Source organism: Alphaproteobacteria bacterium, from assembly GCA_041396705.1.
Taxonomy (GTDB): Bacteria; Pseudomonadota; Alphaproteobacteria; order CALKHQ01; family CALKHQ01; genus CALKHQ01.
In genome coordinates this window covers 171,927-281,409 of sequence record JAWKYB010000005.1, presented here as the reverse complement: position 1 = coordinate 281,409, position 109,483 = coordinate 171,927, and the positions used below count along the sequence as shown (strand labels likewise).

Sequence of the window (109,483 nt, the reverse complement as noted above, 5' to 3'; positions counted from 1 at the left end):
AGGCGCATCGCATCGACCAGCAGATGCACGTCCATATCGTGCAGGCGCTGGCCAACGAGCTGATCGAGAGCATCTACACGGTCAATCTGGACCGGATCCGGCTGTTGCGCCACGACGACGGCCTGATGACGCCGAGCGCCTTGCGCCAGTCCTTCGACGAGCACATCACGCTGCTGCTCGCCTGCCGCGACCGCGACATCGACGCGGCGGTCGAGGCCATCGGCTTCCATATCGGCGCCACCCTGCGGATGGCGCTGGGGCTCTGAGGGGCGCCGGCCGCCTGGCCGACCGGCGCCGGGCGGCCTACTCGGCGGCGTCCTCGATGGCGTCGCCGGTGTCCTCGATGTCCTGGCCGACACCGCGGATGGTGTGGTCGCAGGCCGCGGTGGCGCCGGCCGCGGCGATGGCCAGCAGCAGGCCGAGAGCTTTCAGATTCGGCATGGTCCTTGTCCCTTGCAATGTTCCGACCGCGCCCGCCCGCCGGACGTCGCCGGGCCGGCGGGCGGGCGCTGCAAGGGAACGCTTTGCCGGCGAACCGGTTCCGTCCCGGCGTCAGTTCACCGCGTCGTCGATCGCCTCGCCGGTGTCTTCGAGGTCCTGGCCGACGCCGCGGATGGTATGGTCGCAGGCGGCGGCGGCGAAGGCGGCAGCGCTCAACAGCAGCCAGAGGGCGAAGGTGGCGAGACGGGTCATCGGTGGCTCCTATCCGGCTCGGCGCCGCCGGCACGGCCGCGCCGCGAGTGGGTGAGGCAGGATGCCACCAACCCGACGGGAACGAAATGGACCGATGTGAATTGTCGCAGCGTCGGCACGGTCGCGGCATCGCGACGGCCAAGACAACCGGGCGAACCATGCAGTCACCGATCCTGTGCCTGATCAACCGCCACGCCCGTTCGGGCGAGGAAGCGGCCGAAGCGGTCGCGGAGGCCTTTGCCGCGGCGGGGCTGCCGGTCTCGCTGCACGGCGTCGCCAGCCCGGACGAGGCGCGCGCGCTGTTGCGCGAACACGGGCCGGGCGCGCGTGCGGTCGTCGTCGGCGGCGGCGACGGCAGCATCAGCGGGCTGGCCGGCGACCTGCTCGCGCTCGGCCTGCCGGTCGGGATCGTCCCGCTCGGCACCGCCAACGACCTGGCCACCAGCCTCGGCATTCCCGACGACCCGGCGCAGGCGGTGGCGGTGATCGCCGGCGGCGTCACCCGCGCCATCGATCTCGGCTGCTGCAACGGACGCTGGTTCGTCAACGTCGCCAGCATCGGCTTCTCCACCGAGGTCGCCAAGGCGCACAAGGGCCCGCGCAAGAAATGGCTCGGCGTGCTGGCCTATCCGCTGGCGTGGATCGACGCCTACCGGGTCACCCGGCCGTTCAGCGTCGCGCTGACGGTCGACGACAGGCCGGTGCGCGCGCGCTGCGTGCAGTTCGCCATCGGCAGCGGCCGGCGCTACGGCGGCGGCCTGATCATCAGCGAGGATGCCAGCCACGACGACGGCCTGCTCTGGCTCTACTGGGTGCGCCCGGTGCGCATGCTTGGCTGGCTCGGCGAGCTGCCGGCGCTGCTGACCGGGCGCTTCTCCCGCGCCGGCCGCACGGTCAACATGTCGGCGCACCGCGTGCGGGTGGAGACCGCGCGGCCGAAACAGATCAACGTCGACGGCGAGCTCGACGCCAGCACCCCGGCGGATTTCACGGTCAGGCAACGGGCGCTTACGGTGTTCGTGCCGGCGGACGACGGCACCGCGTCGGAGCCGCCGGGCTGAACGCCGCGGTACACCGGGCGGCGCGGCGAAAGGGTTTGGCCGGGCCGGACGGTGCGGGCAAGATGGGCCGGGCCGCAATCGGGCAGCAGCGGGGTCGGCGACGGCGTGACGGCGGGAGGAAACATGGCGTGGCGTCGCCCGGCGGCTCGGGCGGCGACGGAGCGCGGCCGCGCGCTCCGCCGGGCGCTTCGCGCGCTGGTGCCGACCGTCGCCCTGGCCTGCACGGCGGCCCTGCGTCGGCCCAGGACGCGCGGTCCGCGGTCGAACGTGGTGTCGACGGCGCGACTACCAGCGGCGCGTTGCCCGACCAGCCCGGCCTCGGCGCCGGTGCAGCCCGCAGAGGACACCGGGCCGCCGCCGCGCTGATGCGGCGCGACGCATCGATCGCGTACGAGCGCCGTCGCCCGCACCGGCCCCGGCATCCGGCTCCGTCGCGATCGCCGAGACGCGCTGCTGTGGCTGCTGGCTGGTGGCGGCGGCGGTGCTGGTCGCCATCTAGGTCGCCTCGCTTGCCATGCGGCTGCGCGACCCCGGTGCGGCCGAGGCCGGCGCAGCCGCGCGCGCGTGACGGCGACGGCCGCGCCGGCCGGCCCGCCGGCCTCGCTGGCTGATGCCGACGACACGGCCGGCGACGGCAACTGGGCGAGGCGATCCACCGCTGCTGCCAACGGCCTGGAAGAGCTGCGGCGCCGCGGCGGTCACGCGATGCCGCCTGCCCTGACCACACCGCGAACTCCTGCGCCGGACGCTGCCGGCGCCGGGGGCCAGCGCGCTCGGCACGATCGCTGCCGCGGTCGAACGGTGCCATTTCGGCGGTCACGCGGGCCAGCGCCGCCGACTACCAGGCCTGCCATGCGCGCTATGGCCGCTCGATCGCGCGTGGTGGCGCGGCCGCGCGCCGTGTTCGACCGACGGACCGTGATCGGCCTGGTCGCCGCCGGCCTGATCGGCTTCGCTGCGCCGCGAGCTATCTGCTGGTGTTCGACGAATCGCTCGATCCGCGCCGCACGGCGGGGCGCCGAGCGCCTTCGACCTCGGCCATCGGCCATGGCGCCTTCGTCGCGCTGTTGCGCGAGACCGGCGTTCCGGTGCTGGTCAGCCGCTTCGATTCGTCGGGCGCGTGCCGCGGGTACGCTGCTGGTCGCCGCCGAGCCGGAGAGCGGCGAGGGCCTCGCCGCTCTGCTGAGCTATCCTGGGCGCCGGCGCTGCAGGCCATGCTGGTCGTGCTGCCGAAATGGCGCGGCGAGCCGGCGGACGACAATCCGCGCTGGATCGGGTCGGCCGAGCCGGTGCCGGTATCGGCGGTCGAGGCCATCGTGAACCTCATCGACCCCGGCGCGCGGATCGTGCGCGGTGCCGCCGTCGAGACGGTCGGCTTCGGCGCGCAGATCGCCCTGACGGCGCCGCAGCTGATCGCTTCGACCAGGCTGGACCCGCTGGTCGGCGATTCGCGCGGCATGCTGGTCGGCTCCACCGTGGTGGACGGCCTGCGCGTCGCCGTGCTGTCCGACCCGGACGTGATTGCCAACCACGGAATCGGCGTGGGCGGCAATGCCGCATTCGCGCTTTCGCTGATCGACCTGCTGCGGCCTGTTGGCGGCACGGTCGTGGTCGACGAGACCGTGCACGGCCTGACCCAGCGGCCGGACCTGTGGCGCGTGATGTTCGAGATGCCGTTCCTGCTGGCGACGCTGCAGGGCCTGGTCGCGCTCTGCCTGCTGGTGTGGGCCGGCATCGGGCGGTTCGGCCCGCCGCAGCCGCCGGATCGCGCCTTCGCCCCGGGCGCCGCCACCCTGCTCGACACCGGCGCCGGCCTGCTGGACCCGCGCCGGCACGGCGGCCATTTCCTGCGCGGCTCTGCCGACATGTGCGTCCGGCAGGTGGCGGACCGGCTGCACGCGCCGCGCGGCCTGGACCGGCGCGCGCTGGTAGCATGGCTCGACCGGGTCGGGCAGGCCCGCCGGGTGCCGACCGCCTTCGAACGGCTGGACCGCGACGTCGCGACGGCGGCGGCCGGCGACAACACGGCGCGGATCCTCGACGCCGCGCAACGCCTCAACAGCTGGAAGCGAGAGATGCTCGATGGATCTTGAACGCCTGCAATCGACCAGCGCGACGCTGAGGACCGAGATCGGCAAGGTCATCGTCGGCCAGGAGCAGGCGGTCGACCTGCTGCTGGTGGCGCTGCTGGTCGACGGTCACGTGCTGCTGGAGGGCGTGCCGGGCACGGCCAAGACGCTGCTCGCCCGCACCTTCGCCGCCTGCCTGACGCTGGACTTCGGCCGCATCCAGTTCACGCCCGACCTGATGCCCGGCGACGTCATCGGCACCAACCTGTTCAACTTCCAGACCAACGACTTCGCGCTGACCAAGGGGCCGATCTTCACCCAGCTGCTGCTGGCCGACGAGATCAACCGCACCCCGCCGAAGACGCAGGCGGCGCTGCTGGAGGCGATGCAGGAGCGCGCCGTGACCATCGACGGCGAGACCTATCCGCTGGGCGAGAGCTTCATGGTGGTGGCGACCCAGAACCCGATCGAGCAGCAGGGCACCTATCCGCTGCCGGAGGCGCAGCTCGACCGCTTCCTGTTCAAGCACGTGCTCGACTATCCGAGCCGCGAGGAAGAGGCGACGATCGTCGCCCGCCACGGCGCCGGCACCACCCTGCGCCACCCACAGGAATTCGGCGTGGCGAGCGCGGCCGATGCCGCCACGCTGTCGGCGATGCGCCGCCTTGTGGCCGGCCTGCGCATCGCCGACGACATCGTGCTCTACATCGTCGACCTGGTCCGCGCCACGCGCGAGCACCCGGCCTTCCAGTTCGGCGCCTCGCCGCGGGCGGCCAACATGCTGGCGGCGGCCGCGCGCGCCTATGCCGCGCTGAGCGGCCGCGATTTCGTGCTGCCCGACGACGTCAAGGCGCTGGCGGTGCCGGCGCTGCGCCACCGCGTGGTGATGTCGCCGGGGGCCGAGATCGAGGGCCAGCGGCCGGAGCACGCGCTCGGCGAGCTGCTGGGCCAGATCCCGGCGCCGCGCTGATGCGGCCGACCCGCCGCGCCGTGCTGCTGGTGTTCGCCGGCGCCCCGGTCAGCCTGGTGCTGGCGCTGGCCGGCGAGGCGCTGTGGCCGTTCGGGCTGGCGCTGCCGGCGGTGGCGCTGTTCGTGCTGGGGCTCGACGCGCTGCTGGCGCCGACCCGGCGCGGCCTGGCGGTCGCCACCCGGCTGCCGCCGCTGCTGTACATCGGCGACGACGATCCGCTGGAGGTGGCGCTGGCCAATCGCGCGCGCGGCCCGGCGACCGACGGTGCGCTGGTGTGCGAGGTCAGCGGGCCGCTGCTGCCCCCGGCGGCCGTGCCGTTCGCGCTTGCGCCCGGCGCCGAGGCGGTGCTGACCGTGCCGCTGGTGCCGTCGCGGCGCGGCGAGGTCCGGTTCACTGCCGTCTGGCTGCGCTGGTGCGGGCCGCTCGGCCTGGTCGCGCGCCACTGGCGGCTGGCGGTTGACGAGATGCTGCCGGTGGTGCCGAACGTGCGCGCGGTGCGCACGCTGGCGCTGCGCTACGCCGCCCGCGACGCGCTGTTCGGCATCAAGCCGCAGCGCCAGCAGGGCGACGGCAGCACCTTCGAATCGCTGCGCGACTACGTGCCCGGCCTCGACCACCGTTCGATCGACTGGAAGCACTCCGCCCGCCACCGGGCGCTGGTCTGCAAGGAGTTCGAGACCGAGCGCAACCACCAGATCATCTTCGCCTTCGATACCGGCCGGCTGATGAGCGAGCCGATGCACGGCGTGCCCAAGCTGGACCACGCGATCAACGCGGCGCTGCTGATGATCTACATGTCGCTGCGCGCCGGCGACCGGGTCGGCGTGTTCGGGTTCGACAGCGCGGTCAGGCTCTACGCCGAACCGGTTGGCGGCATCGGCGCCTTTACCCGCATCCAGCGCGAGATCGCGCGCCTCGACTACACGCTCGACGAGACCAACTACACCCTCTGCCTGATGCGGCTGCTCGGCAGCCTCAACCGCCGCACGCTGATCGTGGTGATGACCGACTTCGTCGACACGGTCACCGCGGAGCTGATGCTCGACAATGTCGGCCGGCTGGCGAAGCGGCATCTGGTGCTGTTCGTCAGCCTGCGCGATCCGGTGCTGTTCGACGCGGTCGACGCGGCGCCGGCCGGCTTCCGCGACGTCGCCCGCGCGGTCATCGCCGACAGCTTCATCCACGACCGCAAGGTGGTGTTCGAGCGCCTGCGCCGCCTGGGCGTGATGTGCCTGGAGGCGCCGCGCGAGCAGGTCGCGGTCGACCTGATCAACCGCTATCTCGCCATCAAGCGCGAGGAGCGTATCTGAGCCGCCGGACGGGAAGGGGGAAGGGCAAGGATGGCCGAGGTCGAACTGCGCAGCACCCAGTTCCGCCGCGAGCGGGAGCGGAGCTGGGCGGAGCTGGAGCGCCTGCTCGAACGCAGCGACGTCGCCGGGCCGTCGCGCCTGTCGCCGGACGACCTGGCGCGGCTGCCGATGCTCTACCGGGCGACGCTGTCCTCGCTGTCGGTGGCCCGCAGCATCTCGCTGGACCGCAGCCTGCTGCTCTACCTGGAGAGCCTGGCCACCCGCGCCTATCTCTCGGTCTATGCCGCGCACAGCGGGCTGCCGCAGATGGTGGGCCGCTTCTTCGCCGAGCGCTGGCCGGCCTGCGTGCGCGCGGCCGGCTGGCACATCCTGGTCTCCGCGCTGTGCCTGGCCGTCGGCATCGGCGTCGGCCTGGCTCTCACGCTGGAAAGCACCGACTGGTTCTATGCCTTCGTCGATGCCGACATGGCGGCCGGCCGGACCCCGGCGGCCTCCACCGAGGACCTGCGCGCCGCGCTCTACACCGCGCCGGACGCGGCCCACGAGCTATCGGCCTTCGCCGCCTTCCTGTTCTCGCACAACAGCCAGATCGGCATGCTGTGCTTCGCGCTCGGCTTCGCCTTCGGCGTGCCGACGGTGCTGCTGCTGTTCGTGAACGGGCTCGGCGTCGGCGCCTTCGTCGCGCTCTATGCCGACCGCGGGCTGGGCGGCGAGATGATCGCCTGGCTCACCATCCATGGCACCACCGAGCTGTTCGCCATCGTGCTGTGCGGCGCCGCCGGCCTGGTCGTGGCCGAGAGCCTGGTGTTCCCGGGCCGGCACGCGCGGCTGCACAACCTCGCCCGGCGCGGCCGCGATGCGGCGGTGCTGGTGATCGGCGCCGTTGTCATGCTGTTCGCCGCGGCGCTGCTGGAGGGGCTGGGCCGGCAGCTGATCAACGACCCGGTCGTGCGCATCCTGGTCGGCACGGCGGCGCTGGCCGCGTGGCTCGGCTATTTCGCGCTGGCCGGACGCGGCAGCGGACCCGGCGGCGGACGGGGCGGGCCGGATGGTTGACGTGCGTCCGATCGTGTTCGACGACGGCCGGGGCCGCGACGTGCGCACGGTGGCGGCGCCGGAGGGCGTCGCGCTGCAGATGCGGCTGGCGGGGGTGACCGAGCGCTTCGCAGCCCTGCTGCTCGACCTGCTGTTCGTCGGCGGCGCCTTCCTGGTGCTCGGCCTGATCCTGCTGACGATGCCGCGGACGCTGATCGAGAGCGAGGCGGTCTGGGTGCTGGTCACCCTGCTGTCGTTCTTCGTGCGCTCGTTCTACTTCGCCTGGTTCGAGCTGAAGTGGCGGGGCGCCTCGCCGGGCAAGCGCGCGCTGGGGCTGCGCGTCGTCGACCGCGACGGCGGACCGCTGCGCGGCGACGCGGTGTTGGCGCGCAACCTGATGCGCGAGGTGGAGCTGTTCCTGCCGCTGAGCCTGCTGCTGGTGCTGGGGGTGCAGGCCGAGGAGCGCTGGGTGATCTGGGCCGCCCTGCTGTGGACCGGCGTGCTCGCCCTGCTGCCGGTGTTCAACCGCGACCGGCTGCGCGCCGGCGACATGGTCGCAGGCACCTGGGTGATCGCGGCGCCGAAGCAGGCGCTGCTGCCCGACGTCGCCGCCGCCCCCGCCCGTCCGCTGCTGTCGATCGCCACGCCGGGGGAGGCGGCGGCCGACTACCGCTTCACCGAGCGCCAGCTCGCGATCTACGGCGCCTACGAGCTGCAGGTGCTGGAGGACGTGCTGCGCCGTTCCGGCGCCGACTCGGCCAGGGTGTTCGAGCAGGTGGCCGACCGCATTCGGCGCAAGACCGGCTGGCAGCCGGCGGACGACCAGCCGGTCGACGCGCGGCGGTTCCTGCAGGCGTTCTACCGCGCGCAGCGGGCGCGGCTGGAGCGGGACCTCAGCTTCGGCAAGCGCCGCGCCAGCAAGCGCGACCGGCCGGCGGGCGGCTGATCGCGGCGGCGGGCCTCAGTCGAACACCGAGGCGACCTGGTCGATGTCGAGGCCTTCCTTGTCGACCCGCAGCGCGAAATAGGCGACGCCGCCCAGCGCCGAGGACAGCGCCGACAGGATCGCGGTCGCCACCCAGTCGACGATGAGGAAGGTGGTGGTGTCGGCCGGCTGGGCGTAGCCCGGCCCGACCGTCTTCAGCACCACGAAGTTGACAAGCCACGAGATCACGCCGAACACCAGGATGATGCCGAACACGGTCCAGCGCGACCCCTTGGTCAGCTCGCTGCTGCGGCCGATGGCGGCGAAGACGCCTTCGCGCTCGATCACCACCGCCGGCACCGCGACCCACCAGCGCGTCACCACGATCAGCGCCACCACCACCGGAATCACCAGCAGCCAGGGCGAGCCGGTGACGAAGGCGGGCACGCCGGCGGCCAGGGCGGCCAGCGCCACGCCGATGCCGAACACAAGCGACACACCGATCGCCGGGAACAGCACGGCGAAGCCGTTCGAGATGGTCGCGCCGACGTTGCGCGGGCGGCCGCGCAGCGTCTGCGCGGTGCTGTAGACCAGCATCGCTGCGGTCAGTGCCGAGCAGACCAGCTGGATCACGAAGACCAGCACGCCTTGCGCCAGCGCGGCGTTCTGGGTGGTCGGCGGCGACGCGTAGTGCACATAGAGCAGCAGCGGCGCGTTCACGATCGCCGCGATCAGCACGAACATCAGGAAGTTGCGGAAGAACACGCCGAAGGCGCCGCCCACGACGTCGCCGAACGAGAATCCGCGAATCAGCGTGCTGTCGGCCATGACGAATATGCCTCGCTGGAATGACTTCGGACGCCGGCCGTTGTCGGCAGGCCGGCGATCCTTTCCTGCCCCACAATTCGGGCAACTATGCGGTCAATCCGCGGCGGGGTCCAGGGCGGGCTTGTGGCCGCAAATCGCCGATGGGCCGCCGGGCCGCGCTGCTGATAGGAATGCTGGGTCGAATCAACGGAGTCGCAATCATGGCCCTGCCCGACGCTGCCATACCCGAGATCGCCGCGGCGCAGGTCGCGCGCCTCAGCCTGCCGGAGGCGGAACGGCGGGCCGCCATGGCGGCGGCGCCGGACGATTCCCACCCGGGCCTGTATCGCGACACCGCCTGCCTGCACGAGGTGGAATACCGGCCGGCGGCGGACGGCCGGCGCCGCGCGCGGTCCGCGCGGTCGCGTGGAATGCGGAGCGCTGCAAGCATGTCGACGCGTCGGTCGCCCGACTGCGCGCGGCGGGCGCCGACGTGGCGCTGATGACGGAGATGGACGACGGCATGGCCCGGTCCGGCCAGCGCCGCACGCTGCACGACCTCGCCGACGGTCTGGGCGCGGGCTATGCCTTCGCGGTCGAGTTCGTCGAGCTCGGTCTCGGCGACAAGCGCGAGCAGACGTGGCACGCCGGCGAGAGCAACCGCAACGGGCTGCACGGCAACGGCGTGCTCAGCCGGGTGCCGCTGAGCCGGCCGGCGGTGCTGCGCCTGGAGGCGACCGGGCGCTGGTACGTCGCCGACGCCTACCAGAAGCGGGTCGGCGGCCGGATCGCGGCGCTGGGCGAGATCCGCCTGGCCGGCGGGCCGGTGGCGGTCGCCGCGGTCCATTTCGAAAGCCACACCGACCGGGCCGACCGCGCCCGGCAGATGGCCGCGCTGGTCGCCGGCCTGCGGCGCTATGCGCCCGACCTGCCCTGGCTGATCGGCGGCGATTTCAACACCAGCAGCTTCGACGTCGGCTTCCGCGCGGTCGGTCCCGACGGCATCGCGCGGGCGCTGGCCGACGATCCGCAGCGGCTGACCGACCCGTCGCGGCACGAGCCGATGTTCGACGTCGCGGCGCAGGCCGGGCTCGACTGGACCGCCTGCAACCTGGCCCACGCCACCACCATGCGCACGCTGCCGGACGGCGCGCCGGAGGAGCCGTTCGCCAAGATCGACTGGTTCTTCAGCCGCGGGCTGGCCTGCTCGGCGCCGGAGGTGCTCGCGGCGGTCGACGATGCCGGCAACGCCATTTCCGATCACGAGCTGATCGCGGTGACCGCGACCCACGCCTGACCGCAGGCGGGCTCAGAACGGCCAGATCAGCGGGATCAGGCCGATGCAGATCGCGCCGGTGACCACGGTCAGCGCCGCGCCGAGGCGGGCGAAATCGGTGAAGCGATAGCCGCCGGCGCTGTAGACCAGCGTGTTGGTCTGATAGCCGATCGGCGTGATGAAGCTGGCGCTGGCGGCAAACATCACCGCGACCACGAACGGGCGCGGGTCGACGCCCAGCCCGCCGGCCAGGCCGATCGCGATCGGCGTCATGATCACCGCGACGGCGTTGTTGGTGACGACCTCGGTCAGCAGCACGCTCAGCACATAGATCGCCGCCAGCGCCACCACGGGCGAGCCGCCGGCCAGGTGCGGCGCGATCGCCTCGACGATCATGCGGACCAGGCCGGTGCGGTCCATCGCCGCGCCGATCGCCAGCATGGCGAAAATCAGCCCGAGGATCCGCCACTCGACCGCCTGCACCGCTTCCTCGACCTCGACGCAGCGGGTGACCAGCACCAGCGTGGCGCCGATCGCGGCCAGGCCGGCCAGCGGCATGAACTCGGCCGCGGCGCCGGCCACGACCAGGCCGAGGGCGGCGAGCGCCAGCGGCGCCTTGGCGCGGCGGAACCCGCGCACGGCCGGCTCGGACACGTTGACCAGATCGGCCTCCTCGACCAGCCGGCGCAGATCTTCCGGCGCGCCCTCGACCAGCAGGGTGTCGCCGACGGCCAGCCGCGCGCTCTCGAACCGCTCGTCCAGATTCTCGCCGCCGCGGTGCAGGGCGATCGGGTAGACGCCGTAGTGCCGGCGCAGGCGCAGCTGGGCCAGGGTCTGGCCGAGGATGCGCGCGCCGGGCCCCAACAGGATCTCGACCACCGTCGAACTGCGCGCACCCATCTGCTGCAGGTGGCCGGCCTCCGACAGCGTGATCTCGCTTTCCTCCTTCATCGACAGGATCTCGGCGATCGAGCTGCGGATCACCACCACGTCGCCGGGCTGCAGGATCACCTTGTCCAGGCCGCGGCGCAGCGAGACCTCGCCGCGGACCACGTCGATCAGCTGGCGGTCGGCGCGCCGGAACGCCTCGATGTCGCGCGGCGCGCGCCCGATGTGCGGCGAGCCGTCCTCGATCACCGCCTGCACGATGTAGCGCTTGACCGCGTCGCGCCCGGTGACCGCGGTGGCGGTGATGCGCTCCGGCAGCAGCGGCTGGCCGAGCACCAGCAGGACGACCCCGACCAGCGTGGTGACCACGCCCAGCGGCGCGATCTCCAGGATGTGGAACGGCGCCAGCCCGGCGTCGCGCGCCACGCTGTCGACCAGGATGTTGGTGGATGTGCCCAACAGCGTGCAGGTGCCGCCCAGGATGGCGGCATAGCTCAGCGGGATCAGCAGCTTGGAGGCGACGCGGCCGGTCTCGCGCGCCAGCACCACCGCGACCGGGATCATCAGCATGACCAGCGGCGTGTTGTTCATCACCGCGGAGATCGCGGCGACGAGCAGCAGGAACAGCGCGACGGCCAGCCGGGGCCGGCGCCCGGCGCCGGCGGTGGCCAGCCGACTGAAGGCGTCCAGCGCGCCGGTCCGCACCAGGGCGGCGGAAATGACGAACATCGCCGCGATCGTCACCGGCGCGCTGGTCGACAGCACCGCCAGCACGTCATCGACCTCGAGGATGCCCAGCAGCATCAGGACGCACACCGCCAGCGCGGCCGAAATCTCCGGCGGGCGCCATTCGGCGACGAAGGCGGCCAGCAGCGCCAGCACGACGGCGCCGACCACCAGCGGTGCAAAGGCGTCCAGTCCGAATATCACCCGTGCTCCCCGTCCCGGGCCCGGCCCGGCTGGCGCGGATTGCGTGGCCAACACCGGGCGAATGTCAACGGCGGCGTGTGGCGAAGGGTGCTGCGCCGCCGGCGCGGCGGCCGGAATGTAATGAATTGTATCAAATTGTATTCAAATTGCACAAAGATAAGTTCGTTGTGATTATTTCAAATTTGAACCATCTCTTGCTCTGCTATTCTTGGCGTTAACGCACCGTTCATACTTGATGCTCATGATCGGCCTGTCTGACGAACACACCTGTGCCAAGGAGGCCACCATGACCCGCCTGTTCAAGAAGTTTTTCGCCCAGGAAGACGGCGCGACCGGGTAATCGAGTACGGCCTGATCGCCGCGCTGGTTTCGGTTGCCGCGATCACCGCGCTGGGCGCGATGGGCGACTCGCTCGACTCGCTGTTCACCACCGTGTCCGGTGAGCTCGACACCGCGGTCAGCGGCGTCGGCGGCGAGGGCGGCGGCGAGTAAGTCTCGCTCCGGCCGGGCCCGGCCGCAACGCCGGGCCCCGCCCCAAACCGACAGGCGCGGCCGTCGTTTCGCAGCCCTCCAAGCGAGGCGCAGGCGGAACGGCGGTCGCGTCTTTTTTGCCGGTCACCCTGGCAACGCCAGCTGCCGGCCGCCTGATGGCTGCCTTGCGCCAGGGCGCAGCCGAGATCGAAGCGGCAGGCGCCGGCGAGCCGGTACGCCACTTTCCCCCACGTTGTCCTGCCAATGGCACCGGCGCGCGCCGGTGAGACAGAAATGCGCGCACGCGCAAGTTGACCCTGTGCAGGCCCGTCCATACACTCCGCGCGCTTTTCGGGGACCGGTCGGGCGGAGGGCCTTTGCCGGCCCTGGGCTGCGCCGAATTCGGCGCCGAGCATTTCGATTGCCGCGTTCCTGGAGACCGTTGCGATGCAACCCACCGTCCGGCCGTCCGTGCTGTTCTTCTCGACTGGCCCCTGCGCGAAGCGGCCGGGCTGGTCGGCTGGCCGCGCTGGCCGACGTGCGCGAGACCGGGCGCTCGCACTGCGCGGGGCCGGCCAAGGCCAAGCTGGCGGAGGTGATCGAGCGCTCGCGCTCCTGCTCGGCATCCCGGCCGACTGGCGGATCGCGGTGGTGCCGGGCTCGACACCGGCGCCATCGAGATGGCGATGTGGAACCTGCTCGGCCCGCGCGGGGTCGACGTGCTGGCGTGGGAAAGCTTCGGCCTGGGCTGGGCCGGCGACGTGGTCAAGCAGCTGAAGATCGCCGGCAGCCGCAGCCTGGAGGCGCCCTACGGCCGGCTGCCGGACCCTCGGCGCGGTCGACTGGAGCCACGACGTGGTCTTCACCTGAACGGCACCACCTCGGGCGTGCGGGTGCCGGACGGCGCTCTGATCCCGGCCGACCGGGCCGGCCTGACCCTGTGCGACGCGACCCTCGGCCGTGTTCGCCATGCCGGTCGCCTGGGACAAGCTGGATGCGGGTGACCTGGTCCTGGCAGAAGGTGCTGGGCGGGGAGGGCGGCCACGGCATGCTGGCGCTGAGCCCGCGGGCGGCCGAGCGGCTGGCCGGCCACAAGCCGGCCTGGCCGCTGCCGAAGATCTTCCGCGCTGACCGGCGGCGGCAAGACTGGGGCGAGGGCATCTTCAAGTGGCGAGACGATCAACACGCCCTCGATGCTGTGCGTCGAGGATGCGATCGACGGGCTGAGATGGGCTGCGGGCATCGGGCCTGCCGGGCCTGATCGCCCGCAGCGAGGCCAATCTGGCGGTGGTGTCCTCGACTGGGTGGCGCGGACGGCGTGGATCGATTTCCTGGCCGAGGACCCGCGACCTGGTCGTCGACCTCGATCTGCCTGGAAGATCGTCGACCTGTGGTTCGCGGCCGCTGGTGGCCGACCAGCTGGCGCTGATCAAGGCGCTGGTGCAGCGATTGGACGAGCTCGGCGTCGCCTACGACATCAACACCCACCGCGACGCCCTGCCGCCGCTGCGGCTGTGGGGCGGCGCCACGGTCGACCTGGCCGACATGGCCGCCCTGCTGCCGTGGATCGAATGGGCCTATGGCGCGGTCCGCGCGGCGGATGCGGAGGCGGCCTGACCATGGCGCGGGTGCTGATTTCGGACAAGATGAGCCCGCGGGCGGCGGAGATCTTCCGCGCCCGCGGCATCGAGGTCGACGAGAAGACCGGGCTCGACCCGGCCGCGCTGGCCGAGGCGATCGGCGGCTATGACGGGCTCGCCATCCGGTCGTCGACCAAGGCGAGCAAGGAGCTGCTCGCGCGCGCCGACGGCCTGCGCGTGATCGGCCGGGCCGGTATCGGCGTCGACAATGTCGACGTGCCGGCCGCCACCGCGCGCGGCATCGTGGTGATGAACACGCCGTTCGGCAATTCGATCACCACCGCCGAGCACGCGATCGCGATGATGATGGCGCTGGCCCGCCAGATTCCCGCCGCCGACCGCTCGACCCAGGCCGGCAAGTGGGAGAAGTCGCGCTTCATGGGCACCGAGCTGTGCGGCAAGACGCTGGGCGTGATCGGCTGCGGCAACATCGGCGCCATCGTCGCCAACCGCGCGCTCGGCCTGTCGATGAAGGTGATCGCCTTCGACCCGTTCCTGTCGCACGAGCGCGCCGACGCCCTGGGCATCGAGAAGGTCGACCTGGACACGCTGCTGGGCCGGTCCGACGTGATCACGCTGCACACCCCGATGACCGATCAGACCCGCGGCATCATCGACGCAGCCGCGCTGGCCAAGTGCCGCCGCGGCGTGCGCATCGTCAACTGCGCCCGCGGCGGCCTGGTGGTGGAGGCGGATCTCGCCGCCGCGCTGGACAGCGGACACGTCGCAGGCGCGGCGTTCGACGTCTTCGTCGAGGAGCCGGCCAAGGCCAACGTTCTGTTCGGCCGCGACAACGTGGTCGCGACGCCGCATCTCGGCGCCTCCACCGAGGAGGCGCAGGAGAACGTCGCCATCCAGGTCGCCGAGCAGATGGCCGACTACCTGCTGACCGGCGCGGTGACCAACGCGGTCAACATGCCGGCGGTCAGCGCCGAGGACGCGCCGCGGCTGATGCCGTACATGCGGCTGGCCGAGCAGCTCGGCAGCTTCGCCGGCCAGTTGACCGAGACCGGTCTGCGCAAGATCCACATCGAGTATCAGGGCGCCGCGGCGGGCCTGAACACCCGGCCGGTGACCGCGGCGCTGCTGGCCGGTTTCTTCAGGCCGCTGATGGAATCGGTGAACATGGTCAACGCGCCCGAGGTCGCCCGCCAGCGCAACGTGCAGGTGACCGAGAGCAAGTCCGACACCGCCGAGGACTACAACACCCTGGTCCGGCTGACGGTGACGACGGAGCGGCGCGAGCGCGCGGTCGCAGGCACGCTGATCGGCGGCGACAAGCCGCGGGTGGTCAACATCAAGGGCATCGCGGTCGAGGCCGAGCTCGCCGGCCACATGATCTATGTCGCCAACGAGGACAAGCCGGGCCTGGTCGGCCGCCTCGGCACCATGATCGGCGACTGCGGCATCAACATCGGCACCTTCCACCTGGGCCGGGCCTCGGTCGGCGGCGACGCGATCGCGCTGGTCGCCGTCGACCAGCCGTTGCCGGAGGGCTGCCTGGCGGCGATCGGACGGCTGGAGCACGTCACCCAGGCGCGCCAGCTGTTCTTCTAGGACGGGACGGTGAGCGGCAACCCCGACGCGCTGCTGCCGGCCGGCCTGATGGACGGCCTGCCGCCGGACGCGGCGCACGAGGCGGCGACGATCAACCGCCTGGTCGACGATTTCGCGGCGCATGGCTACGAGCGGGTCAAGCCGCCGCTGATCGAGTTCGAGACCGGGCTGCTGCACGGTGCCGGCGGCAGCCTGCTGCGCCAGACCTTCCGGCTGATGGACCCGGTCAGCCGGCAGATGCTGGGCATCAGGGCCGACATCACCGGCCAGATCGCGCGCATCGCCCAGAGCCGGCTCGCCCATCGCGCGCGGCCGCTGCGGCTGGCCTATGCCGGCGACGTGCTGCGGGTGAGCGGCAGCCAGATCCGGCCGGAGCGCCAGTTCGTCCAGGCCGGCGTCGAGCTGATCGGCGCCGACAACGCCGCCGCCGACATCGAGGTGATCGCGCTGGCCGCCGAGGCGCTGGCCCATGCCGGCGTCGCGCGGCTGAGCGTCGACCTGTCGGTGCCGACGGTGGCGACGGCGATCCTCGACGCCGCCGGGCTGGCGCCGGAGGCGGCGGCGGAGACCCGGCACGCGCTCAACCAGAAGGACCGCGCCGCGGTGCGGGCCAGCGCCGGGCCGGCGGCGGATGCGCTGATCGCGCTGATCGATGCCGGCGGTCCGGCCGAGACCGCACTGCCGGCGCTGCGCCGGCTGGACCTGCCCGGCGACGACATCGACCGGCTTGCCGCGGTGGTGGCCGGGCTGCCCGGCCTGCAGCTGACCGTGGACGCGGTGGAGAACCGCGGATTCGAGTATCATCGCGGCGTCGCCTTCACCCTGTTTGCGCCGCGGGTGCGCGGCGAGCTGGGCAACGGCGGCCGCTACCTGGCCGGCGCCGGGGCGGAGCCGGCGACAGGCTTCTCGCTGTTCCTGGATTCGGTGATGCGGGCGGTCGCCCCGCCGCCGCCGGCGCGCCGGCTGTGGCTGCCCGAGGGCACCGCGCCGACGCGCGCCGCCGCGCTGCGCGCCGAGGGCTGGTCCACCGTCGCGGCGCTGGCGCCGGCCACCGATCCGGCCGCCGCCGCGCGCGCCCTGCACTGCACCCACCTGCTGGTCGGCGACGCGCCGCACCCGGTGCCGGAAGGAGACCGCTGATGGCCAACGTCGCCGTGGTCGGCGCCCAGTGGGGCGACGAGGGCAAGGGCAAGATCGTCGACTGGCTGTCGGAGAAGGCCGACGTCGTGGTCCGCTTCCAGGGCGGCCACAACGCCGGCCACACCCTGGTCATCGACGGAGTCACCTACAAGCTCAGCCTGCTGCCGTCGGGCATCGTCCGGCCCGGCAAGCTGTCGGTGATCGGCAACGGCGTGGTGATCGACCCGTGGGCACTCATGGCCGAGATCGGGCGGATCGCCGAGCTCGGCGTCTCGGTGACGCCGGACCGCTTCGCCATCGCCGACAACGCCTGCCTGATCCTGCCGCTGCATGCCGAGCTGGACCGGCTGCTGGAAGAGGCGCGCGGCGCCCACAAGATCGGCACCACCGGCCGCGGCATCGGCCCGGCCTATGAGGACAAGACTGGCCGGCGCGCGATCCGGTCTGCGACTCGCCGACGCCGATGCGCTGGCTCGCGCATCGACCGCGTCGCCGAATATCACGACATCCTGCGCAAGGCCTGGGTGCGGAGCCGGTGGACCGCGCCGGGCAAGGAGGCCCTGCTCGAGATCGCGCCGCGGATCCTGCCCTTCGCCCGGCCGGTGTGGCGCGACCTGGAACCTGCTGCGGCGCAGAGGCAAGCGCATCCTGTTCGAGGGCGCCCAGGGCGCGCTGCTCGACGTCGACCACGGCACCTATCCCTATGTCACCTCGTCGAACACGGTCACCGGGTCGGCGGCCAGCGGCTCCGGCCTCGGCCCCGGCGCCATCGGCTACGTGCTCGGCATCGTCAAGGCCTATACCACCCGGGTCGGCTCCGGCCCGTTTCCGACCGAGCTGGAGGATGCCGTCGGCCAGCGGCTGGGCGAGCGCGGCCGCGAGTTCGGCACCGTTACCGGCCGCAAGCGCCGCTGCGGCTGGTTCGATGCCGTGCTGGTGCGGCAGACCGTGCAGGTCGCCGGCATCGACGGCATCGCGCTGACCAAGCTCGACGTGCTCGACGGTTTCGCCGAGCTGAAGGTGTGCACCGGCTATCGCCTGCGCGGGGCGGCGCTCGACATCCTGCCGGCCTCGCCGGCCGACCAGGCCGCGGTCGAGCCGGTCTACGAGGTGATGGAGGGCTGGCAGGAGAGCACCCAGGGCGCCCGCCGCTGGGCCGACCTGCCGGCGACCGCGATCAAGTACGTCCGGCGAATCGAGGAACTGATCGGCGCGCCCGTGGCCCTGCTGTCGACAAGCCCGGAGCGGCTGGATAGCATCATGGTCCGCGACCCCTTCGCCGACTGAACGATGCAGGATTCGGAGCCGTCATTGCGAAGAGCGAAGCGACGCGTCCAGCCGGGGTCGTTGTCCGCCGGCCGCCGCCGACGGCTGGCGGTGACGGCTGTTTGCGCGATCACGGTCTTCGCCCTGTCGCCGGCCATGGCCGACAGCTTCGGCCGGATGACGCCGGTCGACGAGGGACCGAGCGACCCGGGCTTCGCCGCCTTCCGCACCACATTGCTCGACGCGGTCCGGCGCATGGACGCAGAGGCGGTGCTGAACGCGACGCCGCAGGACCTCGACACCGGCTCGCTGATCGACGAATACGGCGCCGACCTGGGCCGCGACGCGCTGAAGCTGGCCTGGATGCCGGACGCGATCCCGGCGGCGCAGTGGGACCTGTGGCCGGCGCTGGCCGATATCCTGCAGAATGGCGGCCGCTTCGTCGAGCCGGGCAAGTTCTGCGCGCCCTATTTCCACACCGAGCTGCCGGCGGCGCTGGCCACCGACCCGAACTACCGCTACGGCGTGGTGACGGTGCCGAGCCTGACCGTCTACATGCACCCGACCTCCGCGACCTATGAGCTGGGCACCGTTGCGGCCGGCGATATCGTCCAGCTGCTGAACCCCGGCGGGCTGGACGTGGCCGACCGCGACGGCGCCAGCGCGATCCGGTTCGAGGCGATCTGGTTCGCCGACCAGCCGGCCTATGCCGACACCGCAGCGATCCGCCGGCTCGGCGGGCTCTATGCCTGCTTCGGCTACAACCGCATCCTCGCGCAGTGGCAGATGATCAGCTTCGGCGCCCCGCGCGGCCGGGAGTAGGCCGCCGGCGACGTTCCGGCCGGGCCCGGGCTACTCGATCGGCTGCAGGATAATGGTGCCACCCAGGAGGCCTCGCTCGTTCGTGGCCCCCAGCAATGTCGAGCGGTCGCCACGGACGCCGGTCATGCTCCTGCAGTTGGGGTCGGGGGTCTCCGGTGTCGGCAGCAGCGCGTCGTAATCGATACAAAGCTGACCATTCTCCGCGTACCAGCGGCCGGTTCCCTGTCGAACCTCGCCGCGGAAGCTCCACGCGAACGTCATGCGGCCATCCGCCTGGTAGACGGAAGTCACCCGGATGCCGGGCTGGTCGAAGTCTTCGTAATACTCCTGCACGCCGGAATAGAGCGTGCGGATCTCCGCCGTGGTGAGCGGCATGGGGTTCCCATTCATTTCCGCGGCTTCGGCATAGCCGTCCTGCGGAGACGTCGCCGCCGGCGCCGGCCGGTTGGCGCTGCCCTGACAGGCCGTCAGCGACAGAGCGATGAGGCAGGGGACGACGACGGGGCGGGGGGCTGGCAACATGCGCTTCACCGTCAAATGACTGCGAATCAAACGGTCGCGGCCGGTAAGAAATCGCTGCGGCAACGATCGGCAGACGAAGACTGGCGCACGGCGCCGCCGGCGCCAAATGAACGGTTGTTCACGCGAACGAAGGTTCGCGCGGCGGCGCGGTCGGAGCGGCGTGCGCCGCCGCGACGGAGGCGGTCCTACCGCGTGCCGGACTGGCAGCAGCCGTCGGCCACCTGCACGCCGACGCCGTCCTTCAGCAGGCACAGCGCGGCCGAGCCGGGGCCGGACGTGCCGGCGGCGCGGAAGGTCCAGGCGGCACAGCCGTCGGTCCGCTCGCACAGGGTCCAGCAGGCCTGCCAGTCGTCGACCGCCTGGGCGCCGATGTCGTGGCCCGGCAACCGGGTATTGGGCAGCGGCGGGTTCGCCGGCGGCTGCGGCCCGGACATCTCCCAGCCGCCGCCCTCGCGGATCGGACAGTTGAGCTGGTGGCTGGTCGCGATCACCGCCCATGCCACCGGGTCGACGCCGACGTCCTCGTCGCGTTCCAGGCAGCCGCGCTCGCCGCGGATGAACAGCGTGACGTTCACCGGCAGGCGCACCGCGTCGCGGTTGGCGTCGCAGAGGTCCTGGCGGATCTGCTCGTACATGTTCTGGAACGGGTATTGCGCCATGTCGATCCGGCCGGAGTCCTGGCAGGCGAACGGGCGCGTGGCGTTGCGGTCGTTCCAGTGGGTCTCGACGCAGCCTGTCACGTGCTGGCGGATCGCCCGCCGGCCGTCGTTGACCTGCGTAAGATACTGGACGGTGTTGAACACCGTGAACGGATAGATCGCGTTCTGCTGGCTCGCGTCGGTCGGGTTGACCTCCAGCGTGAAATAGCAGCTGCGCTCGTGGTCGGCCACGGCGGGGCCGGCGACGGAAAGCATTGCCGCGGCGGCGCCGAGGCCGAGCAGGCGGCGCAGCCAGCGGGCATTTCCTGCATGTCCGGACATCGCACTCTCCCATTCCGGTTTGGCTGGGATCGTGCCGGTGCCGGCCCCGGCAGGTGTTGATCTCGGTCAACGGCCGCGCCGACGCGCCGTCAGGCCCAGTTGCGGTCGTGGTCCGCATGGGTGCGCAGATAGGCGCCGGGCGCGAAGTGGGCGTCGTAGAACGCGGTGTCGAGCCGGTGCGCCTGCAGGTACATCATCGTGAAGATCGGCGGCACGGTCGCCGGGAAGCGGCCGAAGCTGTCGAACACATACTGCGCCATCAGGGCGACGCAGGCGCGGAAGTCGGCATCGTGCGGCAGACCGCGGCCGCGCACGGCGGCGGTCTCGCGATAGGGGCCGGGCGTGGCCGGGTCGAACGGCCCGCCGGCGCCGAACTTGCGGGCAACGACGGAGTCGACGGCGGCCCGCATGTCGGGGAAGTGCGGCGGACAGTGGCCCTCGAACACGCCGGGCAGCCCGGTGACGTTGGGCAGCGGCCAGCGCGGATCGGTGTCGTAGCGGAAGCCGAGCCTGGGTACCGCCGGTCGCCACTGGCGCCGAGGATGGAGAACGGGTTGATGCCCTCGTACATCCAGCCGCCAAGCCCCAGCGCCTGCAGCATCAGCGCGCCGGCATAGCACGCCGTCGACGACTCCACCGTCACCTCGGTCACGCCGATCTGGTCGAAGTAGCTGAGCGGATAGGCGTTCTCGGGGTCGACCAGATGCGCGAACCGTTCGATGCCCGGCACCGCGCGGCCGTTGATGTCGTCGAAGATGCAGGCGCCGTTCTGGACCAGGTAGCAGAGGTTGAGGATCTGGTGCTGGGCCAGGTCGGAGACCGGAACGATCAGGGTGCTGCCGGGCACGTTGGCGCACCAGGCGTTGTGCATCTCCATGTGCCGGGCTTCCCGCGGCGTGTTCAGCCGGCCGTCGGCAAGCTTGACGATGCGCGCCCGGTGGGCGGCGAGCCATGCTGCCAGATCGGTGCCGCCGTCGCCGGGCGGCCCGTCCGGCGTCATGTCGCGGGTCGGGAACAGATAGACGCCGTCGTCGTCGGTGTAGAACACCTCGGTGGTGTGGAAGCCGGCGGCCGACGGAAAGCTGCGCCCGCCGGCGGCGGCGGCATAGTTGGGGATGTGCGGCAGGTAGGCGCGGTTGAACGGGATCAGGTTCGCCCAGCCGGTGTTGCCCGCGACCGTGGCCAGCAACAGCAGTTGCTCGGTCTCGGTCAGCCGGGCCGCCGGCTGGCGCGAAGTGAAGGCCAGCGGTCCGTCCGGGATCGAAGCGCCGCGGGCGAAGCGGCGCGAGCGCCGGCCGTGGATCGCCTCGATCAGCGGAAAGTTGACCGCTTCGACCAAGCCGCGGGGGATGTCCGGCATCCGGTCGAGCAGGATGCGTCCCTTGCGGGCCAGGGCGCCGGCCGCGGCCTGGCGACCGAAGGCGCCGGCAAGCCCGCTGGCGCCGACCAGGGCGCCGCCGATCAGTTTGCGTCGTGTCGCCGAAAGCATGGCTGGTCTCCTCAACAGGCGGCTGTGCGGCCGCGACGGGCCGTACATTGGCGCCGTCGCCCGCCACCGTGTTAGTCGCGGAATTGACAGAAACAGGTCATATGTGACATTCGCGGCGAATGACCTTGCCCGCCTGCAGCGTGGTGGCGAACATCGCCCTGGTCGCGGCTCCGCGGACCTCGGCGGCGGTGACCCATGGTCTGCACGGGGTGTTCCGGCCCGTCGGCACAGTGTGCGAGCTATGGATCGGTACGCCGTCCGCCGTGCGCCGGATGGCGCCGCGTGTCGTCGCCTGCGACCGCCTGCCGTTCCGCGCGTCCTGAGCCTCGGTTCCGGCGCGGCGGATTCACCGTGACAACAATCTGTCAGGGTGGATCGCGCGCGGCCGCTCTCGACGCCGCATCGCCGCGCGGATATGATCGCTGCGCTTCGCTCCGTCAGGAGTACGCGCATGCCACAGCCGAACCTGGTCGTCGCCACGGCGCCTTCCGGCATAGCCCGTCGCGCCGTTGTCTGCGGTGTCACGGTTCCGAAGCCGGGTACGGCTGCCGGAACGAGCAAGATCGTCTGCGACGCCGGTCGCGCGACCCCGCTCCCACCGATTTGGCCGCACGACGACCCGCAGGCCGGCCTCCCGTTCCACTAGAGTCGGTCTTTGCCGTTGCGGGATTCCCGGGGCGCGCTCCGCCAGCAGTACGGGATTTCGGATACCTGTCCGCCGGTGTGCGCGGTCCGGCGGGTGCGGGAAGTCGGTCGCGCATTCCGGAGTGACAGTCATGACGAAGCCGATGTCCGCGGCCGCTGCGATCCTGGCCGCCATTCTCGCGTTGCTAACCGCCGCACCCGAGGCGGAGGCCCTGATCCGCCGCCCGGCTGACAACACCTCGGTGGGGCAGTGCGAACGGGATACCTTCGGCGGCAATGCCAGCAACGGTTGCGGCGGTCTGCTTTGCTGGTGCTGCTATTCCGATGGCTGCTGGATCTGCAACAACCTCACGGTTGCGCCCGCCGGAACCCAGGAGGATTGCGTTTGGGATCCCGCCTATTCGGCAAGCCACCTGCCGAGCAGCCGCGCCAATTTGCCCGGCGCCAACGCGCCGCAGCTCGAGACTGTGCCGGGCACGACCCTGCCGACGCTGACCGCACCCGGCGGCGGAACGACCAGCCAGTGACCATGGTCCGGGGCCGTACGGCTCCGGCGTCGGGACGAGCCTGGCAGATGGGCTGAGGACCGGCCGCGCGGCCGCGACCGGTCGCACAACGGTACCGTCACGCGCCCCTGCATAAGACGCGGAATTGACTGCAACGCGTCATATATGACATTCGCGGCGGATGACCTTGCCCGGCAGCACTGCCCCGGTCGCCATCGCCCTGGTCGCGGTTCCGGAGGCCTCGGCGGCGGTGATCTATGGGCTGCACGAGGTGTTCCTGGCCGTCGGCACGGTGTGGGAGCAACTGACCGGCGCGCCGTCCGTCGTGCGCCGGATGGCGCCGCAGGTCGTCGCCGGCGACCGCGCGCCGTTCCGCACTGCGGTCGGTGCGCCGGTGGTCGCCGACCTCGCCTTTGCCGAGGCGGCGCGGCCCGACATCGTGATCGTCGCGGACCTGACGCTGGACGCGGGCGCCGAGCCCGCCGGCCGCTGGCCGGAGGCGACGGCCTGGCTGCGGCGGCAGCATGCACGCGGCGCCATCGTCTGCTCGGTGTGCACCGGGGCGCTGATGCTGGCCGAGGCCGGCCTGCTCGACGGGCGCGAGGCGACGACCCATTGGAGCGCCGGACCGCTGTTCCGCCGCTGCTATCCGCGCGTGCTGCTGCAGCCCGAACGGGTGCTGGTGCCGGCGGGTGCCGGGCACGGCATCGTCACCTCGGGCGGCTCGGCCTCGTGGGCGGATCTCGCGCTGTACCTGATCGCCCGCTTCTGCGGCGAGGACGAGGCGCGGCGCATCGCCAAGGTGTTCCTGTTCGGCGACCGCAGCCACGGCCAGCTGCCCTTTGCCGCCATGGTCCGGCCGGCCCGCCACGACGATGCGGTGATCGCCGACTGCCAGGCCTGGATCGCGCAGCACTATGCGACAGCCAACCCGGTGGCGCGGATGGCCGGCCGCTCGGGACTGAACGGCCGCACCTTCAAGCGCCGCTTCCGCCGCGCCACCGGCTATGCGCCGCTCGACTACGTGCAGACGCTGCGGATCGAGGAAGCCAAGCAGATGCTGGAAACGGGCGACGCGCCGATCGACGCGATCGCCGGCGATGTCGGCTATGACGATCCCGGCTCGTTCCGCCGCCTGTTCAAGCGCACGACCGGGATCAGCCCGAGCCGCTATCGCCAACGCTTCCGCAGCGTGGTGCCGGCATAGCGGCGTGCGGCCGCCTTCAACCGGCGAAGCCGGTCCCGCCGTCCGTCGCCGCCCCGCTTGACGGGCGTCAAGGAGCCATACCCGGCTCCGGTGCCACCCTTTTCCCTTGTTCGGCAGCGACGGTAGCGACGGCAGCGGAGGGACGGATGGCGGATGAACCCTTGGACCTGGCACGGGCGATTCTGGCGCAGGGGCGCGATCTGGCCATCGCCACGCTGCGGCCCGACGGCTTTCCGCAGGCGACGACGGTCAGCTACGTCGCCGACGGCCTGACCATCTATTTCGGTTGCGGCGAGCATTCGCAGAAGGCGCGCAACATCGCGCGCGACGCGCGGGTGTCGCTGACCCTGACCCTGGACTACGACGACTGGACCGGGATCCGCGGGCTGTCGCTGGCCGGACTGGCCGAGCGGGTGACCGACCCGGCGGAAGTCGGCCATATCGGCAAGCTGATGATGGCCCGGTTTCCGCAGGTGGCCGACCTGGACCCGCCGTGGGAAGGCGACATCGCCTTCATCCGGGTGATGCCGAAGGTGATCTCGGTGCTCGACTACCGCAAGGGCTTCGGCCACACCGATCTGGTCGCGCTTCCGGGCTGACCGCGCCGTTCGGCCTGCGGCACCGCGGATGGGCGGTCGCGTGCCGCGGGACCGGTGCCGTCGATGAAGGCGAGCAGGCGGCAGACCAGCGGCGTTGGCGGGCGCGCCGGATCGACGTGCAGGCTGACCGTCTGCGCCAGGGCCGGCTGGCCGAGGGGCCGCGCGACCACCTCCGGCGGCAGGGCGCACCCCTCCGGGGCGACGGCGATGCCGACCCCTTCCGCCACCATCGCCGGCAGCCAGCAGGCATCGCGCACGCGACAGACGATCCGGGGCCCGGCCGCCGCGGCGGTCAGGGCGCGTTCGATGCCGCAGCCGGCCTCGGCGTCGCCGGACAGCAACAGCCGCTCGCCGGCCAGAGCCGCGAGCGGGACCGCGTTGACGGCGGCCAATGCATGTCCGCGCGGCATCAGCACCGCGACCGGCTCGTCGAACAGCGCGCGGCCACCCGTCGCCGTGTCGGTCGCCGCCAGCCGCGCGACGATCGCCACGTCGACGGCCCCGTCGGCAACACCGCTCAGCACGCTGTCCTCCGCGCCGCGCTCGAAGAACAGCCTGGCGCCCGGGGCGGTGGCCAGAAATCGGGCGAAGAACCGGCCGGTACGGGTCGGTCCCACGGTACCGGCAATCGCGATCCGCAGCAGGCCGGCGGTGCCCGCGGTCCAGCCCGCAGCCGCCATGCGCGCCGCCGCGACATGGCGTTGCAGCCGGCTCAATTCGCGCCGCACCGCCTCGCCGACCGGGGTCACCGCGATGCTGCCGTGGCGGCGATGGAACAGCTGGCAGCCGAGCTCGTGCTCCAGATTCTGGATCGCGCGGGTCAGCGACGGCTGCGTGACGTGGCATTGCTCCGCCGCCCGGGTGAAGTTGAGCGTCTCGCACACCGCCAGGAAATAGCGGATGTGGTGCAGGTTCATCGCGGGTCCCCGACCGGGGGTCATGCCACCCGGCGCCGCCAAGACTAGACCGCGGCGCCGGCCGCGATCCTCACGCGCCGGTCCCGGATCCTCAATTTTCCATCACGCCCGCGGTTCAGGCCATGGGCGCCGCCGGCAGCTCGAAGTACACCGTTGCGCCGCCGGTACGATCGAGCGCGCCGATGCGCCCGCGGTGCAGCGCGACGATCCGCTTGGCGATCGCCAGGCCGAGGCCCGCGCCCTCGCCGAGCGCGCCCCGGCCCGGATCGCCCTGGTAGTGGCGGTCGAAGATGTGCGGCAGGTCCGCGGCGGCGATGCCCGGCCCGCTGTCCTCGACCTGGGCGTACACGCTGTCGCCGGCATGGGCGACCGTCACCGTCACCCGGCCGCCGGCCGGCGTGAAGCGGAAGGCGTTCTCGATCAGCTTTTCGAAGACTCGCTCGATCAGGCCGATGTCGCCGACCACGAAGGGCGTATCGCGGGCGATGTCGGCAGTGAACCTGATGCCGCGCCGGCCGGCGGTATCGGCGAGCTTTCCGGCCATGTCCTGGGCCAGCTCGGCAATGGAGAAGGGCTGCATGGCGAGCCGCGGCGACGGCGCTTCAAGGCTGGACAGCTCGAACAGTTCGCCGATCCGGTCGGTCAGACGGACGGCATAGTCCGAGGCCAGTGCCAGGTAGCGCTGCCGGGTGGCCGGGTCGAGGGCGGTACCCTTGATCATCAGCGTCTCCAGAAAGCCGCGCAGGGTGGCGAGCGGGGTGCGCAGGTCGTGCGAGATGTTGGCCACCATGGTCCGGCGCGCCTCGTCGGCGCGCTCCAGCATGGCGATCTGGGCGCTGATCATGTCGGCCATCTCGCGGAACGTCTCCGCCAGCGCGTCGATCTCGTCGCGGCGGGCGGCGGCCGGTGCGCGGGCGGAAGCGGGCGCCCGGCGGAAGCGATCGTCGCCGAAGCGGCGCATTTCGGCGGAGAGCCGGCGGAACCGCCTGGTGATCAGCAGGAAGGCGACCGCGCCCATCAGCAGCGTCAGCGCCGCCGCTGCCGCGGTCATCGCCACGGTCAGCTGCAGCACGTAGTCGTCCTCCAGCATGCGCGCGATCGACTGGTAGGCCTCGCCGCCGAGCACGACGTAGAGATAGCCGTCCGGTCCGGCAGGCCCGGCAATGGCGGCGGCGGAGAACACCTTGCGCCCGTCCGCGCTGCGCGGGTCGTCGCCGAGGATCGGATAGGCTTGGCTGCCGTCGAGAAAGGCCGCGATCGGGGCCAGGTCGACCCGGTCGCGCACCACGCGGCCGGCCGGCGCCGAAAACGCGAGGATGCGGCCCGCGGCGTCCAGCCGGTAGATCTCGATCGCGGCATTGACGCTCATCAGTCGGTCGAAGGCCATCTCGACCGGCGCGTTGCCGTCGCCGGCGGGCGGCAGCCAACCCTCGGCCAGGATGCGGGCGGCAAGCCCGCCCTCCACGCTCTGCTCCACCGTCTGCAGGTGATGGCGGGCGAACAGCAGCGCGAGCACGGCGAACGCCGCGCCGTTGAGCGCGAGCAGAACCGCCATGGTGAGCATCAGCTTGCCGACCAGGCTGCGCAACGGCCGGATCATGGCTCCGCTTCGGCCGCAAACTTGTAGCCCACACCCCAGACGGTAAGGATGTAGGTCGGCTGGCGCGGGTCGCGCTCGATCTTCGCCCGCAGCCGGTTGATATGCGAGTTCACGGTGTGCTCGTAACCGAGATGGCCGGTGTGCCACACCCGGTCCAACAGCTCCGCGCGGGTGAAGACGACGCCGGGGTTGGTGGCGAATTCGGCCAGCAGGTCGAATTCCTTGGCGGTCAGCTCGACCTGGCTGCCGGCGACCGAGACCGCACGGCCGTCGAGGTCGATCGCGATATCGCGAATGCACAGCCGCGGCCGCGGCGCCGCATCCCGGGGTGCCGCCATGGCATCGACCCGTCGGAAGATCGCCTTCACCCGCGCGATCAGCTCGCGGATGCTGAACGGCTTGGTGATGTAGTCGTCGGCGCCGAGTTCCAGGCCGAGCACCCGGTCGAGCTCGGTCGAGCGCGCGGTGAGCATCAGCACCGGCGTGTAGCCGGGCCCTGCGCGAATCCGCCGGCATACCTCCAGTCCGTCGAGCCGCGGCAGCATGATGTCGAGGATGATCAGGTCGTAGCGGCGGCGGGCCGCCAGTTCGAGGCCGGCCGGTCCGTCCGCCGCCCAGTCGGCGCTGCAACCCATGTCGCCCAGGTGCAGCGAAAGCAGCTCGGCGATATCGCGGCTGTCCTCGATCACCAGAACCTGACGCATCGGTCCGTCCCCGCCCGCCGGCGCCGGCCGCCGGCGCGCGATTATGCGGCCGGCTGCCGGATTGGCAAAGATCGCCGCGGCGCTCAGGCCTCGCGCCAGCGGATCACCGCGGCGGTGACGATGCCGAACAGCACGTGGCCGATCAGCGAGGCGTAGGCCAGGTTGACGAAGCCGAGGAACGGCGGCAGGCCGGCGAAGATGTGCGCCATCACGTAGAGCGCGAACACCCACAGCCCGACGCCGAAGCCGGCGCCGACCACCCACCAGGGCAGGAACGGCGCGACCAGCCGGGCGAGCGGCCGGGCGGCGTAGAGATAGCCCAGCGGGTAGAACACGACGCCGACCACGATATGGATCAGCTCGGCCAGGAAGCCGTTGCTGAAGCCGAACACCGACTGCACCAGCGCGGCCGGCTGCAGCGGCCCGCCGATCCACAGCGGCGTGAGCAGCCGGGCCCAGATCTCCCAGGTGGCATCGGCGGCGACGCCGGCCAGAAGCGAGGCCAGCGCCGTCGCCCGGATGGCCGGCGGGAACAGGGCGGGCCGGTCCGCCATCGTCAGGGTGGCTTGCTGTTGCATCGGGTATCACTCCTCTGCTGGCCGCCGGCCGGTCATCGCGCCTTCGGGGCGCCCGCCGGCGGCGGCAGGATGCGGGGGTCGAATGCCGTGAAGGCGTCGGCGCAGCGCCGCGCGGCGCGGTCGATCTCCTCCAGGCAGGCTTCGGACTGGCGATGGATCAGCGCCAGGGCCTCGCGGTTGGTGTCGACGACGATCGCCGACAGGTCGCGCAGGTGGCTCAGCGACGCGGTCACCGCCTCCGCCGGCGCCGTGGCGCCGGAGGCCGTCGCGCCGGCCTGGCCGGCCAGCGCCGTCCAGGTCCGCGTCTGCAGCTGGCCGCAGCGGGTCGCGCAGTCGATGGCGAGCCGGCTGACGGCGGTCAGCGCGTCGATGTTGCGCCGCGCCATGTCGAGCAGCGTGTCGAGCGTCTGCGCATTGTCGACGTGGCCGTGCGTGCCGGCGCCGACCGGCGCATGGGTGTGGCCGTCCCTCATCTGCGTTCCTCCCTCGCCCGGGTCGCGCCCGGCTCACATGTGGTCGTCGTTCATCATCTCGAACGGCACGACGTCCGACGACAGCACGACCACGGCTTCGTCTGTCGGATTCTCCCACCAGTGCCGATGGCCGGGGCCGAACTCGGGGCTCCACTCGCCGGCCTCGTGCGTGATCGGGACGGCGCAGAGCGCGTTGTGCTCGATCAGCCGGCCGTTGAGCACGTAGACGATCGACGGGCGGTCGTCGTGCCGGTGCGTCGGCACGATCCCGTGCGGCGCAATGGTCAGCCGGCGGGTGCGCAGCATGAAGTTGCCCATGTCGCGCCAGCCGGTCAGGTCGACCGTCGACAGGATCTCGCGCTGGATGCCCTCCTCGGGCCTGACCTCGATGTCGCGCGGCTCCGACAGCACCTGGTCGGCCGGGCAGGAGCCGGCCTGCGCCGGCGTTGCCATCGCCAACGCGGCCGCGGCGGCAAGCAGGGCGGCCACGACCGTGCGGCCCTGGAGGGTCGAGCGTGTGTTCGGCATCGTGCATCTCCGGCTCTGGATGTTGCCCGGCGCAGCCAAAGCGTCGCCGGTAGCGCAAAGATGCGGATCGCCGGGGCGCCGCTGAAATGCCGAGTGACTGTCGCTTCGATAGCACCCGTCTATGGCGGTCCGGCGGATGCGACGACCGGCTGGCGGCGGATGCGGAACTGTGGCACGCCGTTGCGCGGCGGCAGCGGAACGGTTCGCCGGTCCCGGCGGTTTCCGCAACGGCCCCGCTTCGAACCACATGAAGGGACAGTCCTATGAACCTGAAGGACAGGGTTTGCCTGGTCACCGGCGCGGCCGGCGGTATCGGCGAGGGGATTGCCCGGCGCTATGTCGCGTCCGGCGCCAAGGTGGCGATCGCCGACCTGAAGCTGGAGGCGGCCGAGACCGTGGCCGCCGCGCTGACCGCCACGGGCCCGGGCGAGGCGATGGCGGTGGCGATGGACGTGACCAGCGAGGAACAGGTCGCCGCCGGCGTGGCGGCGGTTGCGGCGCGCTGGGGCGGGGTCGACGTGCTGGTCTCCAACGCCGGCATCCAGATCGTGCACCGGGTCGAAGACTTCCCCTTCGCCGACTGGAAGAAGATGCTGGCGATCCACCTGGATGGCGCCTTCCTCACCACCAAGGCCTGCATCCCGCACATGCAGCGGCGCGGCGGTGGCGCCATCGTCTACATGGGCTCGGTCCATTCGAAGGAGGCGTCGCCGCTGAAGTCGGCCTATGTCACCGCCAAGCACGGCCTGCTCGGGCTGGCGCGCGTGGTGGCCAAGGAAGGCGGGGCGCACGGCATCCGCGCCAACGTGATCTGCCCCGGCTTCGTCAAGACGCCGCTGGTGGAAAAGCAGATCCCGGAGCAGGCCAAGGCGCTCGGCATCTCCGAGGCGGAGGTGGTGAAGAAGGTGATGCTCGGCCAGACGGTCGACACCGAATTCACCACCATCGAGGACGTCGCCGAGCTGGCCCACATGCTGGCCGCCTTCCCGACCAATGCGCTGACCGGCCAGTCGATCGTGGTCAGCCACGGCTGGTACATGAACTGATCCCGGCCGGCCTGCGGCTGTGCTAGGCTCGCCGCGGCACGTCGATGCCATGGCAGGTAACTTGGGGGCGAGGATGCGGCGGCTTTGTGCGGTCTGGGTTTCGGCGTTGCTGGCGGCGACGTCGGCGGCGGCGCAGGACGACGACGATCTCTATGAGGAGTTGGACGCGTTCGCGGCCGCGCATCTGAGCGGCATCCAGCCGATGTCGTTCGACGCCGACGTGGAGTTCTGCGGCTACTACGGCCTCGATGCCGACCAGCAGATCGCGGCGACCCCGCCGACCCGCGGCGAGCGCGACGGCTGCCTGCCGGCCGACCCGCCGGCCGACTGGAGCGAGCTGCTGGCGTCGTGGCACACCCATGGCGCCTACACCCTCGACGCCGACATCGAGGTGCCGTCGGTCGACGACCTGCTCGGCGACATCGCCGAGGGCGTCGACGGCTACATCGCCACCCCCGGCGGCCGGCTGTGGCTCAACGTCTATGACGAGGGCGTCTCGGTGTTGCTGTGCGGTCCGGGCTGCATCGTCGCCGACCCGGATTTCCACGAATGCGCCGCGTTCATGCCCGACGACGAATATGACGTGCAGAGCCTGCAGCAGCGGGCGGCGGACGACCCGGGCAGCTGCTGACCCGGCGCCCGCCGCCGCGGCGGCCTTTCCGGTTCGGCCGATCCCCGATCCTGCGGGGCTGCCCGGCCGGGGCCGGTGCTAGTGTACGAAGCGCATCAGCGCGTCGGCCCGGGCGCGCGCCATCTCGATGCGGCAGCCCTGGATCGCGATCCCGGTGCCGCTGCCGCCGCCGAAGGTGGCGCCGACATAGTCGCAATGCTGGTCGCGGAAGGCCAGCCAGGCCTGCTGGGCCGCTTCCAGCGCCGGCACGGCCACGGCGCGGCCGGTCGCCGCGTCGGTCTCGCGCGCGTCGGCGGTGGCGAATTCCAGCGCCTGGGCCATGACCAGGTCGGCGGCTTCCGCCACCGGCACCAGGCAATTGCCGATCTCGACCTGGCTGCCGGATTGCACGCTGCATTCCTCGACCGGGCCGGCAATCGCGGCGGCGCCGACGAGGAACAGCGGGACAAGGGCGGCGAAGAACGTCTGGGGACGCATGGTGTACTCCATCTGGGGGGGGCGCGTCAGAAGCCACAGAATCGCGTCGAATCTAGGGCGGACCGTCTCCGGCGCCGGCACTGCCGCGCGAGGGCGCCCGGATGTCGGCGTCTTCGACCGGCAGGGTCAGGCCGCCGCGGTCGCCGGCCTGCGGCCGCGAGCGTTGGGCATGGCGGGTGCGCGGGCACCCGACCAGGGCCGTGGCGGCACCGTCAGTACAGCCGGCCGCCGTTGGGCACCGGATGGTCGACCCCGATCAGCACCACCTCGCCGTCGGCGTCGGGCATGCCCAGCACCAGCACCTCGGACATGAACTTGCCGATCTGTTTCGGCGGGAAATTGACCACCGCCGCCACCTGGCGGCCGACCAGCGCCTCCGGCGTGTAGTGCCGGGTGATCTGGGCCGAGGTCTTGCGCTCGCCGATCGCCGGCCCGAAGTCGATGCGCAGCTTGTAGGCCGGCCGCCGCGCTTCCGGGAACGGGCACGCCTCCAGGATGGTGCCGACGCGGATGTCGACCTTGAGGAAGTCGTCGAAGCTGATCGTCATCGTGCGGGGTCCGCTGCGGCGGGTGGCAAGGCCGCCCTGATACGCAATCGCGGCGCGCGGCGCCAGCGCGAAGCGTCGCAGTTGGGTTTCGGGCGGCCAGACACCATCTCGGATGGAGATGCAACCGGTCGGGACGAGGCGATGGCGACGGACGGCAAGATGCATGTGGTCTGCCCGCACTGCGATGCGGTGAACCGGCTGCCGCGGGCGCGGCTGGGTGAGGCGGCGAAGTGCGGCGAGTGCGGCGGACGCCTGTTCGAGGGCGCGCCGGCCGAGGTCGACGCGGCGCGCTTCATGCGCCATGTGAAGAAGAACGACATCCCGGTGCTGGTCGATTTCTGGGCGCCCTGGTGCGGGCCGTGCCGGGCGATGGCGCCGGAGTTCGAGAAGGCGGCCGCGACGCTGGAGCCGCGGGTGCGGCTGCTGAAGCTGAACACCGAGACCGCGCCGGAGGTGGCACAGGGGCTCGGCATCCGCGGCATCCCGACGATGATGCTGTTCGCCGGCGGCGGCGAGGCCGCCCGCGTCTCCGGCGCGATGGATGCGCGCCGTCTGGTCGCCTGGGTCGAGGGCGAGCTGGGCCAGGTGTGGGCAGCGGCCGGCTGAGGCCGCGCGCCGCTCACGGCTGCGCGGCGGCGGCGATCCCGGCCAGCGCGTCGGTAAGCCGGCCCTGGGCGGCGAAGTCCCAGTCGCCGCCATAGACGATGTCGGCCAGCCTCCAGCCCTCGCCGGATTCCACCACCACCGCGGTGTCGGTCCACGCGGTGGTGCCGGCCGAATCGTCGCGGACAAGCGCCACCGGGCAGGTGGCGCCGATGCCGGCCGCGACGCAATCGCCGACCGTGTAGCCGGTCGGACCCTCGTACAGCGACGAGAACAGGTCGCCCTCCGCCAGCGGCGGCTCCGCCCCGGCGGTGGCCGCGCTGTGCGCCGCCTCGGCCGCGGCCGCCGCGTCCAGCGCCTCACCCAGCGCGGGCGAGACCAGCGGCGCCAGCGTCGCGCGGCCGGCTTCGTCGGGCACGCCGCCGACCGGCAGCGCGGCCACGGCGTCATAGAACGCCTGTGCCGCGGCATGCGGCGTCGCGGCGGTTGCGGCGACGGTCTCTTCCGCCGGCGGCGCCGAGTTCACGCAGCCGGCCGCAAGGGCGCAGGCGGTCAAGGCGATCGCGGTCTTCATTCCGGTGTCCCCCATTGCAGGCCCGCCGACGGGCCCCGGTCGAGCGCGGAGATTACACCAGCGCCATGCGCCGTAAAGCCCGCCGCGCGGCGCCCCCCGCAAAAGGCAGCGGCCTACGTCAAGAAATAAACCGAGATTAACGAAGAAACTGTCATGTGAAGGCGTGTCCATTATCGCAAGATGGAAATATTGACTGAAAATTCAGTGTCGGCCTGGCGAGTTCGTCCATAAGTTCCCGGGTCGCGGCAAGTAACCGACCCGAGCCGGCGTCGCCGACCCGGGTCGGATGCCGGCCGCTTCGAGGCCAATCCGCGAACAGGGCCGGCGGCATCGCGACCGCCGGCGGGGGGAAACCAGATGTCCGATGCAAGCGCGCTGGAACAATACATGCTGGAGCTGATCAACGCCGAGCGCGCGGCGGTCGGCGCCCAGCCCCTGGCCTTCAACGGCAACCTGAACGATGCGGCCGAGGACCATACGGTCTGGATGCTGGCGACCGACACCTTCTCGCACACCGGGCAGGGCGGATCGAGCGCGGGCCAGCGCATGCAGGCGGCTGGCTATGTCTTCTCCGGCTCGTGGGCGTGGGGCGAGAACATCGCCTGGCAGAGCACGCGCGGCGCCGCCGGCTATGCCGACGACGTCGCCAACCTGCACGATTCGCTGATGAACAGCGCGGGCCATCGCGCCAACATCCTCAACACGACCTATCGCGAGATCGGCGTCGGGGTGGAGGTCGGCGAGTTCTCCGGCTGGAACGCCGCGATGGTCACCGAGAATTTCGCCAAGTCCGGCACCGCGGTGTTCCTGACCGGCGTCGCCTTCGACGACAAGGACGGCGACATCCTCTACGACGCCGGCGAGGGGCTGGGCGGCGTGACCGTCGACATCGTCGGCAGCGGCGGCCAGCACCTGCAGACCACCACCCAGGCCGCCGGCGGCTATCAGATCGCGCTGGCCAACGGCAGCTACACCGTCACCTTCTCCGCGCCGGGGCTGGAAAGCGAGACCCGGCAGGTCAGCATCAACGGCAGCAACGTCAAGCTGGACTACGCCGATCCCGATCCGGCCGGCGGCGGCGGCGGCACGGTGTTCGGCAGCGAGGCCAAGGACATCTGGTACGGCGCGCTGGACGACGACATCTATTTCGCCCTCGGCGGCAACGACACCGCCAAGGGCCGCGACGGCAACGACACCATCGATGGCGGCGCCGGCCGCGACTACCTGGTCGGCCACGACGGCAACGACCTGCTGATGGGCGGCGCCGACAACGACCGGCTCTATGGCGGCGCCGGCAACGACATCCTGCGCGGCGGCGGCGGCAACGACTACCTGCGCGGCGACGAAGGCCACGACATCCTGCAGGGCGAAGCCGGCAACGACCAGCTGCGCGGCTATGCCGGCAACGACACGCTGATCGGCGGCGACGGCCGCGACGTGATGCTCGGCGGCACCGGCGCCGACCTGTTCGGCAACGGCGGCAGCGACGGGCTCTACGACCGGGTCAGCGACTACAGCGCCGCGCAGGGCGATGCGATCATCGACGGCGCGTCCTACGTGTTCAGCGGCACCAACACCTATGTCTACAATGCCGCCGGCGACCTGATCATGCGGCTGGACCGCTACGACGCCGACAGCGACGGCATCAACTACGCCTGACGCCAGGGCGCGGGCTCAGCCCGCGGCGCCGCGGTGCAGGTCGCAGCCCAAGTTGGCCAGCATCGAGGTCAGCTGCGGGTCGGGATCGGCGCCGTCGCTGCGGGCGGCGACCACGCGCAGCCGGCGCTCGTGCGCCCAGGCGATGGTCGCGGCAAGCCGCACGCGGGCCTGCACCCGCTGCCGCGCCTCGGCGACCAGCCGGGCGTGCAGGGTCAGCCGGGTCAGCGGCATGTGCGAGATCAGCGCGTCGGAGCTGTCGCCCAACCCGAACCGGTGCACGCCGACCCGGATCTCGCGATGGACCGCGGCGTCGACCAGCTGGATCGCGGCCTCCGGGTCGCGCGCCACCGCGCCTTCGTCCAGCTCGACGATCAGCCGGCCGGACGGCTGCCAGCTCGTCTGCGTCTGTTTCAGCGTCAGCAGCGCGTCGAGACGCGGCAGCTGGTCGAGCGAGACGATCAGGTCGGGCACCCAGCCGCCGGGCCAGCGGCCCGCGGTCGGGTGCGTCGCCAGCGCCTCCAACAGCGCCTGCGGCTTCGGCAGCTCGGCGCATTGCACCGCAAGGCCGCAGGCCTGGCGGTTGCGCAGGTCGTGCTCCACCGCGAAGGCGAAGCTCGCGCCGTAAGGGCCGTCGCCGACGATCGAGGCGGCGGTGCGCTGGATCGAGGGACTGGCCGCATGCGCGCCGGTCGGCTCGGCCAGCTGCTGGCGGCCGAGGGCGACCAGGTCGGACGGGTGGCTGGCGCCATCGCCGATCGCGATCGCGAAGCGCGCCACTGCGGCGGCGCCTGTGTCGCTGTCCTCCAGGGCCCTGCGCAGGTTCTCGGTGACCGATTCCACCGCGACCCGCACCGCGGCATCGTCGCCGCGCAGCGGCTCGACGATCACCGCCAGGGTGTGCGGGTCGAGATGGGCGACGGTGTCGGCGGGCCGCACCGCCTCGACCAGCTCGTGGCCGATCGTGCGCAGCTGGCCGTCGTCGAACGCCGCCGCCTCGCCGGTCGCGGTCAGGTCGATCAGGATCAGCGCGAAGCGGTGGGTGACGGTGCGCCGGCTGCGTTCCACCGCCTGCTGCAGGCGGTCGATCAGCAGCGGCTGCTGCGGCAGCCGCGTCGCCGCATGGTAAAGGCCGGCCGTCGGCGCCCGCTCCATCCGCGCATCGGTGCCCAGCCTGGCGCGCAGCACCCAGGTCTCCCCGCCCAGCGGGCGCGCCTCCAGCGCCACCGCCTGGCCGTCCTGGCGCCGCGCCGTCCAGCGCCAGCCGGTGTTGCCCTGGTCCGGCGGCCAGCTCAGCACCTCGTCCGAGCGCAGCGCCCAGACCACGTCGCGCAGCCGCGCGCCCGGCCTGCGATGCGGCGCCGGCGAATCCAGCATGGCGAAGAAGGCGCCGGCGATGTCCTCGAGGCGGCCGCCGGCATCGGCCAGCGCCCAGCCCTCGCCCAGGCTCTCGACCGCGCGCGCCAGCCATGCTCCGGCCCGCGCGGCGGCCAGCGGCGCCGTAGCAGGCCCGTCGTCGGGATCGGCGAGGCGGTCGGTTCGGGTCGCTGCGTCCTGCATCGGTTCTGCCCGGCGGGCTGGTTCGGGGCCAGGGCCCGACCATCCTGGCCGCACCCATCGATCGGACAAGAATAGGAAAAACCGCGGTCGATCTCAAGTTAAACCGACGCAATACCGGTCCTATTATTTCATAATCGACGCAGTTTTCCTCGGATTATTCAAAAGGTATTTCGAATTTTATCGAATTTACGCTGAGCCGATTGCGGCGCGGATCGCGTCGGCCACCGTCGCGGTGTCGGCCCTGCCGCCCATGTCGGGGGTGCGCGGCCCGCCCTGGCCGAGCACCTGCTCGATCGCGCCGACGATCAGCCGCTCGGCCTCGGGATGGCCGAGATGAGCCAGCATCATCGCGCCGGACCAGATCATGCCGATCGGGTTGGCGATGCCCTTGCCGGCGATGTCGGGCGCCGACCCGTGCACCGGCTCGAACATCGACGGCTGCGCCCGCTCGGGGTTCAGGTTGGCCGACGGCGCGATGGCGATGGTGCCGGTGACGCCGGGCCCCAGGTCCGACAGGATGTCGCCGAACAGGTTGGACGCGACCACCACGTCGAACCAGTCCGGGTGCATGACGAAATGCGCGGTCAGGATGTCGATGTGGTACTGGCTGGTGGCGATGCCGGGGTGGCGCGCCTTGGCCGCGGCGAAGCGCTCGTCCCAATAGGGCATGGTGTGGATGATGCCGTTCGACTTGGTCGCCGAGGTGACGTGCCGGCGCGGGCGCGATGCGGCCAGCCCGAAGGCGTAGTCGAGGATGCGGTCGACGCCGCGGCGGGTGAACACGGTCTCCTGCACCGCCATCTCGGCCTCGGTGCCGCCGTACAGCCGGCCGCCGATCTCCGAATACTCGCCCTCGACATTCTCGCGCACGATCATCATGTCGATGTCGCCGGGCGCGCGGTCGCGCACCGGCGGGGTGACGCCGGGCAGCAGCCGCACCGGGCGCAGGTTGACATACTGGTCGAAGCGGCGGCGGATCGGGATCAGCAGGCCCCACAGCGAGACGTGATCGGGCACGCCGGGAAAGCCGACCGCGCCGAGGTAGATCGCGTCGAAGTCGGCCAGCCGGTCGAGGCCGTCGGCCGGCATCATCCGCCCGGTGTGGCGGTAGGTCTCGCAGCTCCAGTCGAACGCGGTCCAGGCCACCGAGGCGCCGACCGCGGCGGCGGCGGCTTCCACGGCCCGCTGGCCGTGCGGCATCACTTCCGGCCCGATGCCGTCCCCGGCGATGACGGCGATGCGGTGCGTAGGCATGGGCGGCTCCGGCTGGTGGCGACGGGCGGGCACCATAGCCGGCATGCACGGCGGCCGCCAAGCGGCATCGCTTCGGCCTACTCGATGACGAGCTCGAGCAGCGCGAAGCCGGCCGGTCCCTCGGCGGGCACGAGCACGGCATAGGTCGCGCCGACGTTCACGGCGACGGCGAGCACGAAGCAGACGCCGACCGGCGGCGGCTCGGTCCACAGCGGCGCCGCCTCGTGGCAGACGGCGTTGTCCCAGCGCAGCGCGAACCCGCCGGGATGGGTCTCGACGCCGAGGATCGCGGTGAGACGGGCGCGAAGGTCCGCCGCGATCCCGGCCTCGACGGCGGCGACGTCGCCGGCCGGCAGCCGGGCCAGCAGCGGCGGCGCGCTGGTGGCTGGCGTCGCCGCCGGCTCGGCACAGGCCGGGGTGCCGGCGGCCAGACACAGGGCCAGGGCGACGCCGCCCGGCTTCGCGATCGTGCGCATGGTCTCAGATCCTTCCCGATCGGCGCGCGCCGGCGGCCCGCCGCGACATTGCTCGGTCGCCGCGACCGGCGGCTTGGTTCAAGGCGTCGGTCTCGTGATACGAAGGCAGGCCCGTGAGCGCGGCGGAGTGGCGATGCAGTTCACCTTGAAGCAGGTCACCTATTTCCTGGCGGTCGCCGAGGCCGGCTCCCTGACCGGCGGCGCGGCGCAGCTGGGCGTCTCGCAGTCGGCGGTGACCGAATCGCTGCAGCAGCTCGAGGCGCGGACCGGGGCGGCGCTGTTCAGCCGCCACGCCCGCGGCGTCGACCTCACCTACCAGGGCCACCAGTTCCTGCGCCACGCTCACGCCATCCTGGCCTCGGTGGCCGATGCCGAGCGCGCGATCTCGGCGCGGCCGGAGACGGTGACCGGCCTGCTCAACCTCGGCGTCACCAGCATCGTCTCGGGCTACTTCCTGGCCCATGTGCTGGCGCGCTATCGCCGGCTGTTCCCCAATGTCGACGTCCGCGTCACCGAGGACGAGCGGCCCTATGTCGAGCACCTGCTGGTCAACGGCGAGCTCGATGCCGGCCTGGTCATCGTCTCCAACCTGAAGGAGGCCTATGCGCTGGAGCACGAGACGCTGATGCGCTCGCGCTTCCGGCTGTGGCTGCCGACCGAGCATCCGCTGTGCGCGCGGCCGGCCGTGTCGCTGGCCGACCTGGCCGGGGAGCCGATGGTGGCGCTGGCCGCGGACGAGATCGCGGAGCAGGTGCGCGCCCATTGGGCGACCGCCGGCCGCAGCCCGCGCATCGTGCTGCGCACCTCGTCGGTCGAGGCGGTGCGCAGCCTGGTCGCCACCGGCGCCGGTCTCGCCATCCTGCCCGACATCACCTACCGGCCGTGGTCGCTGGAGGGCGACCGCATCGAGGCGCGCCGGCTGGACGAGGCGATGCCGCCGCTGGACATCGGCATCGCCTGGCGGCGCGGCTCGGCGATGCCGGCGCCGGCCGCCCGCTTCATCGAGATGGCGCGCGAGGACGCAGCGCTGCGCACCCGATAGCTCGCCGTCCGCCATCGGTATTTCCGATGTGCAGCCCTCGGAATTCCGACTTCCGCGGTTCCGGGCATGGCCGTAATGTCGGCAGCAGGGGTCACGCCGCTTCCGTCATTGCGAGCCGCCGACAGGCGGCGTGGCAATCCATACGATCCCGCCCGCGCGCCGAGAGCGTATGGATTGCCGCGTCGCCGCATTGCGCGCAATGACGGTTGCGGGGTGGCGAATAACAGGGGAAGGGACGGGGAGCATGAGTGCGATACTGCGATGGACGGGTGCGGCCGCGGCGCTGGCGCTGGGCGGGCTGGCGACGCCGGCAACGGCACAGCTGACCGAGGCGATGAGCGCGGTCGGCGACGGCGAGGGCGAGGTCCGCATCGTGGCCTGGCCGGGCTATATCGAGCGCGGCGAGACCGACCCGGCCTATGACTGGGTCACCGGCTTCGAGGCCGACACCGGCTGCATGGTCAAGGTGCAGACCGCGGCGACCTCCGACGAGATGGTCGCGCTGATGAACGAGGGCGGCTTCGACCTGGTCACCGCCTCCGGCGACGCCTCGCTGCGGCTGATCTACGGCGAGCAGGTGCAGCCGATCAACATCGCGCTGGTGCCGAGCTGGGGCACGGTCGACCCGCGGCTGCAGGACGCGCCCTGGCACACGGTCGGCGGCGTGCACTACGGCGTGCCCTACCAGTGGGGCTCCAATGTGCTGGCCTACAACACCGAGGTGTTCCCGGAGCCGCCGCAGAGCTGGAGCGTGGTCTTCGCCGAGACGACGCTGCCCGACGGCCAGAGCAACGTCGGCCGGGTCGAGGCCTTCGACGGCCCGATCCACATCGCCGACGCGGCGCTCTATCTGATGCACAACCAGCCCGACCTGGGCATCACCAACCCCTATGAGCTGAACGAGACGCAGTATGCGGCCGCGCTCGACCTGCTGCGCCAGCAGCGCGAGCTGGTGCTGCGCTACTGGCACGACGCCTTCGTGCAGATCGACGACTTCACCAACGAGGGCGTGGTCGCCTCCGGCAGCTGGCCGTTCCAGGTCAACATCCTGCAGGCCGGCGGCGCGCCGATCGCCTCGACCATCCCGGCCGAGGGCGCGACCGGCTGGGCCGACACGCTGATGCTGCACGCCGAGGCGCCGAACCCGAACTGCGCCTACAAGTTCCTCGAGCACAGCCTGTCGTCGAACCTGCAGGGCGACCTCGCCGCCTGGTTCGGTTCGGTGCCGGCGGTGCCGGCCGCCTGCGGCACCTCAGAACTGCTCGGGCCGGAGGGCTGCAAGGTCAACGGCATGGACGACTTCGACAAGATCTGGTTCTGGCGCACGCCGCTGGCCGAATGCGACAGCCAGGAGGCCTGCGTGCCCTACTACCGCTGGGTCACCGACTACATCGCGGTGCTCGGCGGGCGCTGAGACCCGACGACGGGCGCGCGCCGGATCGTGCGGTGTTGCGTCCTTCGACAAGGTTTGGATGATGAAGAGCTGTGGGCTTTGCCGGCTGGGATCCCGTGGGCCGCGCAAGATGACGCCGCATCATCCTGAGCCTGTCGAAGGGCGCTTGCCGCCCCTGCGGCGCACCTGACCGTGGCGCAGGAAAGCGAAGTGCCGGCGGCGGACGCGCCGCCCTCGATCGCGATCCGCTTCGAGGGAGTGGAGCGGCGCTTCGGCGCGGTCGCCGCGGTCGACGGCGTCGACTTCGAGATCGCCGACGGCGAGTTCTTCTCCATGCTCGGCCCCAGCGGCTCGGGCAAGACCACCTGCCTCAGGCTGATCGCCGGCTTCGACCAGCCGACGGCCGGCCGGATCACCCTGCACGGCCGCGACATGGCGCGGGTGCCGCCGTTCGACCGCGACGTCAATACGGTGTTCCAGGACTATGCGCTGTTCCCGCACATGTCGGTGCTGCAGAACGTCGCCTACGGCCCGATGATCCGCGGCGTGCCGTGGCACGTCCGCCGGGCCGAGGCGCTGCGCATGCTGGAGATGGTCTCGCTCGCGGCGATGGCGCAGCGCCGGCCGGCGCAGCTGTCCGGCGGCCAGCGCCAGCGGGTGGCGCTGGCCCGCGCGCTGATCAACAAGCCCTCCGTGCTGCTGCTCGACGAGCCGCTGGGCGCCCTCGACCTCAAGCTGCGCGAACAGATGCAGGAGGAGCTGAAGGCGCTGCAGCAGCAGGTCGGCATCACCTTCATCTACGTCACACACGACCAGGGCGAGGCGCTGGCGATGTCCGACCGCATCGCCGTGTTCAACGAGGGCCGGATCGAGCAGATCGGCAGCCCGCGCGAAATCTACGATGCGCCGCGCACGGCCTTCGTCGCCGGCTTCGTCGGCGCCGCCAACGTGTTCGGCGCGGAGGCCGGCGCGCGGCTGCTCGGCGAGCCGGTGGCCTTCGCGGTGCGGCCGGAGCGGCTGCGCCTGCTGCCGGCCGGCGCCGCGGCGGACGGCCTGCTGGCGATGGCCGGCCAGGTCGAATCCCACACCTACCATGGCGCCAGCCTGCGCACGGTGGTGCGGCTGGACGGCGGCGAGGCGGTGCGCGTTACCGGCGATGTCGATGCGGTGCTGGCCGTCGGCGTACCCTGCACGGTGGCGGCGCGGCCGGAGCATGTCGCCCGGCTGGAGGGCGATGCCGGCGACGCGCCGCCGGGCGCGGCATGAGCGCGGCCGCCGACGTCGCCGCGCCGCGGCTGCCGGCCGACGGGCCGTCGCGGCAGATCTCGCGGCTGCTGTTCGCCCACCCGGTGCTGCTGCTGGTGCTGCTGGCGACTCCGCCGCTGCTGTGGCTGGGCGTCATCTATCTCGGCTCGCTGTTCACCCTGCTGGCGCACAGCTTCTTTTCCATCGACGGCTTCACCGGCCAGACGGTCTACGAGCCGACCCTCGCCACCTATGGCGAGCTGTTCACCGCCGCCAACATGGACGTGGTGCTGCGCACCGCCGCGATGGCCGCGGCGGTCACGGTCGCCTGCGCCGCCATCGCCTTTCCGGTCGCCTACTACGCCGCGCGCTACGCCTCGCCGAGGGCCAAGGCGGTGTTCTACCTGGCGGTGATGCTGCCGCTGTGGTCCAGCTACCTGGTCCGGGTCTACGCCTGGAAGCTGATCCTGGCGCGCGAGGGCATCGTGCCCTGGCTCGCCGACCAGCTGTCGCTGACCTGGGCGCTGGACGGCGTGCTGTCGATCCCGGTGATCGGCGGCGCCACCCTGTCGACCAGCTACATCGGCACCTGGCTGGTGTTCACCTACATCTGGCTGCCGTTCATGATCCTGCCGGTGCAGGCGGCGCTGGAGCGGGTGCCGCGGCACCTGGTCGAGGCCTCGGCCGATCTGGGCGCCCGGCCGCGCCAGACCTTCCGCACGGTGATCCTGCCGCTGGCGCTGCCCGGCGTGGTCGCCGGCTCGATCTTCACCTTCTCGCTGACGCTGGGCGACTATATCATCCCCGGCATCATCGGCAGCTCGCGGCCGTTCATCGGCCAGGTGGTGCTGTCGCTGCAGGGCACCGCCGGCAACATCCCGCTGGCCGCCGCCTTCGCGGTGGTGCCGATCGCGATCATGGCCGTCTATCTCACCGTCGCCCGCAAGCTGGGGGCGTTCGATGCGCTGTGACGCCGCCGCCGTTCCCGCCCGTCCGCCGGCCCGTCATCCCCAGCCTTGCCCCGGAGATCTCCCGGAAACGGCGCACGTGTCCATGGCGGTCCCCGGCACATGGTCGGGGACGATGCGCGGTTGGGCAGGGACGCGCCCGTGAGCGCGGGGGCGCAGCGCATCGGCCGGCCGTCGCCGTGGCTGAAGCTGGCCGCGGTGGGCGGGCTGCTGTTCCTGCACCTGCCGCTGGCTTCGATCTTTCTCTACGCCTTCTCCACCGAGGACCGCAGCTACCAGTTCCCGCCGCCGGGGCTGACGCTGGACTGGTTCGCGGTGGCCTGGTCGCGCGACGACATCTGGGCCGCCATCGGCCTCAGCCTGCGCATCGCCGCGCTGTCGACCGCGATCGCGCTGGTGCTCGGCACCCTGTTCTCGGCGGCGCTGATGCGCTGGCGCGGCTTCGGCCAGAACGCGCTGTCGCTGCTGGTGATCCTGCCGATCGCGCTGCCCGGCGTCATCACCGGCATCGCGCTGCGCTCCACCTACGGCATGGTCGGCATCGACTTCTCGGTGCTGACCATCGTCGCCGGCCACGCCACCTTCTGCATCGTCGTGGTCTACAACAACGTCGTCGCCCGGCTCAGGCGCAGCTCGCCCTCGCTGTTCGAGGCCTCGATGGACCTCGGCGCCGACATGCTGCAGACCTTCCGCTACGTGGTGCTGCCGAACATCGCGACCGCGCTGCTGGCCGGCGGCATGCTGGCGTTCGCGCTGTCGTTCGACGAGGTCATCGTCACCACCTTCACCAGCGGCCAGCAGCAGACGCTGCCGATCTGGATGCTGAGCGAGCTGATCCGGCCGCGGCAGCGGCCGGTGACCAACGTGGTCGCCTGCTTCGTCATCCTGGTCACCTTCTTCCCCATCCTGATCGCGTATTACCTGACCCGCGGCACCCACGACGTGTCCGGCTCCGGCAAGTAGGAGGCTGAAATGCGGACCAAGCTGCTGATCGGCGGCGCGCTCGTCGCCGGCGACGGTCCGGTGGAGGAGATCGTCAACCCGGCGACCGGCGCGCGGATCGTCGGCGTGCCGGAGGCGAGCGCCGAGCAGGTCGACGCCGCGGTGCGCGCGGCCGGCGCGGCATTCGACGCCTGGTCGCAGACCACGCCGGCTGCCCGCGGCGCCCGGCTGCTGGCGCTGGCCGACGCCATCGAGAAGGACGCCGACGCCTTCGCCGCGCTGGAATCGCTGAACTGCGGCAAGCCGCGGGCCCGGATGGCCGAGGATGAGATGCCGGCGATCGTCGACACGTTCCGCTTCTTCGCCGGCGCCGCCCGCTGCCTGCCCGGCAGCGCCGCCGGCGAATACATGGCCGGCCACACCAGCATGCTGCGCCGCGACCCGGTCGGCGTGGTCGGCTCGATCGCGCCGTGGAACTACCCGCTGATGATGCTGGCGTGGAAGATCGCCCCGGCGCTGGCGGCCGGCAACGCGGTGGTGCTGAAGCCGTCGGAACAGACGCCGCTGACCGCGCTGAAGCTGGCCGAGGTGCTGAACGACATCTTCCCCGCCGGGGTGATCAACGTCGTCGCCGGACGCGGCGAGACCGTCGGCGCCGCGCTGACCAGCCATCCCGGCGTGCGCATGGTGTCGCTGACCGGCGACATCGCCACCGGCCAGAAGGTGCTGCAGGCGGCCGCCCGCACGCTGAAGCGCACCCACCTGGAGCTGGGCGGCAAGGCGCCGGTGATCGTGTTCGACGACGCCGACATCGACGCGGTGGTCGAGGGCGTGTCGGCCGGCGCCTTCTACAACGCCGGCCAGGACTGCACCGCGGCCTGCCGGGTCTACGCCGGCGCCAAGGTCCACGACCGGCTGGTCGCCGACCTGACCGGCGCGCTCGGCGCGCTGAAATACGGCGACCCGGCCGGCGCCGACACCTTCTTCGGGCCGCTGATCAGCCTGCGCCAGCGCGAGCGGGTGGCGAGCTTCGTCGAGCGCGCGCGCGGCCTCGGCCATACCGAGATCACCATCGGCGGCGAGAGCGGCGGCGGCGCCGGCTTCTTCTACAAGCCGACGCTGGTGGCGGGCGCGCGCCAGGAGGACGAGATCGTGCGCCGCGAGGTGTTCGGCCCGGTGGTCTCGGTCACCCGGTTCGACGATCCCGCCCAGGCGGTGGCCTGGGCCAACGACAGCGACTACGGGCTGGCCTCCTCGGTGTGGACCCGCGACGTGACCAAGGCGATGCACGCGGCCGCGCGGCTGCAATATGGCTGCACCTGGATCAACTGCCACTTCACCCTGGTCAACGAGATGCCGCACGGCGGCATGAAGATGTCGGGCTACGGCAAGGACATGTCGATGTACGGGCTGGAGGACTACACCGTCGCCCGCCACGTGATGGCGCGCTGGGGCTAGACGCGCGCGCGTGTCGCGGCGGCTCGTTTCGTCATCGGAGCGGGCCCCGGCGACGGCGCGTCCGCCCGGCCGGCGCAACGGCCTCTCCGGCGTTTACAGTCCCATGACGGGATGATAGGTTCCGCCCGCTTTTTCGGGGCGGCCGGCCCTTCGGCGCCTCTCGGTCCGATCACCCTCTCGCAACCTCGCGTCGGCGGACAGTGCGGCGATGAAGATTATTGCTGGCAACTCGAACCGGCCGCTGGCCGAGGCGGTCTCGGCCGCGCTGAACATCCCCATCACCCGCGCCAGCATCCGGCGGTTCTCCGACATGGAGATCTTCGTCGAGGTGCACGACAACATGCGCGGCGAGGACGTGTTCGTCGTCCAGTCGACCTCGTTCCCGGCCAACGACAACCTGATGGAACTGCTGGTGGTGCTGGACGCGCTGAAGCGCAGCTCGGCCCGCCGGGTGACCGCGGTGATGCCCTATTACGGCTATGCCCGCCAGGACCGGAAGACCGGACCGCGCACGCCGATCTCCGCCAAGCTGGTCGCCGACCTGATCACCACCGCCGGCGCCGACCGGGTGCTGACGCTGGAGCTGCACGCCGGCCAGATTCAGGGTTTCTTCAACGGGCCGGTCGACAACCTGTTCTCCGGCCCGCTTTTCGCCAAGGACATCAAGGAGCGTTTCGGCACCGACAACCTGATGATCGTGTCGCCCGACGTCGGCGGCGTGGTCCGGGCGCGCGGAATCGCGCGGCGGCTTGACGTGGACCTTGCGATCATCGATAAGCGCCGCGAACGGGCCGGCGTCTCGGAGGTGATGAACATCATCGGCGAGGTCGAGGGCCGGATCTGCATTCTGGTCGACGATATCGTCGATACGGCCGGGACCCTGTGCAACGCCGCCGTCGCGCTGATGGAGGCGGGGGCCGAACGGGTCGCCGCCTATGTGTCGCACGGCGTGCTGTCCGGTGGCGCGGTTGCCCGCGTCACCGCGTCGCCGTTGGAGCAGCTGGTGCTGACCGACAGCATCCAGGCGACCGAGGCGGTGCGGGTGGCGGAGAATATCCGCCAGCTGTCGGTGGCGCCGCTGATTGCCGAGGCGACCCGGCGGATCAGCGAGGAGCGCTCGGTATCGAGCCTGTTCGACTGAGCGCCCGGCGCCGCGCCGGGCGGGACATGAGCGGATCGTTTTGGCGCCGGGGCGGGGCAGCCCGCGGCGCCCGTGGGTTTGGAGGATGGTAGCATGGCTGAGATGAGCACGCTGGCGGTGGAGCCGCGCGAGGGCCGCGGCAAGGGCGGGGCCCGGGCGGTGCGGCGCGAGGGCCTGGTTCCGGGCATCGTCTACGGCGCCGGCAGCGAGCCGACGCTGGTGGCGATGGAGGGCCGCGCGCTGATGCGCGAGCTGCGCAAGCCGGGCTTCTTCGCCCAGCTCTATCAGCTCAAGGTCGGCGACGCCGAGGAGCGGGTGCTGCCGCGCGCGGTGCAGTTCGACCCGGTCAGCGATGCGCCGATCCACTTCGACCTGATGCGCGTGTCGTCCGACATGACCATCGTGGTCGCGATCCCGGTGCGGTTCCTGCAGGAAGGCGCCTCGCCCGGCCTGAAGGCCGGCGGCGTGCTCAACGTCGTCCGCCACGAGGTCGAGCTGCATTGCCCGGTCGACGCGATCCCCGACCATATCGAGATCGACCTGACCGACACCCAGATCGGCGAATCGATCCATTTCAGTCGGGTGACCGGCGCGGCCGACATGAAGCCGGTGATCACCGACCGCGATTTCACCATCGCCACCATCGCCCCGCCGACGGTCGCCACCGCCGCCGCGGCCGGCGAGGGCGAGGAGGAAGAGGGCGAGGAGGACTGACCGGCCCGGCGCGACCCGCGCCGGCCGTCCGGGTGAGCCGCCATGCTGCTGTTCGTCGGGCTGGGCAATCCGGGCGCGGACTATGCCCGCAACCGGCACAATATCGGCTTCATGGCGGTCGACGCGATCGCGCAGCGGCACGGCTTCGGTCCGTGGCGCCGCCGCTTCCAGTCCGAGGTGGCCGAGGGCGCGCTTGACGGCGAGAAGGTGATCGCGGTCAAGCCGCAGACCTACATGAACCATTCCGGCCGCGCCGTCGGCGAGGCGCTGCGCTTCTTCAAGCTGGCCCCGAACGCGGCGTTCGTCTTCTACGACGAGCTCGACCTCGCGCCCGGCAAGATCCGGGTCAAGCTGGGCGGCGGGCGCGGCAGCCACAACGGCATCCGCGACATCACCGACCACATCGGCGCCGACTTCTGGCGCGTGCGCATCGGCATCGGCCATCCCGGCCACAAGGACGCGGTGATCGGCCACGTGCTGAAGGACTTCGCCAAGTCGGACCGCGGCTGGCTGGAGACCCTGCTCGACTCGGTCGCCGCGGCGGCGCCGCTGCTGGTGACCGGCGACCCGAACGGCTTCATGAACAAGGTCGCCGTGGCGCTGCAGCCGCCGCGCGAGCCGAAGCAACCGCCCGGCCCGAAGGCCCAGCCGGCCGGCGCGCCCGGCCCGAGTTCGAGCCCGCCGCCGCTGGCCGGCGACACCGCCGCGGCGCCGGAGGCGCCGAAGGGCGCGCTCGGCGCGGCGCTGGCGCGGGTGTTCGGCCGCGGCGGGGCGGACTGAGGCCACCCCTTGACCGGCGGCGCTGCCTGCGCCGCCCAACACGGAACAGCTCATGGGTTTCAAATGCGGCATCGTCGGCCTGCCCAACGTCGGCAAGTCGACCCTGTTCAACGCGCTGACCGCCACCGCGGCGGCCGAGGCGGCGAACTATCCGTTCTGCACGATCGAGCCCAATGTCGGCCGGGTCGCGGTGCCCGACCCGCGGCTCGACACCATTGCCGGGCTGGCCAGGTCGGCCAAGACCGTGCACACCCAGATCGAGTTCGTCGACATCGCCGGCCTGGTCCGCGGCGCCAGCAAGGGCGAGGGCCTGGGCAACCAGTTCCTCGCCAACATCCGCGAGGTCGACGCCATCGCCCATGTGCTGCGCTGCTTCGCCGACGACAACGTCACCCATGTCGAGGGCCGGGTCGATCCGGTCGACGACGCCGAGACGGTCGAGACCGAGCTGATGCTGGCCGACCTCGACAGCCTGGAGAAGCGGGCGGTTGCCGCGGAGAAGCGGGCCAAGGGCGGCGACCGCGACGCCAAGGCCGAGCTGCCGGTGATGCAGGCCGCGCTGGCGGCCCTGCGCGAGGGCCTGCCGGCGCTGAGCGTGCTGGCGGGGCTGTCGGCGGAGGACAGGGTCACCTTCCGGCGGCTGCAGCTGCTGACCGGCAAGCCCGTGCTCTATGTCTGCAACGTCGACGAGGCCTCGGCGGCAGGCGGCAACGCGTTCAGCGCCGCGGTCGAGGCGATGGCCGCCCGGAAGGGCGCCGAGGCGGTGGTGATCTCGGCCAAGATCGAGTCCGAGCTGGCCATGCTCGACGCCGACGACAAGGCCCTGTTCCTCGCCGAGCTCGGGCTGGCCGAGCCGGGCCTCAACCGCTTCATCCGCGCCGGCTATGGCCTGCTCGGCCTGATCACCTTCTTCACCGCCGGCCCGAAGGAGGCGCGCGCCTGGACCGTGCCGGTCGGCGCCAAGGCGCCGGCCGCCGCCGGCACCATCCACGGCGACTTCGAGCGCGGCTTCATCTGCGCCGAGACCATCGCCTTCGAGGACTACATCGCCACCGGCGGCGAGGCGGCGGCGAAGGAAGCCGGCAAGATGCGCCAGGAGGGCAAGGAATATGTCGTCCACGACGGCGACGTGATGCTGTTCCGCTTCAACGTGTAGCCGGCGCCGGCTCGTAGCCGAACGGCAGCGCCCCGCGCTGGTTGAGGTCGACCGCCAGGCGGTGGCCGGCGGGCGGATGGGCGCGGTCGGCGCAGTCGAGGCGGTCGCAGGCGCGGCAGTGCGGGCCGATCGGGGTCGCCGCCGCATCGACGGCCAGCGCCAGGCCGTCGGCATAGACGGTCTGCGCGGCGTGGGCGGCATCGCAGCCCAGCATCAGCGCATGCAGCCGCGGCGGCTCGCCGTGGCCCAGGCCCGGCCCTTCGACCGTGCGGGCGACGGCAAGGAAGCGCGCGCCGTCGGGCATCTCCGCCAGCTGCACCCGGGTGCGGCCGGGGGTGCGGAAGGCGTCGTGCAGCACCCAGCGCGGGCAGGCGCCGCCGAAGCTGGGCAACTGCATGCCGCCGGCCGACAGCCGCTTCGCCACGTTGCCGGCGCGGTCGACCTTGACCAGGAAGAACGGCACGCCGCGCGCGCCCGGCCGGCCCAGCGTGGTCAGCCGGTGGCAGGCCTGCTCGAAACCGACGTCGAAGCGCGCGGCGACCACGTCGATATCGTAGCGCGCGGCGGTGGCCGCCCGGTAGACCGCGTCGTAGGGCATCATCGCCGCGCCGGCGAAATAGTGCGCCAGCGCCAGCCCGCCGAGATCGGCCGCCTCGCCGTCCAGCCGGGCATCTGCCAGCAGGCGCACGATCAGCGCGCGGTGATGCACCAGGGCGAACTGGGCCAGCAGCTGGAACAGCCGCGCCGGCGGCGGCAGCATCTCGTTGAGCAGGATGCGGCGTCCGTGGGTGTCGTAGCGGCGCAGCACGCCCGCCATCACCTCGGCCGGCATGATCCGCACCCGGGTGCCGTAGTGCTGGTCGAGATGGGCTGCGAGCGCGGGCAGCGCGACGCGACTGCCCAGCCCGGCATCGGCCGACAGCGCCTCCGCCGCCTCCTCCAGCGCCGGGAAGTGGTTGCCGGCGGCCTGCAGCGCGTCGCGCACGCGCTCGAGCGCCAGCGCGGCGCCCGCCGGTGCGAGGGTGCCGGCCGGGTCCTCGACCGGCCGCGCGGTCGCGGCGTCGCGATAGGCGCGGTACAGGTTGACCACCGCCTGCGCGGCGGCCGGCGAGGCCTCGGCGAAGTCGATCAGGTCCTGGCGGCGGATGTCCTCGCCCTCGAACAGCGGGTCGCCGAACACCTCGCCCAGCGCCGCCGACAGACGCGCCGCATCGTCTTCGGCGAAGCTCTGCAGGTCGAGGTCGAACAGCCGCCCGATCTTCAGCAGCAGGTCGATGGTCACCGGCCGCTGGTTGCGCTCGATCAGGTTCAGGTAGCTGGCGGAGATGCCCAGCCGCTCGGCCAGCGCCGCTTGGGTCAGGCCCCGGTCGCGCCGCAGCCGGCGCAGCTTGTGGCCCAGCATCGCTTTCTTCGCCATGCCGCAGTATGTCAAGAAACGACAATATTACAATATCGATTTAAGTGTGTACGACCGATCGACAGTGTGGCCGTAATTCGCGGAAAACCGCGGAAATCTGGATTGCAGGGCCGCTTCCCCGCTGTGCATGGTGCGCGGCATCGGATCCGTTGTCGATTGACAGGATCTACAGCCACGCGAAAGGAGATCGTCATGGCACCGCTCGACACCATGCCCGACAGCGAGACCGGCGCGGCGGATGCCGACCGCTTCGCCGGCATCCGCCGCGACTACGCGCCCGAGGAGGTCGAGCGGCTGCGCGGCTCGCTCCGCATCCGCCACACCCTGGCCGAGCGCGGCGCCGCCCGGCTGTGGCGCACCCTGCGCACCCGGCCCTATGTCAACGCGTTGGGCGCCACCACCGGTTGCCAGGCGGTGCAGATGGCCCGCGCCGGGCTGGAGTCGATCTACCTGTCCGGCTGGCAGGTGGCGGCGGACGCCAACGAATCCGGCAACATGTACCCCGACCAGAGCCTGTATCCGGCCAACTCGGTGCCGCAGGTGATCCGGCGGATCAACCGCGCGCTGCAGCGCGCCGACCAGATCGAGCACAGCGAGGGCGGGGCACGGCGCGACTGGTTCGTGCCGATCGTCGCCGACGCCGAGGCCGGTTTCGGCGGGCCGCTGAACGCGTTCGAGCTGATGAAGGCGATGATCGAGGCCGGCGCCGCCGGCGTGCATTTCGAGGACCAGCTCGCCTCGGAGAAGAAGTGCGGCCACCTCGGCGGCAAGGTTCTGGTGCCGATCAAGAGCTTCGTCCGCACGTTGAACGCGGCCCGGCTGGCGGCGGACGTGATGCAGGTGCCGACGGTGCTGATCGCGCGGATCGACGCGGAAAGCGCCAAGCTGATCACCAGCGACGTCGACGCGCGCGACCATCCCTTCATCGACCGCGCCACCCGCACCGACGAGGGCTTCCACCCGATCAACCCGGACGGACGGATGGACTATTGCGTGGCGCGCGCCTTCGCCTTCGCGCCCTATGCCGACCTGATCTGGATGGAGACGTCGAAGCCGAACCTGGAGCAGGCGCGGATCTTCGCCGAGCGGGTGCACGAGCGCTTCCCCGGCAAGATGCTGGCCTACAACTGCTCGCCCAGCTTCAACTGGAAGAAGCACCTGGGCGCGGACGACATCGCCCGCTTCCAGCGCGCGATCGGCGCGATGGGCTACAAGTACCAGTTCATCACGCTGGCCGGCTTCCACTCGCTGAACTACGCCACATTCCAGCTCGCCCGCGGCTATGCCGAGCGGCAGATGGCGGCCTATGCCGAGCTGCAGGCGGCAGAGTTCGCGGCCGAGGCCGACGGCTACACCGCCACCCGCCACCAGCGCGAGGTCGGCACCGGCTATTTCGACCTGGTGTCCCAGGCCGTCGCCGGCGGCCGCAGCGCCACCACGGCGATGGCCGAGAGCACCGAGGCCGCCCAGTTCTGAGCGCAACTGCGTTGGCCGGACCCGGCGCGCCAAGGCGGCGTCGCCGGCCCGGCCGGACGTGAAAGGGACCGAGACCATGAGCACCGCAGCCGACGCGAACGCCGATCCGGCTTCGCCCGACCGCATCACCGTCTTCGCCCGCGAGTTCGGGCCGGCGGCGATGGAATATCATCGCCGCGAGATGGGGCGGCGCGGCTATCGCCTCGCCGGGCCGATCGTGCGCCAGAACGTCTTCCTGGTCGACGGACCCGGCAAGCCGAGCCCGCTGCTGGACGGCGAGCCGCACTATGCGGCGACGTTCGTGCGGGTCGCCGGCCACAGCGCAGCCTGACCCGCCGCCCGCGGGCGGCGGCGCGCGTCCCCCCGTGGCGCCGCCGTCCGCGGCCGCCTTCGCCGGCGTGTGCGCGAACTGTCGCGCGGCCGTCAATTTTCCCCTGACAGTCGCCCCCCGGCATGGTTTGGTGCAGCCAAACCGCGACCGCGGACCGCGGCGGGGCCTGCATGCGATGGCACGGCCCTTGCTGACCCAACCGCGAACGCATCAGCAGGGAGGACGACAGCCATGAATCTCGGGCTCTGGCATCTTGGCGCGGCGGTGGCCGTGGTGACCGCGGCAGGCACCGGCTCGGCGCGGGCCCAGGTCGACATCAACTTCACGCTCGACTGGCGCTACCAGGGGCCGACGGCGGCCTATCTCGTCGCCGCCGACAAGGGCTATTTCGAGGAAGAGGGCCTCGACGTCACCATCGACGCCGGCAACGGCTCGGCAGGCGCGGTGACCCGCGTGGCCAGCGGTGCCTATCAAATGGGCATGGCCGACATCAACGCGGTGGTCAATTTCGTGGTCGAGAACCCCGACCAGGACATCAAGGCCGTCTACATGCTGTACGACGCGCCGCCGTTCAGCGTGTTCACCCTGAAGACCAGCGGCATCGAGACGCCGGCGGACATGGAGGGCCGCTCGCTGGGCGCGCCGGTGTTCGACGCCTCCTACCAGCTGTTCCCTGCCTTCGCGGCCGAGACCGGCATCGACGAGAGCAAGGTCGAGCGGATCAACATGGACGTGCCGCTGCGCGAGACCATGCTGGCGACCGGCGAGGTCGACATGATCTCCGGCCACTTCTTCTCCTCGATGCTCGACCTGCGCGCCAAGGGCGTGGCCGAGGAGGACGTGCGCTATTTCCTCTATGCCGACTACGGCATGGACTTCTACGGCAATGCGGTGATCGCCTCGGGCGATTTCATCGCCGAGCATCCGGACGCGATCGCCGCCTTCCTGCGCGCGCTGGCCCGCGGCTGGCAGGACGTGATCGCGGACCCGGCCGCCGCGATGGACTCGGTGGTGGCGCGCGACCCGCTGGTCGACCCGGCGCTAGAACTGGAGCGGCTGCACCTGGCGCTCGACAAGAACGTGATGACGCCGTTCGTGATGGAGCACGGCATGGGCACCATCGTGCCCGAGCGCATGGCCAGCGCCATCGACCAGCTCGCCATCGCCTATGGCTTCACCGACAAGCCGACCGTCGACCAGATCTGGACCGACGCCTTCCTGCCGGAAGCGGAGCTGCGGATGATCGGCCAGTAGGACCGGGGCCGCGCGCCGGTCCGGGGCGGCCGCTTCCGCACCGGCGCGCGGTATCCGCCGATGGCCTTTCTCGAAGTCGACAGTGTCGCGCTGTCCTACGGCGGCGACGGCGGCGATGGCGGCACCCTTGCACTGCAGGATTGCAGCCTGGCGGTCGAGCGCGGCGATTTCGTCGCGCTGGTCGGGCCGTCGGGCTGCGGCAAGTCCTCGCTGCTGAAGGTGGTCAGCGGCCTGTACCCGGTCAGCGCCGGCAGCGCCCGGCTCGACGGCAAGCCGATCACCGGCCCGCAGCACGGCGTCGGCATGGCGTTCCAGAACGCCACGCTGCTGCCCTGGCGCAACACGCTGGACAACGTGCTGCTGCCGCTGGAAGTGAGCGACGCGCACCGGCGCACCTTCCGCGCCCGCAAGGCGCAGCACGTGGCCGCCGCCCGCGAGCTGCTGTCGATCGTCGGCCTGTCGGAGTTCGAGCGGCACGCGCCATACCAGCTGTCCGGCGGCATGCAGCAGCGCGCCTCGCTGTGCCGCTCGCTGATCCACGACCCGGATCTGCTGCTGCTCGACGAGCCGTTCGCCGCGCTGGACGCCTTCACCCGCGAGGAGCTGTGGGCGGTGCTGCAGGACCTGCACGCGCGCAAGCGGTTCACCGTGGTGCTGGTCACCCACGACCTGCGCGAGGCGGTCTATCTCGCCGACACGGTCTATGTCGTCAGCAAGCGGCCCGGCCGCATCGTCAGCCGGCGCGACATCGCGCTGGCGCGGCCGCGCACGCTGGACGACACCTTCGCGCCCGACTTCGTCGACATCGTCCACCACCTGCGCGACCAGATCAGCGAGGTGCGGGCGGCATGAACCCGAAGCTGGCCCAGAGGATCGCGCCGTGGGCGGCAACCGCGCTGCTGCTGGTGGTGTGGGAGGTGGCCTGCCGGGCGTTCGCGGTGAAGGAGTTCGTGCTGCCGACGCCGAGCGCCAGCCTGGCCGAGCTGTGGAACTCGCGCGCCGTGATCGTGCACTTCGCCTGGCCGACGCTGTGGGTCACGCTGGCCGGTTTCGCGGTGGCGGTGGTGTTCGGCATCTTCCTCGGCGTGGTCACCGGCGCCTCGGCGCTGACCTATGCCGCGCTCTATCCGATGCTGATCGGCTTCAACTCGATCCCCAAGGTGGCGATCGTGCCGGTGCTGGTGGTCTGGTTCGGCTTCGGCATCGTGCCGGGCGTGCTGACCGCCTTCCTGATCTCGTTCTTCCCGATCGTCGTCAACGTCGCGACCGGGCTGGCGACGCTGGAGCCGGAGCTGCGCGACGTGCTGCGCTCGCTGGGCGCGCGCCCGATCGACATCCTGCTCAAGGTCGGGCTGCCGCGGGCGATGCCCTATTTCTTCGCCTCGCTGAAGGTGGCGGTGACGCTGGCCTTCGTCGGCACCATCATCGCCGAGACCATGGCCGGCAACCAGGGCATCGGCAACATGATGCAGACCGCCTCGTCCAACTTCAACGTGCCGCTGGTGTTCGCCGGCCTGATCGTGGTCGCGGTGATGGGCGTCGGCATGTACGCTGCCTTCGCCTGGGTCGAGAAGCGGATGACCGGCTGGGCCTACCGCGGCGGCGGCGGCGTGGGCTGAGCGGCCGAGCAACCCGTCGGCCGGCGCGGGCGCGTGCCAGGAACCTACGAAAAGCGTGTCCTGCGGACGCCGTACATCATTGCCTATGCGCTGAGCGACGGCGCGATCACGGTCCTTCGGGTGATCCATGCCGGACGTAACTGGCCGGACGGCGGCTGGCCTCGGTGACCTCGCATGGCCGCTGCCGGAACTCGGCCCTACTCGGCGGCCTTCCCCTCACCCGAGGCGGCCACCAACGCCTCGGCCGGCGCCTCGTCGGGCTTGGCGACCGGCAGCATGCGGTCGAACAGCGCCTCCCAGTCCTTGGTCGCCGCCTCCCAGGTGCGGCGGCCGGCGGTCAGCCGGGCCTGGGCGCTCATCCGCCGGAACTCGCTGTCGTTGTTCAGCAGCTTCAGCACCGCGGTGGCGAAGGCGCCCTCGTCGTCGGTGACGAAGCCGGACTGGTTGTCGCGCACCCGCTCCACCGCCGCGCCGCTGGGCTTGACCACGGCCGGCAGGCCGACCGCCTGGCTCTCGGCCAGCGTGCCTGCCATCATGTCGAGCGGGCTGCCGGCATGCAGGTGCACGCGGGCGGCGCGCATCGCCGCCGCCATCTCGAGGTCGGGCAGCGGCGCCTTGACCTTGACGTTGCGGTGCTTGGCCGAGGCGACGATGTGGTGGATCGACTTGAAGTCGTCGGCCAGCGGCGCGCCGTTGGCGAAGGCATGCAGCGCGGCGGAGTAGATGTGCAGCTCGGCCTTCGGCGCGATCGGATGGATGCCCTCGAGCCAGGCCTGCATCAGCCAGCCGAGGCCGTGGCGCGGGTCGCCGGTGACGATCGCCGTCGGCGCCTCCGCGCTTTCCATCGGCTTGCGTTCCAGGAACGCCGGCGCGACCCCGGGCGAGATCACGGTGAACGGCATCTGCAACAGCTCGTCCCAGGTCTGCTCGTGATAGGCGCCCTGCAGCACCGTGTGCGCGTCGAAGGCCAGGATGCGCGGCCGGTGGACGTCGTTCTGCAGGGTGAAGCCGGGCGCGTTGGCCCACAGGATGCGCCGCGGCACATCGGCGACGAAGTTCAGCGACGACGGCCGCCGGCACGCGATCAGCACGTCGGCGCGCGGCGGCCGCTCGCCGTCGAGCGCGCGCCAGGCGACGGCGTCGACCGGCTCGGGATCGCTGCAGCGGGTGAACACCTGGACCGTATGGTCGCGCTCGGTCAGGGCGAGCGCGAGATGGGCGACCGCCTTCTCCATCGCACCGGCCGGCCCGGCGACGGCCTGGGTGCCGGTATAGGTGTGGGCGTCGTCGACGATGATGATGTGCATGGCGTCTGGCTTATACGGGGCGCCCTCGGCCTTGCCAAGCGGCGGCACGGAGTCAATTTGTACGCACGGCCCGGCGGCCGGCGGAAAGGATGGCATGGACCGACCCTCATACGCGATGCTGGACTGGCGCGGCGCCGTCGCGGTGACCGGCGCCGACGCGGTGCCGTTCCTGCAGGGCCTGGTCTCCAACGACGTCGCGCGGGTCGCGCCGGACCGGGCGATCTGGACCGCCTTCCTGACCGCGCAGGGCAAGTTCCTGCACGAGTTCATGGTGGTCGCCGCCGGCGACGCGCTGCTGCTGGACTGCGAGCGGGCGCGGCGTGCCGACCTGGTGCGGCGGCTGAAGGTCTACCGGCTGCGCTCGCAGGCGACCGTGGCGGAGGCGGAGGCGCAGGTGGCCGTGCTGTTCGGGCCGGACCTGGCCGAAGCGACGGGGCTGGACCTCGCGCCCGGCGCGGCGCGGGCGGTGCCGGGCGGCGTCGTCTACGGCGATCCGCGGCTGCCGGCGCTGGGCCTGCGCGCGCTGCTCGACCCCGACGGCGCGGCGTGGCTGCGCGGCCTCGGCCTCGCCGAGGCGCCGACCGCGGCCTGGGACCGGCTGCGTATCGGCCTCGGCGTGCCCGACGGCAGCCGCGACCTGCCGCCGGAGAAGGCGATCCTGCTGGAGAACGGCTTCGACGAGCTGCACGGGCTCGACTGGGACAAGGGCTGCTATCTCGGCCAGGAGCTGACCGCGCGCACGCGCTATCGCGGGCTGGTGCGCAAGCGGCTGCTGCCGGTCGCCGTCGACGGGCCGATGCCGGCGCCGGAGACGCCGGTCACACAGGCCGGCCGCGAGGTGGGCACGGTGCATTCCGGCGCCGCCGGCATGGCGCTGGCCCGGCTGCGGCTGGAGGCGCTGGAGGACGGCGGCGCGCTGACCGCCGGCGCGGCGACGCTGGCGCCGGCGATCCCGGACTGGGTCAGCCTGCCGGCGCGTCCATCAGCCGGCTGAGCGCCTGGATCTGGCGGCCCGCGGCGTCGAAATTGGCGTCGTCGAGCCAGGCGCGGATGCGCGCCGCAATGTCGGGCCACTCCTCGGCCAGGATCGAGAAAAAGGCGGTGTCGCGCACCCGGCCCTTCACCAGCATGTGGGCATGGAGCGTGCCTTCGTAGCGGAAGCCAAGCCGCAGGGCGGCGCGGCGCGACGGCGCGTTCAGCGCGTTGCACTTCCACTGCAGCCGCAGATAGCCGAGATCCTCCATCGCGTGGGCCATCATCAGGAACAGCGCCTCGGTGGCGGCGCGGGTGCGCTGCAGCGCCGGCGACAGCCAGATGTGGCCGATCTCGATGCCGCCCTGCGCCGGCCTGATGTCCATGAAGGCCGCCATGCCGGCCGCCTGCCCGGTCGCGCGGTCGACGACGGCCAGCATCAGCGGATCGTCGAGCGGCGGATAGGTGGCCAGGAAGGCGTCGAACGGGCCGCGCGCGGCAAACGGCCCCGCGCCCATGTAGTCCCAGGTGGCGTCCGCGCCCGGCGCCTGGCCGGCCGCGAACAGCGCGTCGCCATGCGCGGCGGGGTCGAGCGGTTCCAGCCGCACGTGCCGGCCGGCAAGCGGTGCCCGGGCGGGCGGCCGCGCCGACCAGCCGTCCGGCACCGGCGCGAAGGCGACCGCACGGCGCGCAGGTCGCGGCGCGTTCATTCGGCGTCGTTGGGCTGGGCGACGTTGAGGACCAGGAAGGCGATCTGCGGCAGCAGCTGGATGCTGATCACCGCGCGCGGCGGGAAGCCTTCGGTGGCGAAGCGCAGCATCTGCGGCGTCTCGCCGTCGCCGTCGGGGCCCAGCAGGCCCAGGGGGCCGATCTCGCTGACGGGGCCGCCCGCCTCCGCCACCGGGGCGCCGAGGATGGCCGCGGCCTCTTCGCGCGCGATGTCCGCGATCGCGCCGAGCCGGCGTGTCGACCGGACGATCTGCAGCACGCACTGGACCACGCGGCCCTCGCGGAAGCCGTTGACCGAGGCGAGCAGGATCGCGTGCTCGCCGCCGTCCATCAGCGCCTGGATCGAGCCGCTGGCCGAGCCGATCAGGCCGTCCTCGGACCGGCCGGCGCCGCCCTCGTCGTACAGGCCGGCGGTATAGACGATCGGCTCGACCGCGTCGACGACCGCTCGGCAATCGTGGGCGAAGCGGTCCCACACGGCCCGCGCGTAGGCGTCGTCGTCGCCGCTGCCGTCCTGGGCCGCGGCGGCGCCCGCGAGTGCCGCGCCGGCCAGCAGCCCGCACAGGTTGATGGCAATGCGTCCGGTCATCGGCTGGTCCCCTTGTCGTGTCGGTGCGCCATTCGCCAGGGCCTCATTCCACGTCGTTGCGGCGCAGGCAAGACCCGCGTCGCATCGGCATGGCCATGGCCTGCGGCGACAGGGCGAAGCTGCGCGCGCGCGCCTTCTCGCCGGCGACGGTCGGCGCATAGGCGTCCTTGCGCGCCTCCATCAGCAGCACGCCGCAGAACTGCGGGAACCAGCGCAGGCCGACCTTCTCCCACGCCGGCGCGGCACGCAGCAGCATGCGCGAGCGGGTCGGCGGCAGGAACAGCGCGCGTTCCGTGCGGGTCGGGCTGAACAGGGTCTCGGCCAGCACGCGGTTGAGCTGGCCGACGGTATAGGGCCGGCCATGGCCGAACGGCGTGCGCTCCAGCCGCGCCCAGATGCCACGCCGGTTCGGCGTGACGATCAGCAGCCGGCCGGCGTCGTCGAGCACGCGCCACAGCTCGCGCATCATCGGCCGCAGCTGCTCGGTGCACTCCAGGGCGTGGACCAGCAGCAGCCGGTCGACGCTGCGGTCGGGCAGTGGCAGCTGGGCCTCGTCGGCCAGCGTCACCCGGTTGGGCTCGCCGCGCGGCCAGGGATGCATGCCCTGGCGCGCCGGCATCACCGCCAGCACCCGTTCGGCCTCGTCGAGGAACGGGCGCAGCAGCGGGGTGGCGTAGCCGAGCCCGAGCACGCGCTGGCTGCCGACGTCGGGCCACATCGCGCGGACCCGGCGTCGGATCATGCGCCGCGCCACCTGGCCCGGCGGGCTGGCGTAGAAGGCGGCGAGATCGACGACGTCGTTCCACATGGCGGGGCGGCCGGCTTATCCTCGAACGGGCGGTGCGGGCGCGGCGGCCCGGCGTGCTGCCTAGGATGGGGCCTCGGCCGGCGATGTCGAGCCCTTCCATACGATCGCGGCGGCATCGCGCAGGATCGCCTGGGCTTCGTCGGTGTAGGTGCCGTCGGGTCGGTGCAGCACCAGGCCGGACAGCAGGCGGGCACCGGCGCGGATGCCATGGCGTGCGCGCAGGATGACGCGGCCCGCGTCCGCGCCGGGCTTCGGCCACAGCGGCAGCACGGCGATCTCGCCGAAACCGGCGCCGGCCAGGGCGGCGACGGCGTCGTCCAGCCGGTCGGCGCGGTGGATCAAGGTCAGCGCGCCGCGGCGGCGCAGGGTGCGGGCGCAGGCCGCGGTCCATGCGGCGAGGTCGAGGCCCTCGACATGGGCGGCGCGGCGGCCGGCGACCGCGGGCGGGTCGGCCCAGCCGGCGGGCAGATAGGGCGGGTTGGTCAGCACGCCCGCGACCGCTTCGCCGGCCGCCGCCATCGCGCGGGTGGCGGCGTCGAGCTCGGCGCAGCGCACCTGCAGCCGGTCGGCGACGCCGTTGGCGCGCGCATTGTCCTCGGCCAGCGCACACGCCGCCGGGTCGGCCTCGATGCCGATCACCCGCAGGTCGGGCCGGCGGGCGAGCAGGCACAGCGCGGCTGCGCCGGTGCCCAGGCCGGCGTCGAGCAGGGTGGCGCCGCGCCGGGCGTCGACCGCCGCGGCCAGCAGCACCGGGTCGATCGCCGCGCGATAGCCCCGCCGGGGCTGACGCAGGCTGACGCGTCCGCCGAGCAGGCGATCGTCCGTGGTGGCGGGGCTGGTGGCGGCACTGTCGGTTGCAGGCATCGGCGGCACACGGGCGGCTGCGGGTGGGGTTGGATGGTATGGCGGTCTGCCGGTGTTCGCGTCAACGGAAGGCCATGCGGTGCGCCGCGCGGCCGACCGGCAACCAGAATACCGGAGAGGAACGAACCGATGCGCAATGCAATGCTGGCTACCGCCGCGGCGGCCCTGGCACTTTCCATGGGCACCGCCCTGGCGCAGGACCAGAACATGGTCCATGCCCATATCGGCCACGTGATGACCGCCTGGAACGACACACCCGACGGCATGGGGCTGCTGCCGGCGGCCCAGGCCGAGGCGGCGATCGCCCTGCAGCACGCCGACCTGGCGCTAGAGGATCCGACCGACCTGGACGCGGTGCGCCTGCACCTCGGCCATGTGGTCAACGCGCTCGACCCGTCGATGGAGGCCAACGGCCCCGGCCGCGGCTACGGCGTCGTCGCCGCGGCGTCGGGTGCCGGCAAGCACGCCGGCTTCGCCGCCGAGGTCGAGGGTGCCTCCGATGCCGTGCAGACCCACGCCGTGCATGTGCAGACCAGCACGGCCAACGTGGTCGGCTGGGCCGAGGCGGCGGCGGCGATGGCGCAGGCCGCGCGCGGCAGCGATTCCGCCGGCCAGGTGGTCGCAGCCGCGATCCAGGTCCGCGCCATGGTCGACGCGATGGTAAACGGGACCGACGCCAACGGCGACGGCACCGTCGGCTGGGAGCAGGGCGAGGGCGGCCTGGCCCAGGCCGAGGCGCATATGGGTTTCATGATGGAAGCGGAAGGACTACGCTGAACTGAGGACCATGCCACCAGACCCCGCGCCTGCCCGGTGCAGGCGCGGGCCTTCGGAGCGCGATGCGCGACGCGAGCCTGCTCGAGCACATTCCCAGCCTGCGCCGCTATGCGCGCGCGCTGACCGGCGACGCGGCCGATGCCGACGACTTGGTCCAGGCCTGCCTGGAGCGGGCGCTGCGCAAGCGCACGCTGTTCCGGCGGGGAAGCCTGCGGGCCTGGCTGTTCACGATCATGCATAACGTGCACGCCAACGACCGGCGGGCCGGGGCGCGCCGCTCGGCGTCGCTGGCCGCCCTTGCTGTGGTGGAGCAGACCCGCGCCGACGGCGCCGAGCCGCCGCCGTTCAGCGCGCCGGAGCTGCGCACGGCGCTGGCGGGCCTGCCGGTCGAGCAGCGCAGCGCGGTGCTGCTGGTCGGGCTGGAGGGCTTCACCTGCGGCGAGGCGGCCGCGATCCTGGGCGTCCCCGAGGGCACCGTGGTGTCGCGCCTGTCGCGCGGGCGCGCGGCGCTGCGCGACAGGCTGGAAGCGGTGCCGCGCCGGGCCGGCGGGGTGGCGCGATGAGCCCGCGACCGCTGGACGGAGCCGAGGCGATGGGCGAGGCCGAGCTGGCACGCGCCCGCGCGATCGAGGCCGCGATCGCCGACCCCGCGGCCGCGCCGCCGGCCGGCGACGCCGCCGCCGACGAAATCGCCTTCGGCCGGCGGCTGAACGCCAGCCTGCAGGCGGCGTTCGGACCGGTGGCCGATGCGCCGGTGCCGCCGGCCCTGGTCGGCCTGGCGGTGCGCCGGCCATCGACGTGGCCGCAGCGCGTGGCCGCCGGCATCGTGCTGCTGGCGGTCGGGCTGGGCGGCGGCTGGCTGCTGCGCGGCAGCGCCGGCAGCGACCCGGCCGACCCGACCGCGCGCTTCACCGCCGATGCGCACCGCGCCCACGTGATCTACGTCGCCGAACAGCGCCACCCGGTCGAGGTGGCGGCGAGCGAGGACCACCTGTTCCGCTGGCTGTCGAACCGGCTGGGCGGCGACATCGTCGCGCCGCCGCTGGCCCAGTTCGGCTTCTCGCTGCTGGGCGGCCGGCTGCTGCCGCAGGACGACCGGGTCGCGGCCCAGTTCATGTACCAGGACGACGAGGGCCACCGGCTGACCCTCTATGTCGCCGCCTTCGCCGATTCGCAGGCGACCGAGGTGCAGGTGCGCGCCTTCGACGATTCCAGCGCGCTCTACTGGACCGACGGCGACTTCGGCTTCGCCATGGTCGGCGATCTGCCGCGCGAGCGGCTGATCGCGATCGCCCATGCCGCCTACGAGGCGCTGGAGCCGCGCGGCCCGTCCTGAGCGCGGAGCGGCCGCGCGGCCGATCGGAACAATGCGACCGGTCTGACGTTGTACGGAGGCGCGCCGTCGCGTGCGCCCCGATTGCGGCGTTCGGCGGCGGCTCGCCTCCCGCAACCGCAACGGAGGCCTCGACGCCATGACGACCCCATCGAACCGGACCCTGCGCGGCAAGTGGCGGCGGCGCCTGTTCGTCGCCTGGGTGGCGGCCAGCGCCGCCATCGCCGCCTATGTCGCATTCGCCGCGCCGCTGGCCGCGTATTTCGGCGAGGGCCTCGCCGCCGTCGGCATCGTCGTGCCGGCCCTGATGGTGTTCATGCTGGCGACGGGCCTGGGCTGGCTCGTCCTGCTGGTGACCAGCGATCCCGATCCGGCACGGCGGCGGCTGCCCGACTAGCTCCGGTCGTCTCGCGGCGGCAACCGCCGAGCGGCGACGGGGCGGCGGGCTGCGAGAGAGGGCTGCGGCGCCGTTGCGCCCGCGGCGACGCTTCGCCCGAGCTTTCAGCATTTGTTACGAATTCGCCGGCAAAATGCCTAAAAGGTCTCTCAAAATACAAACGAAACAAACTCGAGACTAGATCAAAGGACTTGCGCAAGATTTGGGTAAGCTTAATAGTTCGTTGACAAGAACACAGCGAACGGGGGCGGCCATGCGGAATTTTCAACACAGCTCATTCGGACCAGCGCGGTTCCTGCGCAGCGAATCCGGCGCCACTGCGATCGAATACGGCCTGATCGCGATGCTGGTCTCGGTCGCGCTGATCGCGGCGCTGTGGGCCTACAGCGAGGCCGTGGGCGATGTCTACGCCCTCGATGCCAAGGCGATCGACACGGTGGTGGCGGAGCACTGAACGGATTGGTTTGTCGATGAATTCACACCTGACTGTGTGAACACCTGGGCCCGCGGGACCAACCCTGCGGGCCCTTTTTTTGCCTGCCGCGCCACGGCGGCCCTCGTCCCCTGCTGGTCCGGGTCGGCGATGCGGAGGCAGGGGACGATGGCCGGTGCCGTGTCAGGCATTGGCGGGCACCGCGACCGCCCCCCGCGGCCGCTGCGGCGCTCATCGCTGATCGCCAGCCGGTGCCTCGCGCCAATACGCAATCAGGTATCAGCGCCGCCGCGGTCGCGACTGTGCCCCCGGTCACAGCCGATGGTGACAATCCGTTAACGAATGGCCGAAACCGATCAACGCTGCGTGAGCGGGCCGGCCGGCGGCCTGCCGGGCGCCGGTCAGCGGGCCGGCCCCGCCTTCTCGCCGGCGCTGCGTTCCGCCGCGCCCAGGGCGTCGGCCAGGCGCGTGCGCGCGCTGCCCGGGCGCAGCGGCTGGGGCTGGGCGGCGGACGGCGCCCAGCCGTGCAGGAACACCACCTCGAAGGTGGCGACGATCCGGCCGTCGCCGGTGCCGTGGCGTTCGGCATAGAGCGCGGCGGCGCGCGCCAGCACCGCCGCCGGCGTGAAGCCGCGGCGGCGTGCCGCCAGCGCATTGCCCAACGCCATGCCGCGCAGGTCGCGCATCAGCGTCAGCGCATCCGGATAGGTCGCCGGAATCGTGTCGCTGTCGACCACCGGCAGGGCGAAGCCGGCCCGCTGCAGCAGACCGCCGGCCTGGCGGATGTCGGCGAAGGGGGCCACCCGCGGGCCGGCGCCGCCGCACAGCTCCGCTTCCGCCGCGATCAGGCAGCCGCGCAGCTCGGCCAGGGTTGCCCCGCCCAGCATGGCGGCGAGCAGCAGCCCGTCGGGCCTGAGCGCGCGCCGCAGCTGAACCAGCGCCCCCGGCAGGTCGTTGACCGCCTGCAGGCTGAGCCCGCTGACGACGAGGTCGAGCGCACCGGCCGCCACCGGCAGCGCCTCGTCGTCGGCGGCGAAGGCGGGCGCGCCCGACCGGGCCGCCCGTGCCGCCATCCCCGGCGAGAGGTCGCACTGCAGCAGCGTGCCGATCCGCCGTTCCGCTGCGGGCTGCGCGGCAAGGCGGCGCGCCAGCACACCGGTGTGGCAGCCGAGATCGAGCGCCAGCGCGAAATGCCGGGCGGTGTCGGCCAGCCGGTCGAGCAACCGGTCGGCGACCTCGGCGGCGAGGAAATCGTGCCGGTCGAAACCCGCGGCCGCGCGCTCGCGCTGGCGGCGCAGCTGGCGACGGTCGAAAGGCTGCACCGCCGGGTCCGGCGGCGACGCTGGCGGCGTCGGTGTCATTCGGGCAGCATGGACGCGGACGGCGGGCACGGTCGCATCCGTGCAACATCGGTCCGGACGGGGCGCACGGCAAGGGCGGCGGCGATGGGCGACGGCGCGATCGGCGGGCAGGGCGGGGTCCGGGCGGCGCTCGGCCGCGTGGTCGACATGGTGCTGCCCAATCGCTGCATCGGCTGCCGCACGGTGATCGGCAGCGACGGCGTGCTGTGCGCCGCCTGCTTCGCGCGGCTGGACTTCATTGGCCCGCCGCAGTGCCATCGCTGCGGTCTGCCGCTGCCGACATGGTCGGCCGACGCCGCCGGCGCCCTGGTTTGCGCCGGCTGTGCGGCCGCGCCGCCGCGCTTCGGCCAGGCGCGCGCCGCCGTGGTCTATGGCGGCCTCGCCCGTGACATCGTGCTGATGCTGAAGCATGCCGACCGCACCGACCTCGCCGGCGCGCTGGCGGGGTGGCTGGCGCGCGCCGGCGCGCCGCTGCTGGATCGCGCCGGGCTGATCGTGCCGGTGCCGCTGCACCGCCGCCGCCTGTTCGCCCGGCGCTACAACCAGGCCGCGCTGCTGGCGCTGGCGCTGGCGCGGCGCACCGGCGTGCCGGCCGCGCCGGACCTGCTGCGGCGCACCCGCGCGACGCCGTCGCAGGGCCACCTGTCCGCCGCCCACCGCCGCCGCAACGTCGCCGGCGCCTTCGCGGTGCCCACCGCCCGGGCGGCCGGGCTCGCCGGCGCCCGCGTGCTGCTGGTCGACGACGTGATGACCACCGGCGCCACCCTGGATGCCTGCGCGCTGGCGCTGACCCGCGCCGGCGCGAGCGCGGTCGACGCGCTGGTCGTGGCGCGCGTCCTGCGGGCGGACGCGGACTTGGATTCCGCGGAAAACGGGAGCATATGACGGGATCGCCCAACCACGGAGGCCGATTTGGCGAAGGTCGAGATCTACACCACCATGCTGTGCCCGTTCTGCTATCGGGCGAAGAAGCTGCTGGACCAGAAGGGCGTCACCTACACCGAATACGACGTGACCAGCGACGCCGAGCAGCGCGGCCGGATGCAGAGCCGCGCCGGCGGCCGGCGCACGGTGCCGCAGATCTTCATCGACGGCACCCATGTCGGCGGCTGCGACGAGCTGCACGACCTCGACCGGCGCGGCGAGCTCGACCCGCTGCTGGCGGCCTGACGCCGATGGCGACCTTCACCGCCGCGCTGGTCCAGACGTCGTCGGGCATCGACATGGCCGCGAACCTCGTGGCGGTCGAGCGCATGGTGCGCGAGGCGGTGGACCGCGGCGCCGACGTGGTGCTGACGCCCGAGAACGTGGCGATGATGCAGGCCAACCGCGCCGCCACGCTGGCCAACGCGCGGGACGAGGCCGAGCACGAGGGGCTGGCCCGGCTGGCCGCGCTGGCGCGCGAGGCCGGCATCTGGCTGCTGATCGGCTCGCTGCACGTCAAGCTGGCGGACGGCCGGCTCGCCAACCGGTCCTACCTGGTCGGCCCGGACGGCGCCGTCGCCGCCCGCTACGACAAGATCCACATGTTCGACGTGACGCTGGCCGGCGGCGAGAGCTATCGCGAATCGGCGACCTTCGCGCCGGGCGACCGGGCGGTCGCCGCCGCGACGCCGTTCGGCGCGTTCGGGCTGACGATCTGCTACGACATGCGCTTCCCGGCGCTGTACCGCGCGCTGGCCGAGGCCGGCGCGGTGTTCCTGACCGCGCCGTCCGCCTTCACCCGGCCGACCGGGCAGGCGCACTGGCACGTGCTGCTGCGCGCCCGCGCGATCGAGACCGGCTGCTTCATGTTCGCGCCCGCCCAGTGCGGCGAGCCGGTGCCGGGCCGCAAGACCTATGGCCATTCGCTGATCGTGTCGCCCTGGGGCGAGGTGCTGGCCGAGGCGGGCGAGGAGCCGGGGATCGTGCTGGCAGAGATCGACCCGGCCGCCGTCGAGGAGGCCCGGTCGGCGATTCCGGCCCTGGCCCATGGCCGCGGTTTCGCGGCGCCGCAGCCGGTCGAGTGGGTCGAAGCGCGGCCGGACCGGGCGGCGGAGTAGGCGCCGGCGTCAGGCCTCGCGCCTGGCGACGATGCGCTGGACCACGGCAGGCCGGTCGAGCAGGCCCTCGCCGTGCTCGTAGCGCAGCACGGTCAGCCGGCCGCGCACGGCCTCCAGCAATTCGCCGGGCTGCAGCAGGAAAGCGGGGTTCGACGGCTTGCCGTGGCGCGCGTTGCCGGCGGCGAAGGTCTGGTAGATCAGCACGCCGCCGGGCGCGACTGCCGCGACGATGGCCGGCAGCAGCGGCCGGTGCAGATAGTTGACCACCACCACGCCGCCGAATCCGCCGGGCGGCAGCACCACCGCGGGGTCGAACGCCGGCGACTCGAGGTCGGCCTGCCGCACGCTGGCGCCGGGCCGGCCGGCCAGGTCCTGCAGCGCGCCGATGTCGCGGTCGACGAACGTGACCGCATGGTCGTTGGCCAGGAACCAGCGGCCATGCCGGCCGCTGCCGCAGGCCAGGTCGACCACGGCAACGCCGTCCGGCACCAGGTGGGTGGCGTGCAGCACCCAGGGTTCGGGCATGCGGCCGGTGCAGTGGCCATGGCCCGGGGCTGCGCCCGCAGTCGGCGCTTCCGGTTGCGAACTTGTCATGCGGCCCCTTCGACGCCAGATTGGTGACATGCGTATGACGACGGTGCGCCCATGATCCTATTCACGCTGCAATGCGGCCGCGACCATGTTTTCGAAGGCTGGTTCCGCGACGGCGCCACCTATGAGGCGCAGGCGGCGGCCGGCGAGGTCGGCTGCCCGGTCTGCGGCGACAGCGCGGTCACCAAGGCGCCGATGGCGCCGCGCATCGGCAAGGGCGAGGCGGCGGCCGAGGCCCGCGAGGCGCCGGAGCCGCCGGCCAAGGCGCCCGACGCGGCCGTCCCGGTTGCCGCCGGGCAGGCCAAGGCAATGATGGACCCGCGCCTGCGCGAGATGGCGCGCATGCGCGCCGCCTTGCTGGCGCTGAAGAAGATGGTGCAGGACAACTGCGACTATGTCGGCGCCGATTTCGCCGCGGAGGCGCGGCGCATCCACGAGGGCGAGGCCGACGAGCGCGCGATCTACGGCGAGGCCACCGACGCGGAGGCCGAGGCGCTGGCCGAGGACGGCATCGAAGTGGGCCGCATTCCCTGGCCCGGCGACAGCGACGCCTGAGCGCCCGGCCCGGCGTCGACCGGGGCGGCTCTTGTTTCGGGCTGCCGCCCATGCTTTAAGGGCGCCGGGCCGGGGGGACCGGCCGCGACGCGATCACACAAGGATCAGCCCATGCGGTTTTCAGTGTCGGTCGGCGCACTTGCGCTGGCCCTGTGCGGCGGCCTGACGGCGACCGGCCTTGCCCAGGACGGAGCGGCGCCCAACCCGGAGACGGTGGTGGCGACGGTCGGCGGCGACGAGATCACGCTGGCCGACGTGGTGCAGCTGTACCAGGAACTGCCCGAGCAGTACCGGCAGATCCCGTTCGAGATGATCTATGCCAACCTGCTGGAGAATGCGATCGACAGCCACCTGCTGATCGCCGCCGCGCGCTCGGCCGGCATGGAGAACGACCCGCAGGTGGTCGATGCGGTCGCGCGCTTCACCGAACGGGTGATGCAGCAGGCCTATCTCGACAACGAGATCCAGTCCCAGCTCACCGACGAGGTGCTGCAGGCGCGCTACGACGAGCAGATCGGCGCCGCGCCCGAGGAGTTCGAGGTCCGCGCCAGCCACATCCTGGTCGAGACCAAGGAAGAAGCAGAGGAGATCATCGGCCTGCTCGACGGCGGCGCAGATTTCGCTACGCTGGCGGCGGAGCGGTCGACCGGGCCGTCGGGGCCGAGCGGCGGCGATCTCGGCTATTTCGGGGCCGGCCCGACCCGGATGGTGCCGGAGTTCGAACAGGCGGCCTTCGCGCTGGAGATCGGGCACTATTCCGAAGAGCCGGTGCAGACCCAGTTCGGCTGGCACGTGATCCTGGTCACCGACAAGCGCGCTGTGGAGAAGGCCAGCTTCGAGGAAGTGCGCGACCAGCTGCGCGGCGAGATGGCCAACCAGGTGGTCACCGACGTGCTCGCCGACCTGCGCGAGGATGTCGAGATCGCGAAGTTCAATCCTGACGGCTCGCCCCTCGCCGAACCGCCGGCCGAGGAGGAGCAGCCGGCCCCGGCCGAATAGCCGGACCGCCATGGCGAAGAAATCGCTGCCGCCGTCGCCGCTGGCGCCGGAGAGCATGGCTGAACTGCCGCCGCTTGCCGGCGTGCGGCTGGCCGCGGGCAGTGCCGGCCTGCGCTACAGCGGCCGGCCGGACCTGACGCTGGCGGTGTTCGACCCCGGCACCACCGTCGGCGGCGTATTCACCAGGTCGCTGACCTGCGGCGTGCCGATCGACTGGAACCGCGCCCGCATCGGCGGCGGGCAGGCCGGGGCGCTGGTGGTCAACGCCGGCAACGCCAACGTGATGAACGGCGAGATCGGCAAGACCACCGCCCGCGCCACGGCGGAGGCGGCCGCGCAGGTGGCCGGCTGCGCCGTCGACCAGGTGTTCCTGGCCTCCACCGGCGTGATCGGCGAGCCGTTCTATCCCGACAAGATCGTGGCCGGCGTGCACAAGCTCGGCGCCGAGCTCAGCGCCGACGCGTTCCAGACCGCCGCCCAGGCGATCATGACCACCGACACCTTCGCCAAGCGGGCGACGCGCCGGGTCGAGATCGACGGCAAGCCGGTGACGATCAACGGCATCGCCAAGGGCTCGGGGATGATCGCCCCGAACATGGCGACGATGCTGGCCTACATCTTCACCGACGCGGCGGTGGCGCCGGCGGCGCTGCAGCAGATGACCACCTTCTGCGCCGAGCGCAGCTTCAACTGCGTGACCGTCGACGGCGACACCTCGACCAGCGACATGTGCCTGGTGTTCGCCACCGGCAAGGCGGGCAACAGGCCGGTGCAGGCCTCGCGCGAGCGCCGCGCCCGCGCCTTCTTCCTGGCGCTGCGCGACGTCATGGTCGAGCTGGCGCAGCTGGTGGCGCGCGACGGCGAGGGCGCGCAGAAGTTCATCACCGTGACCGTGACCGGCGCGGCCTCGCGCCAGGCGGCGCGGCGGATCGCGCTGAGCATCGGCAACTCGCCGCTGGTCAAGACCGCCATCGCCGGCAGCGACGCCAACTGGGGCCGGATCGCGATGGCAGTGGGCAAGAGCGGCGAGAAGGCGAGCCGCGAGGGGCTGGACATCCGCATCGGCGGGGTGCCGATCGCCGAGGACGGCGGCATCGTCGCCGGCTATGACGAGGCGCCGGTGGCGGCCCACCTGGCCGGCCGCGAGATCGACATCGAGGTCGATGTCGGCGTCGGCCGCGGCATGGCCACCATCTGGACCTGCGACCTGACCCACGGCTACATCGACATCAACGCCGACTACCGCTCCTGACCCGGCGATGGCCGACGCCGCGGGTATCCCGCCGTACCTGCCCTTCCGCACCGAGCGGCTGCTGCTGCGCCCGGTGGCGGACGCGGATGCGGCGGCGGTCCGTCTCTATGCGTCGGACCCCGACGTGGCGTTGAAGACGGCCTCGATTCCGCACCCCTATCCCGACGGCGCGGCGGACGAGTTCGTTGCCGCCGCGCAGAACTGGCTGGCCAGCGGCCGCGCGCTCAGCTGCGCGGTCGAGCGGGCCGACGCGCCGGGCCTGATCGGCACGGCCGGCCTGGTGATCGACGGCCTGCGCGGCGAGGCGGAACTCGGCTTCTGGATCGGCAAGCCGTTCTGGGGCCGCGGCTATGCCACCGAGGCGGCGCGCGGGATGCTGCGGCTGGCCTTCGCCCATGTCGGCCTGCAGCGGGTGCGCGCCCGGGCGCTGGCCTCGAACGCCGCCAGCATCCGGGTGCAGGCGCATGCCGGCATGCGGCTGGTCCGCGCCTACGACGCGATCTGCCGGCCGTCCTGCCCGGCGGTCGCACAGGAGGAGCGGGCGATCACCCGGGCGGAATGGCAGGCGGCCGAGGGGGCGAAGCCGGTGCTGCTGGTCAGCGCGGTGGCGCTGGTCGACATCGACGGCCGGCTGCTGATCGCCCGCCGGCCCGAGGGCAAGGCGATGGCCGGCCTGTGGGAGTTTCCCGGCGGCAAGGTGCACGACGGCGAAACGCCGGAGGCCGCGCTAATCCGCGAGCTGCACGAGGAACTCGGCATCGACACCCATGCCAGCTGCCTGGCGCCGCTGACCTTCGCCAGCCACGCCTACGACGCCTTCCACCTGCTGATGCCGGTGTTCGCCTGCCGCAAGTGGCAGGGCACGCCGCGCCCGCGCGAGGGCCAGGCGCTGAAGTGGGTGCCACCGCGCGAGCTGACGGCCTATCCGATGCCGCCGGCCGACGTGCCGCTGATCGCGCTGCTCAGGGACATGCTGTAGCCGGCCGCGCGGGGCCCGCTATGGAACGGCGCCACGCAGCTCCGCCCGCCGCTCGTCGTAGAGCAGGAAGAACGACGCGCCGACGATCAGCAGCGAGCCCAGCCACATGCTGCCCGGCGGCACGAAGCCGAATACCGCCAGGCCGAGCAGCACGTTGAGCGGCAGCTTGACGTGGTCGAACGGCTGCAGATAGGCGGCGTCGGCCACGCTGTAGGCCTTGACCAGCAGGTACTGCGCGGCGGCGGTCAGCGCGCCGGCGGCGGCGATGACCAGCGCGACCGCATCCAGCGGCACCGCGAAGCCGTCGGCCGCGGCCACCGCGGCGTTCACCGGCGTCAGCAGCAGCAGCAGGTAGACGGTCAGCGTCTCCGGCGTTTCGGTCCGCGTCATGTGCTTGGCGGTCAGCGAGGAGAAGGCCCACAACGCGGCCGCGCCGATCGGATAGAACACGGCCGGGGTGAAGGCGTCGGACCATGGCGCCAGGATGACCGCGCCGCCGGCGAAGCCGGCGATCACCGCCAGCCAGCGCTGCGGCGTCACTGTCTCGCGCAGCGCCAGGCCGGCGCCGACGGTGACGAAAAACGGCGACAGCATCACCAGCGCGATCGCCTGCCAGATCGGCACCGTGGCCAAGCCCATCACCCAGAGCTGGACGCCGGCGGCGGCGAACACCACGCGCAGTCCGTGCAGCCATAGCTGCGATGTGCGGAACGATTCGGCCAGTTTCGACCGCAGCCAGGGCAGGTAGAACACCAGCGCGACCAGATACTGCCAGAACGCGACGCGGGGCGCGCCGATCCCATAGGTCATGGTGGCGAGCTGGACCAGGATGTTGACGGCGGCGAACACGATGCCGGCGCCGACCATCAGCATGGCGCCGGACAGCGCCGGCGCGGCCGGCAGTTGCAACAGGCGAGTCATGGCGTTGTCCCTTCTGCGACGCACAAGACCCAAGGCAGACAGGACAACGGCGCAGGCGGTCCCCGCCTGCGCGCTTCCCGTTCTCTTCCATCCGGACTGTGACCGTCGGCCCCGGAGTCGCACCGGGTCTGCTGACCCCGCCGAAACCGGCGGGCGCTCGCGGGCTTTCACTTGCGTGATCACCGCCGGTGGGGAATTCCGCCCCGCCCTGAGAACGCTGCGGCCATCCGATGGGCCGCAGCGCGGTTCTAGCCGGCCGGGCCGGGCGGCGCAATGGCCTGCGCCGGACGGCGCGGATGCGTGGCCTGCGCCGGATGGCGCGGATGCGTGGCCTGCGCCGGGCGGCGCAGGTGCGCGGGCGGAGTCAGGCGGGCTTGACCGCCAGCGCCATGTAGTTGACCGCCACGTCGCGCGGGTCGAGCCGCCAGCCGCCCTGCAGCGGGTCCAGCACCAGCCCCGTCAGGTCGGTCAGCGCCAGGCCCGAGGCGCGCAGCTGGCGCGCCAGCTCCGACGGCTTGACGAAGCGGCGCCAGTCGTGGGTGCCGCGCGGCAGCCAGCGCAGCACGTATTCGGCGCCGACGATGGCCATGGCGAAGGCGCGCGCGGTGCGGTTCATGGTCGACAGCACGACGACCCCGCCCGGCCCGACCAGCGCGGCGCAGGCGGCAAGGAAGGCGGCGACGTCGGCGACGTGCTCGACGATTTCCAGCGCCACCACCGCGTCGAAGCGGGCACCCGCTTCGGCCAATGCCTCGGCCGTGGTGCAGCGATAGTCGATTGCCAGCCCCTGGCCGTCGGCATGGTGCCGGGCCGCGGCGATGTTGGCCTCGGTGGCGTCGACGCCGACCACCGCGGCGCCGAGCCGGGCCAGCGGCTCCGCCACCAGGCCGCCGCCGCAGCCGACGTCGGCGACGGCGAGGCCGGCCAGCGAGGACAGCGACAGCGGGTCCCGGCCGAAGTGGCGGCACAGGCCGTCGCGGATGAAGCCCAGCCGCGCGGCGTTCTGCCGGTGCAGCGGGCGGTAGGCCCCGTCCGGGTCCCACCAGTCGCCGGCCATGGCGGCGAACTTGGCGATCTCGGCCGGGTCGATCGTGCCGCTGCCATGCTCGGTATCGACCCGTCCGCTCGCCCTCGCCATGGCGCCCACCTCCGCAACGTTTCGGCCCCGGCCACGGGCTTGCGCGCCGGTCGCATTGTGATTATGGGTTCGCCGACGCAGGCTTCAAACCCAGCACCATGACGCAGGTGCATTTCCCCGTCCACCGGCATCCCGGCCGGCGCGGCGGGTTTCCCTGAGGCGACAGGACGGACAAACGGAGCGCGCGGCGGCGCGAAGCGGACTATGGCGCGCATCGTCATGAAATTCGGCGGCACTTCCGTCGCCGACATCCCGCGGATCGAAGCGGTGGCCCAGCGGGTCAAGGCGGCGAAGGCCAACGGCGACCAGCTCGCCGTGGTGGTCTCGGCCATGGCCGGCGTGACCGACCACCTGATCGGGCTGGTGGCGCAGATCGGGCTGCGCGAGGACGGCCGCGAGTACGACGTGGTCGTCTCGACCGGCGAGCAGGTGACCAGCGGCCTGCTGGCGCTGGCGCTGAAGCGGATCGGCGTGCCGGCCCGCTCGTGGCTGGGCTGGCAGCTGCCGGTCAACACCGACGACACCTATTCGAAGGCGCGGATCGCCTCGATCGGCACCGCGGGCATCGAGCAGACGCTGGCCGACGGCTGGGTGGCGGTGGTGCCGGGCTTCCAGGGGCTGAGCCCGGAGGGACGGGTCACCACGCTGGGCCGCGGCGGCTCCGACACCAGCGCGGTGGCGCTGGCCGCGGCGCTGCGGGCCGACCGCTGCGACATCTACACCGACGTCGACGGCGTCTACACCGCCGACCCGCGCATCGTGACGAAGGCCCGCAAGCTCAGTAAGATCGCCTACGAGGAAATGCTGGAATCGGCATCCCTCGGCGCCAAGGTCCTGCAGACCCGTTCGGTCGAGCTGGCGATGAAGGAACGTGTCCGGGTGCAGGTGCTGTCGAGTTTCGCCGACGAGCCCGGGACCCTGGTCGTGGACGAGGACGAGATCGTGGAACAGCAACTGGTCACCGGCATCGCCTACAGCCGCAACGAGGCCAAGATGACCCTGCTCGGCGTGCCGGACCGGCCCGGGGTCGCGGCCGCGATCTTCGGCCCGCTGGCCGACGCCGCCATCAACGTCGACATGATCGTGCAGAACGTGTCGGAGGACGGCAAGGTCACCGACCTGACCTTCACCGTGCCGCAGACCGACCTGGAGCAGGCGACGGAGGTGCTGACCGCGCGGGCCGGCGAGATCGGCTTCCGTGCGATGCGGCCGGATGCCGAGGTGGCCAAGGTGTCGATCATCGGCATCGGCATGCGCAGCCACGCCGGCGTGGCGCAGACCATGTTCCGCGCGCTGGCCGAGAAAGGCATCAACATCCAGGTGATCTCGACCTCGGAGATCAAGGTCAGCGTGCTGATCGCGGAGGAATATACCGAGCTGGCCGTGCGCACCCTCCACAGCGCCTACGGGCTGGACGCGGCCTGAGGCGATGCACGACCGGATGAGCGAGCGCGCGGCGGCGGCCGTCCCGGACGACGGCGAGGCCGAGTTCGACCGCGCGCGCCGCTATCTGGATGGGCTGTCGGCCCGCGGCCGCGCTTTCCTGGGCAGCGAGCGCGCGATCATGGGCGGCGCGATGACCTGGGTGTCGGAGCGCAACCTGGTCGCCGCCATCTCCAACGGCGGCGGGTTCGGCGTGCTCGCCTCCGGCTCGATGCCGCCGGAGGTGCTGGCGGCCGAGATCGAGGCGACCCGCGCGCTGACCGACCGGCCGTTCGGGGTCAACCTGATCACGCTGCACCCGCAGCTCGACGCGCTGATCGACGTCTGCCTCGACCTGGCCGTCGGCCACATCGTGCTGGCCGGCGGGCTGCCGCGCGGGCCGGCGATCGCCCGGATCAAGGCCGGCGGCGCCAGGCTGCTGTGCTTCGCGCCGGCGCCGGTGATCGCGCGCAAGCTGGTGCGCGACGGGGTCGACGCGCTGATCATCGAGGGCATGGAGGCCGGCGGCCACATCGGCCCGGTCTCGACCGCGGTGCTGGCGCAGGAGATCCTGCCGGCGGTCGACGAGGTGCCGGTGTTCGTGGCCGGCGGCATCGGCCGCGGCGAGGCGATCGTCCAGTTCCTGGAGATGGGCGCGGCCGGCTGCCAGATCGGCACCCGGTTCGTCTGCGCCACCGAGTCCATCGCCCATCCCAACTTCAAGAAGGCGTTCATCCGCGCCGCGGCGCGCGACGCCGTGCCGTCGACCCAGCTCGACCCGCGGCTGCCGGTGATCCCGGTACGCGCGCTCGCCAACAAGGCGACCGAGGAATTCGCCGCCATGCAGCGCCGGCTGATCGGCGAGCTCGATGCCGGCGCGGTGGAGCTGAAGGAGGCCCAGCTCGCGGTCGAGCATTTCTGGGCCGGCGCGCTGCGCCGCGCGGTGGTCGACGGCGACGTGGAGCGCGGCTCGCTGATGGCCGGGCAGAGCGTCGGCATGGTCGCCGGCGAGCAGACCACCCGCGCGATCCTGGACGAGCTGTTCGACCAGGCGGTGGCTGCCCTGGTGGCCAGGGCGCGCCGCGACCGGACGATGGCCGTCTGATGGGCGGGCGGGCGGCCGTCCCGCGCCGCTAGGAGCGGCGCAACCGATGCCGGAGCAGGCACCGAGGAGAGGCACCTGGACCGCGTCGCGGCGGATGCTGCAGCGCGCCCGCGACGTGATGGCCTCGCGCGAGAGCGCCCAGGCCCGGCTCGACCGGCTGGCGACGATGATCGCGCGCGAGATGGTGGCGGAGGTCTGCTCGATCTACGTGCTGCGCGCCGGCGACGTGCTGGAGCTGTTCGCCACCGAGGGCCTGCTGAAGACCGCCGTTCACCAGACCCGGCTGCGGGTCGGCGAGGGACTGGTCGGCGACATCGCGGCGCACGCGCGCCCGCTGCGGCTTGCCGATGCCGCCAGCCACCCGCGGTTCGCCTACCGGCCGGAGACCGGCGAGGAGGCCTATCACTCGCTGGTCGGCGTCCCGGTGCTGCGCAACGGCCGCGTCACCGGCGTGCTGGTGGTGCAGAACCGCTCGCCGCGGGACTATGCCGACGAGGAGGTCGAGACGCTGGAGACCATCGCCATGGTCCTGGCGGAGATGATCGCCGGCGGCGAACTGGTCGACCCGCGCGAGCAGCGCCCCGCCGACGGCCTGGCGCTGCGACCGTTGCGGATCAGCGGGATCGGGCTCAGCGCCGGGCTGCGCATCGGCGTCGCCTTTCCGCACAGCCGCCAGCCGCAGACCACCCGGCTGGTCGCCGAGGATCCGAAGGCGGAGCACGACCGGCTGACCGACGCGGTGCGGGCCATGCAGCGGGCGGTGGATGCCATGCTCGACCGGCTGTCCTGGACCGTCGAGACCGGCGAGCACACCGAGGTGATGGAGAGCTATCGCCTGTTCGCCCACGACCGCGGCTGGCTCGGCCGCATCCGCGAGGCGATCGACACCGGCCTGACCGCCGAGGCCGCGGTGCAGCGGGTCGGCGACGACATGCGCGCCCGCTTCGCCCAGATCAGCGACCCCTATCTGCGCGAGCGGCTGCTCGACGTCGACGACGTCAACAACCGGCTGATGATGCACCTCACCGGCGCCCAGATCACCGCCGACGACCTGCCGCCGCAGGCGATTATCGTCGCCCGCGACCTGGGCCCGGCGGAGCTGCTGGACTTCATGTCCGACCGGCTGGCCGGCGTGGTGCTGGAGGAGGGCTCGCCGACCTCGCACGTCGCCATCGTCGCACGGGCGTTGGAGATCCCCATGGTCGGCCGCGCCCGCGGCATCCTGGCCCAGGTCGAGCGCGACGACCCGCTGGTGGTCGACGGCGACGGTGCGCAGGTGTTCGTGCGGCCCGGCGACGACGTGCTGTCGACGGTGAGCGAGACGGTGGCGGCGCGGGCGCTGCTGCGCGCGCGCTACGAGGCCGAGCGCGACCAGCCGGCGGTGACGGTCGACGGCCACCGGGTGGCATTGCGGCTGAACGCCGGCCTTCAGGCCGACCTGTCCCAGCTGGAGCGGACCGGCGCCGAGTCGATCGGGCTGTACCGCACCGAGATCGCCTTCATGGTGCGTCCGAACTTCCCGGATGCCGCCGAGCAGACCGAGATCTACCGGCGTATCGTCGGCATCGCCGGCGAGCGCGAGGTGGTGTTCCGCACACTCGACGTCGGCGGCGACAAGGCGTTGCCCTATTTCCGGCCGCAGGTCGGCGCCGACGAGAACCCGGCCATGGGCTGGCGCGCGATCAGGCTGTCGCTGGATCGCCCGGTGATCCTGCGCACCCAGCTGCGCGCGCTGATCGCCGCCTCCGTCGGCCGTGGGCTCAGCCTGATGTTCCCGATGATCGCCGACGTCGACGAATTCCAGCGTGCCCGCGCGGTGCTGGACAAGGAGCTCGGCATCGCGACGGCGGCCGGCCTGCCGCTGCCGCAGCCGCTGCGCGTCGGCGTGATGGTGGAGGTGCCGTCGCTGGTCTGGCAGCTGGAGGCGCTGCTGCCGCTGGTCGACTTCGTGTCGATCGGGTCGAACGACCTGATGCAGTTCGCCTTTGCCGCCGACCGCAGCAGCCCCAGCGTCGCCGGCCGCTACGACGTGCTGTCGCCGCCGGCGCTGTCGCTGCTGGCGGCGATCGTCGACCGCTGCGCCGGGGCGCAGGTGCCGGTCACGATCTGCGGCGAAATGGCCGGCCGGCCGCTGGAGGCGATGGCCTGCATCGGCCTCGGCGTACGCTCGCTGTCGATGGCCGCGTCGGCGGTCGGCCCGGTCCGCGCGATGGTGCGCTCGCTTGACGCGGGGGCGGTCGGCGGCTTCGTGCGCAGCCTGCTCGCGGCGCCGGATCGCACGCTGCGCGGCCGGCTGCGCGGCTTTGCCCGCGACCATGGCGTCGTCGTTTAGACTTTGGTGACAAATAAATCGCTTTGTTGGGGCGCGTGGGCTTGATCTGGTTAACGGAAGTGCATTAGACAGCCAGAGCAAGAGGAAGGAGGACGTCCGCCGATAGAGCGCTCTTGGTTTGGAGGCGATCGCGGGCCGGAACCGGGGCCAGCGCGCAAGCGCGGTCAATGAATCCCGGGCGGGCCGTAGAGGGAAAACTGAACTTGGGTAAGCGAACGGAACACGTGCACGCGCTCCACTCCGGGAGCGATGATTCCCTTGAGATCGTGGGCGGCGGACGGCAGCGGGTCGATCTGTCGACCGTCGGAGCCATGCTGCGCGAAACGCGCGAGCGCTATGGGCTGACCCTGCGCGACGTCGCCAATGCGCTGCGCATTCGGGTCGTCTATCTGCACGCCCTGGAAGAGGGCCGATTCGCCGACCTTCCCGGCCGTCCCTACGTCATCGGCTTCCTGCGCAGCTATGCGGACTATTTCGGCCTCGACGGCGACGAGGTGGTGCGCCGCTATCGCGAGGAGCGGTCCGACACCGGCAAGCCCGCCGCACTGGTCTTTCCCGAGCCGCCCGAGTCGCGGTTTCCCGTCACCGCGATGGTGGCGATCCTCGTGGTGGTATCGATCGTCGGCTACGGCGTCTGGCAAGTCTTCGGCAGCGGCGACACTGCCGACCGGCCGATGGTGGCCGAAGTGCCGCCGGGCCTGGCCAACGAGAGCGATGCCATCGCCGGCGTGGCCGACGAACTGGCGGCCGGCGCCCCGCTGACCGGGATCGACGGCAGCGTGGTGGCGGCGGGGCCGACGCCGCCCGCGACCACGGTCACCCGCAGCATGGCCGGCGCCGCCGCCAGCGATCCCGTGGCCGACGACGAGGCACCGAAGGACGTCGCGACGGCGGAGCCGGAGACGGTTGTCGAGGAAAGCCGGCCGGTCATCGAGTTCTCGAGCGCCAGCGCGGCGTCGCTGGGCGACGCCGACGACCTGCTCGGCGGATCGCTGAACGGTGCGGTCGCGCCGGCCGCGCCGGGACCGGCGCTGTCGCCGTCGCTGCTCGGCTTCCCCGGGGCGGGCGACGCCGAGGTGCCGGAGGACCTGGAATTGTACGACCCCGCCGTGGTCGCGGCCATCGGCGGCCAGCCGAGCCAGGTGCCGGCCTCGGTGCAGGCGCTGGAGGCCGAGGCGACCGCGGTCTATGGCGATGTCAACACCGATGCCCGCGTGCTGCTGCGCGCGACCGCCGACTGCTGGATCCAGATCACCGACGGCAATGGCGCCGAGGTGTTCACCCGGCTGCTGAAGGCAGGCGAGATCTACAAGGTGCCGAATCGCGACGATCTGCTGCTGCGCATGGGCAATGCCGGCGGCCTCGAGGTTCTCGTCGACGGCGCCACCCTGCCGCCGCTGGGCGGTGCCGGCGAGGTCAAGCGCAACGTGTCGCTGGCGCCGGATTCGCTGGCCGCCTCGCTGTAGCCGCCGGCCTGCCGCCGGCGCTTGCCCGCGCCGGCCGAGACACCCATATCCTGGCCACGCGGCCGCACCGCCGACGGATCGACCGGAACCATGGCAGTACGCCCCTACCGCATGATCGACCGACGCCGGTCGCGCCAGATCCGTGTCGGCTCGGTGGCGGTCGGCGGCGACGCACCGATCTCCGTGCAGTCGATGACCAACACCGTGACGGCCGACGTCGCGGCGACCAACGCGCAGGTCGCCGCCATCGCGGCCGCCGGCGCCGACATCGTGCGCGTGTCCTGCCCGGACGAGGCGTCGACCGCGGCGCTGGCCGCGATCGTGCGGGCGTCGCCGGTGCCCGTCGTCGCCGACATCCACTTCCACTATCGCCGGGCGATCGAGGCGGCGGAAGCGGGTGCTGCGTGCCTGCGCATCAACCCCGGCAACATCGGCGACAAGGCCCGGGTGCTGGAGGTGGTCAAGGCGGCCCGCGATCACGGCTGCTCGATGCGGATCGGGGTCAATGCCGGCTCGCTGGAGCGCGACCTGCTGGAGAAGTACGGCGAGCCCTGCCCGGAGGCGATGGTCGAAAGCGCGCTGGACCATGCCCGCATCCTGGAGGAGCTCGACTTCCGCGAATTCAAGATCAGCGTCAAGGCGTCGGACGTGTTCCTGGCCGTTGCCGCCTACCAGGGCCTGGCCGACGCCTGCGACTACCCGCTGCACCTGGGGGTGACCGAGGCGGGCGGCATGGTGGGCGGCACGGTGAAGTCGGCGATCGGCATCGGGTCGCTGCTGTGGGCCGGCATCGGCGACACCATCCGCGTCTCGCTGTCGGCGGACCCGGTGGAGGAGGTGCGCGTCGGCTACGAGATCCTGAAGTCGCTGGGCCTCAGGCGCCGCGGGGTCACCGTGATCTCGTGCCCGTCCTGTGCCCGCCAGCAGTTCGACGTGATCGGCACGGTGCAGATGCTGGAGGAGCGGCTGGCGCACATCACCGTGCCGGTGACGCTGTCGGTGATCGGCTGCGTCGTCAACGGCCCGGGCGAGGCGCGCGAGACCGACATCGGCTTCACCGGCGGCGGCAAGGGCACGCACCAGGTCTACATCGCCGGCGTGCCGCACCACCGGCTGAAGGACCAGAGCGTGGTCGACCATCTGGTCGCACTGGTCGAGGAAAAGGCGGCCGAGATCGAGGCCGCCGAACGCGCCGGCGCGGACGCCGCAGCGGCGGCCGAATAGGCGACGGTCCGCCCGCTCTGTTGAACGCGGGCCGGCGATCGGCTAAATCGCCGCTCACCTTCGCGATTGTGTCACTCGGGTAACAGGAGCCTGCCATGGCGCAGCGGGTGCAGCCGGTCCGCGGCATGCACGACATCTTGCCGGAAGACGGCCTGCGCCACCGCCATGTCGTGGACACCGCGCGCCGGGTCGCCGGCCTTTACGGCTACCAGCCGATCGCCACGCCGATCGTGGAGCCGACAGCGGTGTTCCAGCGCACGCTGGGCGAGACCTCGGACATCGTCTCGAAGGAGATGTACAGCTTCGACGACCGCGGCGGCGAGAGCCTGACGCTGCGGCCGGAAGGGACCGCCGGCGTCGCCCGCGCGTTCATTACCGCCGGGCTGGCCCAGGCCACGCCGTGCAAGTTCTTCTACGACGGGCCGATGTTCCGCTACGAGCGGCCGCAGAAGGGCCGGCAGCGCCAGTTCCACCAGGTCGGCGTCGAGCTGATCGGGGCGCCGGAGCCGGAGGGCGACGCCGAGGTCGTGGCGATGGGGGCGCGGTTCCTCGAGGCGCTGGCGCTGCAGGGCAACACGGTGCTGCACCTGAACAGCCTCGGCGACGCCGAGAGCCGCGGCGCCTACCGCGCCGCCCTGGTCGACTTCCTGCGGCCGAAGGCCGACAGGCTGTCGGAGGACAGCCGGCTGCGGCTGGAACGCAACCCGCTGCGCATTCTGGATTCGAAGGACGAGGGCGACCGCGCGCTGATCGCCGACGCGCCGCGCTACGACGCCTATCTGAACCAGGACAGCCGCGATTTCTTCGCCGCCGTCCGCCGCGACCTCGACCGGCTCGGCATCGCCTACGAGGTCGATCCCAAGCTGGTGCGCGGGCTCGACTACTATGTCCACACCGCATTCGAGTTCGTCTCCGACGCCCTTGGCGCGCAGGCGACGGTGCTGGCCGGCGGTCGCTACGACGGCCTGATCGCCGCGATGGGCGGGCCGGAGACGCCGGGCGTCGGCTGGGCGGCCGGGGTCGAGCGGCTGGCGATGCTCTGCGCCGCGCCGCCGGCGCCGCGCCGGCCGGTGACGGTCGTGCCGGTCAGCGACGGCGAGCACGGCCATGCGTTGGCGCTGGCCGACCGCCTGCGTGCCGCCGGCCTGCCGGTCGACGTCGGTTTCCGCGGCAACCTGAAGAAGCGGATGAAGCACGCCAACCGGGTCGGCGCACGGGCCGCGCTGATCCTGGGCGAGGACGAGGTCGCCCGCGGCGTGGCCAAGCTGCGCGACCTCGACACCGGGGCCGAGGAGGACGTGGCGCTCGACCGGCTGGCCGCCGCCTGTGCGGCGCTGCTGGCGGGCGGAGGGCCGGGCGCATGAGCGAAGCCTCGTTCGCCGCCAAGCTGGAGAACGTGCTGCACCACCACCGCGACCTGTCGGCGCGGCTGTCGGAGTCGGGCGGCCTGTCGCCGCAGCAGATGGCGGCGATGTCGAAGGAATTCGCCGACATGGCCGAGATCGTGGCGGCGATCGAACTGTGGAAGAAGGCCCGCGGCGCGCTGCAGGAGATCGACGAGATTCTCGACGACCCGTCCAGCGACAGCGAGATGCGCGAGCTGGCCGAGGACGAGGTGCACGACGCGCGCCACCGGGTCGAGGACCTGGAGACCCGGATCCGGCGCCTGCTGATCCCCAAGGACGAGGCCGATGCGCGCAATGCGATCCTGGAGGTGCGCGCCGGCACCGGCGGCGAGGAAGCGGCCCTGTTCGCGGCCGACCTGTTCCGCATGTACCAGCGCTATGCCGACCTGCGCGGCTGGCGGATGGAGGTGATGAGCGCGAACGAGACCGGTATCGGCGGCTTCAAGGAGATCACCGCGCTGGTCTCCGGCCGCGACGTGTTCTCCCAGCTCAAGTTCGAATCCGGCGTGCACCGGGTGCAGCGGGTGCCGGTGACCGAGTCCGGCGGCCGCATCCACACCTCCGCCGCCACGGTGGCGGTGCTGCCCGAGGCCGAGGAGGTCGACATCGAGATCGCCGACAAGGACCTGCGCATCGACGTCTACCGCTCGTCCGGGCCGGGCGGGCAGTCGGTCAATACCACCGACAGCGCGGTGCGCATCACCCACCTGCCGACCGGGCTGGTGGTGATCCAGCAGGACGAGAAGTCGCAGCACAAGAACAAGGCGAAGGCGATGAAGGTGCTGCGCTCGCGCCTGTACGACATGGAGCGGGCCCGGCGCGACGAGGAGCGCGCCGCGAACCGCCGGAGCCAGGTCGGCTCCGGCGACCGGTCGGAACGCATCCGCACCTACAACTTCCCGCAGAACCGTGTCACCGACCACCGCATCAACCTGACCCTGCACAAGCTCGACCAGGTGATCGCGGGCGAGGCGCTGGGCGAGATGATCGAGGCGCTGATCGCCGAGGACGAGGCGGCCCGGCTGGCGGAGCTGGAATGACCGCGGCGCGGATCGCGGTGGCGGAGGACGGCGGAGCGGACGCGACCGTGGGCACCGCCTTGGCCGCGGCTGCCGAGCGGTTGCGGCAGGCCGGCGTCGACGAGGCGCCGCGCGACGCGCGCCTCCTGCTGGCAGCCGCCGCCGGCTGGTCGTCCGCCGTGCTTTACGGCTTTCCTGAGCGCAGCCTGACGCCCGATGCGGCGCGGCGCTTCGCCGGCTTTGTCGCGCGCCGGGCGCTGCGCGAGCCGGTGGCCCGCATCCTGGGCCGCCGCGGCTTCTGGGCCCACGAGTTCGCCGTCGCCCCGGCGGTGCTGGATCCGCGCCCCGACAGCGAACTGCTGGTCGCCGAGGCGCTGGCGCGGTTGCCGGCCGACCGGCCGGGGGTGGCGGTCGACCTCGGCGTCGGCAGCGGCTGCCTGCTGTTGTCGGTGCTGGCCGAACGGCCGTTGCTGCGCGGTGTCGGCGTCGACATCAGCGCGGCGGCGCTGGCCGTCGCGCGCGGCAATGCCGCGGCGCTGGGCCTGGATGCGCGCACGGCGTTCTTGCAGGGCGACTGGTGCGCGGCGCTGGCACCGGGCATTGCCGATTGCGTTCTGGCCAATCCGCCCTATGTGGAAAGCGGGGCGATCGCGGGCCTGGAGCCCGAGGTCAGAGGGTACGATCCCGGGCCGGCGCTCGACGGCGGCGCCGACGGCCTTTCCGCCTATCGCGCGCTCGCGCCGCAGCTGGCAATGCTGCTGGCACCCGGCGGCCATGCGGTGGTCGAGATCGGCTGGAACCAGGCCGACGCCGTGTCGGCGCTGCTGGTCTCGGCCGGGCTTGAACGCGTCGAGCGGCGCTGCGATCTGGCCGGTCACGACCGTTGCCTGATCGCAACACATGCGGCCCGATAGTCACACCGCGGCCTTGTTTTCGCCGCATTTGCTTTTGGGCCGCTGCGGCAATTTGCTAGAAATGCCGCCGGTGCAGACCGGTTGAATCAGGGGCCGAACCGAACCGTCGAAGCGGGCGGTGGTACCGGGGCAGGGTACCGTTCGGAGGATCGACCGGGTGGAGCGACGATGTCGCGGAGGGGGACGCGGTCATCGGTCGGAAACAGTCTCGCACGGTTGAAATGCGAACCATGGGGGTGTGGTCGCGTTGGTTCGTGCGGGCCCGGTGCCTCGCCGATGCGCCCGGGATTTGGTAGAGCTTGGATGCTCACGGGGTCATGAGACAAAACGGAAATCACAAGCGGCCGCGCAACCGCGGCAATCTTGGTCGCAAGCCGTCCAACAACCGTAACCAGACCTTTGACAGCAATGGGCCGAGCGTCCGCATCCGCGGCAACGCCTTCCAGGTCCACGAGAAGTACCTGACGCTGGCTCGCGACGCCTATTCCAGCGGCGACCGGGTGATGGCCGAGAACTATTTCCAGCACGCCGAGCACTACTACCGCATCGTCAATGCCAACGCCGACCAGGCCCAGCGGCTGAACGGGCACGGCCTGAACGGTCATCACGGCTATGACGACGACGAGGACGAGGGCGATATCGACCAGCCCTACCAGATGCGCCAGCAGAGTCGCCAGCAGGGCGAAGGCCGCCAGGGCGAAGGCCGCCAGAGCGAAGGCCGGCAGGGCGAAGGCCGCCAGGGCGAAGGCCGGCAGAGCGAAGGCCGCCAGGGCGGCGAGCGCGAGCGGGACCGCGACAGGGATCGGGACCGGGACGGTTTCGGCGACGGCCGGCGGCGCGATCGCCATGCGAACGGCCAGTCGGTGGCAGAAGCCCCGCCGGCCGCCCAGCCGGCGGATGCGCACCAGGGCGAGATGCCGCTGGACGGCGGCGCGATGACCGCACCCGCCGCGAATGGCGACGGCAGCGACGGTGCCGCGGCGGAACAATCCGCCGACGCGCCGGAGAAGCCGCGGCGGCGCCCGCGGCGGCGCGCACCGGCGGCCGCCGCTCAGACGGCCGAGGCGACCGGCCGCGACGGCGACGAGGTCGATCCGGCGGCGGTATGACCGCGCCGGCGCTGGCCGGCGTTGACAGATGCGCGATGGCCGGCCGCGAGGTCGGCCATCGTCTTTTTGCGCGGGCGGCAGCCTGACGGATCATCAAGGCGGAGCAGGCGATGCAGGACTGGCTGGTCGGTTTCGACGACATCATGGCGCGGATGCCCGACCCCGCCGCCGCCGACCCGGTGGTCTATCCGATCCGCCACGGCAGCATGCGCGTCGGCCTCTACGCGCCGCGCGGCAGCGACCCGCAGGAGCCGCACAGCCAGGACGAGCTCTACATCGTCGCCCGCGGCAGCGGCCAGTTCGTCAAGGACGGCGACACCCGGCCGGTCGGGCCCGGCGACCTGATCTTCGTCGAGGCCGGCGCCGCGCATCGCTTCCTCGATTTCAGCGACGACTTCGTGACCTGGGTGGTGTTCTGGGGCCCGCAGGGCGGCGAGGCGCGCTGACGCGGGCAGCCAGCGCGGCGCGGCCCTGCTATAACCCTGCGCTGCAGCGAAGCGAGGGGGACCAGATGGCGCAGCAGCGATGGCGCAACCGGCCGGATCATTCAAACTGGGGCGACTTCGGCCCCGACGACGAGGTCGGCCGGCTCAACCTCATCACCGACGAGCGCCGCCTGGCCGCAGTGGCCGAAGTCCGGGTCGGCAAGGCGTTCTGCCTCAGCCTGCCGCTGGACCTGCCCGGCGGCAACCGCCTGGTGCCGCACCGCCTGCCGCCGAAACGCGGCATCGCCGCCCGCGGCGCGGAGGGCCGGCCGACGGTGCACTTCCCGATGGAGACCATCGATCCGCGCTGGATCGACATCTCCTGCGACGACCACGTCACCCTCTACACGCAATACTCGACCCAGTGGGACGCGCTCAGCCACATGGGCCGCCGCTTCGACGCCGACGGCGACGGGGTCGAGGAGACTGTCTACTACAACGGCTTCCGCGCCGGCTCCGACGTGATCGGGCCGCAGGACGGGCCGGAGCCGGGCGCGCGTCGGCTGGGTATCGACAAGATGGCGGAAACCTGCGTGCAGGGCCGCGGCGTGCTGGTCGACCTGTTCCATCACTACGGCCCGGAGCGGCGCCTGGTCGGCTATGACGACCTGATGCGGGCGATGGAGGCCGACGGCGTGCCGGTGGAGTCCGGCGACATGCTGTGCCTGCACACCGGCTACGGCCAGGCGCTGATCGACCAGGGCGGCGACCCCAGCCAGGAAATGCTGCACAACTCGCACGCCGCCCTCGACGGCTATGACCGGCGCCTGCTGCAATGGATCGAGGACAGCGGCATCGCGGTGCTGATCGCCGACAACTTCGCGGTCGAGGGCCATCCCTACCCGGCACGGACGGAGACGGGGCGCCATCCGGCGCTGCCGCTGCACCAGACCTGCCTGTTCCAGCTCGGCATCCACCTGGGCGAGATCTGGTACCTGACCGAGCTCGCGCGCTGGCTGCGCGCCAACGACCGCTGGCGCTTCCTGCTGACCGCGCCGCCGCTCCGGCTGCCCGGCTCGTTCGGCTCGCCGGCGACGCCGGTGGCCACGGTCTGAGCGGGGCCGCGGCGGTGAAGGCGGTCAGGCTGCACGGCGTCGGCGACATGCGGGTCGAGGAGATCGCGGCGCCGGGCGACCCCGGCCCGGGCGAGGTGCTGGTGCGGGTCGACGCGGCGGGCATCTGCGGGTCGGACGTGCACAACTTCCGCACCGGCATGTGGATCTCGCGCCTGCCCACGGTGCCCGGCCACGAGTTCTGCGGCACCGTGGTGGCGGCCGGACCGGGTTCCGCCCTGCGCGAGGGCCAGCGGGTGGTGGCGGATTCGCGGGTCAGCTGCGGCGGCTGCGCCCGCTGCCGGGCCGGGCGGCCGCATCTGTGCGCCGCCATCGGCTATGTCGGCGAGGTCTGCGACGGCGGCTTCGCCGGCATGGTCAGGCTGCCGGCCGGCCAGGTGCTGGCGCTGGCGGACGTGCCGGTTGCGGCCGCGGCGGCGGCGATGGCCGAGCCGCTGGCGGTGGCCGCCCACGCGCTGAACCGGCTGGCACCGGAGACCGGCATGCCGGTCGCCATCGCCGGCGCGGGCGCGATCGGCGCGCTGGCGGCGCTGCTGTTGCGCCAGCGCGGCCATGGCCCGGTCTACATCGCCGACCGCAATCGCGAGCGGCTGGCGCTGGTCACCGCCGCCACCGGCGCCGTGGCCGCCGACCTTGCCGACCTGGCCGGCGCGATCGGCGAGGCGCCGGCCTTCGCGATCGAGGCGACCGGCAGCGGCGCGGTCGCCGACACCCTGCTGGCCCAGCTGGCGCCGGCGGCCCGCGTCGCCTCGGTCGGCATCTTCCACGGCCGCGCATCGCTCGACCTCAACCGCATCGTCGAGGGCGAGATCGACTGGCTCGGCTGCGCCTCGTTCCGCACCGAGCTGGCCGAGGTGCTGCCGCTGCTGCCGGCGCTGCAGCAGGACATGCGCGCGATGGCCAGTGCGCCGGTCCCGCTCGACGCGGTACCCGATGCCTATCGCGCGCTGGTCGACGGCACGGTGGCGACGGTGAAGACGATCGTGGTGCCGCAGATGTGAGGCCGGGCCGCCATTGACCGCGGTCAAGGCCGGCGACCGGCGTGCGGCCGATCATCGTGCCTTGCCGGCGCGGCGCGCGCACGGACGATGGAGCGGCGGGAATGGACGAAGGGCCGAAGCAAGCCGGCGGCGCGACGACGCAGGTCGCCGCCTTTGCCATCGACCGCTGGCGCTTCGTCGATACCGACGGTGCGCCGGTGGCGGAACTGCCGGGCTTCGCCGCCGACCGCGCCACCGTCGTCGCGCTCTACGAGGCGATGGTGCTGGCGCGGGCGTTCGACGAGAAGGCGGTCGCGCTGCAGCGCACCGGGCGGCTCGGCACCTATGCCTCGGCGCTGGGGCAGGAGGCGGTCGCGGTCGCGGTCGCCGCCGCGATGCGGCCGGAGGACGTGCTGGTGCCCTCGTTCCGCGAGCACGGCGCCCAGCTGTGGCGCGGCGTGGCGATCGAGGAGCTGCTGCTGTACTGGGGCGGCGACGAGCGGGGATGCGACTTCGCCGGGCCGCGTCACGACTTCCGGTCTGCGTGCCGGTGGCGAGCCAGTTCCCGCACGCGGTCGGCGCCGCTCTGGCCTTCCGCACGCGCGCCGAGGCGCGGGTCGCGGTGGTGTTCGGCGGCGACGGCGCCACCTCGAAGGGCGACTTCTACGAGGCGCTGAACGTCGCCGGCGCCTGGGACCTGCCGGTGGTGTTCGTAATCAACGACAATGCCTGGGCGATCTCGGTGCCGCGGGCCGCGCAGAGCCGGGCCGAGACGCTGGCGCAGAAGGCGATCGCGGCCGGCGTGCCCGGCTTGCAGGTCGACGGCAACGACGCCATCGCCCTGCATCACGTGGCGGCGTCGGCGATCGCGCGTGCCCGCGACGGCGGCGGGCCGACGCTGATCGAGGCGCTGACCTATCGCCTCAGCGACCACACCACGGCGGACGACGCCCGCCGCTATCGCGACGACGCCGAGGTCAGCGCCCGCTGGAAGGAGGAACCGGTCGGCCGCCTGCGCCGGTTCCTGGCGGCGCGCGGCTGGTGGCGCGATGCCGACGAGGAGGACGCGCTGGAGCGGGCGCGGGCGCGGATCGAGGCGGCGGTGGCGCGCTACCTGGCGGTCGCGCCGGCCGAGCCGGGGGCGATCTTCGACCTTTTGTTCGCGGCGCTGCCGGACGCGCTGGCCGACCAGCGCCGCGCGGTGGCGGAGGCGGGCAATGGCTGAGTGCGACCTGCTCGGCGCGGTCAACCTGGCGCTGGCCCGGGCAATGGCAGACGACCCGGACGTGGTGCTGCTGGGCGAGGACATCGGCGTCGACGGCGGCGTGTTCCGCGCCACCGACGGCCTGCTGCGGCGCTTCGGCCCGCTGCGGGTGCGCGACACGCCGCTGGCCGAGACCGCCATCGCCGGGCTGTCGGTCGGCGCCGCGGCGATGGGCCTGAAGCCGGTGGCCGAGATCCAGTTCATGGGCTTCGTGCTTTCCACCGTCGACCAGATGCTCAATCACGCGGCGCGGCTGCGCAACCGCACCCGCGGCCGACTGGCCTGCCCGATGGTGCTGCGCGCGCCCTATGGCGGCTTCGTCCATGCGCCGGAACATCATTCGGAGAGCACCGAGGCGCTGTTCGCCCACATCCCGGGCCTGCGCGTGGTGATCCCGTCGTCGCCGCGCCGGGCCTATGGCCTGCTGCTGGCAGCGATCGCCGACCCCGACCCGGTGGTGTTCCTGGAGCCGAAGCGGCTCTACCACGCAGTGAAGGAGGAGGTGGCGGACGACGGCGTGGCGCTGCCGCTGGACCGCGGCTTCGTGCTGCGCGAGGGCGGCGACATCACCCTGGTGACCTGGGGCGCCTCGGTGCTGGAAGCGCTGGCCGCGGCCGACGCGCTGGCGGCAGAGGGCGCGGAGGCGGAGGTGATCGACCTCGCCTGCCTGACGCCGTTCGACCATCGCGACGTCGTCGCCTCGGTCGGCAGGACCGGCCGCTGCGTGATCGTGCACGAGGCGGCGCTGACCGGCGGCTTCGGCGCCGAGGTCGCCGCCCGCGTCGCCGAGCACGCATTGCTGTCGCTGCTGGCGCCGGTACGCCGCGTCGCCGGCTGGGACACGGTGATGCCGCTGCCGCGGCTGGAGCATCTCGCCAAGCCGTCGGTGCCACGCATCGTGGCGGCGGCGCGCGAATGCCTTGCTTTCGCATGAGTGTGTTCCGCCTGCCCGACCTCGGCGAAGGCCTGCAGGAGGCCGAGATCGTCGCGTGGCACGTCGCCGTCGGCGACCATGTGGTCGCCGACCAGCCGCTGGTCTCGGTCGAGACCGCCAAGGCGGTGGTCGAGATCCCGTCGCCGCAGTCGGGCACGGTGGCCGCGCTGCATGGCGAGCCGGGCGCGACGGTGGCGGTCGGCGCGCCGCTGGTCAGCTTCGGCGAGGGCGCCGGTGCCCTGTCCGAGACCGTGGTCGGCGAGCTGCCGCAGCCGCGCCGCCGGCGCCCGAACCCGCACCGCCGCACCGGCCGGAGCGGGCCGCCGTGCGAGGCGGCGCCGGCGGTGCGACGCCGCGCGCAGGCGCTGGGCGTCGACCTCGCCGCGCTCGCCGGCAGCGGTCCGGCCGGCGCGGTGACGATCGCCGATGTCGAGCGCGCGCCTGGCGCCACGCCTGCGGTCGCCGGCGGCGCACCCTGCGCGGCGTAAGGCGGGCGATGGCCGCGGCGATGACGCGGGCCGGGCAGGGCGTGGTGCCGGCGACGGTCAGCGACCGGGTGGTGATCGCCGCCTGGCCGGCGGGGACCGATCCGAGCGTGCGGCTGGTGCGCGCCGTGCTGGCCGGCTGCGCCGCCGAGCGCGCTGAATGCCTGGTACGACCCGGCCCGGGCACGGTGCTGCGCCATGCCGAGGTGGCGCTGGGGCTGGCCGTCGACACCCCGGCGGGCCTGCTGGTGCCGGTCCTGACCGACCTGCAGCCGCTGGACGACGCGGCGCTGCGCCGCCGGATCGACGCGGCGCGGCGAGGCTGCGGCAGCGCGCACGCTGCCGCCCGCGGCGCTGGTCGGCGCCACCATCACGCTGTCCAACTTCGGCATGCTCGGCGGGCGCTATGCCAGCCTGGTGGTGGTGCCGCCGCAGGTGGCGATCCTGGGCGCCGGGCGCATCGCCGACGAGCCGGTCGCTGTCGACGGCACTGTCGCGGTCGCCCGCACGCTGCCGCTGTCGCTGACCTTCGACCATCGCGGTGGTCAGCGGCGGCGAGGCGGCGCGCTTCCTCGCCGCCGTGCGGGCGTCGCTGGAAGCGCCCGATTGACTTCGACCGCGAAAGGACCGCCGCGATGCACGACCCGTTCGAACATGCCGACGACCTCGGGCCCGGCCTGACGCTGCACATCCACCGCCCGCATGTCGGCCTGCGCGCCATCGTGGTGGTCGACAACGTGGCCGCCGGGCCGGCGATCGGCGGCACGCGGATGGCGCCGGACGTGAGCCTGCAGGAATGCGCGCGGCTGGCGCGGGCGATGACGCTGAAGAACGCCGCGGCCGGGCTGCGCCACGGCGGCGCAAAATCGGTGATCTTCGCCGACCCGGCGATGCCGCCCGCGCACAAGGAACTGTTGGTGCGCGCCTTCGCCTGCGCGATCCGCGACATCGCCGACTACATTCCGGGGCCGGACATGGGTACCGACGAGACCGCGATGGCGCAGGTCCACGACGAGATCGGGCGCGCGGTCGGGTTGCCGCGCGCCCTGGGCGGCATCCGCTCGACGAGATCGGCGCCACCGGCTACGGCCTCGCCGTCGCGGCGGAGGCGGCCAGCCTGTTCGCCGGCGTCGACCTCGCCGGCGCGCGGGTCGCTGTGGAGGGCTATGGCGCGGTCGGCCGCCATGCGGCGCGCTTTCTCGCCGGCAAGGGCTGCGTGCTGGTCGCGGCGGCGGATTCGCGCGGCATGGTCGCCGATCCCGCCGGACCTCGACCTCGACGCGCTGGACGCGGCCAAGGGCCAGGGGCGGCAGCGTCGTCGACGTCGATGCGCCGGCGAAAGGCAAGCCGGCCGACATGGTCGGCGCCGACTGCGACATCTGGATCCCGGCGGCGCGGCCGGACGTGCTGCGCGAGGACAATGTCGGCCTGCTGAAGGCGCGGCTGGTGCTGCAGGGCGCCAACATTCCCGCCACCGCGGCGGCGGAGCGGATCATGCACGCGCGCGGGATCGTCTCGGTGCCCGACTTCGTCGCCAATGCCGGCGGCGTGATCTGCGCCGCGGTGGAGTATCGCGGCGGCAGCGAGGCCGCGGCCTTCGCCGAGATCGCCGACAGGTCGGCCGCAACACCCGCGACGTGCTCGAGCGCGCCCGGGCGGACGCCACCGCACCGCGCGATGCGGCCGTCGCCCTCGCCGGCGCGCGGGTGCGCGAGGCGATGGCGCTGCGGCGCTGGCGGTAGCGGCGCCGGCGGCCGCTCAGCGGCCGGGGCCGTCGCCGAAGGCCAGTTGCTGCAGGATCGGCAGCATCAGAATCACGCCGACGGCGGTGCCGATGCCGATCCACAGCCGGGGCTCAGACGGCTGCAGGCGGCGCACGATCTGGCCGGTGGTGCCGCGCACCGACATGACCATCATCAGCGATGCGATACCCAGGAAAAACGCGGTGAACAGCGGCGGCGGACTCATGCGCTCCAGCAGGTTGAAGCACATGAAGTAGAGCACCCCGGTGAACAGGATCTGGAACAGGACGGCGGGCACGATTGCCCTCAGCTTGGTCGGCGGCATGGCGAGCGGAGGCCCCACATTCTTCGTTGCGGTTCGCGGCGGCGGCCATGGTGACGGCCGGCGGGCGCCGGATCAAGCTCCGGCGGCGCACCCTCACTGGCGGCTGAGCGGGCGCAGCCGGGTGACATGGCCCATCTTGCGGCCGGGCCGGGCATCGGCCTTGCCGTAGAGGTGCAGCCGGGCATGCGGGTCGGACAGGATGTCGTGCCAGGCGTCGACCTCGTCGCCGAGCAGGTTGACCATCTCGGCGTCGTGGTGACGCTCGGCCGAGCCCAGCGGCAGGCCGCAGACGGCGCGCACGAACTGCTCGAACTGGCTGGTCACGCAGGCGTCGATGGTCCAGTGGCCGGAATTGTGCGGCCGCGGCGCCAGCTCGTTGACCAGGATCTCGCCGTGGTGGGTGACGAACATCTCCACGGCCAGCAGCCCGGTCAGGTCCAGCGCCACCGCGATCAGCTCGGCGACGATCCGCGCATCGGTGGCCAGTGCGCCGTCGATCGGCGCCGGCGCCATGGTGCGGTGCAGGATATGGTTGCGGTGCTGGTTCTCGACCGGGTCGTAGCTGACCATGCCGCCGTCGAGGCCGCGCGCGACGATCACCGAGATTTCCCGCTCGAACGGCACATAGGCCTCGACGATGGCCTTCTCGCCGCCGAAGCCGCGCCAGGCCTCGGCCAGGTCGGTCGCGGGCGTGATCCTGACCTGGCCCTTGCCGTCGTAGCCGAAGCGGGTGGTCTTGACGATCGCGTCGACGTCGAAGGCATAGACCGCCTGGCGGAACTCCTCGAAGCTGTCGGCCTCGTGGAAGGCGGTGGTGCGGACCAGCGGATCCGGCACCTCGTCGTTGAGGAAGCGCTTCTCGCGCAGCCGGTCCTGGGCGATGGCCAGCACCCGGCCGGTCGGCCGCACCGGCCGGTGTGCGGCCAGCCGCGCCACCGTGTCGTGCGGGATGTTCTCGAATTCGAAGGTGATCACGTCGACCGCCTCGGCGAAGCGGTCGAGCGCGGCCATGTCGTCATAGGCGGCAACGGTGGCGCGGTGGGCGACCTGCTCGGCCGGGCTCTGGCCTCCGGCCCGAACACGTGACTGCGATAGCCGAGCTGCGCCGCGGCCAGCGCCGTCATCCGGCCGAGCTGGCCGTTGCCGAGGATGCCGATGGTGGCGCCGGGCGGGATCGCGACCGCCATCACGACCGCTCCGGCGCGTCGGCGACGGCCTCGGTCTGGCGCGCGCGATAGGCGTCGAGCGCGGCGGCGACGCCGGGATCGCCCAGCGCGACGATGGCGGCGGCGAGCAGGCCGGCATTGCGGGCGCCGGCGGTGCCGATCGCCAGTGTGCCCACAGGCACGCCGGCCGGCATCTGCACGATCGACAGCAGGCTGTCGAGCCCGCTCAGCGCCTTGCTCTGCACCGGCACGCCCAGCACCGGCAGCGGCGTCATCGCCGCCACCATGCCGGGCAGGTGGGCGGCGCCGCCGGCGCCGGCAACGATCACCTTCAGGCCGCGGTCGCGCGCGGTGCGGGCATAGTCGACCATGCGGGCCGGCGTGCGGTGGGCGGAGACGATCCGCACCTCGTGCGCGACGCCGAGCGCCTCGAGCGCGCCGGCCGCCTCGGCCATCGTCGCCCAGTCCGACTGGCTGCCCATGATCACGCCGACTTGCGGCGTCGCTTCCCCGGCCGGCACCGTCGTTGTCCCCCTTCGCCCGCTGCGCCCCTGCCCGCGCCTTTACGCGCTTCGCCTGGCCGACGCAAGCCGTGGCATCGGCGTGCGCTTGTCAGCACTTTCGTAACCGCTGGCTGCTAGGGTGCCACCATCGATTGCAGGATGCATCGAGATCCGTGGCCACGGATCCCTCGTTATCGTGGGAAGGCACAGGTAGGGCATCGGCAGTGCGCATTGAGGGGCCCCGCAGCAACGGCATTCGTGCCTATCAGCAGCGCCAGACCGGCGGCGGCAAGGCCGCGGCCGGCGACAGTGCGGCCGCGTCGGTTGCGCGAACCTCGACCGACATCGCGATCGCCGGGATTCCGGAATCCGAGCTGACCCCGCGGGTGCAGCAGGCGATCCTGACGCTGATGGCCGAGGTCGGCCGGCTGCGCGACGAGCTGCACCGCCGCGACAAGCGGCTGGAGGAACTGGAGCGGCTGGCCGACGAGGACCCGCTGACGGCGGTGTTCAACCGGCGCGCATTCGTGCGCGAGGTCACCCGCTTCTCCGACTACGCCGACCGCTACGACACCCCGTCCAGCATCCTGTTCTTCGACGTCAACGGGATGAAGACGATCAACGACACCCACGGCCACGGCGCCGGCGACAAGGCGCTGGTCATGGTCGCCGACGCGCTGCGCACCCAGGTGCGCTCGACCGATGTGGTCGGGCGGCTCGGCGGCGACGAGTTCGGCGTGCTGCTGGTCAACACCGATGCCGACGACGCCCCGTCGCGTGGCCAGCGGCTGGCGCAGGCGGTGCAGGAGCAGCATTTCCTGATGGGCGAGACCAAGGTCAGGGTCTCGGTCGCGTGGGGCTGGCACACCATCGAGCCCGGCGTCGACGTCGGCGAGGCGCTGCGCGCCGCCGATGCCAAGATGTACCGCCACAAGCGCGGACAGACTGCGGCCTGACCGATGATTCCCTTGCGCCTGTCCGCCGCCTTCGCCCGCTCGCCGGCCCCGGAGCGTTCCGAGATCAAGCGCTGGATCGCCGACGCGCGCGACCTGTGCGACCTGCCGGACAAGCTCGCCACCCTGGCCCGGTACTGGCTGGATGCGCGCGGCGCGCGCGACGTTCTGCCGCGCGCCGCCCTCGACCCGACCGCGGTGAAGACGATCCTGCCCAGCCTGCTGATGTTCGGCCTTGAGTATGATGGCGCGGTGCTGCGCTCGGTCCGCATCCGCCTGATGGGCACGCAGCTGGTGCGGGTCTACGGGCGCGACTGGACCGGGCTGACCACCGACCAGTTCGACCGGGCCGACCAGGTCGACGCCCACATGCAGCGGCTGCAGGAGATCGCAGCGCGGCGCCAGCCGCTCTACTGGCGGCAGTGGAGCCTGGCGGACGGCTGCGAGGACCTGTTCGCGGAGCGGCTGATGTGCCCGCTGGCCGGGCCGGACGGCGCGGTGACCAGCGTGCTGGCGATCATCGACTTCCCCGGCATGGAATACGACCCGCGGGTGCGCGAGGGCTTCGGCCCGCTGCTGCCGATGGCGCGCCGCGCCATCATGTAGCCGGCGGCGGGCGCACGGATCGACTGCCAGACCGGCATCGACGACCAGGTCACGCAGCAAGGCATCTTCGCGCCGGGCAACATCCGCGCCGGCTCGGTGCAGAATGGGGAGTTCCGCATCGACACGGTGCCGGCCGGGGCGGTTTGCACGATGACGGCGGCGCAATCGCCCGGCGATCTGACGCTGGTCGGCCGGCCGGCCGATCCGGCCGATCTGGTCCGGCTAAATCTTGCAGCGACGCGCAATTCCGCCCAGGCGCCGGCGGCATATCGCGTGTTCTTCATCGTGTGGGTCGACCCGGCCACGCTGCTGGCCGAGGTCCAGCTGACATACGACTATCCCGGCGCGACCCGGACCGAATGCGCAACCAACGCCGACGGCTTCTCCAGAACGGAGGTGTTCAGCATTCCGGGGATCAACCTGCTGACCGATGCCATGCTCGACCAACCCGTGCGGGCCGACCTGACGCTCGACACCTGCCGGATCACCGCGACGACGACGCTCCGGTCCATCCTCCAGCCGTGACGGGCTTGGCGGTGCTCGCGGCGTCGCGGCCGTTGATCGTGGGACGATTGCCGGCCAGCGCGTGGGCACTTCCCGCGTCGAGGATTTCGCCGCGTCTCCAGCGCGGATGCGCGGCCGCAAGCGTCGCCTCGAACTCGCCGGGCTCGTCGGGCAATGGCACCAACCGGAAGTCGAGGCTCACCCTGGTCGCCGTCTCGACGTTCTCCGCACCGCCGTGGATGCAGCGCGCATCGAACAGCACCAGGTCGCCGGGCGCCATGGCCAGGGACGTGCATGCGGCCGCCACGCGCCCCGCGAATGCCGCATCGTCGCGCTGCGCCGCATAGAAGCCGGCAAGCGTGCCTGCCAGATTGCCCGCCTCCGGGGCCCATCCGGCGGCGAATGCCTCGAGGATCGCGATGCTCGCCGGCAGGCCGGCAAGGTGCAGCGCATTGGTACCGAATGTCGGCGTCAATGCCAGCCAGCCGTTGATCATGCGGACGGGATGACCGCCGAGGATGTCACTGTGGAATTGCGACCCCTGCCCCGTCGCGGTGCGTAGCGTCGGCGGAAAGCGGGCCGGCGGGTGAAAGCGCACGATCGGGGCCGCCTGGAACAGGACGTCGCAATCGAGAACGGATCGCACCGTCTCCGCAATCAGGCGCCGATAGGCGGCGTGCACACGTTCGTCCAGCACGTAGAACGACCGGGTCACCGCGTTCATGTAGGTGTCGTCGAGCTCGGCCGCGCCGGACGGCAGGTGTCCGTGCAGCTCGGCGAGCGGCGCGTGCCGCGGGGCGAAGCCGCGTGCCGCCAGCAAATCGGCCAGGGCGGCGGCCAGCTCGCCATGCGCTGCGTGCGACGCGATCAGGCGGTCCGAACCGATGGTGCCGGGACCGCGCAGCTCGACGGTCGCCATGGGACCGACCCGGTCCTATGCCGCGCTCAGGTCCTCGCCGCGCAGCGCCTTGTCGATCAGCGCACAGGTTTCGTCCCGGCCGTAGAGCGCGATGAACGAGCCGAAGCGCGGCCCCTGCGCCTGGCCCAGCAGCACCTCGTAGATCGCCTTGAACCAGTCGCGCAGCGGCTCGAAACCGTGGGTCTTGCCGATCTCGTAGACGATGTTCTGCAGGTCCTCGGCGGACGCGTCCGCGGCGGCGGCGCGCAGCGCGCCGGCGAGCGCGTCGAGCGCCGCGGCCTCCTGCGCCGTCGGCGCGCGATAGCGCTTCGCCGGCTTCACGAAGTCGCGGTAGTAGGCCAGCGCATAGCCGACCAGCCTGTCGAGGAACGGCGCTGACTGCGGCGTCGCCTCCGGCACGTAGCGGCTGATGAAGCCCCACAGCACCGCGGCGTCGACCGCGTTGGCGGCGCTGGCGAGATTCAGGATCATCGAATAGGCCAGCCGCATCGGCTCGCTCGGCGGCGCGCCGTCGTGGATGTGCCAGACCTGGCTCTTCGGCTGGTCGGCATGGGCCAGCGCCGGATAGTCGGCGAGCGCGGCCTGGTAGTCGTCGACGGTCTTCGGGATCACGTCGAAATACAGCTTCTTGGCCGTCTTCGGCTTGGTCGCCATGAACAGCGCCAGGCTTTCCGGCGGACCGTAGGTCAGCCATTCCTCGACCGAAAGGCCGTTGCCGCGCGACTTGGAGATCTTCTCGCCCTTCTCGTCGAGGAACAGCTCGTAGTTGAAGCCCTCCGGCGCACGGCCGCCCAGCGCCTTGGTGATCCGGCTCGACAGCTTGACGGAATCGATCAGGTCCTTGCCGGACATCTCGTAGTCGACGCCGAGCGCGGCCCAGCGCATGCCCCAGTCCGGCTTCCACTGCAGCTTGCAGCGCCCGCCCATGATCGACACCTCGGTCAGCGCACCGGTGTCCGGGTCGCGATAGACGACGGTCGCGTCGGCGGGGCGCACCTCCTCGATCGGCACCTGCAGCACCCGGCCGGTGCGCGGGCAGACCGGCAGGAACGGGCTGTAGGACTTCTGCCGCTCCTCGCGCAGCGACGGCAGCATGATTTCCATGATCTGGTCGTAGCGCTCGGCGACGCGGACCATCCACGGGTCGAACAGGCCCGATGTGTAGCACTCGGTCGCGCTCTTGAACTCGTACTCGAAGCCGAAGCCGTCCAGGAAGGCGCGCAGCCGGGCGTTGTTGTGCTGGCCGAACGACGGATACTTGCCGAACGGGTCCGGCACCTGGGTCAGCGGCTTTTCCAGGTGCTGGGCCAGCATGTCGCGGTTCGGCACGTTGTCCGGCACCTTGCGCAGCCCGTCCATGTCGTCGGAGAAGCAGAACAGCCGGGTCGGGATGTCGCTCAGCACCTGGAAGGCATGGCGGACCATGGTGGTGCGCACCACCTCGCCGAAGGTGCCGATGTGCGGCAGGCCGGACGGGCCGTAGCCGGTCTCGAACAGGACATAGCCCTTCTCGGGCGTGTACGCCGGGCCGGCGCCGCCCAGCCGGTCGATCAGCTTGCGCGCCTCCTCGAACTGCCAGACGTTGGTCCCGCCGGCGTCGTCGCGCCATGCCGCGAACCGGCCTTGCCCCGCGCCACCCATCGCACGCATCCCTGAGCTTGAGGAAAAATCAGGCGGCGGACCTTATGTGCGGCGCGGTGCAGCGTCAACCGCCGGCGCCGTGGCGCGCCGCCGCGCGCTTGCCGGCGCGGCGGTTGCGCGCTATCAAGTGCCGTTCCCTGCGCGTCCCGCACGCATGCGGCGCCGTCATGGCCATCGGCCGGGAACGCTTCCCAGACATTCGCGCGACAACCGAGAGCCGCGGCACGCCCGCCGCGGCGCTGCGAAGGAGTCCGTCCGATGAAACGCCATGTGCTGACCGGCGCGCCCGGCGCCGGCAAGACCGCCCTGCTCCGGGGCCTGGAGGCCGACGGTTTCGCCGTGGTGGAGGAGGCGGCGACCAACGTGATCGCGCTGGCCCAGGCCCGCGGCGTGGCGGAGCCCTGGCTGCAGGCGGATTTCGTCGACGCTGTGCTGGCGCTGCAGTGCCGACGGCAGCGCGCGGCCGACCGCTGGCCGGTCGAGGCCGTGCTGTTCGACCGCTCGCCGGTCTGCACGCTCGCGCTGGCGCGGTTCCTCGGCCGCGCGCCGACGCCGGCACTGGCCGCGGAACTCGATCGCATCGCGTCCGAGCGGACCTATCGGCGGCGGGTGCTGTTCGTCCGCAACCTCGGCTTCTGCGAGCCGACGGCGGCGCGACGGATCAGCTTCGACGACAGCCTGCGCTTCGAGCAGGTCCACCTGGAGGTCTATGACGCGCTCGGCTATGCGTGCGTGCCGATAGAGGCGGCCGACCTCGACCGGCGCATCGCGGCGGTGCGCGCCGCGCTGGCCGAGGACTGAAGGCTCAGGCGGCGATGTCGACCAGCTGGCCGCGCCCGCTCTCGGCCGGCGGCTTCGGCGGTGCGGCTTCGGTCTTCTCTGCCGGTGCGGCCTCGGCACGCGATGCCGCGGCGGCCTCGGTCCGCTCCGCGCCGCGCTGCGACGAGGCGGCGGCGTTCTCCGCCGCCGACGGCGCCGTGCGCGGCTGGTTCGGCACCGCGCCGGTCGGGTCCTGCAGGCTTTGCAGGGTCGATGTCGAGCCGACTGCAAGGTCCATGGGGGTCACTTCCTGTGATGTCTCCGCACACATGGCGCGGGCTGACGCCAGCTTGACCTTTCGCGCATGGCGACGCGAGGCTTTTCGTTTCGAATTCGACGCAAATGCCGGCCGCGTACAGGCGCCGCTTGCGCCGGCTGCCGCCGCTTGCTCTAAGCCCGGCACCCGCCCCGCGGCAATGCCGGACAACCGATGGACGACTTCCTGCATCTGGGCCCGCTGTTCGACGGCCGCCTCGCCATCGTGGCGACGGCGGTGCTGGTCGCCGGCGTGGTGCGCGGCTTTTCCGGCTTCGGCACCGCGATGGTGCTGATGCCGATCGCCAGCGCCGCCTACAGCCCGACCACCGCGCTGGTGCTGCTGTTCGTCACCGATACCGTGATGACGGTGCCGCTGGTGGCGCGCGCCGCACCGCTGTGCCGCTGGCGGCAGGTGCTGCCGATGGTGGCGGGCGCCGCCGTCACCGCGCCGCTCGGCGTCTATCTGCTGACCGAGCTCGATCCGGTGCTGGTCCGCTGGATGATGAGCCTGCTGATCTTCGCCGTCGTCGCCGTCCTGATCGCCGGCTGGCGCTATCGGCGCGCGGCGACGCCGCCGCTGGCCTTCGGCGTCGGCGGCGCCTCCGGCTTCAGCGCCGGGCTCACCGGGCTGAGCGGCCCGCCGGTGGTGCTGTTCTGGCTGGGCGGCCAGGACGCGCAGCCGCGGCAGGTGCGCGCCGACCTGATCGTCTATTTCGGGCTGATGAGCGTCATCTCGGCCTACAGCTACTGGCTCAACGACGTGTTCACCTGGGTGGCGGTGCAGATCGCCGTCCTGCTGCTGCTGCCCTATGGTCTCGGGCTCTGGCTCGGCGCGCGCGGCTTCGGCCGCAGTCGCGAGGCGCACTATCGCTGGCTGGCCTACGGCCTGTGCGCCGGCGCGGCGGCGCTGGCGCTGCCGGTCTGGGCCTGAAGGAATGGGCCTGAAGGAATAGGCCGGGTGGGCCGGGCCGCTTGACCCGGCCGGCGGGCGGCGCGAGAGAATGGCGCGATCGGCCGGCGGCGGCCGGCAGCCGGGGAGCGCGGGCTTGAGCATGACTGTGTTGTACCACGCATCGCGCCGGCTGCGCGGCGCGGCCGCGGCGATCCTGCTGTCAGTGGCAGCGGGACCGGCGCTGGCGCAGGCCGGCGACCCGGTGGCCGAGCTGCCGGCGGGGACCTACGGCCTCGACCGCGCCCATGCCAGCCTGATCTTCCGGGTCGACCATCTCGGCTTCTCGCATTTCACCGCCCGCTTCACCCGGTTCGACGCGACGCTGGATTTCGATCCGGCCGACCCGACAGCGATGCAGGTGTCGGCCACGGTCGACGCCGCCTCGATCGAGACCGACTATCCCGACCCGGCCAGCTACGACTTCAACGCCGACCTGCGCGGCGCGCCGTGGCTGGACGCCGCGCAGCACCCGCAGATGACGTTCGTTTCGACCGCGGTGGTTCCGACCGGCGCGCTCAGCGCCGACGTCACCGGCGACCTGACCCTGCGCGGCGTCACCCGGCCGGTGACGCTGGCGGTGACCTTCAACGGCGGCTATGCCGGCCATCCGCTCGACCCGTCCGGCTCGCGCATCGGCTTCTCGGCCCGCGGCACGCTGATGCGCGCCGATTTCGGGATGGGCTTCGGCATTCCCGAGCCGGGCACGACCATGGGAGTCGGCAACGCGGTCGAGGTGATCGTCGAGGCGGAGTTCACCCGGCCGAAGGACGGCGGCTGAGGCGCGCAGCGCGCTACATCAGAATCCCGCCGTCGGCGACGTGGGCGACGCCGGTGGTGTAGCTCGACTCGTCCGACGCGAGATAGAGGCACAGCCGGGCCAGTTCCTCGGCCGTGCCGAGCCGCCCCATCGGCTGGCGGCCGACGAAGCTGGCCAGCGCCTGGTCGACCCCGATCCCCTGCGCCGCGGCCATGTCGGCGACGCGCTGGCGCAACGAGGGCGTGTCGACCGTGCCGGGGCAGACGGCGTTGCAGCGGATGCCCTCGGCCACGTGGTCGGCGGCGATCGCCTTGGTCAGACCGATCACGGCCGCCTTGCTGGCGCCGTAGGCGAAGCGGTTGGGAATGCCCTTCAGCGACGAGGCGACGGAGGCCATGTTGATGATCGAGCCGCCGCCATTGGCGATCATCGCCGGCAGGAACGCCTTGATCATCCGGTACATCGCCTTGACGTTGAGGTCGAAGGAGAAGTCCCAGTCGCGCTCGTCGCAGTCGAGGATGGTGCCGTTGGCGACGTAGCCGGCGCAGTTGAACAGCACGTCGGGCGCGCCGATCTCGGCCGCCGCGGCGGCGATCTCCGCCGCGTCGAGCACGTTCAGCCGGCGGGTCGCGATCCGCGGGTCGGCTGCGGCCAGGCCGGCCAGGCCCTCGTCGCTGACGTCGGTGGCGATCACGGTCGCGCCCTCGGCCGCGAACAGCAGCGCCGATGCACGGCCGATTCCGGCCGCCGCCGCCGTGATCAGGGCCGTCTTGCCCGCCAGTCTCTCCCCCATCGGTCCGATTCCTCCGCTTTGCCGATCGTGCCGCGGCACGCTAGATTGGGCGCAATCCCGCAACAACCCGCGTGTCGCACGGCCGATGCCGGCGCTGCAAGAGAGGAAACGCGACGATGAACGCGATCGGACCCGCCCCCGGCGCCCTGACCATCCGGCTCGACCCCGCCGACAACGTGGTGGTCGCCCGTGCCGACCTGCTGCCCGGGGCGGAGGTGCCGGCCGAGGGCGTCACCGCCGCCGAGCGCATCCCCGCCGGCCACAAGATCGCCACCGCGGCGATCGCCGACGGCGCCGCGGTGCGCAAGTACAACCAGATCATCGGCTTCGCCCAGGGCGACATCGCGCCCGGCCAGCACGTGCATGTCCACAATTGCGTGATGCACGAGTTCGCCCGCGACTACGCCTTCTGCCAGGACCGACGCGAGACGCAGTATTTCGGCGAGGCGGAGCGGGCGACGTTCCAGGGCTTCCGCCGCGCCAACGGCAAGTGCGGCACCCGCAACTACATCGGCATCCTGACCAGCGTGAACTGCTCGGCCACCGCGGCGAAGTACATCGCCCGCGAGGTGGAGCGCTCGGGCCTGCTGGCCGACTATCCCAACGTCGACGGGGTGATCGCGCTGACCCACCAGACCGGGTGCGGCATGGCCGACCGCGGCGACGGCTACGAGGCGCTGCAGCGCACGCTGTGGGGCTATGCCCGCCATCCCAACTTCGCCGGCGTGCTGATGGTCGGGCTGGGCTGCGAGGTCAACCAGATCCCGTTCCTGCTGGAGGCCTACGGCATCACGCCGGGCGACGGTTTCCAGACCATGACCATCCAGGAGACCGGCGGCACGGCCAAGACGGTGGCGCATGGCGTCGAGCTGATCAAGGCGATGCTGCCGGCGGCCAATGCGGCGCACCGCGAGACCTGCCCGGCCAGCGAGCTGGTGCTGGCGCTGCAGTGCGGCGGGTCGGACGCGCTGTCCGGCATCACCGCCAACCCCTCGCTGGGCGCGGCGGCCGACCTGCTGGTGCGCCACGGCGGCACCGCGATCCTCAGCGAGACGCCGGAGATCTATGGCGCCGAGCATCTGCTGACCCGGCGCGCGATCAACGAGAAAGTCGGCCAGAAGCTGGTCGAGCGGATCAAGTGGTGGGAGGACTATGTCGAGCGCAACGGCGGCGAGATGAACAACAACCCGTCGCCGGGCAACAAGGCCGGCGGCCTGACCACCATCCTGGAGAAGTCCCTGGGTGCGGCGGCCAAGGGCGGCACCACCAACCTGTGCGGCGTCTACAAATATGCCGAGCCGGTCGACACCAAGGGCTTCGTGTTCATGGACTCGCCGGGCTACGACCCGTGCTCGGTGACCGGCCAGGTCGCCTCCGGCAGCAACGTGGTCTGCTTCACCACCGGCCGCGGTTCGGTGTTCGGCTTCAAGCCGGCCCCGTCGATCAAGCTGGCCACCAACTCGCCGATGTACCGGCGGATGTCGGACGACATGGACGTCAACGCCGGCGTGGTCGCCGACGACGGCGTCAGCGTGCAGGAGGTCGGCCGGCAGGTGTTCGACCTGGTGCTGCGGGTCGCCTCCGGCGAGCAGTCGAAGAGCGAGGCGCAGGGCTTCGGCGACTACGAGTTCATTCCGTGGCAGATCGGCGCGGTGATGTAGCGATGGGAGACACGGCAATGGACAGCGGACACAGCGAACGGCCGGGACGGCGGGCGGCGCTGCGCGGCATGGCGGGCATCGGCGTGTCGGCCGTGGCCGCCTCCGTCGTCGGCGCCTGCGTCGGCGCCCGGCCGTCGGCCCAGGCGCAGGATCCCGGCCCGCTGCCCAGCGGCGAGGCGCTGAATGCCAACGTGATGGTCGGCAAGACGCTGCGCGTCTATCACACCGGCGATGTCGTCACCCTGGACTTCAGCCCGGACCGGGTGAACGTCGAGCTCGGGCCCGACGATCGCATCGTCGCCGTCACGCTGGGCTAGGGCGGCCCGGACCGCCCTGCTGGTCGCGGTCGGCATCGGGCTGCTGCCGCTCGCCGGCTGCGACCGCCGCGATCCGGAGCAGGCGGCGCTGTGCCGCGGGCTGATCTTCGCCTTCGAGGAGCGGGCCGCCGACGCCGCGGTCGAGCCGCCCGGCTTTAACCCTGACGACCCCGCGCGCGTGGTGATCGACTATCGCCTCGACGGGCGGTCGGCGCGCATTGCGTGCCGATTCGCGGCGACCGGCATGGCGCGCGACCGGCTGCTGCTGGTTGCCGTGGTGACGCCGTCGGGCGCAGAGCTGACCGGCGTGCGGCTGCACATGCTGCGCCGCTGGCTCGGGCTCGCGCCGCTGACCGCCGGCCGCGGCGAGACGGTCGAACGCAGCCTCGGCCGGCACCTGGCCTATGGCGTGCAACAGGCGGTCAACGCGCTGGCCAACGGTGCGGTCTATGCGCTGGTCGCCATCGGCTTCACCATGATCTACGCGGTGCTCGGCAAGATGGTGCTCGCCTTCGGCCAGGTGATGATGACCGGCGCGTTCGGTGCCATCGTGGCCGGCGGCGCGCTTTCGGCGGCCGGTGTCGGCGGCAACCTGCTGCTGATCGCGGTGCTGGCCGGCGCCATCGCCGCCGCGGTCGCATACAGCCTCGCCGCCGGCCGCGTGCTCGGCGGCCTGCTGCGGGCCCGCAGCAACCAGGCCGCGCTGATCGCGTCGATCGGACTGGCCATCGCGCTGCAGGAATTCGTGCGGCTGGTGCAGGGCGCGCGCGAGATCTGGCTGCAGCCGCCGTTTCCCGGCCGCCTGCCGCTGTTCGAGGCCGGCGGCTTCGACGTGTCGGTCGGCGGCGCGACCCTGGTCGTGCTCGGCGTCACCCTGACGTTCTTCGGCGGCGTCGGCCTGCTGATGCGCAGCCGGTTCGGCCGCGCCTATCGCGCCTGCGTCGACGACATCGCGATGGCGGCGCTGGTCGGCGTGCGCGTGCCGGCGGTCACCCTGTTCGTGATGGCGGTCGGCGGCTGCGCGGCCGGCATCGCCGGCGCCTTCACCGCCCTGATCTACGGCGGGGTCAGCTTCTACGCCGGCGCCATGATCGGCCTGAAGGCGCTGACCGCGGCCATCGTCGGCGGCATCGGCTCGATCGGCGGGGCGGCGGCCGGCGGCCTGCTGATCGCCGCGCTGGAGACGGCGAGCGTCGCCTGGCTCAGCCCGGCCTACAAGGACATCGTGGTGTTCGTCGCGCTGGTGGCGATGCTGATCTGGCGGCCGCAGGGGCTGGCCGGACTGCCGCGCGGGCGGGGCGACTGAATGGCGGTGGCGTCGACCCTGGGGCGGCCGGCGGAACCGTCGCTGCGTGCGGCGCGGCTTGCCGTGACCGCGATCTTCTTCATCCACGGCTCGCTGATCGCCGGCTGGGCGCCGCATATCGCCGCGATCAAGCTGCGGCTCGGCATGAGCGACGCGCTGCTCGGCTGGGTGCTGCTGTGCATGGCCGGCGGCGCGCTGCTGGCGATGCAGGCGATCGGCTGGCTGATCGACCGGTTCGGCAGCCGGCCGCCGCTGCTGGTGTCGGCGGTCGCCTATTGCGCGCTGGTCAACGTGCCGGTGAACGCGCCTTCGCCGCTGCTGCTGGCGCTGGGCCTGGTCGCCTTCGGGGCCGCCGCCGGCGCGCTGGACGTGGCGATGAACGCCCAGGGCGCGATCGTCGAGGCGCGCCGCGGCCGGCCCAGCATGTCGGCGATGCACGGCTTCTTCAGCCTGGGCGCGCTGGCCGGCGCCGGGCTGGCCGCGGCGATGCTGCGGCTCGGCATGGCGCCCTGGCAGCACGCGCTCGGCCTGTCGCTGGCCGGGCTGGCCGGCGCCCTGGTCGCGGTCCGGTTCCTGCTGCCGGCGTCGGTCGACCGCGGCGGCGGCCGGCCGCGTTCGCGCCTGCGCGTGTCGCGCTCCGCGCTGGTGCTCGGCCTGCTCGGCGGTATCGCGATGATGGCGGAGGGCGCGATGGTCGACTGGAGCGCGGTCTATCTGCGCGACGTGGCGCAGGCGCCGGCCGACCGGGCGGGCTGGGCGTTCGCCGGGTTCAGCGCGGCGATGGCGGCGGTGCGGCTGGCCGGCGACCGCATCAATGCCCGGCTTGGTGCCGGCCTGCTGCTGCGGCTCAGCGCGCTGGTCGCGATCGCCGGCTGCGCCGTGATGGCACTGGCGCCCGGCCTGGTCACCGGCATCGCCGGGGCGATCCTGGTCGGGATCGGCGCGGCCAACTGCGTGCCGCTGGTCTGCGCCGCCGCCGCACGCAGCGGCTCCGGCGGTCCGGGCGCCGGCAGCAGCCTCGCGCTGGTGGTTGGTCTCGCCTATTGCGGCTTCCTGATCGGCCCGCCGCTGGTCGGCGGCCTGGCGGAACTGTTCTCGCTGCAGGCGGCGATCGGCGTGGTCGGCGCGTTGCTGCTGGTGGTGGCGCTGACGCCGCTGCCCGACGGCGACCGCAGCTAGCCGCCGACCTCGGCCAGCAGCCAGCGGCGGAAGGCGCGGACCTTGCGGCTGTCGTCGTCGCGCGCCGCGACCAGGTAGAAGTCGCCGTCGGGGTCGGGCACGGTCAGCGGCAGCGGCCGGACCAACCGCGACGCGGCGATGGCGTCGGCGACGAAAGGCTGGTGGCTGATGGCGATGCCCAGCCCGGCGATCGCCGCCTCCACCGCCTGGGCCGAGGTGGAGAACGTCAGCCAGCGGCGCGGCTGCAGGCCGGCGACGCCGGCGGCATCCAGCCAGGCGGCCCAGTCGCGGTCGCGCGGCGCGGCATCGATGCGGATCAGGGCGTGGCCGGCCAGATCGGCCGGCGAGCGGACCGGCCGTTCCGCCACCAGCGCCGGGCTCGCCGCCAGCCCGATGCCGTTCGCCATCAGGAAGTCGGCGCGCATGCCGCGCCAGCGGCCGCGGCCGCAGCGGATCGACAGGTCGACATCCTCGCGCACCACGTCCTCGGGCCGCGAGGTGGTCAGCAGCCGCGCCTCGATCTCGGGATGCGCCTCCTGGAAGCCGGCCAGCCGCGGGATCAGCCAACGCTGTGCCAGCGTGGCGAGCAGGCTGACGGTCAGCGTGGCGCCGCCGCGGCCCGGTCGCGCCGCCACCGCCGCGGTGGCGCGCGCCAGCGCGTCCAGCGCCTCGCGGATGCGCGCGGCATAGAGCTCGGCGGTCTCGTCGACGGCGATGCCGGCTGCCGTGCGGCGCACCAGCGCACGGCCGACCAGGCGCTCCAGCTGGCGCAGCTGCTGGCTCGCCGCCGGCTGGGTGATGCCGAGCTCGGCGGCCGCCCGGCCGACGCTGCGGTTGCGGACCACCGCCTCGAACACCTGCAGGCTGCGATGGGACGGCAGCGGCGCCCCGCTCATAAGAAATCCTTATGTCACTTCAGCCGAACTGATTTGCAAAAAGAGCGTGGATCAGGTTGTTCTGGCGAGCAAGGCATAAGAGCGGGCGCAAGAGCCATCGTGGACCCCTGGATTCCGATCACCGTCGCCGCGGCGTTCATGCAGAACCTGCGCACCGCGCTGCAGAAGCACCTGACCGGGCGGCTGACCACGCTGGGCGCGACCTATGCCCGCTTCGTGATGGGCGTGCCGTTCGTGGCGGTCTATCTGTGGGTCGTGGCGGCGCAGACCGGCCAGCCGGTGCCGACGCCGGACGCGGCGTTCGCGCTCTACGCGGCACTCGGCGGCCTGGCGCAGATCCTCGCCACCTTCTGCCTGCTGAGCGCGTTCCAGTACCGCAACTTCGCGGTCGGCACCGCCTATTCGAAGACGGAGACGATCCAGACCGCGCTGGTGGCGGCGGTGGTGCTGGGCGAGGCGCTGAGCCTCGGCGCCGTCCTCGGCATCCTGGTCAGCCTCGCCGGCGTGCTGACCATCTCCGCCGCCAGGTCGCGGCTGAGCGCGCGCACGCTGCTGACCGGCTGGGCCGAGAAGGCGGCGCTGATCGGGCTGGCGTCCGGCGGGCTGTTCGGCGTCTCGGCGGTCTGCTACCGCGCCGCGGCGCTGGCGCTCGACGGCGGCGACAGCGTGATCCGCGCCGCGACCACGCTGGCCTGCGTGCTGGTGTTCCAGACCGCGGCGATGACGCTGTGGCTGCTGCTGCGCGATCGCGGCCAGCTGGCCGCGGTGTTCCGGCACTGGCGCTGGACCATCGTCGTCGGCCTGACCTCGATGCTCGGATCGGCCGGCTGGTTCACCGCGATGGCGATGCAGAATGCGGCTTTGGTGCGCGCCGTCGGCCAGGTCGAGCTGGTGTTCACCTTCGCCGCGTCGACCCTGATCTTCCGCGAGCGCTCCAGCGCGGCCGAGCTGGCCGGCATCGCGCTGGTGGTCGGCGGCATCCTGCTGGTGCTGCTGTGGTAGGGCTCAGCGCCGGGCCAGGGCCAGTGCCACGCCGGCGCCGACCAGCACCGCGCCGGTGATGCGGTTGCGCAGCGCGCCATAGCGCCGCAGCGCATGGCGGGCCCAGCCGGCGGCGAGCGCCCACAGGCCGTCGCCGATGCCGACCACGGCCAGGAACAGCGCGCCGAGAATGGCCAGCTCCGTCGCCGGTTCGGCGTCGGGGCGCACGAACTGGGGCAGGAAGGCGCCGTAGAACAGCAGGGTCTTCGGGTTGACCACGGCCAGCGCCGTGCCCTGCCAGAAGATGGCCGCAGGGCGCCGCGGCTGGGCCTGCACCGCCGCGAGGTCGCCGGCGGTCCGGCTCCAGGTCCACAGCCCCAGCCCGACCAGATAGGCGACGCCGAGCCAGCGCAGCCAGCCGAGCAGATCGGCCATGGCCCCCATCAGCGCGGCCATGCCCGACACCGCCAGTGCCAGCTGCACCGCCACGCCCAGGGTCGTGCCGGCGACGGTGACCAGGCCGAAGCGCGCGCCATAGGCCACGCTGTTCGCCACGATCAGCGCCACGTTG

Annotated in this window: 116 protein-coding genes, 6 pseudogenes and 1 riboswitch (2 of these 123 only partly in view); of the genes and pseudogenes, 83 read left to right on the top strand and 39 right to left on the bottom strand. The window is 72.2% G+C overall.

Annotated elements, in window-relative coordinates; all coding sequences use genetic code 11:
- A protein-coding gene (locus R3F55_09225; GenBank protein ID MEZ5667595.1) for a GntR family transcriptional regulator crosses the window boundary here: on the top strand, positions 1–266 show its final stretch. The gene continues 379 nt to the left of window position 1, outside the view; only the last 266 of its 645 coding nucleotides appear in the window; the start codon falls outside the window, past its left edge; its stop codon occupies positions 264–266.
- A gap of 37 nt (positions 267–303) precedes the next feature.
- On the opposite strand, the gene R3F55_09220 is transcribed toward R3F55_09225, so the two are convergent.
- Complete coding sequence (locus R3F55_09220; GenBank protein MEZ5667594.1) at positions 304–441, bottom strand: entericidin A/B family lipoprotein; 138 nt, start codon at positions 439–441, stop codon at positions 304–306.
- A 111-nt stretch (positions 442–552) separates the two neighbouring features.
- Positions 553–693 carry an entericidin A/B family lipoprotein gene (locus tag R3F55_09215; protein ID MEZ5667593.1) on the bottom strand — a complete coding sequence of 47 codons (141 nt, stop codon included), beginning with the start codon at positions 691–693 and terminating at the stop codon, positions 553–555.
- 158 nt (positions 694–851) lie between these two features.
- Between R3F55_09215 and R3F55_09210 the strand changes: the two genes are divergently transcribed.
- The 6 genes from R3F55_09210 to R3F55_09185 all read left to right on the top strand — a co-directional run bounded on the left by R3F55_09210 (position 852) and on the right by R3F55_09185 (position 8,084).
- Positions 852–1,754 carry a lipid kinase gene (locus R3F55_09210; GenBank protein MEZ5667592.1) on the top strand — a complete coding sequence of 301 codons (903 nt, stop codon included), beginning with the start codon at positions 852–854 and terminating at the stop codon, positions 1,752–1,754.
- 1,214 nt (positions 1,755–2,968) lie between these two features.
- Complete coding sequence (locus R3F55_09205; GenBank protein ID MEZ5667591.1) at positions 2,969–3,847, top strand: hypothetical protein; 879 nt, start codon at positions 2,969–2,971, stop codon at positions 3,845–3,847.
- Positions 3,837–4,793, top strand: coding sequence for a MoxR family ATPase (locus R3F55_09200; protein MEZ5667590.1), 957 nt, complete (start codon positions 3,837–3,839; stop codon positions 4,791–4,793). The genes R3F55_09205 and R3F55_09200 overlap by 11 nt, the downstream gene beginning before the upstream one ends.
- Positions 4,793–6,103: a DUF58 domain-containing protein gene (locus R3F55_09195; protein ID MEZ5667589.1), complete on the top strand. Its 1,311-nt coding sequence runs from the start codon at positions 4,793–4,795 to the stop codon at positions 6,101–6,103. The genes R3F55_09200 and R3F55_09195 overlap by 1 nt, the downstream gene beginning before the upstream one ends.
- 30 nt (positions 6,104–6,133) lie before the next feature.
- Positions 6,134–7,159, top strand: a complete 1,026-nt coding sequence (locus R3F55_09190) for a stage II sporulation protein M (GenBank protein ID MEZ5667588.1) — start codon at positions 6,134–6,136, stop codon at positions 7,157–7,159.
- A complete protein-coding gene (locus R3F55_09185) occupies positions 7,152–8,084 on the top strand; it encodes an RDD family protein (GenBank protein MEZ5667587.1) in 933 nt (310 codons plus the stop codon). Before R3F55_09190 ends, R3F55_09185 begins: the two co-directional genes overlap by 8 nt.
- Before the next feature lie 15 nt (positions 8,085–8,099).
- Here R3F55_09185 and R3F55_09180 read toward each other — a convergent pair whose 3' ends face one another.
- Entirely contained in the window at positions 8,100–8,891 is a 792-nt protein-coding gene (locus R3F55_09180) for a glycerophosphoryl diester phosphodiesterase membrane domain-containing protein (GenBank protein ID MEZ5667586.1), read from the bottom strand.
- Between the two features lie 140 nt (positions 8,892–9,031).
- On the opposite strand from R3F55_09180, the gene R3F55_09175 reads away from it, so the two are divergent.
- Together R3F55_09175 and R3F55_09170 are read left to right on the top strand one after the other, a co-directional pair.
- Complete coding sequence (locus tag R3F55_09175; protein ID MEZ5667585.1) at positions 9,032–9,373, top strand: hypothetical protein; 342 nt, start codon at positions 9,032–9,034, stop codon at positions 9,371–9,373.
- On the top strand, positions 9,373–10,167 hold the full coding sequence (locus R3F55_09170; protein ID MEZ5667584.1) for an endonuclease: 795 nt from the start codon (positions 9,373–9,375) through the stop codon (positions 10,165–10,167). Before R3F55_09175 ends, R3F55_09170 begins: the two co-directional genes overlap by 1 nt.
- A 12-nt stretch (positions 10,168–10,179) precedes the next feature.
- On the opposite strand, the gene R3F55_09165 is transcribed toward R3F55_09170, so the two are convergent.
- Positions 10,180–11,964 (bottom strand): SLC13 family permease, encoded by a 1,785-nt coding sequence (locus R3F55_09165; protein MEZ5667583.1) that lies wholly within the window; start codon positions 11,962–11,964, stop codon positions 10,180–10,182.
- Between the two features lie 286 nt (positions 11,965–12,250).
- Here R3F55_09165 and R3F55_09160 point away from each other — a divergent pair.
- The 8 genes and pseudogenes from R3F55_09160 to R3F55_09125 all read left to right on the top strand — a co-directional run bounded on the left by R3F55_09160 (position 12,251) and on the right by R3F55_09125 (position 18,860).
- Positions 12,251–12,456 (top strand): annotated as a pseudogene (locus R3F55_09160) (Flp family type IVb pilin).
- Between the two features lie 659 nt (positions 12,457–13,115).
- Positions 13,116–13,439 (top strand): hypothetical protein, encoded by a 324-nt coding sequence (locus R3F55_09155; protein MEZ5667582.1) that lies wholly within the window; start codon positions 13,116–13,118, stop codon positions 13,437–13,439.
- A complete protein-coding gene (locus tag R3F55_09150; protein MEZ5667581.1) occupies positions 13,430–13,696 on the top strand; it encodes a hypothetical protein in 267 nt (88 codons plus the stop codon). Before R3F55_09155 ends, R3F55_09150 begins: the two co-directional genes overlap by 10 nt.
- 146 nt (positions 13,697–13,842) lie before the next feature.
- Positions 13,843–14,052: a hypothetical protein gene (locus tag R3F55_09145; protein MEZ5667580.1), complete on the top strand. Its 210-nt coding sequence runs from the start codon at positions 13,843–13,845 to the stop codon at positions 14,050–14,052.
- Between the two features lie 2 nt (positions 14,053–14,054).
- Positions 14,055–15,632, top strand: coding sequence for a phosphoglycerate dehydrogenase (gene serA, locus R3F55_09140; GenBank protein ID MEZ5667579.1), 1,578 nt, complete (start codon positions 14,055–14,057; stop codon positions 15,630–15,632).
- Positions 15,633–15,641: 9 nt separating this feature from the next.
- Complete coding sequence (locus tag R3F55_09135; protein ID MEZ5667578.1) at positions 15,642–16,772, top strand: ATP phosphoribosyltransferase regulatory subunit; 1,131 nt, start codon at positions 15,642–15,644, stop codon at positions 16,770–16,772.
- Positions 16,772–18,059: pseudogene (locus R3F55_09130) on the top strand (adenylosuccinate synthase). The gene R3F55_09135 and the pseudogene R3F55_09130 overlap by 1 nt, the downstream one beginning before the upstream one ends.
- A gap of 90 nt (positions 18,060–18,149) precedes the next feature.
- The gene (locus R3F55_09125) at positions 18,150–18,860 is read left to right on the top strand and encodes a hypothetical protein (protein MEZ5667577.1); all 711 of its coding nucleotides are present in this window, start codon (positions 18,150–18,152) and stop codon (positions 18,858–18,860) included.
- A 30-nt stretch (positions 18,861–18,890) separates the two neighbouring features.
- Here R3F55_09125 and R3F55_09120 read toward each other — a convergent pair whose 3' ends face one another.
- The 4 genes from R3F55_09120 to R3F55_09105 all read right to left on the bottom strand — a co-directional run bounded on the left by R3F55_09120 (position 18,891) and on the right by R3F55_09105 (position 21,851).
- Positions 18,891–19,391 (bottom strand): DUF995 domain-containing protein, encoded by a 501-nt coding sequence (locus tag R3F55_09120; protein ID MEZ5667576.1) that lies wholly within the window; start codon positions 19,389–19,391, stop codon positions 18,891–18,893.
- 176 nt (positions 19,392–19,567) lie between these two features.
- Entirely contained in the window at positions 19,568–20,362 is a 795-nt protein-coding gene (locus tag R3F55_09115) for a PAN domain-containing protein (protein MEZ5667575.1), read from the bottom strand.
- An 89-nt stretch (positions 20,363–20,451) separates the two neighbouring features.
- The gene (locus R3F55_09110; protein MEZ5667574.1) at positions 20,452–20,676 is read right to left on the bottom strand and encodes a hypothetical protein; all 225 of its coding nucleotides are present in this window, start codon (positions 20,674–20,676) and stop codon (positions 20,452–20,454) included.
- Positions 20,622–21,851, bottom strand: a complete 1,230-nt coding sequence (locus tag R3F55_09105) for a hypothetical protein (protein MEZ5667573.1) — start codon at positions 21,849–21,851, stop codon at positions 20,622–20,624. The genes R3F55_09110 and R3F55_09105 overlap by 55 nt, the downstream gene beginning before the upstream one ends.
- A 119-nt stretch (positions 21,852–21,970) precedes the next feature.
- On the opposite strand from R3F55_09105, the gene R3F55_09100 reads away from it, so the two are divergent.
- The 4 genes from R3F55_09100 (at position 21,971) to R3F55_09085 (ending at position 24,808) form a co-directional block, all read left to right on the top strand.
- A complete protein-coding gene (locus R3F55_09100) occupies positions 21,971–22,174 on the top strand; it encodes a hypothetical protein (GenBank protein MEZ5667572.1) in 204 nt (67 codons plus the stop codon).
- Between the two features lie 453 nt (positions 22,175–22,627).
- Positions 22,628–23,023: a hypothetical protein gene (locus R3F55_09095; GenBank protein MEZ5667571.1), complete on the top strand. Its 396-nt coding sequence runs from the start codon at positions 22,628–22,630 to the stop codon at positions 23,021–23,023.
- Between the two features lie 160 nt (positions 23,024–23,183).
- Positions 23,184–24,209 carry a helix-turn-helix domain-containing protein gene (locus R3F55_09090; protein ID MEZ5667570.1) on the top strand — a complete coding sequence of 342 codons (1,026 nt, stop codon included), beginning with the start codon at positions 23,184–23,186 and terminating at the stop codon, positions 24,207–24,209.
- A 146-nt stretch (positions 24,210–24,355) separates the two neighbouring features.
- Positions 24,356–24,808, top strand: coding sequence for a pyridoxamine 5'-phosphate oxidase family protein (locus tag R3F55_09085; protein MEZ5667569.1), 453 nt, complete (start codon positions 24,356–24,358; stop codon positions 24,806–24,808).
- Here R3F55_09085 and R3F55_09080 read toward each other — a convergent pair.
- The 6 genes from R3F55_09080 to R3F55_09055 form a co-directional block, all read right to left on the bottom strand.
- Positions 24,760–25,725: a LysR family transcriptional regulator gene (locus R3F55_09080; GenBank protein MEZ5667568.1), complete on the bottom strand. Its 966-nt coding sequence runs from the start codon at positions 25,723–25,725 to the stop codon at positions 24,760–24,762. The two genes, R3F55_09085 and R3F55_09080, sit on opposite strands and share 49 nt — an antisense overlap.
- Positions 25,726–25,840: 115 nt before the next feature.
- Complete coding sequence (locus tag R3F55_09075; GenBank protein MEZ5667567.1) at positions 25,841–27,325, bottom strand: HAMP domain-containing sensor histidine kinase; 1,485 nt, start codon at positions 27,323–27,325, stop codon at positions 25,841–25,843.
- A complete protein-coding gene (locus R3F55_09070) occupies positions 27,322–28,029 on the bottom strand; it encodes a response regulator transcription factor (protein MEZ5667566.1) in 708 nt (235 codons plus the stop codon). The genes R3F55_09075 and R3F55_09070 overlap by 4 nt, the downstream gene beginning before the upstream one ends.
- A gap of 83 nt (positions 28,030–28,112) precedes the next feature.
- Positions 28,113–28,583: a hypothetical protein gene (locus R3F55_09065; GenBank protein MEZ5667565.1), complete on the bottom strand. Its 471-nt coding sequence runs from the start codon at positions 28,581–28,583 to the stop codon at positions 28,113–28,115.
- A gap of 56 nt (positions 28,584–28,639) precedes the next feature.
- Complete coding sequence (locus tag R3F55_09060) at positions 28,640–29,080, bottom strand: hypothetical protein (GenBank protein ID MEZ5667564.1); 441 nt, start codon at positions 29,078–29,080, stop codon at positions 28,640–28,642.
- A 33-nt stretch (positions 29,081–29,113) separates the two neighbouring features.
- A complete protein-coding gene (locus R3F55_09055) occupies positions 29,114–29,608 on the bottom strand; it encodes a cupin (GenBank protein ID MEZ5667563.1) in 495 nt (164 codons plus the stop codon).
- A 263-nt stretch (positions 29,609–29,871) separates the two neighbouring features.
- On the opposite strand from R3F55_09055, the gene R3F55_09050 reads away from it, so the two are divergent.
- Complete coding sequence (locus R3F55_09050; GenBank protein MEZ5667562.1) at positions 29,872–30,654, top strand: 3-hydroxybutyrate dehydrogenase; 783 nt, start codon at positions 29,872–29,874, stop codon at positions 30,652–30,654.
- Between the two features lie 73 nt (positions 30,655–30,727).
- Positions 30,728–31,285, top strand: coding sequence for a DUF4329 domain-containing protein (locus R3F55_09045; GenBank protein ID MEZ5667561.1), 558 nt, complete (start codon positions 30,728–30,730; stop codon positions 31,283–31,285).
- Between the two features lie 78 nt (positions 31,286–31,363).
- Here R3F55_09045 and R3F55_09040 read toward each other — a convergent pair whose 3' ends face one another.
- Positions 31,364–31,762, bottom strand: a complete 399-nt coding sequence (locus R3F55_09040) for a lysozyme inhibitor LprI family protein (protein MEZ5667560.1) — start codon at positions 31,760–31,762, stop codon at positions 31,364–31,366.
- Between the two features lie 212 nt (positions 31,763–31,974).
- On the bottom strand, positions 31,975–32,310 hold the full coding sequence (locus tag R3F55_09035; GenBank protein ID MEZ5667559.1) for a tRNA-binding protein: 336 nt from the start codon (positions 32,308–32,310) through the stop codon (positions 31,975–31,977).
- A 141-nt stretch (positions 32,311–32,451) separates the two neighbouring features.
- On the opposite strand from R3F55_09035, the gene trxC reads away from it, so the two are divergent.
- On the top strand, positions 32,452–32,916 hold the full coding sequence (gene trxC, locus R3F55_09030) for a thioredoxin TrxC (protein ID MEZ5667558.1): 465 nt from the start codon (positions 32,452–32,454) through the stop codon (positions 32,914–32,916).
- Between the two features lie 13 nt (positions 32,917–32,929).
- Here trxC and R3F55_09025 read toward each other — a convergent pair whose 3' ends face one another.
- Positions 32,930–33,487 (bottom strand): hypothetical protein, encoded by a 558-nt coding sequence (locus R3F55_09025; protein ID MEZ5667557.1) that lies wholly within the window; start codon positions 33,485–33,487, stop codon positions 32,930–32,932.
- A gap of 357 nt (positions 33,488–33,844) precedes the next feature.
- On the opposite strand from R3F55_09025, the gene R3F55_09020 reads away from it, so the two are divergent.
- Complete coding sequence (locus tag R3F55_09020; GenBank protein ID MEZ5667556.1) at positions 33,845–35,146, top strand: CAP domain-containing protein; 1,302 nt, start codon at positions 33,845–33,847, stop codon at positions 35,144–35,146.
- A gap of 15 nt (positions 35,147–35,161) precedes the next feature.
- Here the strand turns inward: R3F55_09020 and R3F55_09015 are convergent, their stop codons facing one another.
- The 3 genes from R3F55_09015 to R3F55_09005 all read right to left on the bottom strand — a co-directional run bounded on the left by R3F55_09015 (position 35,162) and on the right by R3F55_09005 (position 38,433).
- Positions 35,162–36,703: an EAL domain-containing protein gene (locus R3F55_09015; protein MEZ5667555.1), complete on the bottom strand. Its 1,542-nt coding sequence runs from the start codon at positions 36,701–36,703 to the stop codon at positions 35,162–35,164.
- Positions 36,704–36,889: 186 nt separating this feature from the next.
- Positions 36,890–37,957, bottom strand: a complete 1,068-nt coding sequence (locus tag R3F55_09010; protein ID MEZ5667554.1) for a tartrate dehydrogenase — start codon at positions 37,955–37,957, stop codon at positions 36,890–36,892.
- A gap of 77 nt (positions 37,958–38,034) precedes the next feature.
- Positions 38,035–38,433 carry a hypothetical protein gene (locus R3F55_09005; protein MEZ5667553.1) on the bottom strand — a complete coding sequence of 133 codons (399 nt, stop codon included), beginning with the start codon at positions 38,431–38,433 and terminating at the stop codon, positions 38,035–38,037.
- A gap of 133 nt (positions 38,434–38,566) precedes the next feature.
- On the opposite strand from R3F55_09005, the gene R3F55_09000 reads away from it, so the two are divergent.
- From R3F55_09000 to ychF, 10 genes are all read left to right on the top strand, one after another.
- Positions 38,567–39,475, top strand: a complete 909-nt coding sequence (locus tag R3F55_09000) for a LysR family transcriptional regulator (protein ID MEZ5667552.1) — start codon at positions 38,567–38,569, stop codon at positions 39,473–39,475.
- A 244-nt stretch (positions 39,476–39,719) separates the two neighbouring features.
- Positions 39,720–40,889 carry an ABC transporter substrate-binding protein gene (locus tag R3F55_08995; protein ID MEZ5667551.1) on the top strand — a complete coding sequence of 390 codons (1,170 nt, stop codon included), beginning with the start codon at positions 39,720–39,722 and terminating at the stop codon, positions 40,887–40,889.
- 189 nt (positions 40,890–41,078) lie between these two features.
- Positions 41,079–42,134: an ABC transporter ATP-binding protein gene (locus R3F55_08990; GenBank protein ID MEZ5667550.1), complete on the top strand. Its 1,056-nt coding sequence runs from the start codon at positions 41,079–41,081 to the stop codon at positions 42,132–42,134.
- A complete protein-coding gene (locus R3F55_08985) occupies positions 42,131–43,084 on the top strand; it encodes an ABC transporter permease (GenBank protein ID MEZ5667549.1) in 954 nt (317 codons plus the stop codon). The genes R3F55_08990 and R3F55_08985 overlap by 4 nt, the downstream gene beginning before the upstream one ends.
- Before the next feature lie 138 nt (positions 43,085–43,222).
- A complete protein-coding gene (locus R3F55_08980; protein MEZ5667548.1) occupies positions 43,223–44,044 on the top strand; it encodes an ABC transporter permease in 822 nt (273 codons plus the stop codon).
- A 9-nt stretch (positions 44,045–44,053) separates the two neighbouring features.
- Positions 44,054–45,481: a gamma-aminobutyraldehyde dehydrogenase gene (locus tag R3F55_08975; protein ID MEZ5667547.1), complete on the top strand. Its 1,428-nt coding sequence runs from the start codon at positions 44,054–44,056 to the stop codon at positions 45,479–45,481.
- Positions 45,482–45,689: 208 nt separating this feature from the next.
- On the top strand, positions 45,690–46,622 hold the full coding sequence (locus tag R3F55_08970; protein ID MEZ5667546.1) for a ribose-phosphate pyrophosphokinase: 933 nt from the start codon (positions 45,690–45,692) through the stop codon (positions 46,620–46,622).
- A 93-nt stretch (positions 46,623–46,715) separates the two neighbouring features.
- On the top strand, positions 46,716–47,336 hold the full coding sequence (locus R3F55_08965; GenBank protein MEZ5667545.1) for a 50S ribosomal protein L25/general stress protein Ctc: 621 nt from the start codon (positions 46,716–46,718) through the stop codon (positions 47,334–47,336).
- 42 nt (positions 47,337–47,378) lie between these two features.
- A complete protein-coding gene (pth, locus tag R3F55_08960) occupies positions 47,379–48,116 on the top strand; it encodes an aminoacyl-tRNA hydrolase (GenBank protein ID MEZ5667544.1) in 738 nt (245 codons plus the stop codon).
- 52 nt (positions 48,117–48,168) lie between these two features.
- Positions 48,169–49,272 carry a redox-regulated ATPase YchF gene (gene ychF, locus R3F55_08955; GenBank protein MEZ5667543.1) on the top strand — a complete coding sequence of 368 codons (1,104 nt, stop codon included), beginning with the start codon at positions 48,169–48,171 and terminating at the stop codon, positions 49,270–49,272.
- Here ychF and R3F55_08950 read toward each other — a convergent pair.
- The gene (locus tag R3F55_08950) at positions 49,262–50,689 is read right to left on the bottom strand and encodes a short-chain fatty acyl-CoA regulator family protein (protein MEZ5667542.1); all 1,428 of its coding nucleotides are present in this window, start codon (positions 50,687–50,689) and stop codon (positions 49,262–49,264) included. The genes ychF and R3F55_08950 overlap by 11 nt on opposite strands.
- A 192-nt stretch (positions 50,690–50,881) precedes the next feature.
- Between R3F55_08950 and aceA the strand changes: the two genes are divergently transcribed.
- From aceA to R3F55_08925, 5 genes are all read left to right on the top strand, one after another.
- On the top strand, positions 50,882–52,165 hold the full coding sequence (gene aceA, locus R3F55_08945) for an isocitrate lyase (protein MEZ5667541.1): 1,284 nt from the start codon (positions 50,882–50,884) through the stop codon (positions 52,163–52,165).
- A gap of 76 nt (positions 52,166–52,241) precedes the next feature.
- Positions 52,242–52,496, top strand: coding sequence for an AMP nucleosidase (locus tag R3F55_08940; protein MEZ5667540.1), 255 nt, complete (start codon positions 52,242–52,244; stop codon positions 52,494–52,496).
- A gap of 231 nt (positions 52,497–52,727) precedes the next feature.
- On the top strand, positions 52,728–53,750 hold the full coding sequence (locus tag R3F55_08935; GenBank protein MEZ5667539.1) for an ABC transporter substrate-binding protein: 1,023 nt from the start codon (positions 52,728–52,730) through the stop codon (positions 53,748–53,750).
- 60 nt (positions 53,751–53,810) lie between these two features.
- Positions 53,811–54,602: an ABC transporter ATP-binding protein gene (locus R3F55_08930; protein ID MEZ5667538.1), complete on the top strand. Its 792-nt coding sequence runs from the start codon at positions 53,811–53,813 to the stop codon at positions 54,600–54,602.
- Positions 54,599–55,369, top strand: coding sequence for an ABC transporter permease (locus R3F55_08925; GenBank protein MEZ5667537.1), 771 nt, complete (start codon positions 54,599–54,601; stop codon positions 55,367–55,369). Before R3F55_08930 ends, R3F55_08925 begins: the two co-directional genes overlap by 4 nt.
- A 197-nt stretch (positions 55,370–55,566) precedes the next feature.
- On the opposite strand, the gene R3F55_08920 is transcribed toward R3F55_08925, so the two are convergent.
- A complete protein-coding gene (locus R3F55_08920; GenBank protein MEZ5667536.1) occupies positions 55,567–56,676 on the bottom strand; it encodes a glycosyltransferase in 1,110 nt (369 codons plus the stop codon).
- A gap of 94 nt (positions 56,677–56,770) precedes the next feature.
- Between R3F55_08920 and R3F55_08915 the strand changes: the two genes are divergently transcribed.
- Positions 56,771–57,670 (top strand): folate-binding protein, encoded by a 900-nt coding sequence (locus R3F55_08915; protein ID MEZ5667535.1) that lies wholly within the window; start codon positions 56,771–56,773, stop codon positions 57,668–57,670.
- Here the strand turns inward: R3F55_08915 and R3F55_08910 are convergent.
- Genes R3F55_08910 through R3F55_08895 form a run of 4 tightly spaced genes read right to left on the bottom strand, consistent with a single transcriptional unit; the run spans position 57,639 to position 60,638 of the window.
- Positions 57,639–58,358: a GNAT family protein gene (locus R3F55_08910; GenBank protein MEZ5667534.1), complete on the bottom strand. Its 720-nt coding sequence runs from the start codon at positions 58,356–58,358 to the stop codon at positions 57,639–57,641. The genes R3F55_08915 and R3F55_08910 overlap by 32 nt on opposite strands.
- Positions 58,355–58,966, bottom strand: coding sequence for a hypothetical protein (locus R3F55_08905; GenBank protein MEZ5667533.1), 612 nt, complete (start codon positions 58,964–58,966; stop codon positions 58,355–58,357). Before R3F55_08905 ends, R3F55_08910 begins: the two co-directional genes overlap by 4 nt.
- Before the next feature lie 43 nt (positions 58,967–59,009).
- Entirely contained in the window at positions 59,010–59,774 is a 765-nt protein-coding gene (locus R3F55_08900) for a methyltransferase domain-containing protein (protein ID MEZ5667532.1), read from the bottom strand.
- A 60-nt stretch (positions 59,775–59,834) separates the two neighbouring features.
- Positions 59,835–60,638, bottom strand: a complete 804-nt coding sequence (locus R3F55_08895) for a methyltransferase (GenBank protein ID MEZ5667531.1) — start codon at positions 60,636–60,638, stop codon at positions 59,835–59,837.
- A 129-nt stretch (positions 60,639–60,767) separates the two neighbouring features.
- Between R3F55_08895 and R3F55_08890 the strand changes: the two genes are divergently transcribed.
- From R3F55_08890 to R3F55_08870, 5 genes are all read left to right on the top strand, one after another.
- A complete protein-coding gene (locus tag R3F55_08890; GenBank protein ID MEZ5667530.1) occupies positions 60,768–61,415 on the top strand; it encodes a hypothetical protein in 648 nt (215 codons plus the stop codon).
- A 62-nt stretch (positions 61,416–61,477) separates the two neighbouring features.
- On the top strand, positions 61,478–61,978 hold the full coding sequence (locus tag R3F55_08885) for a sigma-70 family RNA polymerase sigma factor (GenBank protein ID MEZ5667529.1): 501 nt from the start codon (positions 61,478–61,480) through the stop codon (positions 61,976–61,978).
- Positions 61,975–62,751: an anti-sigma factor gene (locus R3F55_08880; protein MEZ5667528.1), complete on the top strand. Its 777-nt coding sequence runs from the start codon at positions 61,975–61,977 to the stop codon at positions 62,749–62,751. The genes R3F55_08885 and R3F55_08880 overlap by 4 nt, the downstream gene beginning before the upstream one ends.
- 136 nt (positions 62,752–62,887) lie before the next feature.
- Positions 62,888–63,145, top strand: a complete 258-nt coding sequence (locus R3F55_08875) for a hypothetical protein (GenBank protein MEZ5667527.1) — start codon at positions 62,888–62,890, stop codon at positions 63,143–63,145.
- A gap of 253 nt (positions 63,146–63,398) precedes the next feature.
- Positions 63,399–63,599, top strand: coding sequence for a Flp family type IVb pilin (locus R3F55_08870; GenBank protein ID MEZ5667526.1), 201 nt, complete (start codon positions 63,399–63,401; stop codon positions 63,597–63,599).
- Between the two features lie 380 nt (positions 63,600–63,979).
- On the opposite strand, the gene R3F55_08865 is transcribed toward R3F55_08870, so the two are convergent.
- Entirely contained in the window at positions 63,980–64,900 is a 921-nt protein-coding gene (locus R3F55_08865) for a methyltransferase domain-containing protein (protein MEZ5667525.1), read from the bottom strand.
- Between the two features lie 123 nt (positions 64,901–65,023).
- On the opposite strand from R3F55_08865, the gene R3F55_08860 reads away from it, so the two are divergent.
- From R3F55_08860 to R3F55_08850, 3 genes are read left to right on the top strand one after another with little or no spacing between them, the layout of a single operon-like run.
- Positions 65,024–65,824, top strand: coding sequence for a ComF family protein (locus tag R3F55_08860; protein MEZ5667524.1), 801 nt, complete (start codon positions 65,024–65,026; stop codon positions 65,822–65,824).
- Positions 65,825–65,851: 27 nt separating this feature from the next.
- A complete protein-coding gene (gene grxC, locus R3F55_08855; GenBank protein ID MEZ5667523.1) occupies positions 65,852–66,109 on the top strand; it encodes a glutaredoxin 3 in 258 nt (85 codons plus the stop codon).
- Positions 66,110–66,114: 5 nt separating this feature from the next.
- Positions 66,115–66,981, top strand: a complete 867-nt coding sequence (locus tag R3F55_08850; protein ID MEZ5667522.1) for a carbon-nitrogen hydrolase family protein — start codon at positions 66,115–66,117, stop codon at positions 66,979–66,981.
- A gap of 9 nt (positions 66,982–66,990) precedes the next feature.
- Here R3F55_08850 and R3F55_08845 read toward each other — a convergent pair whose 3' ends face one another.
- Positions 66,991–67,506 (bottom strand): SAM-dependent methyltransferase, encoded by a 516-nt coding sequence (locus R3F55_08845; GenBank protein ID MEZ5667521.1) that lies wholly within the window; start codon positions 67,504–67,506, stop codon positions 66,991–66,993.
- Positions 67,507–67,626: 120 nt separating this feature from the next.
- Between R3F55_08845 and R3F55_08840 the strand changes: the two genes are divergently transcribed.
- From R3F55_08840 to R3F55_08825, 4 genes are all read left to right on the top strand, one after another.
- Positions 67,627–68,127, top strand: coding sequence for a DUF1178 family protein (locus R3F55_08840; protein ID MEZ5667520.1), 501 nt, complete (start codon positions 67,627–67,629; stop codon positions 68,125–68,127).
- A gap of 111 nt (positions 68,128–68,238) precedes the next feature.
- On the top strand, positions 68,239–69,126 hold the full coding sequence (locus R3F55_08835) for a peptidylprolyl isomerase (protein ID MEZ5667519.1): 888 nt from the start codon (positions 68,239–68,241) through the stop codon (positions 69,124–69,126).
- A 10-nt stretch (positions 69,127–69,136) separates the two neighbouring features.
- Positions 69,137–70,378 carry a bifunctional glutamate N-acetyltransferase/amino-acid acetyltransferase ArgJ gene (argJ, locus tag R3F55_08830; protein ID MEZ5667518.1) on the top strand — a complete coding sequence of 414 codons (1,242 nt, stop codon included), beginning with the start codon at positions 69,137–69,139 and terminating at the stop codon, positions 70,376–70,378.
- Positions 70,379–70,385: 7 nt separating this feature from the next.
- Positions 70,386–71,357 carry a bifunctional GNAT family N-acetyltransferase/(deoxy)nucleoside triphosphate pyrophosphohydrolase gene (locus tag R3F55_08825; GenBank protein MEZ5667517.1) on the top strand — a complete coding sequence of 324 codons (972 nt, stop codon included), beginning with the start codon at positions 70,386–70,388 and terminating at the stop codon, positions 71,355–71,357.
- A gap of 18 nt (positions 71,358–71,375) precedes the next feature.
- Here the strand turns inward: R3F55_08825 and R3F55_08820 are convergent, their stop codons facing one another.
- Both R3F55_08820 and ubiG read right to left on the bottom strand, forming a co-directional pair.
- The gene (locus R3F55_08820) at positions 71,376–72,278 is read right to left on the bottom strand and encodes a DMT family transporter (protein ID MEZ5667516.1); all 903 of its coding nucleotides are present in this window, start codon (positions 72,276–72,278) and stop codon (positions 71,376–71,378) included.
- 75 nt (positions 72,279–72,353) lie between these two features.
- Positions 72,354–72,498, bottom strand: a riboswitch (FMN riboswitch).
- A gap of 144 nt (positions 72,499–72,642) precedes the next feature.
- The gene (gene ubiG / locus R3F55_08815; GenBank protein MEZ5667515.1) at positions 72,643–73,416 is read right to left on the bottom strand and encodes a bifunctional 2-polyprenyl-6-hydroxyphenol methylase/3-demethylubiquinol 3-O-methyltransferase UbiG; all 774 of its coding nucleotides are present in this window, start codon (positions 73,414–73,416) and stop codon (positions 72,643–72,645) included.
- A gap of 204 nt (positions 73,417–73,620) precedes the next feature.
- On the opposite strand from ubiG, the gene R3F55_08810 reads away from it, so the two are divergent.
- The 19 genes and pseudogenes from R3F55_08810 (at position 73,621) to R3F55_08720 (ending at position 92,161) form a co-directional block, all read left to right on the top strand.
- The gene (locus R3F55_08810; GenBank protein MEZ5667514.1) at positions 73,621–74,841 is read left to right on the top strand and encodes an aspartate kinase; all 1,221 of its coding nucleotides are present in this window, start codon (positions 73,621–73,623) and stop codon (positions 74,839–74,841) included.
- 16 nt (positions 74,842–74,857) lie between these two features.
- A complete protein-coding gene (locus R3F55_08805) occupies positions 74,858–75,943 on the top strand; it encodes a nitronate monooxygenase (protein MEZ5667513.1) in 1,086 nt (361 codons plus the stop codon).
- Between the two features lie 46 nt (positions 75,944–75,989).
- Positions 75,990–78,275, top strand: coding sequence for a phosphoenolpyruvate--protein phosphotransferase (gene ptsP, locus R3F55_08800; protein ID MEZ5667512.1), 2,286 nt, complete (start codon positions 75,990–75,992; stop codon positions 78,273–78,275).
- Positions 78,276–78,541: 266 nt separating this feature from the next.
- Positions 78,542–79,741, top strand: a complete 1,200-nt coding sequence (locus R3F55_08795) for a DUF4115 domain-containing protein (GenBank protein MEZ5667511.1) — start codon at positions 78,542–78,544, stop codon at positions 79,739–79,741.
- Between the two features lie 90 nt (positions 79,742–79,831).
- The gene (ispG, locus tag R3F55_08790; GenBank protein ID MEZ5667510.1) at positions 79,832–80,965 is read left to right on the top strand and encodes a flavodoxin-dependent (E)-4-hydroxy-3-methylbut-2-enyl-diphosphate synthase; all 1,134 of its coding nucleotides are present in this window, start codon (positions 79,832–79,834) and stop codon (positions 80,963–80,965) included.
- 95 nt (positions 80,966–81,060) lie between these two features.
- Positions 81,061–82,329, top strand: a complete 1,269-nt coding sequence (hisS, locus tag R3F55_08785) for a histidine--tRNA ligase (GenBank protein MEZ5667509.1) — start codon at positions 81,061–81,063, stop codon at positions 82,327–82,329.
- On the top strand, positions 82,326–83,411 hold the full coding sequence (prfA, locus tag R3F55_08780; GenBank protein MEZ5667508.1) for a peptide chain release factor 1: 1,086 nt from the start codon (positions 82,326–82,328) through the stop codon (positions 83,409–83,411). Before hisS ends, prfA begins: the two co-directional genes overlap by 4 nt.
- Positions 83,408–84,304, top strand: coding sequence for a peptide chain release factor N(5)-glutamine methyltransferase (prmC, locus tag R3F55_08775; protein ID MEZ5667507.1), 897 nt, complete (start codon positions 83,408–83,410; stop codon positions 84,302–84,304). Before prfA ends, prmC begins: the two co-directional genes overlap by 4 nt.
- A gap of 317 nt (positions 84,305–84,621) precedes the next feature.
- Positions 84,622–85,413 carry a DUF4167 domain-containing protein gene (locus tag R3F55_08770; protein ID MEZ5667506.1) on the top strand — a complete coding sequence of 264 codons (792 nt, stop codon included), beginning with the start codon at positions 84,622–84,624 and terminating at the stop codon, positions 85,411–85,413.
- A gap of 110 nt (positions 85,414–85,523) precedes the next feature.
- A complete protein-coding gene (locus R3F55_08765) occupies positions 85,524–85,859 on the top strand; it encodes a cupin domain-containing protein (protein MEZ5667505.1) in 336 nt (111 codons plus the stop codon).
- A gap of 65 nt (positions 85,860–85,924) precedes the next feature.
- On the top strand, positions 85,925–86,953 hold the full coding sequence (locus tag R3F55_08760) for a cyclase family protein (protein MEZ5667504.1): 1,029 nt from the start codon (positions 85,925–85,927) through the stop codon (positions 86,951–86,953).
- Between the two features lie 14 nt (positions 86,954–86,967).
- Positions 86,968–87,972 (top strand): alcohol dehydrogenase catalytic domain-containing protein, encoded by a 1,005-nt coding sequence (locus R3F55_08755; GenBank protein ID MEZ5667503.1) that lies wholly within the window; start codon positions 86,968–86,970, stop codon positions 87,970–87,972.
- 101 nt (positions 87,973–88,073) lie between these two features.
- A pseudogene (gene pdhA / locus R3F55_08750) lies at positions 88,074–89,176 on the top strand (pyruvate dehydrogenase (acetyl-transferring) E1 component subunit alpha).
- Complete coding sequence (locus R3F55_08745; protein ID MEZ5667502.1) at positions 89,169–90,149, top strand: alpha-ketoacid dehydrogenase subunit beta; 981 nt, start codon at positions 89,169–89,171, stop codon at positions 90,147–90,149. Before pdhA ends, R3F55_08745 begins: the two are co-directional and overlap by 8 nt.
- Complete coding sequence (locus R3F55_08740) at positions 90,146–90,637, top strand: biotin/lipoyl-containing protein (protein MEZ5667501.1); 492 nt, start codon at positions 90,146–90,148, stop codon at positions 90,635–90,637. The genes R3F55_08745 and R3F55_08740 overlap by 4 nt, the downstream gene beginning before the upstream one ends.
- Before the next feature lie 336 nt (positions 90,638–90,973).
- Complete coding sequence (locus R3F55_08735) at positions 90,974–91,315, top strand: 2-oxo acid dehydrogenase subunit E2 (protein MEZ5667500.1); 342 nt, start codon at positions 90,974–90,976, stop codon at positions 91,313–91,315.
- Positions 91,270–91,641, top strand: a pseudogene (locus tag R3F55_08730) (Glu/Leu/Phe/Val dehydrogenase dimerization domain-containing protein). Before R3F55_08735 ends, R3F55_08730 begins: the two are co-directional and overlap by 46 nt.
- Positions 91,566–92,069 (top strand): hypothetical protein, encoded by a 504-nt coding sequence (locus R3F55_08725; GenBank protein MEZ5667499.1) that lies wholly within the window; start codon positions 91,566–91,568, stop codon positions 92,067–92,069. The pseudogene R3F55_08730 and the gene R3F55_08725 overlap by 76 nt, the downstream one beginning before the upstream one ends.
- Positions 91,991–92,161 (top strand): annotated as a pseudogene (locus R3F55_08720) (Glu/Leu/Phe/Val dehydrogenase). The gene R3F55_08725 and the pseudogene R3F55_08720 overlap by 79 nt, the downstream one beginning before the upstream one ends.
- A 231-nt stretch (positions 92,162–92,392) precedes the next feature.
- On the opposite strand, the gene R3F55_08715 reads toward R3F55_08720, so the two are convergent.
- The 3 genes and pseudogenes from R3F55_08715 to purE all read right to left on the bottom strand — a co-directional run bounded on the left by R3F55_08715 (position 92,393) and on the right by purE (position 94,388).
- Complete coding sequence (locus R3F55_08715) at positions 92,393–92,674, bottom strand: hypothetical protein (GenBank protein ID MEZ5667498.1); 282 nt, start codon at positions 92,672–92,674, stop codon at positions 92,393–92,395.
- Between the two features lie 120 nt (positions 92,675–92,794).
- Positions 92,795–93,888, bottom strand: a pseudogene (locus R3F55_08710) (5-(carboxyamino)imidazole ribonucleotide synthase).
- Positions 93,888–94,388 carry a 5-(carboxyamino)imidazole ribonucleotide mutase gene (gene purE / locus R3F55_08705; GenBank protein ID MEZ5667497.1) on the bottom strand — a complete coding sequence of 167 codons (501 nt, stop codon included), beginning with the start codon at positions 94,386–94,388 and terminating at the stop codon, positions 93,888–93,890. Before purE ends, R3F55_08710 begins: the two are co-directional and overlap by 1 nt.
- 206 nt (positions 94,389–94,594) lie before the next feature.
- Between purE and R3F55_08700 the strand changes: the two genes are divergently transcribed.
- From R3F55_08700 to R3F55_08690, 3 genes are all read left to right on the top strand, one after another.
- Positions 94,595–95,326, top strand: coding sequence for a GGDEF domain-containing protein (locus tag R3F55_08700; protein MEZ5667496.1), 732 nt, complete (start codon positions 94,595–94,597; stop codon positions 95,324–95,326).
- Between the two features lie 12 nt (positions 95,327–95,338).
- Positions 95,339–95,929, top strand: a complete 591-nt coding sequence (locus tag R3F55_08695) for a PAS domain-containing protein (protein ID MEZ5667495.1) — start codon at positions 95,339–95,341, stop codon at positions 95,927–95,929.
- Between the two features lie 150 nt (positions 95,930–96,079).
- Positions 96,080–96,454: a hypothetical protein gene (locus tag R3F55_08690; protein MEZ5667494.1), complete on the top strand. Its 375-nt coding sequence runs from the start codon at positions 96,080–96,082 to the stop codon at positions 96,452–96,454.
- Here R3F55_08690 and R3F55_08685 read toward each other — a convergent pair.
- Positions 96,414–97,352: a hypothetical protein gene (locus tag R3F55_08685; protein ID MEZ5667493.1), complete on the bottom strand. Its 939-nt coding sequence runs from the start codon at positions 97,350–97,352 to the stop codon at positions 96,414–96,416. The genes R3F55_08690 and R3F55_08685 overlap by 41 nt on opposite strands.
- A 15-nt stretch (positions 97,353–97,367) precedes the next feature.
- Complete coding sequence (locus R3F55_08680; protein ID MEZ5667492.1) at positions 97,368–98,993, bottom strand: lysine--tRNA ligase; 1,626 nt, start codon at positions 98,991–98,993, stop codon at positions 97,368–97,370.
- Between the two features lie 258 nt (positions 98,994–99,251).
- On the opposite strand from R3F55_08680, the gene R3F55_08675 reads away from it, so the two are divergent.
- Complete coding sequence (locus R3F55_08675) at positions 99,252–99,794, top strand: AAA family ATPase (protein ID MEZ5667491.1); 543 nt, start codon at positions 99,252–99,254, stop codon at positions 99,792–99,794.
- Between the two features lie 4 nt (positions 99,795–99,798).
- Here R3F55_08675 and R3F55_08670 read toward each other — a convergent pair whose 3' ends face one another.
- Entirely contained in the window at positions 99,799–100,050 is a 252-nt protein-coding gene (locus tag R3F55_08670) for a hypothetical protein (GenBank protein MEZ5667490.1), read from the bottom strand.
- 192 nt (positions 100,051–100,242) lie between these two features.
- Between R3F55_08670 and R3F55_08665 the strand changes: the two genes are divergently transcribed.
- Together R3F55_08665 and R3F55_08660 are read left to right on the top strand one after the other, a co-directional pair.
- Entirely contained in the window at positions 100,243–101,001 is a 759-nt protein-coding gene (locus R3F55_08665) for a sulfite exporter TauE/SafE family protein (protein MEZ5667489.1), read from the top strand.
- 121 nt (positions 101,002–101,122) lie between these two features.
- Entirely contained in the window at positions 101,123–101,800 is a 678-nt protein-coding gene (locus R3F55_08660; GenBank protein MEZ5667488.1) for a YceI family protein, read from the top strand.
- A 13-nt stretch (positions 101,801–101,813) separates the two neighbouring features.
- Here the strand turns inward: R3F55_08660 and R3F55_08655 are convergent, their stop codons facing one another.
- Entirely contained in the window at positions 101,814–102,572 is a 759-nt protein-coding gene (locus tag R3F55_08655) for an SDR family oxidoreductase (protein ID MEZ5667487.1), read from the bottom strand.
- 116 nt (positions 102,573–102,688) lie between these two features.
- Here R3F55_08655 and R3F55_08650 point away from each other — a divergent pair, with 116 nt between their 5' ends.
- The 4 genes from R3F55_08650 to R3F55_08635 all read left to right on the top strand — a co-directional run bounded on the left by R3F55_08650 (position 102,689) and on the right by R3F55_08635 (position 107,035).
- The gene (locus R3F55_08650) at positions 102,689–104,233 is read left to right on the top strand and encodes an altronate dehydratase family protein (protein ID MEZ5667486.1); all 1,545 of its coding nucleotides are present in this window, start codon (positions 102,689–102,691) and stop codon (positions 104,231–104,233) included.
- A 17-nt stretch (positions 104,234–104,250) separates the two neighbouring features.
- A complete protein-coding gene (locus R3F55_08645; GenBank protein MEZ5667485.1) occupies positions 104,251–104,550 on the top strand; it encodes an I78 family peptidase inhibitor in 300 nt (99 codons plus the stop codon).
- 244 nt (positions 104,551–104,794) lie between these two features.
- Positions 104,795–105,856 (top strand): branched-chain amino acid ABC transporter permease, encoded by a 1,062-nt coding sequence (locus tag R3F55_08640; GenBank protein MEZ5667484.1) that lies wholly within the window; start codon positions 104,795–104,797, stop codon positions 105,854–105,856.
- A gap of 6 nt (positions 105,857–105,862) precedes the next feature.
- Positions 105,863–107,035: an MFS transporter gene (locus R3F55_08635; GenBank protein MEZ5667483.1), complete on the top strand. Its 1,173-nt coding sequence runs from the start codon at positions 105,863–105,865 to the stop codon at positions 107,033–107,035.
- Here the strand turns inward: R3F55_08635 and R3F55_08630 are convergent.
- On the bottom strand, positions 107,032–107,931 hold the full coding sequence (locus R3F55_08630; protein ID MEZ5667482.1) for a LysR substrate-binding domain-containing protein: 900 nt from the start codon (positions 107,929–107,931) through the stop codon (positions 107,032–107,034). The two genes, R3F55_08635 and R3F55_08630, sit on opposite strands and share 4 nt — an antisense overlap.
- A gap of 99 nt (positions 107,932–108,030) precedes the next feature.
- Here R3F55_08630 and R3F55_08625 point away from each other — a divergent pair, with 99 nt between their 5' ends.
- Positions 108,031–108,933 carry a DMT family transporter gene (locus R3F55_08625; protein MEZ5667481.1) on the top strand — a complete coding sequence of 301 codons (903 nt, stop codon included), beginning with the start codon at positions 108,031–108,033 and terminating at the stop codon, positions 108,931–108,933.
- A 3-nt stretch (positions 108,934–108,936) separates the two neighbouring features.
- On the opposite strand, the gene R3F55_08620 is transcribed toward R3F55_08625, so the two are convergent.
- Positions 108,937–109,483: the 3' portion of a LysE family translocator gene (locus R3F55_08620; protein MEZ5667480.1), read on the bottom strand. Its footprint extends 59 nt past the window's final position; 547 of the gene's 606 nt are visible here — the last part of the coding sequence; its start codon lies beyond the right edge, outside the window; its stop codon occupies positions 108,937–108,939.

Coding starts and splice junctions, on each gene's coding strand:
- prfA (MEZ5667508.1), top strand. CDS start 82,326: ATGAGCGAAGCCTCGTTCGCCGCCAAGCTGGAGAACGTGCTGCACCAC.
- R3F55_08940 (MEZ5667540.1), top strand. CDS start 52,242: ATGAGCACCGCAGCCGACGCGAACGCCGATCCGGCTTCGCCCGACCGC.
- R3F55_09035 (MEZ5667559.1), bottom strand. CDS start 32,310: ATGACGATCAGCTTCGACGACTTCCTCAAGGTCGACATCCGCGTCGGC.
- R3F55_08920 (MEZ5667536.1), bottom strand. CDS start 56,676: ATGCACATCATCATCGTCGACGACGCCCACACCTATACCGGCACCCAG.
- ychF (MEZ5667543.1), top strand. CDS start 48,169: ATGGGTTTCAAATGCGGCATCGTCGGCCTGCCCAACGTCGGCAAGTCG.
- R3F55_08890 (MEZ5667530.1), top strand. CDS start 60,768: ATGCGCAATGCAATGCTGGCTACCGCCGCGGCGGCCCTGGCACTTTCC.
- R3F55_09180 (MEZ5667586.1), bottom strand. CDS start 8,891: ATGGCCGACAGCACGCTGATTCGCGGATTCTCGTTCGGCGACGTCGTG.
- R3F55_08745 (MEZ5667502.1), top strand. CDS start 89,169: ATGGCTGAGTGCGACCTGCTCGGCGCGGTCAACCTGGCGCTGGCCCGG.
- R3F55_08680 (MEZ5667492.1), bottom strand. CDS start 98,993: ATGGGTGGCGCGGGGCAAGGCCGGTTCGCGGCATGGCGCGACGACGCC.
- R3F55_09175 (MEZ5667585.1), top strand. CDS start 9,032: ATGGGCCGCCGGGCCGCGCTGCTGATAGGAATGCTGGGTCGAATCAAC.
- R3F55_08825 (MEZ5667517.1), top strand. CDS start 70,386: ATGGCCGACGCCGCGGGTATCCCGCCGTACCTGCCCTTCCGCACCGAG.
- R3F55_08760 (MEZ5667504.1), top strand. CDS start 85,925: ATGGCGCAGCAGCGATGGCGCAACCGGCCGGATCATTCAAACTGGGGC.
- R3F55_08630 (MEZ5667482.1), bottom strand. CDS start 107,931: ATGAGCGGGGCGCCGCTGCCGTCCCATCGCAGCCTGCAGGTGTTCGAG.
- R3F55_09055 (MEZ5667563.1), bottom strand. CDS start 29,608: ATGCCGAACACACGCTCGACCCTCCAGGGCCGCACGGTCGTGGCCGCC.
- R3F55_08905 (MEZ5667533.1), bottom strand. CDS start 58,966: ATGACCGGACGCATTGCCATCAACCTGTGCGGGCTGCTGGCCGGCGCG.
- R3F55_08900 (MEZ5667532.1), bottom strand. CDS start 59,774: ATGTGGAACGACGTCGTCGATCTCGCCGCCTTCTACGCCAGCCCGCCG.
- R3F55_08875 (MEZ5667527.1), top strand. CDS start 62,888: ATGACGACCCCATCGAACCGGACCCTGCGCGGCAAGTGGCGGCGGCGC.
- R3F55_08950 (MEZ5667542.1), bottom strand. CDS start 50,689: ATGGCGAAGAAAGCGATGCTGGGCCACAAGCTGCGCCGGCTGCGGCGC.
- R3F55_08970 (MEZ5667546.1), top strand. CDS start 45,690: ATGAAGATTATTGCTGGCAACTCGAACCGGCCGCTGGCCGAGGCGGTC.
- R3F55_09065 (MEZ5667565.1), bottom strand. CDS start 28,583: ATGGCGGACCGGCCCGCCCTGTTCCCGCCGGCCATCCGGGCGACGGCG.
- pth (MEZ5667544.1), top strand. CDS start 47,379: ATGCTGCTGTTCGTCGGGCTGGGCAATCCGGGCGCGGACTATGCCCGC.
- R3F55_08675 (MEZ5667491.1), top strand. CDS start 99,252: ATGAAACGCCATGTGCTGACCGGCGCGCCCGGCGCCGGCAAGACCGCC.
- R3F55_08995 (MEZ5667551.1), top strand. CDS start 39,720: ATGAGTGCGATACTGCGATGGACGGGTGCGGCCGCGGCGCTGGCGCTG.
- R3F55_09000 (MEZ5667552.1), top strand. CDS start 38,567: ATGCAGTTCACCTTGAAGCAGGTCACCTATTTCCTGGCGGTCGCCGAG.
- R3F55_09080 (MEZ5667568.1), bottom strand. CDS start 25,725: ATGAACCTGCACCACATCCGCTATTTCCTGGCGGTGTGCGAGACGCTC.
- R3F55_08985 (MEZ5667549.1), top strand. CDS start 42,131: ATGAGCGCGGCCGCCGACGTCGCCGCGCCGCGGCTGCCGGCCGACGGG.
- R3F55_08935 (MEZ5667539.1), top strand. CDS start 52,728: ATGAATCTCGGGCTCTGGCATCTTGGCGCGGCGGTGGCCGTGGTGACC.
- ptsP (MEZ5667512.1), top strand. CDS start 75,990: ATGCCGGAGCAGGCACCGAGGAGAGGCACCTGGACCGCGTCGCGGCGG.
- R3F55_09095 (MEZ5667571.1), top strand. CDS start 22,628: ATGACGAAGCCGATGTCCGCGGCCGCTGCGATCCTGGCCGCCATTCTC.
- R3F55_09085 (MEZ5667569.1), top strand. CDS start 24,356: ATGGCGGATGAACCCTTGGACCTGGCACGGGCGATTCTGGCGCAGGGG.
- ubiG (MEZ5667515.1), bottom strand. CDS start 73,416: ATGGCGAGGGCGAGCGGACGGGTCGATACCGAGCATGGCAGCGGCACG.
- R3F55_08870 (MEZ5667526.1), top strand. CDS start 63,399: ATGCGGAATTTTCAACACAGCTCATTCGGACCAGCGCGGTTCCTGCGC.
- R3F55_08770 (MEZ5667506.1), top strand. CDS start 84,622: ATGAGACAAAACGGAAATCACAAGCGGCCGCGCAACCGCGGCAATCTT.
- ispG (MEZ5667510.1), top strand. CDS start 79,832: ATGGCAGTACGCCCCTACCGCATGATCGACCGACGCCGGTCGCGCCAG.
- R3F55_09040 (MEZ5667560.1), bottom strand. CDS start 31,762: ATGCGTCCCCAGACGTTCTTCGCCGCCCTTGTCCCGCTGTTCCTCGTC.
- aceA (MEZ5667541.1), top strand. CDS start 50,882: ATGGCACCGCTCGACACCATGCCCGACAGCGAGACCGGCGCGGCGGAT.
- R3F55_09200 (MEZ5667590.1), top strand. CDS start 3,837: ATGGATCTTGAACGCCTGCAATCGACCAGCGCGACGCTGAGGACCGAG.
- R3F55_08840 (MEZ5667520.1), top strand. CDS start 67,627: ATGATCCTATTCACGCTGCAATGCGGCCGCGACCATGTTTTCGAAGGC.
- R3F55_08685 (MEZ5667493.1), bottom strand. CDS start 97,352: ATGGCGACCGTCGAGCTGCGCGGTCCCGGCACCATCGGTTCGGACCGC.
- R3F55_08665 (MEZ5667489.1), top strand. CDS start 100,243: ATGGACGACTTCCTGCATCTGGGCCCGCTGTTCGACGGCCGCCTCGCC.
- R3F55_08820 (MEZ5667516.1), bottom strand. CDS start 72,278: ATGACTCGCCTGTTGCAACTGCCGGCCGCGCCGGCGCTGTCCGGCGCC.
- R3F55_08650 (MEZ5667486.1), top strand. CDS start 102,689: ATGAACGCGATCGGACCCGCCCCCGGCGCCCTGACCATCCGGCTCGAC.
- R3F55_08645 (MEZ5667485.1), top strand. CDS start 104,251: ATGGACAGCGGACACAGCGAACGGCCGGGACGGCGGGCGGCGCTGCGC.
- R3F55_09170 (MEZ5667584.1), top strand. CDS start 9,373: ATGACGGAGATGGACGACGGCATGGCCCGGTCCGGCCAGCGCCGCACG.
- R3F55_09015 (MEZ5667555.1), bottom strand. CDS start 36,703: ATGCAGGACGCAGCGACCCGAACCGACCGCCTCGCCGATCCCGACGAC.
- R3F55_09060 (MEZ5667564.1), bottom strand. CDS start 29,080: ATGAGGGACGGCCACACCCATGCGCCGGTCGGCGCCGGCACGCACGGC.
- R3F55_08915 (MEZ5667535.1), top strand. CDS start 56,771: ATGGACCGACCCTCATACGCGATGCTGGACTGGCGCGGCGCCGTCGCG.
- R3F55_09115 (MEZ5667575.1), bottom strand. CDS start 20,362: ATGTCCGGACATGCAGGAAATGCCCGCTGGCTGCGCCGCCTGCTCGGC.
- R3F55_09155 (MEZ5667582.1), top strand. CDS start 13,116: ATGGCGATGTGGAACCTGCTCGGCCCGCGCGGGGTCGACGTGCTGGCG.
- R3F55_08895 (MEZ5667531.1), bottom strand. CDS start 60,638: ATGCCTGCAACCGACAGTGCCGCCACCAGCCCCGCCACCACGGACGAT.
- R3F55_08805 (MEZ5667513.1), top strand. CDS start 74,858: ATGAGCGAGCGCGCGGCGGCGGCCGTCCCGGACGACGGCGAGGCCGAG.
- R3F55_08640 (MEZ5667484.1), top strand. CDS start 104,795: ATGGCGCGCGACCGGCTGCTGCTGGTTGCCGTGGTGACGCCGTCGGGC.
- prmC (MEZ5667507.1), top strand. CDS start 83,408: ATGACCGCGGCGCGGATCGCGGTGGCGGAGGACGGCGGAGCGGACGCG.
- R3F55_09185 (MEZ5667587.1), top strand. CDS start 7,152: ATGGTTGACGTGCGTCCGATCGTGTTCGACGACGGCCGGGGCCGCGAC.
- R3F55_08965 (MEZ5667545.1), top strand. CDS start 46,716: ATGGCTGAGATGAGCACGCTGGCGGTGGAGCCGCGCGAGGGCCGCGGC.
- R3F55_09075 (MEZ5667567.1), bottom strand. CDS start 27,325: ATGATCCGGCCGTTGCGCAGCCTGGTCGGCAAGCTGATGCTCACCATG.
- R3F55_09020 (MEZ5667556.1), top strand. CDS start 33,845: ATGTCCGATGCAAGCGCGCTGGAACAATACATGCTGGAGCTGATCAAC.
- R3F55_08850 (MEZ5667522.1), top strand. CDS start 66,115: ATGGCGACCTTCACCGCCGCGCTGGTCCAGACGTCGTCGGGCATCGAC.
- R3F55_08655 (MEZ5667487.1), bottom strand. CDS start 102,572: ATGGGGGAGAGACTGGCGGGCAAGACGGCCCTGATCACGGCGGCGGCG.
- R3F55_09220 (MEZ5667594.1), bottom strand. CDS start 441: ATGCCGAATCTGAAAGCTCTCGGCCTGCTGCTGGCCATCGCCGCGGCC.
- R3F55_09100 (MEZ5667572.1), top strand. CDS start 21,971: ATGACCTTGCCCGCCTGCAGCGTGGTGGCGAACATCGCCCTGGTCGCG.
- R3F55_08765 (MEZ5667505.1), top strand. CDS start 85,524: ATGCAGGACTGGCTGGTCGGTTTCGACGACATCATGGCGCGGATGCCC.
- trxC (MEZ5667558.1), top strand. CDS start 32,452: ATGGCGACGGACGGCAAGATGCATGTGGTCTGCCCGCACTGCGATGCG.
- R3F55_08930 (MEZ5667538.1), top strand. CDS start 53,811: ATGGCCTTTCTCGAAGTCGACAGTGTCGCGCTGTCCTACGGCGGCGAC.
- R3F55_09215 (MEZ5667593.1), bottom strand. CDS start 693: ATGACCCGTCTCGCCACCTTCGCCCTCTGGCTGCTGTTGAGCGCTGCC.
- hisS (MEZ5667509.1), top strand. CDS start 81,061: ATGGCGCAGCGGGTGCAGCCGGTCCGCGGCATGCACGACATCTTGCCG.
- R3F55_08880 (MEZ5667528.1), top strand. CDS start 61,975: ATGAGCCCGCGACCGCTGGACGGAGCCGAGGCGATGGGCGAGGCCGAG.
- R3F55_09050 (MEZ5667562.1), top strand. CDS start 29,872: ATGAACCTGAAGGACAGGGTTTGCCTGGTCACCGGCGCGGCCGGCGGT.
- R3F55_08885 (MEZ5667529.1), top strand. CDS start 61,478: ATGCGCGACGCGAGCCTGCTCGAGCACATTCCCAGCCTGCGCCGCTAT.
- R3F55_08910 (MEZ5667534.1), bottom strand. CDS start 58,358: ATGAACGCGCCGCGACCTGCGCGCCGTGCGGTCGCCTTCGCGCCGGTG.
- R3F55_08810 (MEZ5667514.1), top strand. CDS start 73,621: ATGGCGCGCATCGTCATGAAATTCGGCGGCACTTCCGTCGCCGACATC.
- serA (MEZ5667579.1), top strand. CDS start 14,055: ATGGCGCGGGTGCTGATTTCGGACAAGATGAGCCCGCGGGCGGCGGAG.
- R3F55_09025 (MEZ5667557.1), bottom strand. CDS start 33,487: ATGAAGACCGCGATCGCCTTGACCGCCTGCGCCCTTGCGGCCGGCTGC.
- argJ (MEZ5667518.1), top strand. CDS start 69,137: ATGGCGAAGAAATCGCTGCCGCCGTCGCCGCTGGCGCCGGAGAGCATG.
- R3F55_08670 (MEZ5667490.1), bottom strand. CDS start 100,050: ATGGACCTTGCAGTCGGCTCGACATCGACCCTGCAAAGCCTGCAGGAC.
- R3F55_09010 (MEZ5667554.1), bottom strand. CDS start 37,957: ATGCCTACGCACCGCATCGCCGTCATCGCCGGGGACGGCATCGGGCCG.
- R3F55_09045 (MEZ5667561.1), top strand. CDS start 30,728: ATGCGGCGGCTTTGTGCGGTCTGGGTTTCGGCGTTGCTGGCGGCGACG.
- R3F55_08925 (MEZ5667537.1), top strand. CDS start 54,599: ATGAACCCGAAGCTGGCCCAGAGGATCGCGCCGTGGGCGGCAACCGCG.
- R3F55_09090 (MEZ5667570.1), top strand. CDS start 23,184: ATGACCTTGCCCGGCAGCACTGCCCCGGTCGCCATCGCCCTGGTCGCG.
- R3F55_09005 (MEZ5667553.1), bottom strand. CDS start 38,433: ATGCGCACGATCGCGAAGCCGGGCGGCGTCGCCCTGGCCCTGTGTCTG.
- R3F55_09205 (MEZ5667591.1), top strand. CDS start 2,969: ATGCTGGTCGTGCTGCCGAAATGGCGCGGCGAGCCGGCGGACGACAAT.
- R3F55_09190 (MEZ5667588.1), top strand. CDS start 6,134: ATGGCCGAGGTCGAACTGCGCAGCACCCAGTTCCGCCGCGAGCGGGAG.
- R3F55_08740 (MEZ5667501.1), top strand. CDS start 90,146: ATGAGTGTGTTCCGCCTGCCCGACCTCGGCGAAGGCCTGCAGGAGGCC.
- R3F55_08690 (MEZ5667494.1), top strand. CDS start 96,080: ATGACGGCGGCGCAATCGCCCGGCGATCTGACGCTGGTCGGCCGGCCG.
- R3F55_08660 (MEZ5667488.1), top strand. CDS start 101,123: ATGACTGTGTTGTACCACGCATCGCGCCGGCTGCGCGGCGCGGCCGCG.
- R3F55_09105 (MEZ5667573.1), bottom strand. CDS start 21,851: ATGCTTTCGGCGACACGACGCAAACTGATCGGCGGCGCCCTGGTCGGC.
- R3F55_08975 (MEZ5667547.1), top strand. CDS start 44,054: ATGCGGACCAAGCTGCTGATCGGCGGCGCGCTCGTCGCCGGCGACGGT.
- R3F55_08835 (MEZ5667519.1), top strand. CDS start 68,239: ATGCGGTTTTCAGTGTCGGTCGGCGCACTTGCGCTGGCCCTGTGCGGC.
- R3F55_09195 (MEZ5667589.1), top strand. CDS start 4,793: ATGCGGCCGACCCGCCGCGCCGTGCTGCTGGTGTTCGCCGGCGCCCCG.
- R3F55_08845 (MEZ5667521.1), bottom strand. CDS start 67,506: ATGCCCGAACCCTGGGTGCTGCACGCCACCCACCTGGTGCCGGACGGC.
- R3F55_09210 (MEZ5667592.1), top strand. CDS start 852: ATGCAGTCACCGATCCTGTGCCTGATCAACCGCCACGCCCGTTCGGGC.
- R3F55_08860 (MEZ5667524.1), top strand. CDS start 65,024: ATGGGCGACGGCGCGATCGGCGGGCAGGGCGGGGTCCGGGCGGCGCTC.
- R3F55_09150 (MEZ5667581.1), top strand. CDS start 13,430: ATGCGGGTGACCTGGTCCTGGCAGAAGGTGCTGGGCGGGGAGGGCGGC.
- R3F55_09070 (MEZ5667566.1), bottom strand. CDS start 28,029: ATGCGTCAGGTTCTGGTGATCGAGGACAGCCGCGATATCGCCGAGCTG.